The sequence below is a fragment of the Pantoea sp. DY-5 genome (assembly GCF_019795955.1).
GTDB classification, from domain to species: domain Bacteria; phylum Pseudomonadota; class Gammaproteobacteria; order Enterobacterales; family Enterobacteriaceae; genus Pantoea; species Pantoea leporis.
Map to the genome: position 1 here is coordinate 862,644 of NZ_JAIMIE010000001.1, position 115,343 is coordinate 977,986.

Genomic DNA, 115,343 nt, shown 5'->3' on the forward strand with positions numbered 1-115,343 from the left:
AAGCTGACGCACCTTGGCGCCCGCGCCCCAGCGATCCCAGGCGGCAAGCGCGCCTTTGATGTAACCCTCGGCGGCGAACGCCATGCCGCGCGCATTGGCGCAGCGCGCGGCCAGTTCGCATGCCAGGCCGTTAATCGGATGGAACTGCCCTTTGCGCGACAACTCAATGGCTTTTTCAAACTGCTCCAGTGCCGCGCCGCTGTTATCCTCCAGCCTGAGCAGTTCGGCGCGCAGCAGCGCTTCTTTGTCGGCGAAGGTGCCGGCGTTCTCCGATGCCCAGGTGATGATTCTGTCAAGATGGCGCTGCAGTTGCTGCCGCTGCGTGGCATTAAGCTCATTCGGTTGCAGCGGTATGGTGAGGGAAAGCGCGCTGTAGAGGTGGAAATCCAGCATATGCACATGGCCGGGAATCACGTCAGTGAGCGGCGCGGCGTCGCTGAACTGGCGATGGGCGGCGACATACTCACCGGCAAAGAAGTGCGCCATGCCTTTGTACAGCCGCGCCCAGAACTGCATCAAAAACAGCGGTTCAATGGCGTGTTCGGGCCGCACCACGTTTAGCGTGGGCGCATGGAAATCATCGCCGGACAAGGTCTCACCGGCTGGCTTACGCAGGAACATCACGTAATCCAGCTGCATGCCGAGAATCACTTCCACATCGCGATACTGCGCTTTGCGCACATAGACCATGCCGCGCATGATCGAAGTATGCACGCCATCAAGATGGTCACCGCGCGCCAGGCAATTCATGGTGAGATGGCGCAGCGCCAGACACGCCGACGTGCGATCGCCAATATCAACCGCCACATCAAAAGTCGCTTTAGCGCACTCAATGGCGTAACTGAGTGGCATGGTCCAGACGCTCACCTGATCCAGCGGCATCAGCGTGCGCGCTTTGTAGCTGACGAAATCGTGCTTATACACCAACTCACGGGCCAGCAGCGCACTGGCGAATCCACGGCTGTATTCGTCGAACTGATCGCCACACACCACGCCGTACCAGGCAAGCGCCAGCGTGGAGGCACCGCTGATGCCCTTCTCCATGGTCAGATGCAGAAGTTTACACAGGATAATGAACTGCAGCCGTGGGCTGATAAAGGCGGCGAAAGTGCTGGCGCTGGCCATCAGGTTCATCACCGCTTCAGTTTTGTGGCAGGTCACTCGCGGCAGGGAACGGAAACGCGTGTAAGGATTTTTGCCGACATCCTTTTTCAATCGATGCCTGGCGACATCGCACTCGGCTTTATCCGGATAGCGCTGCAGATGAATGCCAAACACCGCCAGCCAGGCCAGCGCGGTTTCCAGCGCCAGCTGGCTGTCGGACTGACGCATATGAATTTCAGCAATCAGCGTCGCCGCTTCGGCTTTATCGGTGACCGCACCGGGCGTGGCGAGAATCTCGGAACTCAACGCCAGCGCGCCCGATAAGTTGCCGTTTAAAAACTCACACTCCGCTTGCTCAAACAAAAACAGGCCGTTCTCCTCCGCGCCTGATTCTGCGTTCAGCGCTCGGGCGGTGTGCAAGAAACGCAGCGCGGAAGCGTAATCGCCCATAATTTTTGCGCGTCGGGTGGCGTTTAATAACAGCAGACCGAACGCAGCGGCTTCAGGCGTTAAAAGGGCGCGGTTTTGCAGCGTGATGGTGTGATGCGCGGCACTGAACAGCAGCGCATGCGCGTTATCCTGGCGCGCGGCCTGCATGTAATAGCGCGCGGCGGCAACGTGAAAATCATCTTTTTCTGCCGACGAAAGCAACTTCAGCGCGGCCTCATGCATGCTGTCATGCATAAAGGCGTAGCTGTGATCGGTCAGCGAGATCAGCCGGGCCTCAGCCGCAGGGCGCAGCGTGGCGTGAAGGGCGCTAAGCGTCGTATCGAGAATACCGGCCAACACCGGCAGATCGCCGCTACTGCCGATGCAGGCCAATCGGCCCAGCAGCTGGCGCACCGGCAGCGCGAGCAACTGCAGCTGTTGCAGCACGCTGGCTGCAACATTCGCGGTGTAATGGCAGTTTCTCAGCGCGTGCGGATTGTAGGTCCATTTATGGGATGCGACGTGCGTGATGTGGTGATCGCGCACCGCCTGGCGGTAAAACTCACGCGTGGCGAGCGGATTCCCGGCGGTTTTTTCATGGATGATCTGCGCCAGCTCGGTGGTCTCCGCGCTGCGCGTGTGAAAAATGCCGGCCAGCCAGCTGGCGATATTTTTTACCGACAGCGGCTCGGGCGTGACATCCACAATGCGCGTGGCCGCCGCACGAATCCGATCCAGGCTGGCGACCACCCTCGGACAGGACAACGAGGCGCGATCGCGATGAGAGATGACCAGCAACAAGGGAATATCGTCGCTGGAACGCAGCAGATTCTGCAGCAGCTGCAAAGTCGCCTGATCGGCCCAGTGCACATCATCAATCAGCAGGATCAGCGGCCGTCCCGGCACCGTAAAGGCTTTCACCAGGCTGCAGGCCACCAGATTCAGGCGATTGCGCGCATCCAGCGAGCGCGCATCCGCCTGCACGCTGGCTTTGTGGTTGAGCAAGATGCCCAGCTCGGGCACCAGATTGACGGCCAGCCCAACATAATTCCCCAGTTGACGCGTGATGTGTGTTTTCCAGCGCGCCAGCTCTTCGGCAGGCAACCCGAGCAGATGCAGCGTCAGCGATCGAAACGCCGAGGTAAATACCGCGTAGGGCAAAATGGGCGAGTGCTGGTCGGCTTTGGTCACCGTCAGCAGCGCGTTTTTTTCCCGCAGGATTTTAAGCGCCGAGGCCATCAGCGCCGATTTTCCGGCACCGGGCGCGCCGCTAATCGCCACCATGCAGTGTTTCCCGCTGCTGCACACCTCATCAAACGCCGCCAGCATCTCGCTGGCCTGAGCATGGTCGCTGTACAGCACATCAGATAACAGCGTCGAGGTCGGCACATCCTGTAAGCCCAGCGCGAAAGATTCAACCACGCCGTCAGGCATCAGGTTGGATTCGCAGCGGCGCAGATCGGCCAGCACGCCTTCGACGGTTTGATAACGCTGCTCCGGCGATTTGGTTAGCAGGCGTAAAATAATGGACGAGAGCACCAGCGGCACATCTTTGCGCAGCCGGTGCGGCGGCAGCGCTTCGGAGGCAATGTGATGGTGCACCCATTCAGCTGCACCACCTTCGGCGCTGCCATAGGGAAGCTTGCCGGTGAGTAATTCGTAAAGCACGATGCCCAGGCTGTAGAGATCGCTGACCTGGCTGACCGCGTGCGCGGTGCGCGAGGTATGCTCGGGCGACATGTAGGCCAGCGTTCCGCCGGTCACCGAGGCGCGCAGCGGCTGCTGTGAGTCCGCTTCGATAAACGCCAGGCCAAAGCCGCCCAGCACCACGTCGCCTTGATCGGTGAAGAAGAAGTTGGCTGGTTTGATGTCGCCGTGCACCAAGCCTTGCTGATGCAGCTTGCTGAGCGCGTTACACAGCAGCACGGCGCAGCTGATGAACTTCTGTATTTTACCCGCAGGCAGGCGTAGATAATCCGCCAGGGTTTGGTAGCGGAAAGCGGGATAAATCAGGGCGTAGCGCCCTTGATATAACGTGTGGCGCAGCGGTTTTAGCGCCCAGCTTTCTGCTAATAAGGCGCGCAGCGCATACTCATTTTTCAGCAGTTGCGTAACCTGAAACACCGCCTCTTCGGCCGCCGCCGTGGCCAGCACGAAGCGCTCACCGGAGACCAGGTGTTGGCATTCGATCCATTCAACCTGCCCTTCCTGCGCCAGAGGGGTAAAAACAATGTCATCCGCCAGCACCAGCGCCGCGTCATCCGCGATATTTAACGACAGGAAAAGCGTGCTCATTGGCGCGCTGCCTGGGAGGAAAACGCCAGGCGAATATGTTCGAACAGCAGGTCGATATCAATGGGCTTTGGCATAAAGGTTATCGCGCCTAGATTGATGGCATACCAGAGCATATTCTCATCACCCTTGCCGGAGATAATAATTCCGGGTGGATTCTCGCGACGCTGTACCAGCGCACGGAACAACTCAAAGCCCGACATGCCTTTGAGCTCAACATCAATAATAAACAGCGCAGCGTCATTTAGGGCCGTCTCGTCCGCTAATAGCGCTTCAGCCGACTCAAATGCCTGCGTTGCGTATCCTTCCGACTGAAGCAGATTGCTCAAACCACTGCGAACCGATCGTTCATCATCAACAACGACAATGCGCTGCGACAGCTGCATGCTGTGTTCCTTCATTATTATTCACTGCCTGCGGCGCGTCCTCAGGAGGTTTTGTCACTCGATGGCGGCGTGCCGCTGATTTTAGGCACACACTCTTGACGAAACCAGGCCAGCGTGACCGGTTGACGGTTAATCAGGCGCTTGCACAGCGGGATAATCTGTTCGCCGACCAGCATACCAAACAGACCAAGCAGCGCAATCACGGGCGGCGCTGGGGAATTGACGTCGATAACGGCATAAATGATCCCGACTAAAATACCGACGGAGAGCGATATCGCATAGGTTTTCAGCATGTTCAACCCGCCTGTTTTGCGGTGAGCGTGGCGGGAGGTAGCGGCCTGTCAGCGGCCATCGCGCGTGAGGTTTTATCGACGGGCGCTACGGGATGCGTCAATTTTCCACCCAGCGAACTGCCCACAATCATGCCCAGCAAGCCCACCAGCGCCACGGCGGGCGGCGCCGGCGATCGCACGTTGAGCAAGGCGTAAATCAGGCCGATAAACACGCCCGCGCCCAGAGAAATCAGTAAAGGACTCACCGGTCCTCCTTGAAAAAAGAAAGGCGAGCCCGTAAGCGCTCGCCTGGGTGACGATTTAGCGAACGGGCGCAGCAACCGGTGCCAGCGTGCGATGCTCGCTCTTCTGACGCGATGGCGCTTTGTGCACCATGGTGTAAGCGTAATCAACGCCGATGCCGTAAGCACCGGAGTGCTCTTTCGCGATATCCATCACCGCGTTGTAGGTCTCTTTGTGCGCCCAGTCGCGCTGCCACTCCAGCATCACCTGCTGCCAGGTCACCGGGATCACACCCGCCTGAATCATGCGCTGCATGGCATAGTCGTGCGCTTCTTTGGTGGTGCCGCCGGAGGCGTCAGCCACCATGTAGATCTCATAGTCGCCTTCCAGCATGGCGCACAGCGCGAAGGTGTTGTTACACACTTCGGTCCACAGACCGGAAACCACAATTTTCTTCTTACCGTTGGCCGCCAGCGCATCACGCACTTTCTGGTCATCCCACGAGTTCATCGAGGTACGCTCAAGAATGTCCTGGCCGGGGAACACATCCAGCAGCTCCGGGAAGGTGTTACCTGAGAAGCTCTCGGTCTCCACCGTGGTCAGTACGGTAGGAATGTTGAACACCTTCGCCGCTTTTGCCAACGCGACCACGTTATTTTTCAATACCTGACGGTCGATGGACTGCACGCCAAATGCCATTTGCGGCTGCTGGTCAATGAAGATGATCTGGCAGTTGTGCGGCGTCAGTACTTCTAATTTACTGGTTGTCATTTTTGTATGCCCATTGAGGTGAATGTCTGGGCGCAGTGTAAGAACCTTTGGGCACACGAACCATTATCTATAGGTATAACTATACGAAGGTATACCTATCCTTTTGTATAACTAGACGCTTTCCGCACCGCCTGAACATAATCCCACCCAGTATTTCACCTGCGAAATTGGCAGGACCTCTTATTCAGGAGCTTTTATGGTTACGTTAGGCAAAGCAGACATCATTTTGACCAATGGGCGATTTCATACTGTCGATCGCGGCAACCCAATTGCCGAGGCCGTGGCGATGCGCGATGGCAAATTTCTCGAAGTGGGCAGCCTGGCCGACGTGATGCAGCATCACTGCGAAGGCACCAAAGTGATTGACCTCAAAGGCCATACCGCCATTCCCGGCCTGAATGATTCCCACCTGCACCTGATCCGCGGCGGCCTGAATTACAACCTCGAACTGCGCTGGGAAGGCGTGCCCTCGATCGCCGATGCGTTGCGGATGCTGAGAGAACAGGCGCTGCGCACGCCGTCACCCCAGTGGGTGCGCGTGGTAGGCGGCTGGACCGAGTTTCAGTTTGCCGAGCGTCGCATGCCGACGCTGGATGAGATCAACGAAGCCGCGCCCGATACGCCGGTGTTTATCCTGCATCTGTACGATCGCGCCCTGCTCAACCGCGCCGCGTTGAAGGTCGTCGGCTACACCAAAGACACGCCCAATCCGCCGGGCGGCGAGATCCAGCGTGACAGCAATGGCAACCCGACCGGCATGCTGATTGCGCGCCCGAACGCCATGATCCTTTACGCCACGCTGGCGAAAGGGCCAAAACTGCCGCTGGAGCAGCAGGTCAATTCCACCCGCCAGTTTATGCGCGAGTTGAACCGTCTGGGCCTGACCAGCGCGATTGATGCAGGCGGCGGTTTCCAGAACTATCCCGAAGATTACGAAGTCATTGCCGAGCTGCATGAGAAAAAGCAGATGACGCTGCGAATCGCCTACAACCTGTTTACCCAACGTCCGGGCCACGAGCTGGAAGATTTCGAGAAGTGGACCGACATGCTGACGCCGGGCCAGGGCAGCGACTATTTCCGTCACAACGGTGCCGGTGAAATGCTGGTGTTTTCCGCCGCCGATTTTGAAGATTTCCTCGAACCGCGTCCGGATCTGGCGCCCGGCATGGAAGATGAGCTGGAGCGCGTAGTGCGTCATCTGGTGGAGCATCGCTGGCCGTTCCGCCTGCACGCCACTTACGATGAATCGATCAGCCGCATGCTGGATGTGTTTGAAAAAGTGAACCGCGACATTCCGTTCAACGGCCTGCACTGGTTCTTCGATCACGCCGAAACCGTGACGCAGCGTAACCTTGACCGCATCAAAGAGCTTGGCGGCGGCATTGCCGTACAGCATCGCATGGCGTTCCAGGGCGAGTACTTTGCCGAGCGTTACGGCATTGAGGCCACTCGCCATACACCGCCGGTGGCGCGCATGCTGGAGACCGGCGTGCCGGTGGGTTTAGGAACCGATGCGACGCGCGTGGCCAGTTATAACCCGTGGACCGCGCTTTACTGGCTGGTCTCGGGACGCACCGTGGGCGGCATGCAGATGTACGACGTCAACGCGCGCCTCGATCGTGATACGGCGCTGATGTTGTGGACGCAGGGCAGCGCCTGGTTCTCCAGCGAGCAAGGTAAAAAAGGCCAGATTAAAGTCGGTCAGCTGGCCGATATGGTGGTGCTGAGCAAAGACTACTTCAGCGTGCCTGAAGAGGAGATCAAAGGCATTGAGTCGGTGCTGACGGTGGTGGACGGAAATATCGTTTATGCCGCCGGCGCTTTCAGCTCGGAAGCGCCGCCCCTCATTCCGGTGCTGCCGGAATGGTCGCCGGTGGTCAAGGTTCCCGGCCACTATCGCAGTGCGCCACCGACCGCCACCACACGCGTGGGCATGATGCAGCAAGCGCATCACTGCAGCGGCCCGTGCGGCGTGCATACGCATTCTCACGAGATTGCGCGCGGCGCCAACCTGCCGGTTTCGGAAGAGAACGCCTTCTGGGGCGCGCTCGGCTGCAGCTGCTTCGCCTTCTAAACCATGAAACATTCACTCTCACAGCCGCCTCGCATTGATGCGGGGCTGTTCTTCCTGCGCCTTACCGGCTGCCTGCTGTTGTTGCACGTGCACGGCTTGCCGAAGGTGTTCCATTTCAGTGAAGAACTGACGCGTATCGAGGATCCCTTTGGCCTGGGTGCCTATTTCAGCCTGCTGGCGGCGATCGTTGCTGAAGTGGTCTGCCCGCTGTTTATCCTGCTCGGCGTGTTTACCCGCCTCGCCTGCCTGCCGATTATCGGCGTGCTGCTGGTGGCGATGCTGTTCGTCCATGCCAACTGGAGCATAGCGGAAGGACAGTTTGGCTGGCTGCTGCTGATCATCTTCACCACGCTGGCGCTGACCGGCCCCGGTCGCTGGCGCGTGTTTGGCGGCGTTTCGGAGGTTGTTCATGGCGCAGGTTAATGACATTCATGACATCCCCGAGGCGGATCTGCCGCCCGTTTCGCAGACGGTTTCACCATGGCAGCCGCTGCGTCAGCGCGTGTTCCGCATGCTGTGGATCGCTACCGTGGTATCCAATGTCGGTTCATGGATGAACGACGTAGGCGTTAACTGGACCATGCTGACACTGAGCGCCGATCCGCTCTCGGTGGCGCTGGTGCAGGCCGCCAGCAGCTTACCGATGTTTCTGTTTGCACTGCCGTCTGGCGTGATGGCGGATATCGTTGACCGGCGTAAATACCTGCTGTTCTCGCAAATCTGGGTGTTTATTGCCGCCGCGAGCCTGACATTCCTTTCCTGGGCAGACCTGGTCACACCGATGGTGCTGCTGATTGCGGCGTTCCTGCTGAGTACCGGCGCGGCCATGAGTTCTCCGCCCTTCCAGGCCATCGTGCCGGATTTGGTCAGTAAGGAGGAGCTCGGCCCGGCGATTGCGCTCAACTCGCTCGGCATAAACATCAGTCGCGCTATCGGCCCGGCGCTCGGCGGCCTGATTCTGTCGTTTGCCGGTCCGTGGATGGTGTTTCTGCTGAATGCGCTTTCGGTACTCGGCGTGTTTCTGGTGCTGTATGTGTGGCAAGCACAGCCCAGCGTGCAGCGTTTGCCGCCGGAGCACTTCTTCCCGGCGGTGCGTGCCGGCGTGCGCTATGTGCATGCTGCGCCGGTACTGCGCAATGTGCTGGTGCGCACCATCGCTTTCTTTGTGTTTGGCAGTGCCGGTTGGGCGCTGTTACCGCTGGTGGCTCGACGCGAACTGGGCCTCGGGCCCGGCGGCTACGGCATTATGCTGGGTTGCATCGGCATCGGCGCGATTTGCGGCGCGCTGCTGTTGCCGCGTATGCGCAAACGCTTTAATCCCGATCAGCTGATGGTGCTGGCGAGCCTGATGTTTGCCATCACTCTGCTGGCGCTGGCGTTTATTCGTCACCTCTGGTTGCTGAATGCGTTCGAGTTCTTTACCGGCTTTGCGTGGATTGCCGTGCTTTCCACCCTCAATCTTGGCGCGCAGCGCAGTGCCGCCAAATGGGTGAAAGCCCGGGCGCTGGCGGTCTATCTGACGGTGTTTTTTGGCTCGATGACGTTAGGCAGCGCCATTTGGGGACAGCTGGCATCGACATTCAGCATTCCATTGTCACTGACTGTCGCCACTGTCGGCATGCTGCTGGCGAGCCTGACGGTGCTGCGCTGGCGGCTGAATCAGGATCCGGATCTGAACCTCGACCTCAGCACGGTCAGCGATCCCTTGCCCGAGCTGGAGATTCGTCACGATCGCGGGCCGGTGATGGTCAGCTATCATTATCAGATCAACCGCAGTGATGCGCATGCCTTTGCGGTGTGCATGCAGGATATGCGTCGCGTCAGACGGCGTGGCGGCGCGCTGAACTGGTCTCTGTATGAGGACATGCTGCAACCCGACATGTTTGTCGAGACCTTTGTGGTTGGCTCATGGATGGAGCATCTGCGTCAGCGCGAGCGCTACACCATGAACGATCAAAAGATTCAGAACCGCGTGCTGGGATTCCATCAAGGCACTGCAGCTCCGGAAGTTCGTTATCTCGTGGCACCTGAATAAGGCGCTTTCATTCATCGACATTAATAAGGCCGAAACATGAGCACATTTAAGACGCAGGATGGTACGCAGATCTATTTCAAAGATTGGGGTACCGGCAAGCCGGTGCTATTCAGTCACGGCTGGCCGCTCGACGGGGATATGTGGGACAGCCAGCTGAATTTCCTGGCGGAGAAAGGCTATCGCGTTATCGCTTTTGACCGCCGCGGCTTTGGCCGTTCCGATCAACCGTGGGAAGGCTACAACTACGATACTTTTGCATCGGATATTAACGACCTGATTAGCCATCTGGATCTGCAAAACGTGACGCTGGTGGGCTTCTCAATGGGTGGCGGCGATGTGGCGCGCTACATCAACAATTACGGCACAGCGCGCGTGGATAGCTTAGTGCTGTTGGGCGCGGTGACACCGATCTTCGGCAAGGCCGATGATTATCCGGCAGGCGTCGATTTGTCGGTGTTTGAAGGCATTCGTCAGGGCTTGCGTAAAGATCGCGCGCAGTTCATCAGTGATTTTGCCACACCGTTTTACGGCACCAACGCCGGTCAAACGGTTTCAGAAGGCGCGCTGACGCAGACGTTGAATATTGCGCTGCTGGCGTCACTAAAAGGGACGATTGATTGTGTTACCGCGTTTTCGGAAACCGACTTCCGTCCTGATATGGCAAAAATCGACGTGCCGACGCTGGTGATTCACGGCAGCAACGACCAGGTCGTGCCGTTCGAAACCACCGGGAAAGTCGCCGCCGAAATGATCGCTGGCGCGCAGCTGAAAGTGTATGACAACGCACCGCACGGCTTTGCGGTGACGCATACCGATCAGCTTAACGCCGATCTGCTGACGTTCCTGCAAGCGCTTTAAATCCGTAGGGTCGCCATTTATGGTGACCAGTGCTTATCCGTTAAGCCAACGAGGTGTGCGCTGGCCGGGGGCACTTTTGGGCCGGCGGTCCTCGCGCCGCTTACGCGGTACCTTCACTTCGCTCGTCTGCCTGACGGACCGGCGGAGACGGGACTTCCCTGTCCCGGCTCCGCCTTTCGCCCGCGTCCTGCGGGCTCTCCTGGCTTCCTCTCTTCGTTCAGCGCTGCGGATTGCCTGCCCAAAAGCGTCCCCGGCCTGCTTTGATACTTCCGTGCGTGTGGTTGAAAGGGCTCACTAGATGTGTCAGAGCCCGCACCGGATTTAAAGCAAAAGGTTTTCTTAACTGACGGTGACCTGGTGCGCATGAATGCGCACTCTACGGAATGCGTTACAGGCCCAGCACCGATTGCGGCGTGGCGGCGGCGAATTTCTCTAGTGCTGCCCCGTCAAGGCGATAACGCACCCACTCATTTAACGGCAGCGCATCAATACTGAGATAGAACTCTCTGGCCGACTGATCCCAATCTAACGCACTCCACTCAATGCGGTTGCACTGATGATTGACCGCGTGCTGCGCGACGTACTGCAGCAGCGCTTTGCCTGCGCCGAGGCCGCGAAAATTGGGCGAGAAGTATAAATCTTCCATATAGAGCCCGCGACGCCCCAGCCACGCCGAGTAGCTGCGGGTAATCACTGCATACCCGGCGGTTATGCCATCAATCTCGCACATCAACGCTTCGCTGTTACTTTCGGAATTGAATAGCGTCGATCTAATCTCTTCAGCGGTAGTTGATGACTGCTGCAATCCATGCTCATAAACCGACAACTCAGCAATCATGCCATAGATGGCGTCCGCGTCTTCAGGATTAGCTGGCCGAATAGTAATCTTCATGCATTATTTTCTTACTTAATCAGATTGATGCTGCTCAGCATAATGGGTATTGTTCGATGAAATAAGTGCAATAAAATCAATGATAGGTGAATTTCATGCATCATGTTCTGCGTCGACTGGACTTGAATCTCCTCCCCGTTTTCGACGCAGTATTCAGACATCGTTCGGTCAGGCTGGCGGCAATTGAACTCAGTTTGAGTACCTCCGCGTTAAGCCACGCGCTGTCCCGATTACGTGAGTTTTTTAAAGATCCGCTGTTCTACCGCGAAGGCCACAAAATGTGTCCCAGCGTTTATGCCTGCCAGCTGGCGCCCTATATTGCCGAAACGTTAACCGGGTTAAATCGGCATCTCAGTCCGCTGCAGCCTTTCGATCCGTTGACCAGTGATGACTGTTTTAGAATTGCGGTAACGGATTACACCGCTTTTTGTGTCTTTCCGCGGCTGATGCATGCGCTGACTCATACGGCACCCAATCTGAGTTTTGAACTCTGCCATTTGCCGCACAATCCGGCGCTGATTGAATTACTGGCGGGTGAAATCGATATGGCGCTGAGTTTTAGCGAGCCGGACGGCATGCATCATCCCGACCTGGAAGAGACCGATTTATTCAGTGATGAATTTATGGTGATTGCCAATGCGCAACGCAGCAGTCTGAATCTTGACGACTATCTTGCCGCCGGGCATCTGGTGGTTACGCCGTGGAATGAAAAACAGGGATTACTGGATTCCCATCTTGAGCGCATGGGTCTTAAACGCCGCATCGCCATCAGAACGCCGTCAATGCTGAGTGCGCCCTTTATTATCGCGGAAAGTGAATTGCTGATGGCGATCCCATCCTTCGTCGCCAGTAAAATTAAACAGGCCGCCGATGTGACCTCATTCAGGTTGCCGTTCCCCGCGCCAAAGTTCACCGTGAAAATCTATTCACACAAACGCAGCGGTAAACGGGAACCGACGGAATGGATTAAATCGATGATGGCTAAAACCATTACGCAGCAAGCGTAGCGTTTCGAGGATTAACAGACGATTTTTACTGGTCTAAAAATCGTCCGTGATAATCGGATTTAATGGGGTAATGCTCGTTATAGCGACCAAAAAACCGATAGCGATTTAGCGCGATGCGGTCGTAACAATAATTGCTGATAACGTCAGGCATAAACCTCACGACAGACAAAACGCGCCACGGCCACGGCATGTAGTGCATGATGCGGAAAATTGCCTGCGCACGGAGCCAATGATTTTGCCCATCAATCAAAACGATGGTGCGAATATCTTCATCTGGCAGACCGACAAAACGTAATAGCGCTTTCCCCTGCTCACTCTGAACCGCCGCAAAACGTACATGGCGTGGAATGCGGTGACGCAGGAGAAACATCACCCACGCGTTGCACAGTTTGCATACGCCGTCGTATAAAACGACCTGTTCTCCGGGATTTATCCCGGCTGGGTTTGTCATCATCGCCTCCTCAACCATAGAGATGGTCGCAGCAGAAAAGCTGCGTTACGCCGCCTGCCACTCCGCCACCAGCGTGTTAATTAATTCTGCCGCCGGCATTTCCCGCGCCAGCGCGGCGCCCTGCCCGGCCCACTGCGCGCCAAAGCCATGCGCGCCTTTCGCGGCGGCGGCGGCAGCGAGCGCTTTGCCCAGCGCGTAGGTGAGTGGATAAGGGGGAATGGCATCCTGCGCGAACTCGCGCGCCAGCTGGCAAAAATCGTTGGTGAGACATCTTGCCGATCGGCCAGAAATGGCGGCAATCATCTCGGTGCTGTTGGCCTGCGCGCTTTTCAGCGCCTGACGATATGCCGCGTTGGCGGCGGATTCCGGGCACAGAATAAACGCGGTACCCAGCTGTACACCCGCCGCGCCCAGCTTGAGCATGGCAGCCATGCCCGCGCCATCCATCACGCCGCCGGCGGCAATCACCGGCAGCCGCGACGCCCGGCGAATCGCCTGCACCAGCGTAAAAGTGCTGAGCTGCTGATCGTCATTTTCTGGGTGGAATATCCCGCGATGCCCTCCCGCCTCAATACCCTGCGCCACAATAAAATCGATGTCGGCGGCTTCGATGGCGTCTGCTTCAGCAACGCTGGTGGCGCTCGCCAGCGTGATAATGCCGCGACTTTTCAAGCGCTGCACAACCGCGGCGGACGGCAAGCCAAAGTGGAAACTCACTGCGGCGGGCGCGGTGTCCAGCAGGACCTCCAGCATCGCGTGGTTATCCACGAACGTTTGATAAATCTCTGACAGCGCATCGGGCGGTGTCGCTTCATAGCGAGCAAACACCGGCTTGAAACGAGCGATCCACGCCTGTTCTTGCTGAGGATTGCGCTGCACCGGCGCGTGGCAGAAGACGTTGACGTTGATGGGCGCGGCTGTCAGGGCGAGCGTTTTGCGGATCATGCTATCCGCCTGCTGCGGCGTTGAGGCGCCCACGCTGATCGAACCCAGCGCGCCGCTGGTGCTCACCGCCGCCGCCAGTTCCGGCGTCGAGACGCCCGCCATCGGCGCCTGAATGATCGGATAGCGAAGGTTAAGGGTCTGACACAGGATGTTGTTCATATTATTGGCCTGTTGGTAAGAGGTAGCCGATAACATGCCGCGATTTTTCGGCTCGGTAAAGGCTGGCATCTACACTTAATGTGTCTGTACCTACAACAGGAGAATCCCGATGCATAAAATCGACTTTCCGGTGAGCAAAGCGCGGAAATATCTGGAGCCGGGCCCGGTGGTGCTGCTGAGTTCACAGTTTGAGGATCACCGCGACATCATGACGCTCGGCTGGCACACGATTCTGGAGTTCTCGCCGTCGCTGGTTGGCTGCATGATTGCCGGCGGCAATTACAGCCATGAACTGATTCGACAGAGCGGCCAGTGCGTGATTAACGTGCCATCGGCCAATTTGGTGGACAGCGTGGTGGCGATCGGTAACAGCCACGGCGATCGTCTCGATAAATTTGATGCCTTCAATCTGACGCCCGAACCGGCAAGCGTGGTCAATGCGCCGTTAATCGGCGATTGCTTTGCCAGCTTTGAGTGCCAGCTGTATGACGATTCAATGGTAGATAACTACAACTTCTTTATCTTTGAGATCGTTAAAGCGCATGTAGCTGAAACGCCGGAGTTTCCGCCGACGCTGCACTACACCGGCGAAGGACGCTTCAGCGTGATGAGCAATTTGCGGCTCGACAAGCGCGGCGACTTTAAGCCTGAAATGTTAATTTAACTGCTTGAATTGATATGGGCTTGCCCCCATTTTGATTCTTTCGCCCTGACAGGAGTAGATATAATGGCAACCGAATATGCGGTGATCGCAGGTGGCTGTTTCTGGTGTACTGAAGCAGTGTTTAAAGATGTGATTGGCGTGGAGTCAGTCGAGAGTGGATATACCGGCGGCGCACGCCCGAATCCAACCTACGAGCAGGTGTGCAGCGGCGCGACCGGCCATGCTGAAGCGATTCGCATTGGTTTCGATCCGCAGCAGGTGAAGTACGGCGATCTGCTGGATATCAGTTTTGCCACCCACGATCCCACCACGCTGAACCGCCAGGGCAACGATGTTGGCACCCAGTATCGTTCAGCGATTTTCCCGGCGAATGCTGAGCAGGAAGCCGAAGCGATTGCCGCGATTGCACGCGCGCAGGAGAATCTGAGCGATCCGGTGGTGACCACCATCGAGCCGCTGAAAGAGTGGTATGCGGCAGAAGGTTATCATCAGGATTATTGGCAAGGCGCGGGTCAGCGCAACGGCTACTGCATGGCGGTAATCCCACCGAAACTGCAGAAGCTGCGTAAGAGCTTTGCCAATCGCGTTAAATCGAGCTAATTCAGTACCGCCAATGTCGAGGCCGCCACGAATGGCGGCCTTACATGGTGCGCGACCTTCTTCTGTTTATCCGTCATAATACGTGCCCTCTTCTCCTCCGAGAGCGATCATGTCTTCTTCACAGCAAGAAATCTTGGCGCGCAAGCAGCCGATGAAGCTTAATACGCTGGTCACCCTGATGCTCAGCGCAGTGATTGTGCTGGTGCTGCTCAGCGTGCATATGTTCTATTTCTTCCAGATTGGCGCAGCGACCCGCGCGCAGCTGGAGGACAAAGCCATGGCGGTGGCGCGCACGCTGGCCAAATTTCCTGAGATTCAGCACGCGCTGATATTGCCGCCAAATGCCACCAGCATCCAACCCATTGCTAAAGCCGTGCAGGAGAGCAATAACCTGCTGTTTGTGGTGGTGACCAATATGGATACCATCCGCTATTCGCACCTGAATCCTGAACTCATCGGCCAGCACTTTATTGGCACTGATATTGAGCCCGCGATACGCGGTCATGAAAACGTCTCCGTCAATCAAGGTGTTCTGGGCCGGGCAATGCGCGTCTATACGCCGGTATATAATGCGCAGCATAAGCAGATTGGTGTCGTGGTAGTGGGCATTTCACTCAGCGCCGTTACCGATCAGATTAACCAAAGCCGCTGGAGCATCTTGTGGACTATCCTGATTGGCACCTTTGCGGGCGCCATCGGCACCCTGGTGCTGGTGCGCGTGCTGAAACGCATCCTGTTCGGCCTTGAACCCTACGAAATTTCTACCCTGTTTGAACAGCGCCAGGCGATTCTCAACTCGCTAAAAGAAGGCGTGGTGGCGATGGACGATCAGGCGCAGGTGACGCTGGTGAATCAGGCTGCGCGATCGCTGCTGAACGATTCGATGGGCACCATCAGCGGCGACCGCATCTACGATGCCTCAGTGATTGACGATCATCTGCGGGATGTGCTGCACAGCGGGCGGGCGCGGCGTGATGAAGAGTTGAATGTGAATGGCCGCGTGTTGCTAAGTAATACCGTACCGGTGCGCACGCAGGGACGAATTATCGGCGCGGTCTGCACCTTCAGGGACAAGACGGAAATCAGTCAACTGATGCAGCGTCTGACGGGCATGGTAAACTACGTCGATGCGCTGCGTGAGCGCTCGCACGAGTTTATGAACAAGCTGCATGTGATCCTCGGCCTGCTGCACATGAAAAACTACACGCAGGTGGAAAGCTACATTCTCAAAACCGCCAATAATTACCAGACGGAGATCGGTTTCCTGCTCGATAAGATTAAGTCGCCGGTGATTGCTGGTTTCTTGCTGAGCAAAATCAACCGCGCGTCGGATTGCGGCCATCGCCTGACCATCAGCGATGCCAGCTTCCTGCCCGACAGCGGCAATGAGCAGCAGATGGCGGCGCTGATTACGGTGATCGGCAATCTGATTGAGAACGCGCTGGATGCGATGAGCGAGCAGGTAGAAGGCGAGATTCACGTGATGCTGCACTACCAAAACGGTTGGCTGACCTGTGAAGTGAGTGATGATGGTCCGGGCATTGAAGCCGATCATCTCAGCACCATTTTCGAAAAAGGCTTCTCCACCAAAGGTGAAAACCGCGGTGTCGGGCTGTTTCTGCTGCAGCAGCAAACCGAAAATATCGGTGGCAGCGTGAGTGTGGAGTCAGAACCCGGCGTGTTTACCCAATTTTTAGTCCAACTTCCCTGGGATGGAGGAAACCAATCCGCATGATCAATGTGTTAGTGGTCGATGATGACGCCATGGTCGCCGAGCTTAATCGCGCGTATATCGGCCAAATTCAGGGCTTTCACTGTTGTGGCACCGCCTCAACCTTGAAGCAGGCGAAAGAGATCCTGTTCAATAGCGATACTGCGGTCGATCTGGTGCTGCTGGATATCTATATGCAGCAGGAGAATGGCCTCGATCTGTTGCCGGAGCTGCGCACGGCGCAGAGCGCGGTGGAAGTGATCATCATTTCGTCGGCGGCCGATGCGGAGAATATCAAAACCTCGCTGCACTACGGCGTGGTGGATTACCTGATCAAACCGTTCCAGTTCCCACGTTTTGAAGAGGCGCTGACCGGCTGGCGGCAGAAGAAATCGCTGATGGACAATCAGCATTATTATCAGCAAGCGGATGTGGATCTGCTGATTCACGGCAGCCCGGCGACGCAGCACGACAATAAGCGCCTGCCAAAAGGCTTAACGCCGCAAACGCTGCGCACGCTGTGTCAGTGGATTGATGCGCATCCGGGGCATGAATTCTCGACTGACGAACTGGCGGCTGAAGTGAACATCTCGCGCGTGTCGTGTCGTAAATACCTGATTTGGCTGGCGCAGATTAATATTCTGTTCACCAGCATTCACTATGGCGCGACCGGCCGTCCGGTGTACCGCTACCGCCTGCAGCCGGAATACCATTCGCTGCTGCAGCAATACTGTCAGTAACGTAGCTGCCAGTCGACATCGAGCTGCTGGAAGTGAAAGTGCTGCGGTGAGGAGCAGATGATCTGCCGATCGCGCGTGACAAACACCGCGTCGATGTCGGGCTGGTCAGCGAGATAAGCCAGCCCTTGCTCCACGCCCATGCCAAAGAGCAGCGTGGTGTAGATATCGCCATCAATCGAGCGATCGGAAATCACCGTCACGCTCAGCAGTTCGTTATCAAGCGGATAGCCGGTTTGCGGATCAAAAATATGATGCCAGCAGCGGCCGTCCAGTTCGAAGTAGCGCTCATAAATCCCCGACGTCACCACCGATTTGCCCTGCACCTGCAGCACGCCTAACAGCTCATCATCACGACCAAACGGCTTTTTCAGGCCAATGCCCCAACCCTGCGGCTTGTGCGGCGGCGAACCCAGCGTTTGCACATTGCCGCCCAGATTGATCAGCGCCTGCTGCACGCCCTGCTGGCGTAAAAACGCCTGCACGCGATCGGCGATGTAGCCTTTGGCGATGGCGCCGAGATCGATCTCCATGCCTGGCTGTTGCAAAAACACTGAGCGATCGACGGGATTGAGCACCACCTGATGCGGATCGGTCAGCTTTAGCAGGGATGCGATTTCTGGCGCAGGGGGCACCGCACGTCCCTGAAAACCAATTTTCCAGCGCTTCACAATCGGCCCAATGGTGAAATTGAAGGCGCTGTCCGGCAGCAAACTCACAGCGTGTGCCACGCTAATTAACGCAAAAACTGGCTCGCTGACGATCACCGGATGACGGCCTGCGGCGTGGTTGATCGACATCACTTCGGATTCAGCGCGGTTAACGGTGAACAGGTTTTCCTGCTGTTTAATCAGTTGAAATACGTGGCGGGCAAGCGTGGGATTGTCATCAAACAATTTGAGCAGAATGGGCGAACCCATCAGAACGGCAGAGTAAGAAAAGACGCCAGCGGTCATTGCATGCCTCTAAAGAAAACGATGCCCGCACAAGGCGGGCATCTTTACAGCTTAGTGTCCTAACGCTAGTTTAGCCGCGTTGTGACCGGCTTTGATACCGAAGATAATGATATCGGCCACCGCGTTGCCGCCGATGCGGTTGGCGCCGTGGATGCCGCCGACCACTTCACCGGCCGCCCATGCGCCTGGAATCACCTCTTTCTGCGCATCCAGCACCGCGGTATCGGTGTTGATGGTCACGCCGCCCATGGTGTGATGCACGCCCGGTGCGATACGAATGGCGAAGTACGGACCTTTATTCAGCGGGTGACGCAGCGCGGTTTTACGACCGAAGTCCTCGTCATCCTGTTTCGCCACGAACTCGTTGTAACGACCGAGCGTGGTTTGCAGCGCTTCCTGATCCATGTTTAGTTTCACCGCCAGCTCGTGTGGCGTTGGCGCGCTGATGACAAAGCCTTTGGCGATGTATTCGTCAGCCGCTTTGTTGTTGGCACGAACCTGCTCATCAAACACGATCCACGCACTCTTCTCTGGCAGTGCGATGATCTCAGCGGAAACTTTGTCGCGGGTTTCCATTTCGTTGTAGAAACGCTTGCCCGCCTGGCTCACCAGAATCGCCCCGCCGCCGCGCATCGCTTCGGAAATCAGGTACGACGTGGTTTGCTCAACCGTTGGGTGAATCTGGATTTCGCCCATATCCACGGTATCCGCACCGATGTGTTGCAGCATGGCGATGCCACTGCCGGTGGCGCCTTTGTGGTTGGTGGTGACGAAACCGTCCAGCTCAGGGCGGTATTTCACCACCATTTCGCGATTGGCACTGAAGCCGCCGGTCGCCACAATCACGCTTTTAGCGTTGATAATGCGGCTGTCGTTATACTCATCCACCACTTTCACGCCGGTGACTGCACCGTTTTCCACTAAAATTTCGGCCACTGAGGTTTCCAGCAACACTTCGATATTGCGCAGATTAACGTTTTTTACCAGCCCGCTAATCAAAAAGCCGCCGACTGCCGAACGATCTTCCGGACGGTGCGTACGATCGATGCTCATGCCGCCGGTGATGGTGATGTCGCACAGCTCGATGTCTTTGGCGGCCAGCCACTCAATGGCTTCGGGCGCCTGCTCAACAAATTCGCGCAGCAGCACCGGATTGTTTTTGAATTTGCCGCCTTTCAGCGTCTCTTCATAGAACAGCTCTTTGCTGTCTTCAATGCCTTTCAACTTCTGATAACGGGTTTCCGCCGCGTTCATCCCGACCGAGGCTTTGATGGTGTTACCGCCGATGGTGGGCATCTTCTCGATGATCACCACGCGTGCGCCATCGTCATGCGCCTGAATCGCCGCCGCCAGACCGGCACCGCCGGTGCCCACTACCACCACATCGTAATTCACCGGTGCGTTCGGGTTACCGCCCTCTTCAATCACATACTCTTTGCTTGAGGTGGTCATGGCACGTGATACCGCTTTTTTCAGCGCTTCACTTTGCGTGGTGGCGCCAGTGATGGCGTCAACGTGCGGGCTGTTCGCCACCAGAATGCGTTCACGCAGACTTTCGAAGGTGCTGGTGAAGTCGACGTCGAGGCTCGGATCCGGCACCAGCGAGATGTCGGTGATACGGTCGGTGTCGAGGGTAACGTTGATTTTCAGCTTCAGCGCTTCGGCTTCGACTTTCGCCTGATAAACGCCCGCTTTGTATTTACGGCCGGTATCGCTGACGTCGCGGATCATCGCATCCACCAGTGAGAAGCGCCACAGCGGTTCCGGGATAGTCAACTCTTCGCGCTTGGTGCTGTCGATATACAGCTCCATGTGCTGATTTTTGATGACGCGATCGGTCCAGTCCGGATAGGCGATACAGGCTTTGCCCACCGCCACCAAGTCGAAACCGTGCTCCAGCGCATTCTCGGCATCTTCTTTATTGACGACGCCGCCGACGCCAATTACCGGCACTTTCGCCAGGTTAGGCGAGCGCTGTGCCAGATATTTGGTGATCAGTGGCGTTGGGTCCTGAGTATCAACAATCGATGGACGCAGCAGTTGACCAACCGAGAAGTGCACGTAATCGAGACCGCGTTCTGCCAGTTTCTCCAGCAGATAAAGCGTGTCGTCCCAGCGGATGCCCGGCACTTCCAGTTCTTCCGGTGAGAAGCGATAGCCGATGATAAAGTCTGCCGCAGCGAAGCGGTCAGCCATTTTGTGGGTGATTTCCAGCACTTCCAGTGGGAAACGCGCGCGATTATCGCGACTACCGCCCCATTTGTCGTCGCGCTGGTTGGAGTTTGGCGAGTAGAACTGCTGGATAAGATAGGTGTTGGCGCCGTGAATCTCCACGCCGTCGAAGCCGGCTTTGATCGCACGGTTCACCGCATCACCAAACTTGGTGATCATCACATCCACTTCTTCTGCAGTCAGCGCCTGAGGTTGAGTGGCACCGTCGCGCGGTGCGGCGATGGCGCTCGGTGCGACCGGGGTTTTACCGCCGATCAGCGCCGGTTCAACCATGCGGCCGCCGTGATAAATCTGCAGAATCGCCTTGGAGCCTTGCGACTTGATGGCGTGGGCGATTTTCGCCAGACCGGGGATTTTGTTGTCGCTGTCGATACCGAGCGCGCCTGGAAACGCAGGGCCACGGTTATCAATAAAGCAGCACTCGACAATCACGGTACCGATGCTGCCGGCGCGCACGCGATAATATTCGACAAGGTCACTGGTAACACCGCCATCGTAATAACCGGTACATGTGGTCATCGGTGCCATAACCAGTCGGTTTTTAAGCACCGCACCTTTCGGTAACGTAAGCGGATTAAGAATCGGGGTGAGCGTATTCATGATGAGCAACTCCAGAATTAAGAAACTTAGTATTCAATTCTTTGGCGGTTCGGAGAATTTTATAATTATTGAGTGGTCCGATTTCATGGCGTAAATATAGCATTTTATTTACTTACATAACCTTATTCGTTAGTTATATAAGTTTTACGCATGAAGATAATATTTGAGGCTTATTGCTAAAAGCTGCGCTCCGCTAAGTTTTAACCAAGACTTGACAAAAATCAACTTTTTCCTTACATTTAAAACAAACCTAGTCTTATCATAAAGATAAATCGTCTCCTTTCTCTGTTTTTTGCTTGATTTGTGCCGTTTTATTCGTCTCACACGGTTAATTTTCACCTAAGGGTTCGTTTATTAAGGCGCGCATGTTTAAAGCAAAAAAACCACCAATAAATTTTATTGATCTGGATCAAAATAGATATTTTAATTAATCGCATCATGCTTGCATTCAATAGATAATTCGCGCATCGAATTTTGCAAATAGCGATTTATTAAAACTCAGTTTTAAATGTCACGACTAATCTGTTAAAAGGGTTTTGTAACTAAAAAAACCAGTTTGGTTCGGGGCGTATATACGCATTCTCCATAACTTGCAGACAAAACTATGAACACACAAACAACCCAGAGTGAATCCCTTACCGCGCCTCCCGCGGCACCGGGGAAGAAAAAGAACCGCCTGATAATGTTGTGCCTGCCAATTATTGTGGCTGTGCTGTTGCTGCTGGTACCGACTCCTGCGGGATTGGAACCTTACGCCTGGCACTTCTTCGCCATTTTTGTCGGGGTTATCGTGGGACTGATTTTCGAACCGCTGCCGGGCGCTGTGATCGGCTTAACCGGCGTGGTGGTGATTGCGCTGTTCAGTCAATGGGTGCTGTTTAGCCCGGCAGAACTGGCGGATCCCAAGTTCAAAACCGCGGCGCAGTCGTTCAAATGGGCAGTGAGTGGCTTCGGCAACTCCACGGTCTGGCTGATCTTCGGTGCCTTTATGTTCGCCGCTGGCTACGATAAAACCCAGTTTGGTCGCCGCCTGGCGCTGATTCTGGTGAAATATCTGGGCCGTCGCAGCCTGACGCTGGGTTACGCCATTACCTTCGCTGACCTGTTGCTGGCACCGTTTACGCCATCCAACACCGCGCGCAGCGGCGGTACCATCTATCCAATCATTGCTAACCTGCCGCCGCTCTATGGTTCAAAACCCAACGACCCCAGCGCACGTAAGATTGGTTCTTACCTGATGTGGGTAGCGATCACCGCCGCATGTATCACCAGTTCAATGTTCCTCTCTGCTCTGGCACCGAACCTGCTGGCGCTGGCGCTGGTGAAAAGCGTAGTAGGATTTGAAATCTCGTGGGGTATGTGGTTCCTCGCCTTCCTGCCACTCGGCGTGCTGCTGATTCTCACCATGCCGCTGCTGGCTTACTGGCTCTATCCGCCAGAAGTAAAAGTGAATGACGAAGTGCCGCGCTGGGCCACCGCTGAGCTGGCAAAACTCGGTAAACTGAAACGTAACGAAATCCTGCTGCTGGGCTTCGTGGTGGCGGCACTGATGATGTGGATCTTCGCCACCGCCTGGATTGAGCCCGCAATGGCCGCACTGTTAGTCATCGTGCTGATGCTGTGGACCGGCGTACTCAACTGGAATGACATCACCAGCAATAAAGCCGCCTGGAACACCTTCGCCTGGTTCGCCACGCTGGTCGCGCTGGCGGATGGTTTAGCGCGCGTTGGCTTCATCGCGTGGCTGGGTAAAGAAGGCGCAATGCTGTTGCAAGGCTATGACCCGCAGGTTTCTGCCGTCGTCCTTCTGGTCGCCTTCTACCTGCTGCACTACCTGTTCGCCAGTACCACCGCGCACACCACCGCGCTGCTGCCCGCGATGCTGACCATCGCCGCATCCATTCCGGGCATCAACATGCCGGTGTTCTGCCTGATGATGTGTGTTTCTCTGGGTGTGATGGGCATTATCACCCCGTACGGCACCGGCCCAAGCCCGATTTATTACGGTAGCGGCTATCTGCCAACTAAAGATTACTGGCGCCTGGGCACCATCTTCGGCGCGCTGTTCCTGGTTCTTCTGATGGTTGTCGCCTATCCATGGATGGTGATGATGTTCTGATGATGTTGCTTCGATGTTAAAAACGGAGCCGCGCATTACCGTGAAAATGTTATGATACTCGCCAGTCAGCCCCTGCGGAGGGCTGGCGAGAGAAAATCGAATAACAAACTGCCTAATTTGTCGCCCGTCATGCTGGCGGGCCACACGAAGCTAAGTGAGCCAACATGTCGAACAAACCCTTCTATTATCAGGATCCCTTTCCTCTCGCCAAAGATGATACCGAATACTATCTGCTGAGCCGCGATTACGTCTCGGTGGCCAACTTCGATGGCGAAGAAGTGCTGAAAGTCGATCCCAAAGCGCTGACGCTGCTGGCGAAGCAGGCATTCCACGATGCTTCCTTCATGCTGCGCGCCTCGCATCAGGCGCAGGTCGCATCCATTCTTGCCGACGATGAAGCCAGCAAGAACGACAAATACGTTGCCCTGCAGTTCCTGCGTAACTCTGAAATTGCCGCCAAAGGCGTGCTGCCAACCTGTCAGGATACCGGCACCGCCATCATCATGGGCAAAAAAGGCCAGCGCGTCTGGACCGGTGGCGGCGATGAAGCCGCGCTGTCGCAAGGCGTCTACAACACCTTTATTGAAGATAACCTGCGCTATTCACAGAACGCCGCGCTGGATATGTATAAAGAAGTGAATACCGGCACCAACCTGCCGGCGCAAATCGACCTCTACAGCGTTGATGGCGACGAATATAAATTCCTGTGCATTGCTAAAGGTGGTGGTTCCGCCAATAAAACCTATCTGTATCAGGAAACCAAAGCGCTGATTACCCCAGCCAAATTGAAGAACTACCTGATCGATAAAATGATGTCGCTGGGCACCGCGGCCTGTCCGCCGTACCACATCGCATTCGTGATTGGTGGGACTTCAGCGGAGAGTACGCTGAAAACCGTCAAGCTGGCCTCTACCCATTATTACGATTCGCTGCCGACCGTAGGCAACGAGCATGGTCAGGCGTTCCGCGACATTCAGCTGGAAGAAGAGCTGCTAAAAGCCTCGCAGGAGCTGGGCCTCGGCGCGCAGTTTGGTGGTAAATACTTTGCGCATGATATCCGCGTGGTACGTCTGCCGCGTCACGGCGCATCCTGCCCGGTGGGTATGGGCGTCTCCTGCTCTGCTGACCGTAATATCAAAGCCAAAATCAACCGCGAAGGTATCTGGATTGAGAAGATGGAAGACAATCCAGGCCGCTATATTCCGGAAGAACTGCGTCAGCAGGGCGAAGGTGAAGTGGTGCATGTCGATCTGAACCAGCCGATGAGCGAGATTCTGGCGCTGCTGTCGGCTTATCCAGTCTCCACCCGCTTGTCGCTTAACGGTACCATCATCGTGGCGCGCGACATTGCGCACGCTAAGCTGAAAGAACGCATCGATAACGGTGAAGGCCTGCCGCAGTACATCAAAGATCATCCGGTCTATTACGCGGGTCCAGCGAAGACGCCAGAAGGTTATGCCTCCGGTTCACTCGGCCCAACGACTGCAGGTCGTATGGATTCCTACGTTGATCTGCTGCAGGCCAACGGCGGCAGCATGGTGATGCTGGCGAAAGGCAACCGCAGCAAGCAGGTTACCGATGCGTGTCAAAAACACGGCGGCTTCTATCTGGGAAGCATCGGCGGCCCGGCAGCGGTGCTGGCGCAGCAGAGTATTAAGAGTCTGGAATGCGTGGAGTATGCCGAACTCGGTATGGAAGCGATTTGGAAGATTGAAGTGGAAAACTTCCCGGCATTCATTCTGGTGGATGACAAAGGAAACGACTTCTTCCAGCAGATTCACAATAACTGTGCCGCCTGCGTGAAGTAATCTGCGCATCGCACCACAAAAAAGCCGTTATCTCGTGATAGCGGCTTTTTTTATTGCGATATTTCTGACGAATTGATCATCGAATGAGGCAAAGCAGAAAAGTTAAAAACGGAATTGGCTCTCCAGTTGACGCAATGTTTCCATGCGCTGCGCCGTGGCGATTTCGCGCGCTTTCACTTCCAGCAGCAGATCGGCATCGTTCTGGCCAATCACATACACTGCCTGACGTCCAGGCAGGTTAACGGTAATAATATTTTGCTCCACACCGTCCAGCATCTCATCATGCTGTTCCAGGTAGTTATACAACGTGTTCATGGGATCTCCTTGAAAATAGGTAGGCTAATCTGCCCAATCGCACCCTTTAAACACACAAGACCTGGCTTAAAGATGGCTTTTTATCAGAAATATCGCACCAGGGTTGCAGGCAACATCTCATAGCAACATGACGTTGAGATGAAAATTGCGCTTCATAACCACATCATTAAGTCTAATGTTTCCTAAAGCAGCGCATTAACCACACTCAAACCCATAATTGATTAAAATTAAATATTATTCATATAGTTAGACTGAATTTCGTTAAGGGGTTTTGCAGACCATTCTCATGTTTACTGCGATGTAATGTTCTGCAAACTGTCCCAACACTTCACATGGCGTGAAGTGACGATGGATAAACAAGGAGATAACATGTTCAAAATGTTTAAAATTGGTCCTCCAGGTAATAGCGAAGGCACATTGCCGGTATACATTGAACAAGCCTATACCGATAATCTTGGTTACGATGTTGCATTCATGTCTGGCAGCGAAATTGTTGATAGTTCGCCGCGTTTTATCGGTTCTGCACATCCCTATTCTGTGGTTTATGCATGGGATAACGGTGTGGTTGTCGGTTCAACGCGCGCAGCAGCCGATGGTTCATGGTCGCTTTCGGCACAGCTTGCTGATGGCCAGCACTCCTTAACTTTTGGTCTGGACTCATCCGCAGCAAGCTCACCGCTGGATTTCATTGTAAATTCAGGAGCCGCCATCCCGGTTGTCGTTTCGCAGGGCTACACCGATGACCTCGGATATGACGTTGCCATTTTGGGCGGAAGTGAGATTGTCGATAACACGCCGCGTTTCATCGGAACTGCAGCGCCAGAAGCAATCATTTATGCCTGGGATGCTGGCAAGCTGGTGGCCTCTACCGTTTCAGACAGCGATGGTAAATGGTCTCTGGAAACACAGCTTGATGATGGCCAACATGCATTAACCTTTGGCTCATCTGCAGAAGAAAGCACCCGGCCTTTCACCTTCTCCATCGACTCGACCAAAGCCAATCCGGTGACAATTGATCAGGGTTACGAAGACCATCTCGGTTATGACGATGCGTTTATGAGCGGTGACCAGATCACGGATACCACACCACGCTTTGTTGGTACGGCGGCACCAGAAGCGATCATTTATGCGTGGGATTACGGTGTGCTGCTGGGTTCAACCGTATCAGAACTGGATGGTTCATGGTCGTTCACTCTGCCGGAATTAGACCTGGGCGCTCACGCGGTGACTTTTGGTTCTGAACCGGAAGTGACATCGAATCCAATGTACTTCTCAGTACAAAGTTCGGAGGCATTGCCAGCAAATATCAACATCGCTGAGTTGCTGAGCCAAAGCGAAACGTTGCTGTTGAGTGATAGCGACATCGCTCCACAGACTTACTCGCAGCCATTCTCGCTAACGCAGCAGGATCTGTCGGTGCAGAGCCAGAATGGCATTACTGGCATTTCTTCAGCGTTCACACCTGAGCTGGAAGAGCATTTCGCCTAAGCCATTTACGGCGATGCAAGATAGAAAGGCAGCGGATAATACCGCTGCCTTTTATCATCAGAAGAAACCGAGCGGTTGCGTGCTGTAGCTCACCAGCAGGTTTTTAGTTTGCTGATAATGGTCGAGCATCATTTTGTGAGTTTCACGGCCAATCCCCGATTTCTTATAGCCGCCAAACGCCGCGTGCGCCGGATAGAGGTGATAACAGTTGGTCCACACGCGACCGGCTTTGATGGCGCGGCCCATGCGATAGGCACGGTTGATATCTCGCGTCCAGACGCCTGCGCCAAGTCCGTAAATCGAATCATTGGCGATTGCCAGCGCTTCCGCTTCATCTTTGAAGGTCAGCACACCAACCACCGGGCCAAATATCTCCTCCTGGAACACGCGCATGCTGTTATCGCCTTTCAACAGCGTCGGCTGAATGTAGTAGCCGCTGGCAAACTCTTCGCCCACTTTCTCTACGCCGCCGCCGTGCAGCACCTGCGCGCCCTCTTGCTGCGCAATTTCCAGATAAGAGAGGATTTTGTCGAACTGCTGCTGCGACGCCTGCGCGCCAATCATGGTTTCGGTATCCAGCGGATCGCCACGTTTAATGGTTTTGATGCGCTTCATCACCGCCGCCATAAACGGCTCAAAGATCGATTCCTGCACTAGCGCGCGCGACGGACAGGTACAAACTTCACCCTGATTAAGGAAGCCCAGCACCACGCCTTCTGCCGCTTTCTCAATGAAACTCTCTTCAGCATCCATGATGTCTTCGAAGAAGATGTTCGGCGACTTGCCGCCCAGTTCAACGGTGGACGGGATCAGGCTTTTCGCCGCTAGCTCCAGAATATGGCCGCCGGTGGCAGTGGATCCGGTGAAGGCGATTTTGGCGATGCCCGGATGGGATGCCAGCGCTTCGCCTGCCTCTTTGCCGTAGCCGTGTACCACGTTGATCACACCCGGCGGCAGCAGATCTTTGATCACGTCCATAAACAGCGTAATCGACAGCGGCGTTTGCTCGGCCGGTTTCAACACCACACAGTTACCTGCGCCAAGCGCCGGCGCCAGTTTCCATGCCGCCATCAGCAGCGGGAAGTTCCACGGAATGATTTGCCCGACCACGCCCAGCGGTTCGTGGAAGTGATAGGCGGCGGTGAACTCATCGATTTCAGCGGCGGTGCCTTCCTGCGCACGCACGCAGCCAGCGAAATAGCGGAAGTGATCGACCGCCAGCGGCAGATCCGCCGCCAGCGTTTCACGCACCGGCTTACCGTTATCCCAGGTTTCGTTGACCGCGATATATTCCAGATTCTCTTCCAGCCGATCGGCAATTTTCAGCAGCACCAGCGAGCGTGCCTGCGGCGAGGTTTTGCCCCACGCATCGGCAGCGGCCTGGGCGGCAGCCACGGCGTTATCGATATCGGCGCGGTCCGAACGGGGAAATTCGCCAATGGTAGAAGCATTGATCGGTGAAGTGTTGACGAAGTAGTTACCGTTCACCGGCGCAACAAATTCGCCGTTGATAAAGTTGCCATAACGCGATTGCAGAGTAATGAGAGAACCTTGTTCTCCCGGAGCAGCGTAACGCATGGTGTTTCTCCTTGCGGGACAGAGTGGCGATTAACAACTATGAAACCTGTTATTAACATTGGGCGATCCACGCCAGCCTGTCAGATCGTAAAAGGGGAAACTGTGACCGCACCGAGGGAAATGTGGCGTGCGTAGGCCGCTACAGATAATTCCGAGTTTTCCCGCTTATGCCGCAAAAAGCGGAACATGGGCGAAATATGTGGTCAATATGAAGCAGGATACTAACCAGGAGAAACAGATGTTGGCTTCAGCCCTGACGTTAATGCGCGCCAAAGCGAACTTTGTTCAGCAATTTATCCGCAACCCGCGCAAAATGGGCAGCATCACGCCCTCTTCCGCCGCGCTGTGCCGCACCATGTGCGATGCGGTGAACTGGGATAATAGCCTGCGTATCGCCGAACTGGGCGCCGGTGATGGCGTGCTCACACGCCACGTGCTGGCGCGTATGTCACCGCAAGCACAGCTTGATGTGTTTGAAATCAGCCCGGAACTGGTGAAAAGCCTGCGTGGATTGCCTGATGCGCGCATGCAGGTACGCGCCTGTTCGGCGGAATATCTCGCCGGGGAATATGATGTGATTTTCTCTGGCCTGCCGCTGCTGTCATTACCGCCCGCCACGCGCGACAACATCCTCAGTGCGGTGCATGATGCGCTGGGTCCACGCGGCGTATTCGTGCAGTTTCAATACACCTCGTTCACCCAGCCAAATTTGTCACGCTACTTCACCTGGGAACGCCAGCGGGTGCTGAAAAATATGCCACCCGCGTGGGTTTATCGCTGCACGCGCAACTACGCGCCCTGAGCCTGCGCGCGCGGCTGCGGCCGCGTTTGTAGCCAGAAGCTGCGCAACAGTTCGCGCGACCAATCTTCGCCTGAAAGAACCGTGCCATCGTCACTGACGCCCGCCGGTAAACAGGCGGTCATAATCTCGCGGGTAAATTCCGGATGGAACTGCACCGACAGCGCCTGCGGCGAATAACGCAAAATCTGACAACCATCCTGCGCCGAGCTCGCCAGCACCTGCGCATGCTGGGGCGGCGTTAACACCGATTGCCGATGTGACAACCACGCCTGAAACTCGCCCGGTAGATCGGCCAGCCAGGGATCGTTGTGCGCCTGCGCCTTGCGCGTCAGCGGTTTCAGTCCACGCTCCCAGCCGTGCGGGTTATCACCCACTTTGCCACCCAGCGCATACGCCATCAGTTGATGCCCGTAACAGACGCCCAGCAGCGGCAGCTCCGCCTCCAGCGCGCCACGAATCCAGGCGGCGGTGCGTTCGCTCCAGTCAGCGTGATCGGTGACCATCGCCCAGGAACCGCTGAGGATCGCGCCACTGACGCGGTCAAAGGCCGGTAAATCATCGCCCAGATGCGGACGCACAATCACATAGTCATCGGGCTGCAGTTGCAGCGCGTCGATAAACCAGCGGGGTTGTTCACCAATTTGCGCCACAACCTGCGGCGGCGGGACTTCGAGTTGAATCAGAGCAAGAGGTAAAGCGCGGGTGTGTGTCATGCCGAATACGGTCCTCGTTATGGTCGCCTTTCGGACATCCACTTTGACAGTAAATCAGCGACATGTCTTATTTTTTTCCTGCATAAGCTAATGCTTATGCGAAAAAAATGTTGCCCGACATGCCCGAAGTCCGCGCCTTCATGCCATCATTAGCCGGTGATCATCTTTGTACAGCGTGAAGGAAGACCTCGTGGCAGTGCGGCATTTTTTAATGGTTCTGATGGTGGTTTCCATTTGGGCTTTCAACAACGTGGCGGTGAAGTGGGGATTACTGGAACTTCCGCCGCTGTTTCTCACCTGGATGCGCTTTGTGGTGGTAGCGATTGTGCTGGTGCCATTCTGCCGCATTACGCGCGCGCAACTGCCGTGGCTGCTGACGCTGGCGTTCACCTTCGGTTTTATGCACTTCTCGCTGCTGTTTGTCGGCATGCGCTACACCGATGCCGGCACCGGCGCCATCGTGGTTCAGCTCGGTACGCCGATTGCCATGCTGCTGGCGATGGTGATTCTCAAGGAGAAATTGCGGCTGGTGCAGCTGTTTGGTATCGCCATTTCGCTGAGCGGCGTGGCGGTGCTGTCGGGCAGCCCGACCATTCCGGCCTGGTGGGTGCTGTGTATTCTGTTGTGCAGCGCGTTTGGCTGGGCGATCAGCAATATGATTGTAAAAAAATCGCCGCCGATACAACCGCTGACGCTCACCGGCTGGATCTCCTTCCTTGCGGTGCCGATTGTCGGTGCTGCTTCGTGGCTGACCGAATCCCATCAGTTTTACGCGCTGAGCCACGCCGGCTGGCGCGGCTGGTTTGGCATTCTGTATAGCGCGCTCGCCTCGTCGATTGTCGCCTATACGCTGTGGTATGCGCTGCTGAAGAAGTACAACGTCAACCTGATCATGCCCTATTCGCTGCTGACGCCGGTGCTGGCGGTGTTGATGGGCGTTTTCGTCTTGGGTGACAGCATGAACAGCTTTAAGATCCTCGGTGCGTCACTGGTGGTGCTGGGCACCGCGATTGCGGTGATCAACCTGCGTAACCTGCGGATGCATGCGCGTTTTCCGCGCTTACGCCGCCGTTAATCCGCTCTGCTATGCTTGAGTCTCGCGCGTTTTCCGGAGACTCAACATGGATTCTCAACGTGCTGCCGCACTGTGGCAGCAAATGTGGCAGGGATTGCGAGGCGCGGACCCGCTTCCCTCGCCGACTTTTCTCCAGCCCGACACTTTTTCCTCTGCCTTTGCCGTCAGCGAATTGGCGGCCACCAGCATCGGCCTCGCCAGCCAGGCGCTAAGCGATCTGCTCGGCCAATCCGCGCCGGTCAGTGTTAATGTCCGTCTCGCCTCGCGTTGGTTTCAGCACAGCCTGATCCCGCTCAATCGACCGCCTGCTGCGCTGTGGGATGAATTCGCCGGTGATTACGCCAGCGCCGACGGCTGGATCCGCCTGCACACCAACGCGGCTCATCATCGTGCGGCGATGGAGCGCGTGCTCGGCCAGCATGCCGATCGTGCCGCGCTGGCCGATGCGGTGGCCCGCTGGCCCGCCGCCACGCTGGAACAGGCGGTGATTGATGCCGGCGGCTGCGCCGCGCAGATGCGCAGCGAAGCGCAATGGCTGCAGCATCCGCAAGGCAGCGCCGTGCAGCAGGAAGCGCTGATTGCCCAACAGGCCACCGACGCCGCCCCGCCGCCCGCCTGGTCACTGTCGCCCGCGCGGCCGCTGCTCGGCGTGCGTGTACTGGATCTCACACGCATCATTGCTGGACCGGTGGCGACGCGTTTTCTCGCCAGCCTCGGCGCGCAGGTGCTGCGCATCGATCCGCCCGACTGGCACGAACCCACGCTGGAAGAGGAGATCACCTGCGGCAAACGCTGTGCGCGGCTTGATATCAAATCCCGCGCCGGGCGCGAGCAACTGCGCCAGCTGTTGCAGCACAGCGATGTGCTGGTACACGGTTATCGTGCTGATGCGCTGGAAAAACTCGGGCTGGATGCCGATACGCGCCGCCAACTCGCGCCGGGCTTAGTGGATGTCAGTCTGAATGCGTGGGGCTGGAGCGGGCCATGGCGCAACCGGCGCGGCTTCGACAGTCTGGTACAGATGGGCTGCGGCATCGCCGAACAAGGCATGCGCTGGAGCGGCAATAATCAACCGACGCCGCTGCCGGTGCAGGCGCTCGATCACGCCACCGGTTATCTGATGGCCGCCGCGGTGCTGGAAGGTTTGCGTCAGCGCTTGACCAACGGCGTTGGCTGGCAGGCGCGCTTATCGCTGGCACGCACCGCGCGGCTGTTGCAGCAGTTCGGTGACGCGCCGCAGAATGCGCAAAACGGTATCCACGCGCAGCACGATGACGCGCTGAGCGCGATAGAGATCAATCAGTGGGGAATTGCGGAGAGATTGCGTGCCGCAGCGTATTTGCCCGGCACGCCAAAAATCTGCGCGACGCCAGGCGTGAAACTCGGCAGCAGCGCAGCAAGCTGGTAACGATTACGCCTCGTCGCCCTGCTCTTCGTTCAGTTCGTCATACATCGCCTGCATCGCCTCACGGCTCAGCACCGCCAGCGTGCGGTAAAATGCCGTGGTGGCATGCGCTTCCACTTTGCCGAGGAACGCGCCGCACCACGGCAGCAGATACTCATCAAACAGCGCCAGCTGCGCGGCAGATTCATCCTCTGCCGACTGATCTTCCAGCCACGATGCCGCCAGCAGCAGCACGCCAAAGTGATCGGCAGGCGCTTCGCTCAGCGGCATGCCGCGCGCGCTGAGAAACGCACGCACGTCTGCTTCAGCAACACCGTTCGGCCACTGTGATGCGTACGGCGGCACGCTGCACTCGCTGCCGACAAACAGCGCATTGTAGTCGGCGGCCAGCGCCTGCGGATCGCTATTCTGCTGCAGGCGCGTCAACAATTCGTCCTGCTCCAGCGGCCACTGCTGTTGCAGTTTGCCTTCACGCAGCAGAGTGAACAGCGGCACCAGCAGTGGATCCTGCGGCTGGCGATTAAACAGCGAGCCGATGACGCGGCAGAGAATGGAAAACTCATTCATGCAACAGAATTCCTTGAGGCAAAAAAGTTAAAAATCAGCAAATTCAGCAATGTGTTTGCCGGTGCGCTGTTCGAGGAAGTCGAGCAGGCGACGCGGCGTGACATTTAACACGCGATCTTGCGGAAAATCCACTTCGCTGGTGATGCGCAGACAGTGTTCGAAATTGCCCAGCGTAAACGCGGTGTGGGAATCGGAACCAAACGCCAGACGTCCACCGGCATCGCGCACCGCTTCGGCAATGGCGCGACAGTTCGGTTCGCTGCCCGGACGCGAATGGGTAAAGGAGGAGTTATTGATCTCCAGCGCCACATCGTAATGCGCGGCGGCTTCGGCAATCGCGCGAATATCCACCGGAAACTTCGGGTTGCCCGGATGCGAAATGATATGCACCAAACCGCCCGCCATCGCCGCAATCATCGCTTCAGTGTGATGTGCTTTGTCACGCGGCGCATAAACCGGTTCGTGGAAGCCCGCGACGATCAGATCCAGCGCATCCAGCATCGGGCCGCTGCAATCGATCTCGCCCTGCTGATTTTTGATGTTGGCTTCAATACCGCGCAGCACGCCAACGCCATCAATCACGCGCGGCCAAATGCGCATGTTGACGAAATGCCAATAGTGCGGCGCATCGGCCATATCCGGGCCGTGATCGGTAATCGCGAACAGCTTCAGGCCGTTCTGTTTCGCCTGCGCCACATAATCATGTAGCGTGCTGTAAGCGTGCGTGCTGGCAACGGTGTGCATATGTAAATCAACGGGATACATCTTCATCTCCTGACCCAATGGGAATTAATAACCGCGCTGGCGATCGACTAAACCACCCGGCTGTTGACCTTGCTCCAGAGCAAGTATGGCATCCGCAATGTAATCCATCGCCTCGCCTGGCAAGGTAATCGCCGCAGTATGTGGCGTGATTGTGACATGCGGATGAGACCACAACGGATGATCCTGCGGCAGCGGCTCGCGCTGGAACACATCCAGCGCGGCGGCGGCCAGCTGACCGCTGTTGAGCGCCGCCAGCAGATCGGCTTCTACCACATGCGCACCGCGCGCCAGGTTAAGGAAGCAGGCGCCGTGCGGCAATGCGTTAAGCAGCTGGCTATCGATCAAGTTGGTGGTTTCCGGCGTGGTCGGCAGCAGATCGATTAGCACCTGCGTGCCCGCCAGGAAAGCATTGAGCTGTTCGCGGCCATGGAAGCTTTGCACACCGTCGATCTGCTTCGGCGAACGGCTCCAGCTGCGTAACGGAAAGCCCCACTGACGCAAACTCTCCAGCACGCTACGGCCTAATACGCCCGCGCCGAGCACGCCAATGGTGAAGTTTTCGCGTTCGAAACCGTCCAGCTCCTGCCAGCAAGCCTGCTGCTGCAGTTGACGATAGTCGGCAAAACGGCGGAACCAGCCCAGCACGCACCAGTTGGCGTACTCCTGCATCTGGCGCGCCATGCCGGTATCTTCCAGGCGGAATAACGGCACGGTGTTGGCCAGCATCTGTGGATTGTCACGCAGCTGTTTGAGGATTTCGTCGACGCCCGCGCCCATGGCAAAAACGCCTTTCAGCTGACGCCCCGCCAGCATCTCGACCGGCGGAGAACGCACCACCGCATAATCGGCCGGTGCGTTATCGCCCGGCTGCCAGTCACGCACGCGCGCCTCCGGCAAACGCTGACGCAAACCCTCCAGCCAGCCTTGCGGCGCCAGCGACGGGTGATACCAGATTATCTCCATACGACTCTCCTTTTTTTGCTTCAGCCTCAGGCAAATAGCCGTACAGGGCAAGCAAAAACCTTAGCCTTGAGGCAATTTCTCACGTGATTAATTCCGGGCGCTTCACATTTCCACCGCTGTGCGAGGCTAAGCGGCGCGATTGCGACTAAAGTTGTTCGGGTGGTCAATGCGTTAGCACACCACCTTTTCGGACAAGGAGAAAAACCGATGATAAAAAATGCCGTATTCACGCCCGCGCGTCTGACCTTTTTACTCAGCGCCGCGTTGCTGGCCGGTGCCAGCGCCGCACATGCCGACGATCAAAGCCGCATGCTCAGCAACCAACCGCAGCCACCGGATGTGCGCCTGGGACCGTTGTTCAATGCGGTACAGCAGGCTAAATTTTATCCGGATCAGAAAACCTTCGCCGATGCGGTGCCGAAATCCAATCCCTCGTCGATTCTGGCCGACTGGCAGATGCAAAAAAACCAGCGCAACTTCGATCTCAAGCATTTTGTCGACAGCAACTTCACGCTGCCAAAAGAGGGTGACAAATATGTGCCGCCCGCCGGGCAAAGCCTGCGTGAGCACATCAACGGTTTATGGCCGGTGCTGACGCGTACCGCGCAAAGTGCCAGTCAGTACGATTCGCTGCTGCCGCTGCCCAAACCTTATGTGGTGCCTGGCGGACGCTTCCGCGAAGTGTATTACTGGGACAGCTACTTCACCATGCTCGGCCTGGCGGAGAGCGGTCACTGGGATCGCGTGCAGGATATGGTGGATAACTTCGCCACCGAGCTGGACAAATATGGCCATATTCCCAACGGTAACCGCAGCTACTATCTCAGCCGCTCGCAGCCGCCGTTCTTCAGCTTGATGGTTGACCTGCTGGCAACGCACAAAGGCGACGACGTCTATCGCCAATACCTGCCGCAGCTGCAGAAAGAGTACGATTACTGGATGGCGGACAGCGACAAAGTGGCGGCCGGCCAGGCCAGCAAACGTGTGATCAAACTCAGCGACGGCACGCTGCTTAACCGTTACTGGGACGATCGCGATGCGCCGCGTACCGAATCCTGGCTGGATGACGTCAACACCGCGAATAAAGCGCCGGAACGCAATAAACAGCAGGTTTATCGCGACTTACGTGCGGGCGCGGCTTCGGGCTGGGATTTCAGTTCGCGCTGGTTCACCGATGCGCACAATCTGGCGTCCATCCGTACCACGCAGCTGGCACCGGTTGATCTTAACAGCCTGATTTTCCACCTCGAACAGACACTGTCCAAAGCCGCCAAACTGGATAAGCAGGATGACAAAGCCAAACAGTTCGCGGCGGATGCTGAGAAACGTCAGGCGGCGATCAATCGCTACCTTTGGGATGAGAAAAAAGGCTGGTACGCCGATTACGATTTCCAGAAGAAGCAGGTGCATTCACAGCTGACCGCTGCGACGCTGTTCCCGCTCTATATGCAGCTCGCGAGCGATAAGCAAGCTGAACGCACCGCTTCCGCAGTTGAAAAACAGCTGCTGAAACCCGGCGGACTGGTGACCACCACGGTGAATAACGGCCAGCAATGGGATGCGCCAAACGGTTGGGCGCCGCTGCAATGGGTGGCGGTGGAAGGTCTGGAGCATTACAAGCAGCCGAAACTGGCGCAGCAGATTGGTCAGCGCTTCCTGCAGAACGTGCAGGCGACCTACGACAAGGAACATAAGCTGGTAGAGAAATACGTGGTTGAAGGCGCGCAGCTGGGCGGCGGTGGCGGCGGTGAATATCCGCTGCAGGACGGCTTCGGCTGGACCAACGGTGTGACGCTGAAGCTGCTGGATAAGTACTGCCCGAAAGACAAAACCTGTAATAACGCCAGCGATATCCCGAATATGCCGGTTTTGACTAGCGCGAAGTAATCACATCTATTCTGCCGGGCGAATAAGCCCGGCCACCGCACATTACTGTAGCGGCGCAATTTATTGCGCGATCCAAACCTGTACAAGGTGCAACCAATGCCATGCGCGATAAATCGCGCCGCTACGGCTCGTGCCTGTCATCTGTGCATTTTCCTCACATCCCTCTAGCAACAAACTCACATCTTGAAACATCCGCGACAAAAGATAATAATTCTCAATCTGATATCGATAGTTATTCCCATTAAAATAACAGGAACCTCTCATGACCTCGTTGTTTACCCTTAAACGTGGCCGCATACTGTGCGCGCTTGCGCTGGCTTTACCCGCGGCAAGCTTCGCTGAAGAGTCGATTGTCGTGACAGCGCAACCGCAAGAGAGCGCCACCTCACCGACGCAGGGCTATCTCGCCACGCGCAGCAGCGGTGCCAGCAAAAGCGATCAGCCGCTGATTACTACCCCGCAGTCGATCTCGGTAGTCACGCGTCAGCAGATGGAAGATCAGGGCGCGCAGGATCTCAATCAGGCGCTGGGTTACACGCCGGGCGTCTTCACCAACTTTGGCGGCGCGGCCACGCGTTATGACACCATCGCGCTGCGTGGTTTCCACGGCGGCGATGTCGATAACACCTTCCTCGATGGCCTGCGCGTGATGAGTGACGGCGGCAGCTTCAACATCCTGCAGGTGGATAACTGGTTCCTCGACCGCATCGATGTGATTAAAGGTCCCTCCTCGGCGCTCTACGGCCAAACGGTGCCGGGCGGATTGGTGAATATGGTGAGCAAGCGCCCGCAGTTTGCTGAAGAGGGCCACTTCCGCCTGGCGACCGGCACCAACGCCACCAATAACGCCGCCTTTGATTACACCAACGCCATCAACGATCAGTGGGCATTTCGCTTAACCGGCATTACGCGCAACAGCGATACCCAATACGATCACACCCGCGAAGAGAAATATGCGATTTCGCCACAGCTGATGTGGCAGCCAAGTGAAGATACCAACTTAGTGCTGCGCGCCTACCTGCAGAAAGATCCGTCCGGCGGCTATCACGGCTCGGTACCGGCGGAAGGCACGCTCTACAGCCATAATGGCCGCAAATTGAGTGACAGTTTCTATGAAGGTGACACTGCGCTCGATCAGTTCAAACGTCGCGAACAGATTTACAGCTATGACTTCTCGCACCGCTTCAACGATGTGTGGTCGGTGTACTCCACCGGCAGCTACAGCCACTCCAATACCGAGCTCGATCAGGTTTATCAGATTGGCTGGAACGCAACGAATCCAGACCTGCTGAACCGCTACTACTCCGGTGAGCGTTCATCGCTGAGCGCGTGGGCCAACGACAACCGCTTGCAGGCCGATTTCGCTACCGGCGCGGTTCAGCATCGCGTGACGCTGGGCGCGGAATACCATCGCTATAAAAACGACATCACCGAAGCCAGCGATGCCGCCAGCGCGCTGAATGCGTGGAACGGCGAAGAAGTGGGCACCATGCCGGACTTCGACTGGACATCGCAGACGCGCCGCTACTATCAAACCGGTTTGTATCTGCAGGATGAGTTGCAGCTCGATCGCTGGCATCTGGATTTGTCGGGACGCTACGATCGCATCGTGTCGGAAAACGGCACCAGCCGTCGTCAGGACGATCACATCAGCGGCCGCGCTGCGCTGTTATATGCCTTCGAGAACGGCATCTCGCCTTATGTCAGCTGGAGCCAGGCAATAACGCCGGCTTCGTTAACCGATCCTTTCGGCAATCAGCTAAAACCGACCACGTCAGAGCAGTATGAAGCGGGCGTGAAATATCAGCCGCTGGGCACGCGCGATATGTACTCAATCGCGGTGTACGATTTAACCCAGGACGATGTCGCCAACCGTAACGTGCTGGACGGCACTTACACGCCGTCGGGCAAAGTGCACTCGCAGGGCATTGAACTCGAAGCGCGTAATCAGCTGACGCAACGTTTCAGCACCATCGCCGGCTACACGCTGAATCATCTGCGCTTCAAAGATTCGGTGGACGGTAACGATGGCCATACGCCGTATGTCACGCCGAACAGCATGGCGTCGTTGTGGGGCCATTATCAGTTTGACTACGGCTTGAGCGCCGGTGCGGGTGTGCGCTATATCGGCAAACAGTGGGCGGATAACGAGAACACTACGCGTCTGCCATCGGTAACGCTGTTTGATGCCTCGGTTCGCGCCGATCTGGGCGCATGGAACTCACAGCTGAAAGGCGCGTGGCTGCAGGTGAATGCCAACAACCTGACCGATAAAAAGTATCTGGCCGCCTGTTACGGCACCGGTTACTGCTATCGCGGTGCCGAGCGCACGGTCATGGCTACGGTGGGCTACGACTTTTAATCAGGCATAAAAAAATCCGCCATCCTTATGCGGGATGGCGGATTTCATCAAATCTCTATGCTGTTAACTTCGTACTTTACGGTAGATCCACAGCACCACAATGGCACCAATCACTGCCACCACGAAGCTGCCAAAGTTGAAACCGTCAACTTTACCGAAACCAAACAGGGTACTGATCCAGCCACCGACAACCGCACCCACCACACCCAGAACTACAGTGATGATAAAGCCGCCGCCATCTTTACCCGGCATAATCCACTTAGCGATAATCCCGGCAATCAGACCAAAAATAATCCATGAAAGAATACCCATGTACTGCTCCTTACGTTATTAATCAATGTGTTCACCGCCTCTAGTATAGACGGGATTTTATGATCTGCATCCCAACTTGCCGCCGTAAATAGCCGTTAGCTGACTAAAGGTTAGCGCAGCGACGCCGATAACTGACGAACAGCATTGTCAGTCGTGAAAATAACAATCGGATAAGTGGAGCAGGACGTGGGAGAAGCCGATAAAGAACAATACCTCAAGCGAGGCACGTTAGCGGTTTTGGGCGTGATGAAGGACCTGTTGCGTTTTCAAACCCCGTTGATGGTGAATTTTTCGCGCGGTCAGTTTATCAGTCGCTTGCTGTCAGCCGATGAAGATCAGGTGATCTTTGACCTCGGCAGCAACGCGCTGGATAACGATTTAGCGCTGCAAGGTGGCGAAGTGAATATTGCCGCCGAAACGCACGGTGCCAAAGTCGAATTTGGCTTAACCGGTTTACAGCGTGTTGAATTCGAAGGCTTACCCGCTTTTGCTGCGTCGCTACCGGAACTGGTGTGGCAGATTCAACGTCGTGAATTCTTTCGCGTCAATGCGCCGCTGGAACCGGTTTTTTATTGCCACAGCCAGTGGCCTGATGGGCGTACCGCGCGCTTCCGCCTGCAGGATCTGTCACTGGGCGGCGTCGGCGTGCTGCTGGACGAAGCGCTACCGGAAGGCCTCAATCGCGGCGATACCTTTAAAAACCTGCGCGTGGATTTAGCTGAGTATGGTCATTTTGAGGTGACAGCACAGCTGCTGCACATTGGTGAACGCACCGTAGTGACCAGCAAGAATGAAACTCGCGCCACACCGCGCCTTAGCTTCCGCTTTACCGCCATCGAACCGATTCAGGAACGCCAGCTGCAGCAGGTGATTTTTGCGCTGGAACGTCTGGCGCGTGATAAAGCCAACCGTTTCCAGTAGCGCTGGACGTTTATCACCGTACAACATCGTAGCGGCACAATTTATTGCGCTATTTGGCATGAGATACACGTCTAAAAAGCGCGATAAATCGCGCCGCTACGAAGCGTGCGCGATTTATATAACGATAATCAATGCGGCTGATAACGGCAACGTGCCACCGCATCCAGCCAGCCGTGATAATTCTCCTGCATGCTTTTCGCCTGATCCTCACGCGGCATAATCACGCTACCGCCCTGTAACGCCTGCATCTCACTGCCCTGCTGCCACCAGCCCAGAGTGCGGCCCGCTAATAATGCGACGCCCAACGCGGAAACTTCTGCCGTCGGCACGCGTTTCAGTGGCCGCTGCAATACATCGGCCTGCATCTGCATCAACCAGCTATTTTCCGTGGCGCTGCCATCCACGCACAGCGCAGGAAGTTGCACGCCGCTGGCCTGCTCCATGGCAAAAAACACATCGGCGATCTGGAAGGTGATCGACTCCAGCGCCACGCGCGCCAGCACCTCCGGCGTCGCCGCATCGGTCAAGCCACACACCATGCCGCGCGCTTTCAAATCCCACCAGGGCGCACCAAGACCAGAGAGCGCCGGCACAAAATAGATGCCCTGATTATGCTCGCTGCGCTGCGCCAGCGCAGTGAGTTCTCGCGGATCATGAATGCCCAGCATGCGGCCCAGCCACGCCGCGCCGGAACCGGTGTGGGTAATGTTGCCCTCAAAGGCATAGCGCAGCGTGCCGTCGTGCCACGCCACCGTGGTGCTGAGACCATTTTCCGTCAGCAGCGGCGTCGCCATCGACATCATCAGTGATGAACCGGTGCCGTAAGTGGCTTTGACCACCTCTTCGCTGCCGTTGCGCTGCGCTTGCAGCGCGGCGTGTGAATCGCCGATGCGCGATAAAATCGGCGTGCCGGGCGCTAAACCGGCAATATCGTTACGCGTCACCACGCCTTGCGCGCTGGCCGAGGGCACAATCTGCGGCAGCGCCGCACGGGGAATGTGGAACAGCGTCAGCAGTTCATCGTCCCAGTCGCCGCTGTGCAGGTTGTAGAGCTGGGTACGCGCCGCATTGGCATGATCGGTGACGAAGCTTTCGCCGCCGCTCAGCTGCCAGCTCAGCCAGCTGTCCACGGTGCCGATACAGAGTTCACCGGCCTGGGCGCGCGCGAATCCATTCGGCAACGCAGCAAGCATGCCGGTAAGTTTACCGGCTGGAAACATCGGATCGACCGCTAATCCGGTGAGTCCGGTGATGCGCGGGGCTTTACCCGCCACGCGCAGATCGCGGCAAAATGCCTCCGAGCGGCGATCCTGCCAGCTGACGAGCGGCGTCAGTGGCTGACCGTTATGTCGTTGCCAGATCAGTACCGATTCGCGCTGGTTGCTGATCGCCACCGCCGCGACGTGCGCCCCCGCACACTGCGCCAGACAAGCGCTCACCGCCTGTTTCACCGCCTGCCAAATCGCCAGCGGATCCTGCTCCGCCAAACCCGGCTGCGGATGCTCCAGCGTCAGCGGCTGACTGCCGCGCGCCACCACATTGCCGGCACGATCAACCGCAATCGCTTTAGCGTTGGTGGTGCCTTCATCAATTGCCAGTATCAACGAACCTGCCATCTTTACGCTCCTGCACAGATGCGCGCTGCACTCTTCACCACGCTGGCGGCATCAATGCCATGTCGGGCACGGGTGGAGGCGCGATCGCCAGCAATCGCGTATTCGCCGTCGGGGATGCCCAAACGCAGCAGCGGGATGCCACAGCCGCCTTCCGCCAGCACTTCCGCCACCAGGCTGCCGACGCCGCCGTTGACGTTGTGTTCTTCCACGGTAATGACCGCTGGATAGTGATTTAACAGCTCGCGCAGCTGTTGGGTATCACAAGGTCGAATCGATGGAATGCTGATCACACCTGCTGTAATGCCTTGCTCATGCAGTTGCTCGGCGGCGTGAACCACCTCGTGAACCGTCGAGCCCATCGCCACCAGCACAATGTCATGACCTTCACGTAACACGTCGATTTGGCCAGGACGGAATTGATAGTTTTCATCGTGCAGCTGCGGCAGATCTTTACCGTCCAGACGGATATACACCGGCCCGACATGCGCCAGCGCATACTCAATAATCTGGCGGCACTCCAGCGGGCAGGATGGCGCATAGATTTCGATGTTGCCGAAGCCGCGCATCACTGCAATGTCGTCGATGCTGTGATGGGTGCTGGCCAGCGGGCCGTAGCTGGCACCGGCATTCAGGCCAAACAGTTTAACGTTGGTGTTGTTGTAGCAGACGTCGACTTTAACCTGCTCATTGGCGCGGGAAACCAGGAACGGCGCGGCGTTGCAGGTCACGGCCACTTTGCCGCCAATTGCCAGACCGGCGGCGGTGCCCACCAGCGTTTGCTCCGCGATACCCACGTTGATCAGGCGATCGGGGAATGCTTTGATAAAGGGCGCAATTTTGGCGGTTGAGGTGGAATCGGCCACCACCGGCACTAAATCGACGCCGCGATTAACCGCATCAATAAATGCCTCGACCATTACCGTCGCCAGGTGTTTTGCATTACTCATCTTTCAACTCCTCCAGTGCCAACTCAATCTCTTCCCCTTTCGGCACGCGGTGATGCCACTCCGGTTTGCCCTGAATAAAGGAGATGCCGAAGCCTTTTTCGGTATGCGCCACAATCACCTGCGGCTTGCCGCTGTTGCGCGGCAGGTTTTCGATGGCGTCCACCACCGCCGCCATGTCATTGCCGTTGCACTCGCTCACATCCAGACCAAAGGCGCGCCATTTTTCCGGCAGCGGATCGGTGTTCATGATGTCGCGCGTATGGCCCGCCAGCTGCAGCTTGTTCTTGTCATTGATGATCACCAGGTTATCGAGGCCGTAATGCGCCGCCACCAGCGCCGCTTCCCAGTTGCTGCCCTCCGCCAGCTCACCGTCGCCGGTGACGACAAAAATGCGGCGGTCGCTGTCATCTTTCTTCGCCGCCAGCGCAATGCCGACCGCCACCGGTAAACCGTGGCCCAGCGCGCCGGTGTTCAGCTCAACGCCCGGCGTTTTTTGTCGCACCGGATGGCCCGGCAGATGCGAATCGGAATGCTGATAAGTCGGCAGCCATTCGGTGGGGAAATAACCGGCTTCTGCCAGCACGCAGTAATAACCGCCCACCGCATGGCCTTTCGACTGGATGTAAATGTCGCGCTGCGGATCGTTGGTGCGATCTGGCGCGCAGTTAAGGATGCGGAAATAGAGCGCGGTGAGGATCTCAACCTGCGAGAGATCGGCACCGGTATGCCCGCCCGCCGGGCTGCCCGCATTAAGCTGAATGATGCGGCGGCGCACGGCGCGCGCTTTCGCTGCCAGATCCGCTACCGAGTATTTGAAAGGATTCATAGACACCTCTGAATTTTAAAGCATGGATGAATATTTATTCGTGATGGAGAAAAAAAGGTGCAGACAATCAGCGCCTGCACCCAACCGATTAACTTTTTGCCGGGCTGCCGCCCTCCTCAATCAGCGCTTTCTGCGCCACCACCGCCGCTTTCTGCTGCATGCGGCTCTGCATTTGGTCGATGATCACCGCCACGATAATCACGATGCCTTTGATCACCATTTGCCAGAACTCGCTCACACCCATCATGATCAAACCGTCGGCGAGGAAGCCGATCACAAAGGCACCAATCAGCGTGCCAAGAATGGTGCCGCGTCCACCCGCCAGCGAGGTACCGCCCAGCACCACTGCGGCAATCGCGTTCATTTCAAAGGAGGTTCCGTTCGCCGGATGGCTGGCCACCAACTGCGACGAGACCACGATGCCAGCAATTGCCGCGCAAAAACCGGAGATGGCATAGACCCAGATTTTCACCGACTTCACTTTCACGCCCGAGAGTTCAGCGGCGCGTTCGTTATCGCCAATCGCGTAAACCTGACGGCCAAACGGCAGGCGGCGCGCCACGTAGGCAATCACCAGCGCCAGCAGCACCATCATCCAGATGGCCCACGGCAAGCCAAGGAAATAGCCGGCGCCAATCTTGTCGAATCCAGTATTCCCCAGCATTTCATTGCCCTGCAAACCGGGGAAGGTTTCGCCGCCCGAGGTGAGCATCGCCGTGCCGCGCAGGATGTACATGGTGCCGAGCGTGCAGATGAACGGAGCCACGTTATAGCGGGTAATGATCCAGCCATTGACCGCGCCAATCAGCCCGCCAATCAGCAACACAATCGGCACGATCAGCCACACGCTGGGGAAGATGGCGATGCCAAACATCGGCAACACAATGCCTTTGGTGATCAGCCAGCCGGCGATCATGCCGCACAGGCCGAGCGTGGCGCCGATGGAGAGATCGATGCCCGCAGTGATAATGACAAAAGTGATGCCGAGCGCGAGGAAGGCGTTAATGGCGATGTGTTTCACCATGATCACCATGCTGCCCACCGCGAGGAAATCGGGCACCGTGATCGCGAAGAAGCCGACAATCAGAAACAGCGCAATAAAGGTGCGCAGTTTGAGCAGCAGCAGAATCAGGCTTTCGCGTGAGTTGAACGCTTTGACAGGCGATGCGAGCGCGCCATTGTTTTTCATATCAGAATCCTTGTGCGCTTGCTTTAACCAGCGCCGCCTCTTCCGCTTCAGCGCGCGGCAGGTCAGCAGTCAATTTGCCGCCGGACATCACAAGGATGCGATCGGCAACGGCCATGATCTCTTTCAAATCCGAGGTGGAGAACACCACCGCAATGCCCTGCTCCGACAGCTTCACCATCATGCGGAACACTTCGCCTTTGGCACCGACGTCGATGCCGCGACTCGGTTCATCCAGCAGCAGCAAGCGCGGATTGGTCAGCAGCGATCGGCCAATCACCACCTTTTGCTGATTGCCGCCGCTCAGTGCGCTAATGGCGACATCCGGCGAGGAGATTTTGATTGCCAGATTGCCGACGGTGCGGGTCACCACTTCGCGTTCCGCCTGCTCTGAAATCACGGTGCGATGCGACAGACGCCGCCACAGGCTGGCGATGGTGAGATTACTCGCCACCGATGAGATGGGAAAAATGCCCGAGCGTTTACGATCCTCCGGCACCAGACTCATGCCCATACGAATGCGTTCAGCGGTCGGCAGACGCGTCGGCAGCGGTTTGCTGTCGAGCCACAGCTTGCCGAGATAGTTACGCTGCGTGCCAAGCAAACACTCAAACAGTTCGGTGCGCCCCGCGCCCATCAACCCGTAAATGCCGACGATCTCTCCGGAACGCACCTGAAAACTGACATCATCCACCAGCGTGTTGCCGTTTGGGCTGACGCAGGTGATGTGTTCGGCTTCCAGCACCGGCGCACCGAACTGGCGATCCGGCGGCAGGAACGTGCCGACCGGTTCACTGCCCAGCATTTCGCGCACGATCCACGGCACGTCGATATCGCTGACCTGCGCTTCGGCCTGAAAACGCCCGTCGCGCAGAATGGTGATCACATCACCAATCGCCATCAGCTCCTCGAGCCGATGCGAGATATAGATGATGGAGACGCCCTGACGCGTCAGTTCGCGGATCACCCGAAACAGGATCTCCACTTCAGTTTTGCTCAGCGCTGAGGTCGGTTCGTCGAGGATCAGAATGTCGGCGTCCTCCGCCAGCGCTTTGGCGATCTCCACCAATTGCTGCTGGCCAACCTTCAGGCTGCCGACCTTCTCATCCGGTGAAATTGGCTGATCGAGGCGCTGCATCAGCGCGGCGGTGCGGCGTTTCTGCTCGGCTTCATTGATGGGCCGAATGCCGCTTTGGATTTCCCGGCCGAGGAAAATATTCTCCGCTACGCTGAGGTTCTCAAACAGATTGAGTTCCTGATGCACCATGCCGATGCCGTGACGCGCGGCGTCTCGCGTGCTGTGAAACGCCACTTTGTTACCGTTCAGGAACATCTCACCGCTGGTCGGCTGCTGCACCCCGGCGAGAATCTTCATCAGCGTCGATTTGCCTGCGCCGTTTTCGCCGATGATGACGTTGACTTTGCCGCGCCACACGCGGTAATCCACACGATCCAGCGCTAAGGTGCCGGGGAACAGCATCGACATCTGATTGGCTTGCAGAATGATCTCGTCGCTCATTATGGATTCCCCTGCTGCAGCTGCACCGCAACCACCTCATCCACCGTGCCCGCGCCCATGCTGACGGCCAGCAGCGCCTGCGCCGGTTTGCCCACCCAGCTGGCATCCACCGCGGGCAGCTGTTTCACCGCGTGGCGATTGAGTGCTTTGGTGAGCTGCGCGTACTGCACCTGATTGGTGAACTCTTCGAAGCGGAAACCGGCCGCATCGCGAATGGCGTTGCCGCGCAGCACCGGACCAATCAACACTTTTACCGGCTTGCCGTTGATGGTCATGGTGAGGCTGCGTTCCCGCTCGTTGCTGTTGTCAAACGCCGTCACCGTGCCTGCCGCGCGCACAAACACGCTTTCGCTGCCGCCCGCTTTGACGGTGTGGCTTTTGGTTTCCATATCCGCCCAGCTCAGCGCCTGCTTCTCGGCGGGCTGCTGCACGCGGCTGGCCCAGCTTGACTCCGCAATCTGCTGCGGCGTCTGATCGCTGTAGCCCGGTTTGGCGTTGGGATCTTTCGGCATGATGGGTTTGCCGTTGGCATCGAGATCCACCACGGTGCAGGCGGCTAACATCAGCGTCAGCAGCGCCACCAGCATGCCGCTCAGCGCTTTCCCCTTCATGCCGACCTCCATCTTATTGCGCCAGCTTGAAGGTTTTCAGCTTCGCGGCGTTGCTGTCGTCAATCAGCACGCAATCCATCAGCTGCTTCTCCTCTTTCTGCGCTTTGCCGTTTTTCAGATAGTAATCCACCTGCTCGACGGCCATCTGCGCCTGATCCCAGCCCGGCTGCAGCACGGTGGCTTTGATGTTGCCTTTATTGATGATGGAGTCGCGGGTGTAATCGCTGCCGTCGAAGCCGACCACAATCACATTGGTTTTGCCCGCCGCTTTCAGCGCCGCTTCCGCACCCAGCGCCATGGTGTCGTTACCGGAGATCACGCCGACGATGTTGGGGTTCTTCTGCAGAATGGTTTCCATGCGGCTGAAGGCTTCAGTCTGGCTCCAGTTGGCACTTTGCTGCGCCACCATTTTCAAATCGGGATAATCATCCAGCACGTCGTGATAACCCTGCGAACGTACGCCCGCATTGGTATCTGACTCTTTTCCCAGCAGCTCGACGTAATCCCCTTTGCCGTTCAGCAGCTTGGCAAACTTCTCGGCACCGAGCTGTGCGCCCTGATAGTTGTTGGAGACGATTTGCGCCACGGCGATGCCGGTTTTGTTGATTTCGCGGTCGATGAGGAAGGTAGGAATGCCGGCATCTTTCGCTTTTTGCACCGGGCCAACCGTGGCATCCGCACCGGCGTTATCAAGGATGATGGCTTTGGCTTTGCGCGCGATGGCGGTTTCAATCAGCTGATTTTGCTTATTAACGTCATCATCGTGTGAAGCCACCAGCGTGGTGTAACCGAGCGCTTTGGCTTTCTCTTGTGCGCCGTCGGCTTCAGCTTTAAAGAACGGGTTGTCATGCGATGGCGTAATGATGGCCAGCAACCCCTTATCCGCCGCCAGCGACGCCGCCGAGATCATCATGATTGAAGCAAGTAGAGAGACTTTGAGGACAGAGGCTTTCATTTGTTATCTCCGATTGAATATATATTCAATTGCGATTTTATATGCATAATGACTATGCGCTGGCTTTCTGAGCACGTCCATTGCCCGATCCTCAAAAAGCGAAAACGATCACAAAATGTTCTGCGTTGTTATTTATGACAGGCTGATTAACAATACCAGGCAGGTTAAGAGAGAGAAAAAACCATGGCAAAACAGGATGAACAGCGGCTGATGGTGAAGATCGCCACGCTTTATTATGTGGAAGGCAGGAAGCAGTCCGACATTGCGCAGCTGTTGAAGCTGTCGCAATCTTTTGTGTCGCGCATCCTTAATCGCAGCGTGAAAGAAGGTGTAGTGAAGATCAGCGTGGTGCCGCCGGCCAATGTGTTCCCTGAGCTGGAAAAAGCCATTGAGCAGCTCTATCAACTGCCACAGGTGATTGTGGTGGATGTGCCGGATCAGGCTTCCGCATTGCAGATCAAACAGGCGATCGGCTCCGCCGCCGCGCATTATCTGGAAACGCGGGTGCGTGCCGATGAGCTGATTGGCATTTCATCCTGGAGCGGCACGATTCGTGCCATGGTGGATGCGCTACATCCGCTTAGCGCACCGTGCAAAGGGGTGATTCAGCTGCTGGGCGGCGTGGGCGCCAACGGCAATGTGCAGGCCACGATTCTGACGCAGAATCTTGCCGCGCTGCTGGATTGCCCGGCGTGGCTGCTGCCGTCGCAGTCGATTGAGCATTCGGTGCAGGATCGCCAGCGTTTATCGGTTAATCCCGATGTCGCGGTGGTACTGGAAAAGTTTGATCAGGTGGACCTGGCGATTGTCGGCATCGGCGATCTCGAGCCGTCCGCCCTGCTGCGTAATTCCGGCAACTATTACGACGGTGAGATGCTGCAAACGCTGGCTGAACGCGGCGCGGTGGGCGATATCTGCCTGCACTATTTCGATGCCGACGGTCAACCGGTGCTGAGCGCAGAGGAAGATCCGGTAATTGGTATGGAGTTGGCGCAGGTAAAACGCTGTCCGCAGGTGGTGGCGTTAGCGGGCGGCAAAGAGAAAGCGCAGGCGATTCGCGGGGCGTTGCGCGGCGGTTATGTGCAGGTGTTGATTGTGGATTATCCGACGGCGCGATTGTTGGTGTAGCGGCGCAATTCATTGCGTCATAAATCGCGCCGCAACAGATAGGTGTACAGCATCAACCGATGGTACGGTAGGCGGTGGTGACTTTCCATAAATAACGCGGGGCCTGCGCCGCCGGATGCTTATTCTGTACGTGCTGGTAAAACTCGTCCGGCGTCATGGCGTTAATCATCGCAATTGCACGCTCGCGGTCACGCGAGAAGGTACGCAGCAAGGCACCGGCACCGTTGGCGTAGGAGACAATGGTGGCGTAACGCAGCGTCAGCGGATCGCGAATTCCGGCTAAGGCGGAATCCTGCAGAATTTTCAGGTAAGCCGCGCCAATATCGATGTTCTTGGCCGGATCGCGCAACTCGGACGAGGATGGCTGACCATGACGGCCCTGGGTGCGATAGACTTCGCGGCCCGCGGTCGAGGCCTTAATTTGCATCAGACCAACCGCATTGGAACGGCTCACCACGGTGGGATTGCCTCCGGATTCGACACTAATAATGGCGCTGATTAACTTCTCATCAACGCCATAATGACTGGCGGCATCTTCGGTAAACATTGACCATGCATCATTTACTTTCGACGGCGGTGCCTGAGTTAACGGCGTATTCTTCTCGGGCAGTGCCGGTTTTTCCGGCTCGCTGGAACAGCCAGCAAGCAGCAGTGCAGAAAGCATAAGTAGGCGAATTTTCACTGATTTTTGGTTCCGCAATAGGGTTGGCGCAAGCTATCATACCTGGCGCAGCGCGATGCAAAATTACCGTTTATCCTAAATCGGTAAAAAACCTTATGCTACCGTGACTTCGATAACGCATTTCGTCATCATCAGCAGGCCACTCTACAGCAGGATGGAAGTTATGGTTACTCCCCGCACGCTACGTCTCATCGCCCCTTCCGGTTATTGCCACAATCAGGACGCCGCCCAGCGCGCGGTGAGTCGTTTACAGGCTGCTGGCCATCATCTTGACAATCTATCGGCGATCACCCGCCGCTTTCAACGCTTTGCCGGCGATGATGCGCAGCGGCTGAATGATATCAATGCGCTGGCCACGCTGGAGCCGCTGCCTGATATCGTGCTGGCGGTGCGTGGCGGCTACGGCGCTTCACGTTTGCTTGATAAGATCGATTACGTTGGCCTGCAACGTCGATTGCTCAATCAACCAGTAGCGCTGTGCGGCCACAGCGATTTCACCGCGCTGCAGCTGGCGTTACTGGCGCAAATCGGGCTGATCACCTTCAGCGGGCCGATGCTGGCGGGTAACTTCGGCGCCGAGGCATTATCTGATTTTACCGAATCGCACTTTTGGCAAACGCTGACATCACCTACAGTCAATCTAAGCTGGCGCAGCACCAGCCCGGATCACGGCCGCTGGCAAGGCACTTTATGGGGCGGCAATTTAGCGATGATTTGCTCGCTGATTGGTACGCCGTGGATGCCGCAAATTGAAGGCGGGATTCTGGTGATCGAAGATGTGAACGAACATCCGTTCCGTATCGAGCGCATGCTGATTCAGCTGCAGCAGAGTGGCATTTTGTCGCGCCAGCAAGCGATTATTACCGGCAGCTTTACCAGCACATCGCTGTCGGCGTATGACAACGGTTTTGATTTTGCCACCGTATGGCAGCGCATTCGTGACGAGTTTCAGATTCCCGTGATTAGCGATCTGGCTTTTGGACACGATGCCGATACCGTGACGCTGCCGCTGGGCGCTAGCGCCACGTTGCAGATCGAGAATGGAGAAGCACAGTTCGCCTTCACCGGCCACCCGACATTGCGCTAACGTGTTGCCGCAGGAGACCGACAATGAAGCCACTGTACGACGATTTGTGGATCTCCACGCCAGAATTCCCCGCCGAAGAGACGGCGAGTGACTTAATGATGCATGGCTTTATGCTGTGCCACCCACGCGGCAATTTATTGATTGGCCGCGTGGAGCATCCGCTCGATCATGAGTTCCTCAACGATGCCGGCGGCGTCATTCGCCACTATTTAACTCACTGGCACGAAGCCGCGCCGGGAGCGATCGCCATTCAGCAGCGCTTTAATAGCGCGCTCTATTGCCACAGTCGTTCGCTCGGGCCGGTCAGTTTGGTGATTGAGCCCGATGAAACTTTCACTCAGCAAGAGACGCACTTCGGCGATTTTCACCTGCTGCCGACGCCCGGACATACGCCCGGCAGCAGCAGCTATCTCTATCACTCGCCGCTCGGCCAAACTTATCTTTTTGTTGGCGATACGCTGACTCGCGATTACAACCGCTGGATCAGCGTGCTGATGCCAGAAAGCAATCCCACTGAACTGCAGCAGTCGCTGGAGCTGTATCGCTCGTTACGTCCCGATGTGGTGTTGATGAGCACCACGCGCGGACATCTTTCGTGGGCTAAGGTGAATTTGCAGAGCTGGCTGGCAGCTATTGATGAGGCGGAGCAGTCACCGCTGGATCTGCGCCAGCGGCAACTGATTTAAATCACGAGTTTGGACGCGCGCTGTCGTCGTAGCGTTCCAGCGACAGAATCTGCGCATCGCGCTTATCGGTGCGGCTGCACGGCAAGAGCTTGTTGCTGTTGGCGTAGACGAAGAACGTTTCATCGTTCTTTTTGTTCACGATTAACTGATCGCCATTACGAAAACGGGTGATGGCAACTTTGTCGCCGCCTTTCAGGCTGGTGCGCTGCTGCCCGGCAGCAATTTGGAAGTGACGCGTCGGCCACATTAAGGTGCTCAAACCATATTCGGCACGCGATACCGTCATGGTGGGACGGCCGGGACAAGTGATTTGATATTCGGTTTCGCTCCAGGCGGGCGCTATCTGACAAGCCAGCATGCCAACGGCCATAACTATCGCCTTCATTGGGTTCTCCGCTGAGGTTAAATGATGATTTCGTGGAGTGATTGGCTTTGCTACTGCATTCCATGAACGTTATCTAACAGCAGCAAAGCCTGGTACATCATACGTGGCGAGATTGTGCGAGAGCAGGAACTACTCAGCGGCCACTTGCGCCGCGACTAACATCAATGCCAGCCCGGCCTCTTCGGCTTCAAAACGCTGCATCACTTCCTGAATGGCCGCTACGCAGTTCATTACCTGCTTCTTTTTGTCGGCTTCTAATTTGTCGATCGCGTGCTGAAGAATCATTAAACTCGCTTCTTCTTCTTTCATTAATTTACCCTTGTTTTGCTTACCTGGTGCGCAACGCTGGCAAGAATACCGTTTATCTGCTAGTAAAGTCACCCCTTTACATTCCTTCCGCTTAACGATTATACAAATGACAAATGGGAAGCAGCGTCAGACCTGCTATGATCCACTTATCAGTACGCATAGGCGTGCCATTGCAAACCAGGGAATGAAGCAGGTGCTCATGTGGCGAATTACGGTTGTACTCACCCTTTTACTGTTAGCTGGCTGCAGTTCCGCACCGAAAGGTGTCGACTGTCCGGGCGAAGTGTCGACGATTTATGGACAATCGATGGGCAACACGCAGGCGCGGATCTTTGATTTGGTGAGCGCCTTCGCCGTATCGCGCGATGGCGTGAAGGTGCAAAGCGGCACGCTGCATTCCACCGATCGCTTTCAGTACGTGCCATCCTCCATCACCGCTGAAGGCTTCTACGCGCAACGTCTCTCTGATAAACAGTTCCGCCTGATCAATCCTTATCAGAACACCATGATTACCTGGACGTGCCCATAAGCCGTGCGTCGCAGCGTGAGATGGTTTATTGTCTGCCCATCTCACGCTGCGGACCTGCATGATGGAAAAGAGTCTGGATAACAACGGCTATATCGATTTCCCCTTCCCGGCCAGCACCAATGCGGATGGCTCGGTGAATCCCTGTGGATTCGACCTGACGCTGGAAACCGATCGCATTGATGAGATCACCGCCGGTAAAAATTCTGAAAATATGCGGCGTCTGCTGGAAGAAGTGAATCTGCAGGATGGCTTGTTTATGACGCTGGCCTGCGACTGGCAGCAGCGTGACGATGGCGTGTGCGGATTTATCGATGTGGCATTTCGTCCGACGGTGGCAGGCTCCAATACGGAAGAGACACAAAGCCTCGATCAGGCGTTTGAAATCTACCTCAGCCGCCAGGAGAAGCAGCACAACATGCAGAGCGGCACGCTGATCAATTACGCGCGCGCCGTGCTTGATTGGGGTTGGTCACCGCTGCAGCAGCGCCACATGCGCTACGAAAAAGTGACTTTGCGCTATTACTGCCAGCAGGCCGACGATGCCGAATGGTGTTTTGATCATCTGCGCCACTTTTTGGTCAGCTGGTATCCGGCTTATCGCGGTAAGTCATAAGACCAGATATACACGCTCCCGCCTTTCTGCTGCGCGCAGAATTTTCGCGTACTGCAAACTGCTGTTACAACCTTTACCGCTGCGTCATTTGCTGCCTGCAGTTTCTCTGACTACGCTTTACAGGACATTCACCACGATCAGGGAGTAATTATGAGTGACAAAGCGGAAGCAAAATTGAATGAAGCGGCAGGTGCCGTTCAGGAAAAATTTGGCGAATTCACCGGTTCACGCCGTCAGCAAGCCAAAGGTGCGGCGCGTCGTTATCCGGCTCAGGCCAGCTATGCGGTTCAGGATGCAGCGGATTGTGTGGTGAAATCGGTGCGCGATAATCCCGCGACCGGCCTGGCAGTTGCAGCCAGCATTGGTGTAATTGTCGGTTTTCTGCTCGGACGTAAGTAATCCGTCATAACGGGGCCGTGTTGGCCCCGTTGTTGGTTGTTCTTTTACAGCATCAAGCCTGCGAACGCCGCGCCTTATAGCGCGCGACCATGGTCATCAACGCCTGATAAATTAATCCCGCGTATAAACTCATCACGATCACCATGCCGATTTCTTTGCCCTGCGCCTGCCACGAAACAAACCACATAAAAATGCCCCACAACAGGGAAAACAGCAGCCAGCCTTTGACGAACTTGATTACACCTTGCATACCACCTCCTCAAACGTAAGCGCTGAAGATAGCGGTTTAGTCTCTGATACACACTGCCATCAATACGTAAATGTTAACTGATTCAAAATTCTGCGAAAGGGAATGTAAACCAACGATGATGTAGAATATTGCGCACGCGTCGCATATCGCCATCGGCGCGTTTATGTTTGAATTCCCGCCAACACTGTCCGGCATGTGGTTGAAATGAATTATTTAAGCAAGATACAAAGTTTTATTGAGGGCAACACGGTGCTGTCGGCCGCTTTTAGCCTGGTGTTATTGATGTTTGCCGGCATGATCGCCCATCTGATCTGTAAATTCTTCATCGTTAAGGTGGTCAGAAAGGTGTTCTTCAGCACGCACAAAAATCAGGTGCCGCTGGATAAGGACGTCAGGCTGTCGGAGAAGCTCTCTAACTTTATCCCGGTGATCACGGTCTATTATCTGCTGCAGTTTATGCCGGATTTACCGGAGCATCTGCTGATCGCGATAAAGACCATCTGCGGCATTCTGTTCTTCGTCTATTTATCGCTGTTCTTTACCGAAGTGCTGGAGATCGTTAATAACTCCTATTCGAAAAAAGCCAAACGCAAAAATCATTCGATCAAGGGTTATATCCAGGTCGGCAAGATTCTGGTGCACATTATTTCGGCGATCATGATTCTGGCGATTATGTCGAATAAATCGCCGGTGATTATTATCTCCAGTTTGGGTGCGGTAGCGGCGGTATTGATGTTGGTGTTCCAGCACACGCTAATGTCGCTGGTGGCGAATATTCAGGTGTCATCGAACGATGTGCTGCAACTCGGCGACTGGATTGAGATGCCGGATAACGGCATCAGCGGCGAAGTGATCGATATCGCGCTGCATACCATCACTATTCGCAACTGGGACAATACGCTGTCGCGCATCCCCACCAAAAACTTCCTCACCGAAACCTACACCAACTGGCAGGCGATGTTCTCCTCCGGCGCGCGCCGTATTATGCGCAGTTTCCATCTCGATCAGATGTCGATACGTTTTCTCGATCACGAGATGGTGCAGCAGATGAGCCAAATCCGCGGTGTCAGTGAGCAACTCTCGGCGCTGATGGATGGCCGCGACAGCAATGCGGTGGGCGAACGCTGGTTTGCAGAAAACGGCATCACCAATCTGACGGTGTTTCGTAAATACCTTACAGCGTGGCTTTCGCAGCGCGACGATATCAAGAAAGATATGTATATCGTGGTGCGCGCCATGAAGCCTTCGCCAGAGGGCTTGCCGGTCGAGGTTTATTGCTTCACCTCGTCAGTGCTGTGGGTGGATTACGAGGATTCGCAGTCGGCCATTTTTGAGTATATTTACGCGATTGTCGGTCACTTCTCGCTGCGGATGTATCAGCAACCGGGCGGCAGCGATTTCTGGCGGCTGTCGCAGGAGCGTGCTCAAATCGCTAAACACAATGAGCAGCAAGTCGATTAATGCATAAAAAAACGGAAGCGATTAGCTTCCGTTTTTTTCTGATGATGAGTGAATAGCCTGAGCTTATGGCATATCGGTGAAGACGCTGATTTTTCAACTTTATTTATTGTACCCCTGCATGTAAAATTCGCATCTATTTTGCAAATAATGATGTCGTCATGGCTAATATTTCACTATGTTGAAATTATTCTCACGTTTTTTATCAGTTGGCATCATTAACACCCTGATTCATTGGATGGTGTTTGCAGCCCTGTATTGTCTTAATACCCGCCAATGGCTGGCTAATCTGTTGGCTTTCATTGTCGCGGTAACATTTTCATTTTTTGCCAATGCACGCTGGACGTTTAAAGCCGAAGCGACAACTTTTCGCTATGTCATCTTCGTGGCCTTTATGGGCATGATGGCCGCAGGCATTGGCAGTTTCGCCGATCATACGCATATTAATCCGATTATTACGCTTATTTCATTTTCAATAATAAGCCTGGTATTCGGCTTCATCTATTCAAACTTTATTGTTTTTAAGGTGAAAAAATGAAAATTTCCCTGGTCGTTCCCGTCTTCAATGAAGAAGACGCAATACCGGTATTTTATCGGGAAGTGAGAGAAAAACTCACAGAATTTGATATTGAAATTCTCTTTATCAATGATGGTAGTAAAGATTCAACGGAAAAAGTCATCAGTGCTCTCGCCGATAATGACCCTGCAATTAAAGCGATTAATTTTACGCGCAATTTTGGCAAAGAGCCGGCTTTACTCGCCGGACTGGAACATGCTAGTGGCGATGTAGTAATCCCTATTGATGTAGATCTTCAGGACCCTATCGATGTTATCCCAAAGCTTATCAGTAAATGGCAGGAAGGATGGCAGGTGGTTCTGGCAAAACGCATAGATCGTACCAGTGACAGCAATTTTAAGCGAAAAACTGCTGAGTGGTTCTACAGACTTCACAATAAAATCAGTCACCCTAAAATTGAGGAGAATGTAGGAGATTTTAGACTCCTCTCGCGTGAGACAGTTGAAAACATCAAACAACTGCAAGAAAGAAATTTATTTATGAAAGGCCTTCTGAGCTGGGTTGAGGGTGATACGGCGATTGTTGAGTATTCACGTGTCGAACGCAAAAGCGGTGAGAGCAAATTTAATGGTTGGAAGTTATGGAATTTAGCTCTGGAAGGTTTCACAAGTTTTTCAACCTTCCCTTTGAGAGTTTGGACCTATATCGGTTTCACCGTTGCTGCCATCTCCTTTATTTACGGTTTATGGATGATTATGGACAAGCTTATCTGGGGAAATTCCGTAGCCGGTTACCCCTCAATTTTGGTATCCATTCTTTTTCTGGGTGGCATTCAGTTAATTGGCATTGGCGTTTTGGGCGAGTATATCGGCAGAATATATATCGAAACCAAGAAAAGACCACGATATTTAATTAAGAACTCTAAAGGGATTAAGAAATGTTAAGTTCACAACAAATGAAGCGAATGATATGGTTACTTCTAATTGCATTCACTTTTGTAGCCTCATGGTATTTAACCTTCCGCTACTTTCCTTTTGAGCCGGATGTTGCTAACAGCCCGCTGGTATGGCGAGGTTTTTTAACTGAAGGATTTTCAGTTTTTAAGGATTGGTATCCAACGCCGGATAACTGGTACTTTACAGTTTATCCTATAAACTTTATTTTCTTCAGCTTACTTTCCAGTGATGGGCGTTTCGCGCTGACCTTATCAACAATGTTCTTTATATTCATCACACCGCTCATTGTTGCTGTTATTGTCAATGTAACTAACAAAAAAATTAGCTTTATATTCGCCCCTATCCTCATTATCTCATTGCCCGCTTACTGCTATATTTACGGTTTTATCGCGCATCCTTTTTCACATTACTCCACTAACTTTTTTGGCATCGTTGTATTTGCACTCTGCTTTTTTAACCTCAAAAAGCAATCGACCGCCATCTGCCTGCTTTACAGCTTATTATCCCTGCTTGCTGCCGTTTCAGATCCGTGGTTTGCAGCAACATATTTCCTTCCACTTTTACTGACACATTTCTATTTCACATGGCAGAAAATTATCACAAAAAAAATCAGCATAATTTATCTAATCACATTCATTTTTACTATGATTCATGCCGTGCCGCGTTGGCTGCACATTCCTATTCAGCAATTTGAGTTAGTGCCATTTTCGCAATGGTCTGTCAACATTGAATGGGTTATTCATGTAATGGGCCGCAGTCTCAATTTGTTTTTTTTCGATAATAACATTGCTTATTCCGTTTCATTACTTATTTGGTCAACCTTATTTATTCATGCTTTAATCGTATGCTGGAAAAAAGGAAACCAGTCGCGGTTTATTGCTATTTTCTCATTCCTGAGCGTTGCAGCAATCATCTCATCATTCATAATTGGTTACGACATGCCTTATGAAGGCAGCGCTCGTTTCTTTGTTAACGCCTTTATTTTTCTGATGATGGTAATAACGCTGCGTTTTTCGTTCAAAAGTAATCCTCTTATTGCATTCGTTTTCGCCTTATTCCTCTGCTCTTCTTATTACTCTTACTATAAATATAGTGCCCCTATTGCCGATCAGGAGGCTAAAACCCGGGCTTATATTGACTTTCTTAAGAAGAATAATTTGATGTTTGGCTACAGCGATTATTGGCAACTCGCTAATAATGTCAACTGGTTATCTGAAGAAGAAATTCATATAACCTCAGTCCTTTGGCAGGACAGTTTTCAGATAATGTCTGACAGTCCACGTCGCCAAACAATGCGTTCCTGGCTAAAACCCGATTTTATTCAACAGTCCCCTGAGCGCCAGTTTGTGGCCATACCTGCCGTCGAGACTGCAGATGAAAATAGTGAAGCCAATCGCCGCGTGAACGCCATTCGCAAACAGTTAGGAGCGGCTGATGAAGTGATGACCTTCGAAGGGATGACAATCCTGGTTTATAACCACAGGATTGTGTTTCCATAATTCAACGGGAAACAACATCGTTAATCATCAGACAAAAAAACGGGAGCCATCGGCTCCCGTTATGCTTTCTGCCTAAATGACAAATTACATGTTGCTGATGATCGCGTCACCAAACTCTGAACATTTCAGCAGTTTAGCGCCATCCATCAGACGTTCGAAATCGTAGGTCACGGTTTTGTTAGCGATTGCGCCTTCAACACCTTTAACGATCAGGTCAGCCGCTTCGAACCACTCCAGATGACGCAGCATCATTTCAGCTGACAGGATCACTGAACCTGGGTTCACTTTATCCTGACCTGCATACTTCGGTGCTGTACCGTGCGTCGCTTCGAACAGGGCACATTCGTCACCGATGTTGGCGCCTGGTGCAATACCGATACCGCCAACCTGTGCCGCCAGGGCATCAGAGATGTAGTCACCGTTCAGGTTCATACAGGCGATCACGTCGTATTCCGCCGGACGCAGCAGGATCTGCTGCAGGAAGGCGTCGGCGATCACGTCTTTAACGATGATCTCTTTACCGGTGTTCGGGTTCTTGAACTTCATCCACGGGCCGCCATCGATCAGCTCGCCGCCGAACTCTTCTTTCACTAACTGGTAACCCCAGTCTTTGAAAGAACCTTCGGTGAACTTCATGATGTTGCCTTTGTGAACCAGTGTCAGAGAATCACGGTCGTTGGTGATGGTGTATTCAACCGCTGCGCGCACCAGACGTTTAGTGCCCTCTTCCGAGCATGGCTTAACGCCGATACCACACTGCTCAGGGAAGCGAATTTTCTTCACGCCCATCTCTTCGCGCAGGAACTTGATCACTTTATCCGCTTCTGGCGTGCCCGCTTTCCACTCGATACCGGCATAGATATCTTCTGAGTTTTCACGGAAGATCACCATGTCGGTCTCTTCTGGACGCTTAACCGGGCTTGGCGTGCCTTTGTAGTAGCGAACCGGACGCAGACACACGTACAGATCCAGCTCCTGACGCAGCGCAACGTTCAGAGAACGAATACCGCCACCAACTGGGGTAGTCAGCGGGCCTTTGATGGCAACGCGATATTCTTTGATTAAATCGAGGGTTTCCTGCGGCAGCCAGACGTCCTGGCCGTAGAGTTCTACTGATTTTTCGCCGGTATAAATTTCCATCCAGGAAATTTTTCGCTCGCCGTTGTAGGCTTTCTTCACAGCGGCATCAACCACTTTCAACATTACCGGGGAAACATCAACGCCGATACCGTCACCTTCAATGTAAGGAATAATCGGGTTATTCGGAACATTCAGTTTTCCCTGATCCAGGGTGATTTTTTGACCTTCCGCCGGAACAACTACTTTGCTTTCCATCAACCTCTCCTTCGAGCGATTTTTTGTTAATGATTTGTAAGATGCGGGTCAATACTACTTGATTATTTCCGCTACGCCAATCACCGTAGTTTCGCGCTATAATGCGCCGAATGTTTCCGACTGCAAAGCCCATGCGAAAAACTTCTCAACGAATTCACCGGGATAAGCGCGCAAGCGCCCCGGCACGTAAGCCCGTGCGCCGCGATACCCGTCCGAAAGGCCCAATACGCGTCATACTCTTTAACAAACCATTCGATGTTTTGCCGCAATTCAGTGACGAAGCCGGACGCCGCACGCTGAAGGATTTTGTGCCAGTGAGCGACGTTTATGCCGCGGGCAGACTCGATCGCGATAGTGAAGGCTTGATGATTTTGACCAACGATGGCGCGCTGCAGGCCGCGCTGACACAGCCCGGCAAGCGCACCGGAAAGGTCTATTTTGTGCAGGTGGAAGGTGCGCCGCAGGAATCAGATTTATCCCTGTTACGCAGCGGCGTGACGCTGAACGATGGCCCCACTTTGCCGGCAGGGATTGAGTTAGTGGACGAGCCAGAGTGGCTATGGCCGCGCCAGCCGCCGATTCGTGAACGCAAAGCGATTCCCACCAGCTGGCTGAAAATCACCCTGTTTGAGGGACGAAATCGCCAGGTGCGCCGCATGACGGCACACATCGGCTTTCCGACATTGCGCCTGATTCGCTTTGCGATGGGCGAACATCAGTTAGGCGATTTGCCCCCGGGTGAATGGCGCGATATCAGTGCAGCCATTTAATAACTTTTAGTTAACAATTTCGGAGGAAGGATGTTTAAACCTCATGTAACGGTCGCCTGTATTGTGCAGGCACAGGGACATTTGCTGGTGGTTGAAGAGCGCGTGCACGGTCGTATTACCTGGAACCAGCCCGCCGGGCATCTTGAGGCCAATGAAACTCTTCTCGAAGCCGCCCAGCGTGAACTGTTTGAAGAGACCGGCATTGAAGCCGAACCCGAATATTTCCTCGGCGTGCAGCAGTGGATTGCGCCGGACGATACACCTTTTGTGCGTTTCCTGTTTGGCCTCGATCTGGCCGAAAAAGTCGACACCTCGCCGCACGATCGCGACATCGATTGCTGCTGGTGGCTGCCGCCAGAGCAGATTCTGACGGCGAATCGCCTGCGTTCGCCGTTAGTGGCAGAGAGCGTGCGACTGTGGCAACAAGGCGAACGTTATCCGCTGCATCTGGTCGCGCCGTTCCAGTGGCCGTTTCATGAGGGTGCGCGCCCCGCTTCTGCATGATAGAATGCGCCGCCTGTTTTTATCGTAATTTAAGAGTGCGTCATGTCTGACAACAGCCAGAAAAAAGTGATCGTCGGAATGTCCGGCGGCGTCGATTCTTCCGTTTCCGCCTGGTTACTGCAGCAGCAGGGCTATCAGGTTGAAGGCCTGTTCATGAAGAACTGGGAGGAAGACGATGGCGAGGAGTACTGCACCGCCGCCGATGATCTGGCTGACGCACAAGCCGTATGTGACAAGCTCGGCATCAAACTGCACAAAATCAACTTCGCCGCTGAGTACTGGGATAACGTGTTCGAGCACTTCCTGGAAGAGTACAAAGCCGGCCGCACGCCGAATCCCGACATCCTGTGCAACAAAGAGATCAAGTTCAAAGCCTTCCTCGAATTCGCGGCGGACGATCTCGGCGCAGACTTCATCGCCACCGGCCACTATGTGCGCCGTCAGGATGTTGACGGTCAAAGCCGCCTGCTGCGCGGCCTCGACGGCAACAAAGATCAGAGCTATTTCCTCTACACGCTCAGCCACCAGCAGATCGCGCAAAGCCTGTTTCCGGTTGGCGAACTGGATAAGCCGGAAGTGCGCCGCATTGCTGAGCAGCTGGATCTGATCACCGCGAAGAAGAAAGATTCCACCGGCATCTGCTTTATCGGCGAGCGCAAATTCCGCGAATTCCTTGGCCGCTATCTGCCAGCGCAGCCGGGCGAAATCGAAACCGTTGACGGCGAAATCGTCGGTGAACATCAGGGCTTGATGTATCACACGCTCGGCCAGCGTAAAGGCCTGGGCATCGGCGGCCGTAAAGAGAGTAACGACGATCCCTGGTATGTGGTCGACAAAGATGTGGCGCGCAATCGCCTGATTGTGGCGCAAGGCGGCGAGCATCCGCGCCTGATGTCCGTGGGGTTGATTGCCCAACAGCTGCACTGGGTTGATCGCCAGCCGATTACCGCCCCGCTGCGCTGCACGGTGAAAACCCGCTATCGCCAGACCGACATTCCGTGTGAAATCATTCCGCACGGCGACGACCGTATTGAAGTCCGTTTTGACGAGCCGGTTGCGGCCGTCACGCCAGGCCAATCCGCCGTGTTCTATCTCGGTGAAGTGTGCCTCGGCGGCGGCATTATCGAACAACGCCTGCCTCTGGCAGAAGCCTAAGGTCGGCGCTGCCCGACGCGATGACAGGAGTTAAGCGTGGCTAAGAACTATTATGAGATTACGCTGGCGCTGGCGGGCGTATGCCAGGCCGCCCATGTGGTGCAACAGCTCGCGCAGCAGGGACATTGCAATAACGCGGCACTGAATGTGTCGCTGCGCAGCCTGATCGATCTCAATCCCGGTTCAACGCTGGCGGTGTTTGGCAACGACGAAGCCAATGTGAAAGTTGGATTAGAGACCTTGATGGCGGTGCTGAACAGCAGCAATCGTCAGGGCGCCAGCGCCGAACTGACGCGTTACACCTTAAGCATGATGGTGCTGGAGCGTAAGCTGCACGGCAACAAAACCGCGATGAATACGCTGGCACAACGCATCGGCCAGCTCGACCGCCAGCTGGCGCATTACGAACTGGAATCGGACACCATCACCAGCGCGATGGCCGGTATTTACGTGGATGTGATTAGCCCGCTGGGCCCGCGCATTCAGGTGACCGGTTCGCCGCAGGTATTACAGAATTCACAAGTGCAGAGTAAAGTGCGCGCCGCGCTGCTGGCCGGCATTCGCTCTGCGGTGTTATGGCAGCAGGTTGGCGGTGGCCGTCTGCAGCTGATGTTCTCGCGCCAGCGCTTGCTGAGCGAAGCCAAAACCATTTTATCCCGCCTGGGCCCGGCGTATTAAGCGCCGCCCCGGCATAATTGTTAAACGATTCAGGAGTTGCACTGATGGAATTATCCTCTCTGACCGCCGTTTCACCTGTCGATGGTCGTTACGGCGATAAAGTCAGCCCACTGCGCGCCATTTTCAGCGAGTTCGGTTTGCTGAAATTCCGCGTTGAGGTTGAGGTTCGCTGGTTACAGAAACTGGCTACGACTGTAGAGATCAAGGAAGTTCCTGCATTTGATGCCGACGCAAACGCTTTCCTTGATGCCATTGTCGCCAATTTCAGCGAAGAAGACGCGGCGCGCATCAAAACCATCGAGCGCACCACCAACCACGACGTTAAAGCCGTGGAATATTTCCTGAAAGAAAAAGTGGCCGATGTAGCCGCGCTGCATGCGGTGTCTGAATTCATCCACTTCGCCTGCACCTCCGAAGATATCAATAACCTGTCGCATGCGCTGATGCTGGAAACCGCACGTCGCGATGTGATCGTGCCGTTCTGGAATCAGCTGATCGAGGCAGTTAAAGGTCTGGCGCATGAATACCGTGACATTCCGCTACTGTCACGCACCCACGGTCAGCCGGCAACGCCGTCAACCATGGGCAAAGAGATGGCGAACGTGGCATACCGTCTCGAGCGCCAGTTGCGTCAGCTGAGCAAAATTGACGTGCTGGGTAAAATCAACGGTGCGGTCGGTAACTATAACGCCCATATCTCCGCTTACCCGGAAGTGGATTGGCACCAGTTGAGCGAGCAGTTTGTTACCTCGCTAGGCATCACCTGGAACCCTTACACCACGCAGATCGAGCCGCACGATTACATCGCAGAGCTGTTTGATTGCATCGCGCGCTTCAACACCATTCTGATCGACTTTGATCGTGATATCTGGGGCTACGTGGCGCTCAATCACTTCAAGCAGAAAACCATCGCCGGTGAAATCGGTTCGTCCACCATGCCGCACAAAGTGAACCCGATTGACTTCGAAAACTCCGAAGGCAACCTCGGTCTGGCTAACGCGATGATGCAGCATCTGGCCAGCAAACTGCCGGTTTCACGCTGGCAGCGCGACCTGACCGACTCAACCGTGCTGCGTAACCTTGGCGTGGGCATTGGTTATGCGTTGATCGCTTATCAAGCCACACTGAAAGGCATCTCTAAACTGGAAGTGAACCGCGATCGTCTGCTGGACGAGCTGGATCACAACTGGGAAGTACTGGCTGAGCCGATCCAAACCGTGATGCGTCGTTACGGCATCGAAAAACCGTACGAGAAGCTGAAAGAGCTGACGCGCGGTAAACGCGTTGATGCTGCAGGCATGCAGACCTTTATCGATAGCCTCGAACTGCCGGAAGAGGAAAAAGTGCGTCTGAAGCAGATGACGCCAGCCAACTACCTCGGCCGCGCGATTCAGATGGTTGATGATTTAAAATAGTCGCCAGCAACAGGTGTGTGTTTTGGGTGCGCATCAATGCGCACCCTACGACATCCGCGCTGTAGGGTCGCCATTTATGGTGACCTGATGTCTTCCAACATCGCCCAGTGTTAATCTGCGGTTTAGCTGCCTTCGCATATACTCACTCCATCATCACTACGTTCGAAGCTAAGGAAATACTATGCGTGTTCTGGTTGTGGAAGATAATGCGCTGCTGCGCCATCACCTCGCCGTGCAATTGCGTGAAATGGGCCATCAGGTCGACGCTGCAGAAGATGCCAAAGAAGCGGATTATTTCCTGCAAGAACATATCCCCGACATCGCGCTGGTCGATCTCGGTTTGCCCGATGAAGATGGCATGTCGCTGATTCGCCGCTGGCGCACCGATGCGGTACGTCAACCGATTCTGGTGTTAACCGCGCGCGAAGGCTGGCAGGCCAAGGTGGAAGCGCTGGAAGCGGGTGCCGACGACTACGTCACTAAGCCGTTCCACATTGAAGAAGTGGCTGCACGCTTGCAGGCGCTGATGCGTCGCAACAGCGGACACGCGTCGCAAATTATCTCCATGCCGCCGTTCCAGGTCGATCTCTCTCGCCGCGAACTGACGGTGCAAGATGAACCGGTAAAATTGACCGCTTTCGAATACACCATCGTCGAAACCCTGATTCGCAACGCGGGTAAAGTGGTGAGCAAAGATTCGCTGATGCTGCAGCTCTATCCGGATGCCGAACTGCGCGAAAGTCACACCATCGACGTGTTGATGGGCCGTCTGCGTAAAAAAATTCTCTCACTCTATCCAACCGAAGTGATCAACACCGTACGCGGCCAGGGCTATCGCTTTGATCTCTGATTTATGACGTGGTTCCGGCGTTTACGCCCCTTCTCTCTCCGCGCTCGTTTTCTGCTGGCGACCGCGGCGATCGTGTTGTTTTTGTCACTCTCCTACGGCATGGTCGCGGTGGTTGGCTATGTCGTCAGTTTCGATAAAAATACCTATCGCGTGATGCGCGGCGAGAGCAATCTGTTCTTTACGCTGGCGCAGTGGCACGACAATCAGCTCACCATCGGCCAGCCGGAGCGCATGACGCTCAATTTCCCCACGCTGGTCTTTATCTACGATGAACGCGGCAAACTGCTGTGGCAGCAGCGCGATGTGCCCGAAATCCGCAAAAAGATCCATCGTGAATGGCTGCTCAAGCCCGATTTCTACGAAATCGATACCAGCAATCGCACCAGCATGGCGGCGATGGGCAACAACCCGCAGGCGAAAGAGCGGCTGCACGCGCTGGATAGCGACAGCAGTGACACCTTCACCCACTCGGTCGCGGTCAATCGCTACGATGCCACCACCAACTTACCGGCGCTGACCATTGTGGTGGTCGACTCAATTCCGCAAGAGTTGCAGCATTCCGATGTGGTGTGGTCGTGGTTTAGCTATGTGCTGGCGGCCAATCTGCTGCTGGTGATCCCGCTGCTGTGGCTGGCGGCGCACTGGAGTTTGCGGCCGATAGGCGATCTCACTTCGCAGGTGCGCGAGCTGGAAACCGGTCAGCGCGAGAATCTTGATGACAATCCGCCGCAAGAGTTACGCAGTCTGGTGCGCAATCTTAACCTGCTGCTGACCAACGAACGTCAACGCTACACGCGCTATCGCACCACCTTGTCGGATGTCACCCATAGCCTGAAAACCCCGCTGGCAGTGCTGCAAAGTACGCTGCGATCGTTACGCAATGGTAAAGAGTTAACCATTGAACAGGCCGAACCGGTGATGCTGGAGCAGATCAGCCGCATCTCGCAGCAGATTGGTTATTACCTGCATCGCGCCAGCATGCAGGCCGATCACAATCCTCTGCAGCGCGATTTGCATTCGGTTTCGGCGCTGCTCGATAGCCTGTGCTCGGCACTGAATAAAGTCTATCAACGCAAGGGCGTGGCGATCACGTTGGATATCTCGCCGGAGCTGACCTTTATCGGCGATAAGAATGACTTTATGGAAGTGCTTGGCAACGTGCTGGATAACGCCTGCAAATATTGCCTCGAATTTATTGAAGTCACCGCACGACAAACCGACAACACTTTGCATCTGTTTATTGATGATGACGGCCCCGGCATCCCGGAGAGCAAACGCGATCTGATCTTCGTGCGAGGTCAGCGTGCCGACACCTTGCGTCCCGGCCAGGGATTAGGTTTAGCCGTGGTGCGCGACATCCTCGAACAGTACGCCGGCCAGGTGATCGCCACCACCAGCCCGCTCGGCGGCGCGCGTATGGAAGTGATTTTCCAGCGCCAGGAAGTCGAGCATCACCGCGAGTAGAAAGGGACGCGGGCTGTTATACTTGCCATCATTCTTTGCAGCAAACGGACTCCTCATATGGACTATCAGCTCGATATCAACTGGCCCGACTTTATTCAACGCTACTGGCAGAAACGCCCGGTAGTGCTTAAACGTGGATTTAAAAACTTCGTCGATCCTATTTCTCCTGACGAGCTGGCCGGTCTGGCGATGGAAAATGAGGTGGATAGCCGCCTTGTCAGCCATAACGAGGGCAAATGGCAAGTCAGCCACGGCCCGTTTGAAAGCTACGATCATCTCGGTGAGAGCAACTGGTCGCTGCTGGTTCAGGCGGTCAACCATTGGCATGAACCTTCTGCCGCACTGATGCGTCCGTTCCGTTTTCTGCCCGACTGGCGTGTTGACGACCTGATGATCTCGTTTGCCGTGCCGGGCGGCGGCGTCGGTCCGCATTTCGATCAGTACGATGTGTTTATCATTCAGGGCACTGGCCGCCGTCGCTGGCGCGTGGGTGAAAAAGTGCCGTTGAAACAGCACTGCCCGCATCCGGATCTGCTGCAGGTTGAGCCTTTCGACGCCATCATCGATGAAGAGATGGAGCCCGGCGATATTCTCTATATTCCGCCAGGATTCCCGCACGAAGGCTATTCGCTGGAAAACGCCATCAACTATTCGGTCGGCTTCCGCGCACCGAACGGTCGCGAGCTGATCAGCGGTTTTGCCGATCACATGCTGGCCAACGAATTGGGCAGCTACCGCTACAGCGATCCCGATGTGCCATCGCGTGAATGCCCATCGCAAATTCTGCCGTCTGAATTGGAAGGCATCCGCAAAGTCATGATGGATGTGATTAACCAGCCGGAGCAGTTTAATCAGTGGTTTGGCGAGTTTATTTCTCAGTCGCGTCATGAGCTGGACGTCGCACCGCCAGAGCCGCCGTATCAACCGGACGAAATCTACGATGCATTGCAGCAAGGCGATGCGCTGACGCGGCTCGGCGGCCTGCGCGTATTGACCATTGGCGATGTGGTGTTTGTGAACGGTGAATCGATCACCAGCAGCCATCCGCATGTGCTGGCAGCATTGGCGCACAATCACGTGCTGACGCTGGAAGATTTCGGCGATGCGCTGGACGACCCTTCACTGCTGGCGCAGCTGGCGGCGTTGGTGAATAGCGGGTATTGGTTCTTCGGCGAGTAAGTTTCAATCTGTCTCGGGGTTTCTAAAACTCGGTGGGTGCTCGGTGGGTGCTGGCTGTCCCCCTCCTCGGTCGGTGCTGGCTGTCCCCCTCCTCGGTCCTCCCCCATAAATGGGGGAGGATGATGCTGCCATATGTTCGTTTTGGAGCTGCATGGGGCAGCGTCTCCTTCCCCCATTTATGGGGGAAGGCCGGCATGGGGGACAACCCGCACTATGCAATCACCATCACCCCTTCTTCTGCCCCGCCAGCTCAGCCAAACGCACAATCACATCCACCGACTGTGCCATCACATTGAGTGAGGCGAACTCGTGCTTGCCGTGATAGTTGTAGCCGCCGGTGAACAGGTTCGGGCATGGCAATCCTTTCCACGACAGCGCAGAGCCGTCGGTGCCGCCGCGAATCGGTTTGACGTTCGGTTCGATGCCGCAATCGCGCATTGCCTGCAGCGCCAGCTCAATAATGTGCGGATGCGGTTCGACTTTCTCGCGCATGTTGCGATAGCTGTCGCTGATCTCTACTTTCACCGAACATTCGCTTTGCAGCCCTTTACTGACGCGCTGGCCAATCTCTTCCAGCAGCTGTTTACGCTGTTCATAGCTGTCGGCATCAAAATCGCGGATCAAATACATCAGCTCGGCGTGCTCAACCGTGCCTTTGATGGTGTGCAGATGGAAGAAGCCTTCATAGCCGTCGGTATACTGCGGCTTCTCTTTGGCTGGCAGTTCCGCGTGGAAGCGCATCGCCAGATCCAGCGCATTGACCATCACATTTTTAGCGCTGCCTGGATGCACGTTGTTGCCGGTGATTTTAACCATCGCGGTAGCGGCATTGAAGTTCTCGAACTCGAACTCGCCGAGATCGCTGCCATCAACGGTATACGCCCAATCGGCGGCAAAGCCTTCGACGTCGAAGTGCGACGCGCCGCGACCAATCTCTTCATCGGGTGTAAAGGCCACGCGAATCGCACCGTGTGGCGTATCCCCTTTTGCCAGACGCGCCATCGCGGTCATGATCTCGGCGATACCGGCTTTATCATCCGCGCCGAGCAGCGTTTTGCCATCGGTGGTGATCAGCGTATGACCGATCAGCTTGTGCAGGACCGGGAACATCACCGGTGACAGAATTTCATCACCGTTACCGAGCGCGATATCGCCACCGCGATAGTTTTCAATAATCTGCGGATTGACGTTTTTGGCGGTAAAATCCGGCGAGGTGTCCATATGCGAAATAAAGCCGATTACCGGCGTGGCCCAATCAACGTTAGCCGGTAAGGTGCCCATCACACAGCAGTGATCGCTCAGAGAGACATCAACAAAGCCCAGCGCGATAAGTTCTTCCTGTAATTGACGCGCCAGCGTCCACTGCCCTTCGCTGCTTGGCACCTGTCGTGCCTGAGGTTTTGACTGAGTTTCTACTGCAACATAACTGAGAAAACGCTCAAGTAATTGATCCATCTGTCATCCCTCTAAAGAACCTGCGTCATTATCATGGTGGCCAAATGGCACCATGTTGCGTCAAATCATTATCCTTCAGGTTAGCTCTCTCAACGTGACTTGCGTTGAAAATTCGCTCACTCGCGCCTGTCCGACTTATCCGTTACGCATACTCCGGCATTTTTCAGAGTTTTCAAGGTAAATCCGTGGCAAAACATGGCATTGACACATTTTTGCGGTATCATCGCGCCCTTCATCACAGCAAGCGGCCACCAGCGGCTATGCTGTAACCTGATTCACCATCAGACTGAGTGACTAAAATGACGCAAACACGCGCGCCTGCGCTGGTTACGCTTTCTGGCATCAGTAAAGCTTTTGATGGCAAAACCATCATCTCTGACTTTGACCTGACCATCCGTCACGGCGAGTTCATCACGCTGCTTGGCCCTTCCGGCTGCGGAAAAACCACCATTTTACGCCTGATTGCCGGGCTGGAAGCGGCCGATCGCGGTCACATCATTCTTGATGATAACGACATCACCGATCTGCCCGCCGAGCATCGCCACATCAACACCGTGTTTCAGAGCTACGCGCTGTTCCCGCACATGTCGGTGTTTGAGAACGTCGCCTTTGGCCTGCGCATGCAGAAAACCCCGGCGGCGGAGATCACCACGCGCGTTAACGATGCGCTGGCGATGGTACAGCTGGAGAATTTTGCCGATCGCCGTCCGCATCAGCTTTCGGGCGGTCAGCAGCAGCGCGTGGCGATTGCACGCGCGGTGGTCAATCGCCCGAAAGTGCTGCTGCTGGACGAGTCGCTGTCGGCGCTGGATTACAAGCTGCGGCGCCAGATGCAAAACGAGCTCAAAGCGCTACAGCGTAAGCTTGGCATCACCTTTGTGTTTGTGACGCACGATCAGGAAGAGGCGCTGACCATGTCCGATCGTATCGTGGTAATGCGCGATGGCCGCATCGAACAGGACGGCACGCCACGCGAGATTTACGAAGAGCCCGCCAACCTGTTTGTGGCGCGCTTTATTGGCGAGATTAACGTGTTCGATGCCGAGGTGCTGAACAGCGAACATGCGCCTACAATCCGCGCGCGTGTGGAAGGCCTTGAATGCACGCTGCAATGTGATTTCCCGGTCAGCGTCGGCGATAAACTGCACGTGCTGCTGCGCCCGGAAGATCTGCGCGTTGAAGAGATCGACCACGACAGCCGCAGCGATAATCTGATCGGCTTCGTGCGCGAGCGCAACTATAAAGGCATGACGCTGGAGTCTACTGTTGAGCTGGAGAATGGCAAGCTGCTGACGGTGAGCGAGTTCTTTAATGAAGACGATCCCGACTTTGATCACTCGCTGAACCAGAAAATGGCCGTCAGCTGGGTTGCCAACTGGGAGGTGGTGCTGCCGTATGAAGTTGATGCGTAACCGCCTGCAGAAAGTGATTGTTGCACTGATCGTTAGTTGGCTCTCGCTGTTTGTCCTGCTGCCCAACCTGATGATCTTCGCCACCAGCTTCCTGACGCGCGACGATGCGCATTTTGTCAGTATGGCCTTCACCCTCAATAACTATACGCGGCTGCTCGATCCGCTCTACGCCGACGTGCTGCTGCATTCGCTGAATATGGCGTTGATTGCTACACTGTGCTGCCTGCTGCTCGGTTATCCGTTTGCCTGGTGTCTGACGAAACTGCCGGCGCGCCTGCGTCCGCTGATGCTGTTCCTGCTAATTGTGCCGTTCTGGACCAACTCGCTGATCCGTATCTACGGTCTGAAAATCTTCCTCAGCACGCGCGGCTGGCTGAATGAATTTTTGCTGTGGCTCGGGGTGATCGATAAACCGTTCCGCATCATGTACACCTCGGAAGCGGTGATTCTGGGGCTGATCTACATTCTGCTGCCGTTTATGGTGCTGCCGCTCTACTCCAGCCTGGAAAAGCTGGATAAATCCTGCCTCGAAGCGGCGCGCGATCTTGGCGCGAATAAAGTGAAAACCTTTTTACGCATCATTCTGCCGCTCACCATGCCGGGCATTGTCGCCGGTTGCCTGCTGGTGTTTATCCCGGCGATGGGCTTGTTCTTTGTAGCGGATTTGCTGGGCGGCGCGAAAAACCTGTTAATTGGCAACGTGATCAAGAGCCAGTTCCTGAATATCCGTGACTGGCCGTTCGGTGCTGCCACCAGCATTGTGATGACGCTGCTGATGGGGCTTATGCTGCTGGCTTACTGGCGCGCAGCGCGTATGCTGAACATCAAGGTGGAACTGCAATGATGGCGCGCTGGTTACGCGGCGGCTTCATGGCCGTGATTTACGCCTGGTTTTATATCCCGATCATTATTCTGATCGTCAACTCCTTCAACCGTTCGCGTTTCGGCATTAACTGGCAGGGCTTCAGCACGCAGTGGTATCGCCTGCTGATGAATAACGACAGCCTGATTCAGGCGGCCCAGCACTCATTGCTGATGGGCGTGCTCTCTGCCAGCTGCGCCACGATTATCGGCTCGCTGACCGCCGTCGCGCTTTATCGCTATCGCTTCCGTGGTAAACCGTTTGTTAGCGGCATGCTGTTTGTGGTGATGATGTCGCCGGATATCGTGATGGCGATTTCGCTGCTGGTGCTGTTTATGCTGCTGGGCATTTCGCTGGGCTTCTGGTCGCTGCTGTTCTCGCACATCACCTTCTGCCTGCCGTTCGTGGTGATCACCGTCTATTCGCGCCTGAGAGGGTTTGATGTGCGCATGCTGGAAGCCGCCAAAGATCTTGGTGCCAGCGAAGTCACCATTTTGCGCAAAATTCTGCTGCCGCTGGCGCTGCCGGCGGTCGCAGCGGGTTGGCTGCTGAGCTTTACGCTGTCGATGGACGATGTCGTGGTATCGTCGTTCGTCACCGGCCCGAGCTTCGAAATTTTGCCGTTAAAAATCTATTCGATGGTGAAAGTTGGCGTGTCACCGGAAGTGAACGCGCTGGCGACAATTTTGCTGCTGCTGTCGCTGCTGTTGGTGGCGCTCAGTCAGCTGTTGCTCCGTGATAAAACCAAATAGAGGATAATCGATGAAAAAGTGGTCTCACTGGCTGGCGGCTGGGGCGCTGGCATTGGGCATGCAGAGCGCGCAGGCGGATGCCGGCAAAACGCTCTACTTCTATAACTGGACCGAATACGTGCCGCCGGGACTGCTGGAGCAGTTCACCAAAGAGACCGGCATCAAGGTGATTTACTCCACCTACGAATCCAATGAAAGCATGTATGCCAAGCTGAAGACCTGGAAAGATGGCGCCTACGATTTGGTGGTGCCTTCAACCTACTTCGTCGCCAAAATGCGTAATGAAGGCATGCTGCAAAAGATCGATAAAACCCAGCTCAGCAACTTCAAAAACCTCGATCCTAACCTGCTCAACAAGCCGTTTGATCCTAACAATGATTACTCGATCCCCTATATCTGGGGCGCGACCGCCATTGGCATCAACACTGACGAAGTGGATGCCAAAAGCATTACCCGCTGGGCCGATTTGTGGAAGCCTGAGTATAAGCAAAGCCTGCTGCTGACCGACGATGCGCGTGAAGTGTTCCAGATGGCGCTGCGTAAGCTGGGCTATTCGGGCAACACCCGCGATCCCAAGCAGATCGAAGCCGCTTATGAAGAGTTAAAAAAGCTGATGCCGAACGTGCTGGCGTTTAACTCCGATAATCCAGGAAATCCGTTTATGGAAGGCGAAGTGAACGTTGGGATGATCTGGAACGGTTCCGCCTACGTGGCGCGCCAGGCAGGCACGCCGCTGCAGATTATCTGGCCGCGGGAAGGCGGGATTTTCTGGATGGATAACCTGGCGATTCCGGCCAATGCGAAAAACCGTGAAGGCGCGCTGAAGCTGATTAACTTCCTGCTGCGTCCGGATGTGGCGGCACAGGTGGCGGAAACCATCGGCTATCCCACGCCAAACCTGGCAGCGAAGAAGTTACTGCCACAGGAAGTGGCCAGCGATCCTTCGCTGTATCCTGACGAGGATGTAATTAAAAACGGCGAGTGGCAGAACGATGTCGGTGAAGCCAGCGTGCAGTATGAGACGCTGTTCCAGAAGCTGAAGGCGGGACGTTAATCTTTCGTAGGGTCGCCATTCATGGCGACCTGGCATGCCAGGTGCGCATTAATGCGCACCCTACAACGATCGCTACTTATACAACCCACGCAAAAACGTATGCACAAACTCTGGCACCACTTCGCTGGCTAAGCCGTAATGACGCTCGGCAAACTCATTGCCGACCTGGCTGGGTTCCAGATTCAGCTCCACGGTATGCGCGCCCTGCAGTTTCGCCTCGTGGACAAAACCGGCGGCGGGATAGACGTGGCCCGAGGTGCCAATGGCGATAAACAGATTCGCCTGCTCAATCGCCTGATAAATCTCTTCCATCCCCAGTGGCATTTCGCCGAACCACACGATGTGCGGGCGCAGCATGGCCGGGAACTGGCAGCAGGTGCAGCGATCGTCCGAGGTTAAATCTTCGGTCCAGTCCAGCACTTGTCCACTGCTGACACAGCGCACTTTCAACAGTTCACCGTGCATATGCAGCACGCGCTGGCTGCCGGCGCGTTCGTGCAGGTTATCAATATTCTGCGTCACCAGCAGGAAGTTATCGCCCAGCACCTGCTCCAGTTCCGCCAGCGCTTTGTGCGCGGCGTTGGGCTGAATCTCCGGCTGCTGCAGCTGTTGACGGCGCGCGTTGTAGAACGCCTGCACCAGCGCCGGATTGCGTTGAAAACCTTCCGGCGTGGCGACATCTTCCACGCGGTGCTCTTCCCACAAGCCATCGGCGGCGCGGAAAGTGCGAATACCGGATTCGGCGGAGATACCCGCGCCGGTCAGCACCACCACGCGCGGTTGCGGATGCGCGGCCAGTTCAGCTTTGCGATCGCGCTCGAAGATGCGCTGGCGAAAGCGCTGATGCACCTTGCGGCGGTTTTTTTTGTCGCGGGCGAGTCGTAGGCGGCGGCGCGGTATGCGCATAAAAGCTCCTTATCTGCGGCGTTTATCGCCGCGCGTCGGGTATTTTCGGGATCATCTGCCCGATAATAGCAGCCACACGGCGGCTGCGTTTTATCTTTACTGACCGCTCAGCACGCGGGCCGGATCGATACGGCTGGCGCGTCGTGCCGGATACCAGCTGGCAATCAGGCTCAGGACAATCGCGGTGCCCAGCACCGAAATCACATCAATCCAGTGCAGTTCAGACGGCAGGAAATCGATAAAATAGATATCGCCAGCCAGCAGCTGATGTCCGGTGAGGTGCTCAAACACGCGCATCACCGGCGTGAGATTGAGCGCCACCAGCACACCGACCACCACGCCGCTGACGCTGCCGAGCAGGCCCGCCAGCAAGCCGTACCAGATAAAGATGGCGCGAATCAAACCATCTTTGGCGCCCAGCGTACGCAGCACCGCGATGTCGCTGCTCTTGTCTTTCACCGCCATCACCAGCGTCGAAACGATGTTGAAGCAGGCCACGCCAATCACCAGCACCATGGCTAAATACATAATGCCGCGAATCATCTGGATGTCACGGTACATGTAGCCGTAAGTGCCAATCCAGCTCTTGATGTAGACGTATGAGTGCGTCACTTCACCGGCGTCACGCACCAGCTTCTGCGCCTGGAATGGGTCGTTCATCTTCAGCGCGATGCCGCTGACGCTATCGCCCATATCCAGATACTTCTGCGCATCGGCCAACGGCACCAGCGCCAGGCTGTGATCGAGCATGCCGCTCAGTTGCAGCACGCCGCTGACCTGCAGACGAATACGTTTCGGCTGCAGCAGCTTATTCTCGCCATCATTATTCGGGATCATGATGGTGATCCAGTCGCCCTGTTTCACGTTGAGCGATTTGGCGATGCCGCCACCCAGAATGATTTGCTGTTTACCGGCCGCGAATTGCGACCAGGCATCACCGGCAACAAAGCTCGGCAAGGCGCTAAGACGCGCTTCCTGCTGCGGATCGACGCCTTTCACCTGCAGCGCCTGCAGCTTCGCACCGCTCTCAATCAGCCCGGTGAAGTTGATATAGGGCGCTGCGGCGGCAATGCCAGCCACCTGCTCAATCGGCGCGATCATCGGTTGCCAGTTGCGGAATGGCTGATTCACCGGCTCGATTTCACCGTGCGGCACGACCGCCAGAATGCGGTTGTTGAGCTCACGCTCAAAGCCGTTCATGGCGCTCAGGCCGATGATCAGCACCGCCACGCCCAGCGCAATGCCGATAGTGGAGATGATGGAGATCAACGAGACCATGCCACCACGCCGCCGACCGCGGCTAAAACGCAGCCCGAGCAGCAGAGATAATGATGAAGCCATCAGATCACTCCCAGCGTCAGTTGGTCGCTCAGCTCACCGTCGCGCATTTCCATCTGGCGGCTCAGGCGTTTCGCCAGCTGCAGATCGTGCGTCACTACCAGAAAAGCGGTGCCCTGCTTGACGTTCAGCTCGCCGAGCAGTTCGAAAATCGCGTCAGCGTTGCGCGCATCGAGGTTACCGGTAGGTTCATCGGCCATCACCAGCCGCGGACGATTCACCAGCGCGCGGGCAATCGCCACACGCTGACGTTCACCGCCCGACAGCTCAGAAGGCCGATGCGCAGCACGTTTTTCCAGCCCGACCGCCGCCAGCATTTCACGCGCGCGAGACTCCGCTTCCGCTTTGCCGATTTTGCCAATCAGCAGTGGCATCGCCACGTTCTCCAGCGCGCTAAAGTCCGGCAGCAAATGGTGGAACTGATAGATAAAGCCCAACTCGCGGTTGCGCAGCTCGGCTTTCGCGGCCGACGACATCGCATTCAGCGATTTACCGTCAAAAATCACATCGCCTGATGTCGGCGCATCCAGGCCGCCAAGCAGATGCAGTAAGGTACTTTTACCCGAACCGGAGCTGCCGACAATCGCCGTCAGTTCACCCGGCTGCAGGCTGAAAGCCACATTGCGCAGCACATCGGTCTGCACGCTGCCTTCCTGATAGCGTTTGCACAGGTCACGACACTGCAACAAAGGAGTATTACTCATAACGTAAAGCCTCAGCGGGTTGGACGGCGGCAGCGCGCCACGACGGATAAAGGGTAGAAAGCAGCGCGACGGCCATCGAGACCAGCGCAATAGTGATCACCTGCAACACATTGATGTCGACCGGCAGCGCCGCGCCATCAAGGAACAGACCAATCACCGGCATCAAATTATTCAGCTGGCTGGCAAGCAGCACGCCAAGCACGGTGCCCAGCAGCGCGCCAATAATGCCCGCGCTGGCGCCCTGCACCATAAACACTGCGACAATCTGGCGGCGGGTTAAACCCAGCGTTTGCAAAATGGCCACTTCGCCCTGCTTCTCCATGATTAGCAGGCCAAGCGAGGTAATGATATTGAAGGCCGCCACCGCGATGATCAGGCTCAACAGCAGGCCCATCATGTTTTTCTCCATGCGCACCGCCTGGAACAGATCGCCTTTGCGTTCGCGCCAGTCTTTCCACGTCAGGCCCTCCGGCAGTTTCTGCTGGCTGAGCGCATCAACGCTTAACGGCTTATCCAGCCACAAACGCCAGCCGGTGATGTTGCCGAGCGGATAGCGCATCACACGTGACGCATCCTGCTGATTGACCAGAATTTGATAGCCATCCACTTCGCTGTTGGCGGCATAGGTGCCAGCCACGGTGAAAATACGCTGGCTCGGCAAGCGCCCCACCGGCGTGAACTGGCTGACCGATGGCACCATCAGACGCAGCTGATCGCCGCGCTTCACGCCCAGCTGTGCAGCCAGCTGTTCACCGAGGATGACGTTGTACTGGCCCGGCTGCAGCACGCTTTGTTGGGTGTTGACGAGGAATGGCGTCAGCGGATCCTGTTCGTCGGGATTGATGCCGAGCATCACGCCGACCGAGACGTTACGCGCGCTTTGTAGCACCACATCGGCGGTGGTCAGCGGTGCGATGCGCTTAACCCCTTGCAGTTGGAGATTATCGGCGGGCAACGACTTCGGACTGATGCTGCCTTTTTCGCTGGTGATCAGCGCCTGTGGCATCAGGCCGAGGATATTGCCTTCCAGCTCGCGCTCAAAGCCATTCATCACCGATAACACGGTGACCAGCGCCAGCACGCCGAGCGTGATGCCGATGGTTGAGAGCCAGGAGACGAAGCGACCAAAGCGGTCTGAGGCACGTCCACGCATGTAGCGCAAACCGATGAATAACGCGACTGGTTGATACATGAGATCCGTCTTGGCAGTTGCCTGAAAATAAGTAGTGGGATGATAAAGGAGGCGTCCTCTTTATGAAACCTCTAACCCTCTGAGTCTGCGGCAAAGTTGTGTCAAAAACCGTCCCAGCCAACGCTTATGCATAAAATTGCGACAAATTAATGATGTTATTTGTACGTTTATTCGTCATAGGCTGGCGTAGACTTAAAGATGAAATACCGTAGGCGACGAGGAGTACACCATGTTCAAATTCCCCAAAAGCAGTATTGTTAAACACAAATCGGGTGAAATTAAAGGCGAGATCGTTAACGTTTTTGAACAGGGAGATGCGCCAACCGGCTATTACGTGAAGTGGGACGACGGCAATCACAGCTACCATTTGGAGAAAGAGCTGTCATGGGCCAATGTCGATCGTCCACGTATGCACTACACACAGCAATCGAGTAAGTAGCTCAACCGGCAAAAGTGTGAGAAATCGCACCACGACAGATGATCCTCAGGGCGGATTATGGAATGATGACGCCCTGTAATCCAAGGAGAGAATGTCGAGATCCCATGTCGGAACAGAGTCGTTATACCCTGCCAGTCAAAGCCGGCGACCATCGCCAGCTCGGTCAGCTCGTCGGCGCCGCACAAGCGCTTGAGTGCGCCAGCATCACCGAACGCCACAGCGGTCCGGTGTTGATGATTACCCCGGATATGCAATCTGCCCTGCGTCTGCAGGAGGAGATTCGCCAGTTCACCGATCTGCCGGTCACCCATCTCGCTGACTGGGAAACGCTGCCCTACGACAGCTTCTCGCCGCATCAGGACATCATCTCAGCTCGCCTCTCCACGCTGTATCAACTGCCCAACTTAACGCGCGGTATGCTGATTATGCCGGTCAACACGCTGATGCAGCGCGTGTGTCCGCACAGCTTCCTGCACGGCCATGCGCTGGTGATGCAACAAGGGCAAAAGCTGTCGCGCGATGCGCTGCGCGATCAGCTGGAGCAGGCCGGTTATCGCCACGTCGATCAGGTGATGGAGCACGGTGAATACGCCACGCGCGGTGCGCTGCTCGATTTGTTCCCGATGGGCAGCGACCAACCTTATCGCATCGACTTCTTTGACGATGAGATCGACAGCCTGCGCCTGTTTGATGTCGATACGCAGCGCACGCTGGAGGCGGTCAACGCTATCAACCTGCTGCCGGCGCATGAATTCCCCACGGATAAAGCCGCCATCGAGCTGTTCCGCAGCCGCTGGCGCGAAACCTTTGACGTACGGCGCGAGCCGGAGCACGTCTATCAGCAGGTGAGCAAAGGTACGCTGCCCGCCGGTATCGAATACTGGCAGCCGCTGTTCTTTGAGCAGGCGTTGCCGACGCTGTTCAGCTATCTGCCCGCCAATACGCTGCTGCTCAACAGCGGCGATTTGCTGGCCAGCGCCGAGCGCTTCTGGCTTGACGCCAACGCGCGCTTTGAGAATCGCCGTATCGATCCGATGCGCCCGCTGCTGGAGCCGGTCACGCTGTGGCTGCGTCCCGACACGCTCATGAGCGAACTGAAAGCCTGGCCGCGCATGCAGTTAAGCAGCGAGACGCTGCCGGAAAAAGCGGCGAATACCAATCTCGGTTATCAGCCGCTGCTGGAATTGACCGTGCAGGCGCAGGCCAAAGCGCCACTCGATCTGCTGCGTCAGTTCCTTGAACAATTCAGCGGCCAAGTGATTTTCTCGGTTGAGAGTGAAGGCCGGCGTGAAAGCCTGCAAGAGCTGTTGGCGCGCATTAAACTGCGTCCACAGGCTATCGATCACTTTGATCAGGCCGCCAATCAGCCGCTTAGCCTGATGATTGGCGCCAGCGAGCGCGGCTTTATCGATACGCAACGCCAGCTAGCGTTGATTTGCGAAAGCGATCTGCTTGGCGAGCGCGTCAGTCGTCGTCGCCAGGATAATCGCCGCACCATCAATCCTGATGTGCTGATCCGCAACCTCGCCGAGCTGCATCCCGGCCAGCCGGTGGTGCATCTGGAGCACGGCGTTGGGCGTTATATCGGCCTGACCACGCTGGAAGCCGGCGGCATCGTCGCTGAATATCTGATGCTCTCCTATGCGGGCGACGCCAAGCTGTACGTGCCGGTTTCATCACTGCATCTGATTAGCCGCTATGCCGGTGGCGCGGATGAAAACGCGCCGCTGCATAAACTTGGCAGCGATGCCTGGTCCCGCGCGCGGCAGAAAGCCGCTGAGAAAGTGCGCGACGTGGCGGCGGAGCTGCTGGATATTTACGCTCAGCGCGCAGCCAAAACCGGCTTTGCCTTTAAGCACGACCGCGATCAGTATCAGCTGTTCTGCGAAGGCTTCCCGTTTGAAACCACGCCGGATCAAGGCCAGGCGATCAACGCGGTGCTGAGCGACATGTGTCAGCCGCTGGCAATGGATCGTCTGGTGTGCGGCGACGTCGGCTTTGGTAAAACCGAAGTGGCGATGCGCGCTGCGTTTCTGGCGGTTGAGAACGCCAAACAGGTCGCGGTGCTGGTGCCCACTACGCTGCTGGCGCAGCAACATTACGACAACTTCCGCGATCGTTTCGCTAACTGGCCGGTGCGCATTGAGATGCTGTCGCGCTTCCGCACCGCCAAAGAGCAGAGTCAGGTGCTGGAACAGGCGCGCGAGGGCAAAGTCGATATTCTGATTGGCACCCATAAGCTGCTGTCGAACGACCTGAAGTGGCACGATCTCGGCCTGCTGATTGTCGATGAAGAGCACCGCTTTGGCGTGCGTCATAAAGAGCGGATCAAGGCGATGCGCGCCGATGTCGATATCCTGACGCTCACCGCCACGCCGATTCCGCGTACCCTGAATATGGCGATGAGCGGCATGCGCGATCTGTCGATTATTGCCACGCCACCGGCACGACGCATGGCGGTGAAAACCTTTGTGCGAGAGTACGATAGCCTGGTGGTGCGCGAGGCAATCCTGCGTGAAGTGCTGCGCGGCGGCCAGGTTTACTATCTCTATAATGACGTGGAAAACATCGAGAAAGCGGCGCAGCGACTGGCCGATCTGGTGCCGGAAGCGCGCATTGCCATTGGTCACGGTCAGATGCGCGAACGCGATCTCGAGCGGGTGATGAATGATTTCCACCATCAGCGCTTTAACGTGCTGGTGTGTACCACCATCATCGAAACCGGTATCGACGTACCCAGCGCCAACACCATTATCATTGAACGCGCTGACCACTTTGGTCTGGCGCAGCTGCATCAGCTGCGTGGCCGCGTGGGACGTTCGCACCATCAGGCCTATGCGTGGCTGCTGACGCCGCATCCAAAAGCGATGACCACTGATGCGCAAAAACGTCTGGAAGCTATCGCGTCGCTGGAAGATCTCGGCGCCGGTTTTGCGCTGGCAACCCACGATCTGGAGATTCGCGGCGCGGGTGAGCTGCTCGGCGAAGATCAGAGCGGCCAGATGGAAACCATCGGCTTCACGCTGTATATGGAGCTACTGGAGAACGCGGTCGATGCGCTGAAGGCGGGCCGCGAGCCGTCGCTGGAAGATCTCACCAGCAATCAAACCGAAATTGAACTGCGTATGCCTGCCCTGCTGCCAGATGATTTTATCCCGGATGTGAATACCCGCTTGTCGCTCTACAAGCGCGTGGCCAGCGCCGCCGATGAGCAGGATTTGGCGGAACTGAAGGTTGAGATGATTGACCGCTTCGGCAAGTTGCCGGATGCCGCGCGTAATCTGCTGGATGTTGCCGGGCTGCGTTTAGTGGCGCGCGAGTTGGGGATTCGTAAGATTGAAGCCAGCGACAAAGGCGGATTCTTCGAGTTTGCGCCGCAGAATCAGGTCGATCCAGGCTGGCTGATTGGCCTGCTGCAAAAAGATCCTCAGCAGTGGAAGCTGGATGGCCCAACGCGATTGAAGTTCACCCGCGATATGGCGGACCGGAAAATCCGTATGGAGTGGGTGCAGGGATTTGTCAGCGAGCTGGCGAAAAACCGGGTTTAGTGGATATCCGCACGGAATCGCGCCGCTACGATTTCGTGCGCGTTGAGGATCTCACACATAAAAAAAGCGCCTTGCGGCGCTTTTTTCGTTACTGCTGCTGTGATGCATCTTTGCCCAATTAGGCCTGATTTGAATTCAGGATCAGCTGACCATTACGGTCGAGCGGAATGCGGGTACCAGGGTCGTTTTCCATGCGGATTTTGCCCTGCTGGTCGCCTATTTTATAGGTCACGTCATACCCCAGCATTTTTTCCTGTTTGTCATATACCGTTTTGCAACGCTGCTCGTTGGTGGTGTAAGTGTCGCGATCCTGCAGCGCACCCTGCACCTGATTACCGCCGTAACCACCGGCCAACGCGCCCGCTACCGTAGCGACATCGCGTCCGCGTCCGCCACCAAACTGATGGCCCAACACGCCGCCGGCTACCGCACCCAGCACCGAACCGGCAATGCGATTCTCATCCTGGACCGCACGACGATGGGTCAGCGTCACATTGCGACACTCCTGTCGCGGCTGTTTGATGCTCTCTTTGATCGGCGTCGCCGACAGAACTTGTGCAAACTGCGGGCCGCGATCGAAAACATCCATGCTGGCGACTGCGGCAACACCTAACGCTGCTGCCACGCCGATACCGATACCCGCTAACATTGATTTATTCACAGGAATGTCCTCCTGAAGGTTGTTACCGCGCATTCCTGCCGCTACCAAATCCTGTGTAGCCGAGGCATAACCGGCGTGCGCGCCGCGCCGTGTTTGTTAGTAATAAGTTTTACAGATGGACCGTAATTGCAACATCAGATTAATGGAGGAAACGCAGCGGAAACCCATCAGGGCCAGCTTTTAGGAGAGTTCTGAGAGCGGGTGAAATAGTGCCGTAACCTTAAGCTGAACGTGCAGTTTTCAGCGGGTTACGGCAGCTGGTGTGGCGTGGGGCGGCATTCACCGCCCGAAAATCATCAGTGCAGCTTGAGGCGCGGACGCAGGACGCGGTTAAGACTGCCGACCAGCATCATAAGACCGGTCTTGAAGTATCCGTGGAGCGCAATCTGGTGCATACGATATAGAGAGATGTAGACAAAACGCGCAATGCGCCCTTCCACCATCATCGATCCGCGCATCAGGTTACCCATCAAACTGCCGACGGTGCTGAAGCGCGATAGCGACACCAGCGAACCGTGATCTTTATAAACATACGCTTTCAACGGTTTGTCTTTACGCTGTGCAAGGATGTTCTCCAGCGCGCGCGAGGCCATCTGATGCGCTGACTGCGCGCGCGGCGGCACAAATCCGCCACCCGGCAGCGCGCAGGAGGCGCAATCGCCAATGGCGTAGATGTCGTCATCCAGCGTGGTTTGCAGCGTCTCTTTCACCACCAGCTGATTGATGCGGTTGGTTTCCAGTCCGCCAATCTCTTTCAGGAAGTCTGGCGCTTTGATACCGGCCGCCCACACCATCAGATCGGCGTCGATGAATTCGCCGCCTTTAGTATTCAAGCCGTTTTCGGTGGCGCTGGTGACCATGGTTTGCGTCAACACGCGCACGCCAAGTTTGGTCAGCTCCTGATGCGCCGCCGCCGATATACGCGGTGGCAGCGCCGGCAGAATGCGTTCACCGGCTTCCACCAGCGTGACGTTCAGCGAGCTGCTATCCAGACCTTTGTAGCCGTAGCTGTGCAGCTGTTTCACCGCGTTATACAGCTCCGCAGAGAGTTCCACGCCGGTGGCACCGCCGCCGACAATGGCGATGTTGACTTTTTCCAGGCTGCCTTCGCTGGCCGAGAAACGCAGGAACAGGTTGAGCATTTCGTTGTGGAAACGACGCGCCTGATGCGGGTTGTCGAGGAAGATGCAGTGATCTTTTACGCCCGGCGTGCCGAAGTCATTTGAGGTGCTGCCAAGCGCGATGACCAGGCGATCGTAGGCCAGCTCACGCTGCGGCACTAACAGTGCGCCTTCCGCATCGCGGATTTCGGCCAGCTCAAGGGTTTTGTTTTCACGACTGATTTGCGTCAGCGATCCCAGCTGGAACTGGAAACCGTGATTACGCGCGTGCGCCAGATAGCTCAGCGCATCAATCCCTTCGTCCATCGAACCGGTTGCCACTTCATGCAGCAGCGGTTTCCATAGATGACTGTGGTTACGATCGACCAGGATGATCTCGGCTTTCTTCTTGCGTCCCAGCTTGTGACCGAGCTGCGTTGCCAGCTCTAAGCCGCCAGCACCACCGCCGATGATAACGATTTTTTCCATAGATGTAGTCAACAAGGACCCCCTCAAAGTTGTAAACCAATAGTTAATTAATGGTTAATAAAAACCTTAATAAACATAGGGTTGGCGACGTTAAATCGCGAGCTGAGGGCAGAATATCACGGCGTCAGAGACATCACATAAGAAAATTGATGTACATCAATCTTTCAGCTGCATTATCAGAATGTTACACATTTTATGCGCCGCATCACACGGCGCGCGGACGGTCAGGCGAGGAGTTTGAAGGCTTTGATGCGCTGCAAATGCGGCGCGATGTTCTTGAATTTGTGGCTGGCTACGTCATCCCAGATAATTTCATAGAACGGCTGCAGGTACGTCGCGCTGCGCTGATTATCCAGCGCTTCGTCCTGACGAGACAAAATCGCCAGACACTTTTCGCGGTTCTTTTCGCGGAAATCGTTGACGCACTTAGTGGCGATATCGAGATACTCTTCCGGGCGATCGATTTTGCCTTCCATGTTCTCAAACGGGAACAGATTAGGATTGAAGATCACCTGACGCATGCCGCACAGGAAGCCAATGCGTTCGGCCCAATAACCCCCCAGCCCAACCCCGCAAATCAGCGGATGCGCATCGTCGCCCTGTTGCAGCAGCTTGTCGCACTCTTTCAGCAGAAACTGCATGTCGTGTTTGGGATGGCGGGTGCTGTAGCTGACTAATCGGACGTCCGGGTCAATAAACTGCAGCTGCAGCACCTTTTCATGGTTGCCCGGACTGTTGGAATCAAAACCGTGCAGATAGATGATCATGATTTTCCTCAGCGTGGAGTGAAATCCGGGCAGTGATGCTTATCTGCCCGAGGCTTTGTGCGCCAGCCAGCGCTCTTGCAACGCGCTTAACTGACGCTGATTTTTCCGCCAGCGCTCGCTTGCCAGCAGGCTTTGACGGGTAAAACGCCCTTGATGGTATAACTGCGTCACGCGCTCTACGCCGATCGGCGTCAAGTTATCCAGCACGCTCACCGCGCCCGCGCGTTGATTGCACACCAGGATCATATCGCAACCGGCATTCAGCGACTGCTGCGCGCGTTCGGCGTAGCTGCCCATCACCGCGGCACCTTCCATCGACAGATCGTCGGAGAAAATCACGCCGTTAAAGCTGAGCTCCTGGCGCAATACGGTTTGCAGCCAATACGGCGAACCGCTGGCAGGCAACGGATCCACCTCAGTATAGATAACGTGCGCCGGCATCACCGCATCAAGAAGCTGCTCGTCGATCAACTGCTTAAAGATCGCCATGTCATGCTGACGCAGCGTGGCGGCATCGCGGTTGTCGCGCGGCGTCTCTTTATGCGAATCGGCACTGACCGCACCGTGACCGGGGAAGTGTTTGCCGGTGGTTTTCATGCCGGCTTCATGCATGCCGTTGATAAAACGTCGCGCGACCTGTAGGGCGATGGCCGGATCTTCATGGAATGAACGATCGCCGATCGCCGCGCTGATGTGGCCAATATCGAGCACCGGCGCGAAACTGATGTCGATATCCATGGCGATCATCTCCGACGCCATCTGCCAGCCCGCCTGCTGCGCCAGTTCACCGGCACGATTCAGATCGTGCAGCGCGGCGAAGGATTGCATCGCCGGCAGCTGCGTGAAGCCGTCGCGGAAACGCTGCACGCGACCGCCTTCCTGATCCACCGCCACCACCAGACGATTGCGTGAAGCGGCGCGAATCTGGCGCACCAGCTCTGCTAACTGCTCAACGTCGTGGAAGTTGCGGGCAAACAGAATCAGCCCGCCCACCAGCGGATGCTGCAGAATTTCGCGTTCTTCGGCGTCCAGCTCATAGCTTTCGACGTCAAGCATCAGCGGTCCGGGTGTGTTCATGGTCATGATTAAAATCCTGGGTTAAAGGTCGTGCCAGCTAGCCTGCGCCAGCTGCAGTAAGGTGTCATCCTGGCTCTGCTCGGCACGCAGCTGATACCAGCTGGCCATCAACAGCTGCAGCCACGGTTGCCAGCGCTGCATCTGGCATGCCAGTGCTGGCTCATCCAGTTGCGCGCGCGCGGCGTAATCAGCAATCCACGCGGAACGCGTATCGCCATCAACCGCACACACCGCCGCCAGCTCCAGCGCCACGTCACCGTCGGCGGCATATTCCCAGTCGATCAGGCGTAAACCTTCCGGCGTGGCAATCAGGTTGCCGGCGTGGACATCCATATGCAGCGGTGCCAGGCGCAGCGGCTGCGGTTCGCCCTGCTGTAATAAGCGTTGCAGACGACGCTGCCAGCGCCAGTGACGCTGCCGGCAAAGCTGCCAATAGCGCTGTAGCAGCGGCGCTAATCGTAAACGGTAGCCGGTGAGCGGCTGTTGGTGCAGACGCTGCAGCAGCGCCACAATCGCCTGCCGCTGCGCGTTAAACTGCGCGGAGGTGAGCACCTCGCCCGGCATCCAGCTTTGCAGCAGCCAGGGATGGCGCCACGCCATCGGCTGCGGCCCCAGCTGTGCATGCCGCAGCTGATGCAGAATGCGGTATTCGCGCTGGCGATTAACAAACGGGATCGGCTGCGGCGGCGCACGTCGCGCCAGTAATTCGCCCTGCGGCATCTGCACGCGCACGCTTTGCCCGCTCAGTCCCGGCAGCGCGAAAAAATGACCGGCAGCTTGCGCCGTCGGCCATTGTTGCTGAAGCAGGTTTTGCAGCTGCGGATCAGGGTTGAGCAACACCGTTTCCTGACCAGATGATTTCACCGGTTTGTACCAGCATCAGCTGCATTTGCAGCGTCGGTGATTTCACATCGCCCTGCGCATTGCTGTAGAGCACATACTGCGCGTTAACGTTGCGCGCCAGGCCAATCGCTTTGCTGCGCGAGTTGAGGCTGTCATCCGGCGATAAGCCCAGCGTCTGCTTGGCCTGCGCCAGCTGTTCTGGAGTGATCAGCGTGAACTTACCGTTGTTGGCCAGCGCATTCTGAATCGCATCGGTGGCTTTGTCGGTTTGCAGCGCGCCGTTGGTGCTGTTCTTGATGCGGTCCACCAGCAATACGCTGCCCGGATTCACGCCTGAAGATTGCACCATCTTACCGACTAACGGCTGGACGCTGGCATCCCAGTTAATGGTTTTCAGCTTGGGTGGCTGCGGCACGGTTTGCGGCGGCGGCACCGGCTGCGTTGGCGGCTCTACCGGCTGAGTGGGCGTGGTCGGCTGCGTGGGTTCTACCGGTGCCGGCGTCTGTTGTTGCACTACACAGCCGGTGAGCATTAGCGCAAACAGCAGCGCGCCCGAACGTTTAATACTGCGAATCACAGCTTACTCCTCAAAGATAAAGATAGAGACGCACCTTACTGGCGGTCGGATTGCCCATTTGTGAGGCCACTTCTACGCTGCCGTGCGCCGGAACGATTTGGCTCTGTGCCGGCTCTTCCGGCGTGATTTCCAATCCTTTGTCGTCGTACCAATAGAAACGATAGTGCACTTTCACCGGCGTTTCACGTTGGTTGTACAACATGCTCATGGCACGCTGCTGACCATCTTGTTCGGTCAACTTCGGATCATCGGTAATAATGCCCGCGGATAACACCGCCGATTCCATCACCAGCGACTGCGAGGTATTAATCATCGGCTTATCGCTGCTGCAACCTGCAAGGGTCAGCAACAGCAAGCCACTCAGCCATTGACGCATCACGTTGTCCGCCTGGGTTAGCTGGCCAGCATTGGGCCCAGCGGCTGACCGCCAACCAAATGCATATGGATGTGATAAACCTCCTGACCGCCATGGCTGTTGCAGTTGATGATCAGACGATAGCCATCTTGGGCAATGCCTTCATCACGGGCAATTTTGGCGGCTACGGTGATCATCCGGCCCAGCGCCTGCTCGTGTGCGGGCTGCGCATCGTTGGCGGTGGGAATCAATACATTGGGGATGATCAAGATATGGGTAGGCGCTTTGGGCGCGATATCACGGAAGGCGGTGACCAGTTCGTCCTGATAAACCACGTCGGCGGGGATCTCGCGACGGATGATTTTACTGAAAATGGTTTCTTCAGCCATGGTGCATTTCCTTAAGCCTGAGTTCAGTCAGGCAGTATGCGTGAGAAATTCCATTTCTTTCAACCTCAGGACCACAATTCCTGCATTAAATGGCTGCCTTTAAGCCGATTTAACCCTTCGCCACGCACGTGCTGCAGCTCGCATTTCTAACCTCTCATTAACCACAAAAATGAAACGCTGTTTTATAAATTAGAGATATCACGCCTTTTTCTTTGTGATTTTGCCACTCACCTGCAGGTCATTGCGAAATCACGAAGGTTTGCCAGCTTAAGCCGCTCTACTTTCAATCCAATCCGCGCAAATTGTACGGAGTGATGAGGGATGTGTTTACCGACTAATTCAAGGAGAACCTGCCATGCGCTTTCGTAAGATTGGCCTGGGCCATTATCTGGCCTATGGGTCCGGGGATTTCCTCGGTGCAGGCACCACGGCGTTAACCGCCGCCTGGCTGCTCTACTTTTACACCACCTTTTGTGGGCTCTCGCCGATTCAGGCGACCTTCATTTTCGCCGCCGCCCGCGTACTGGATGCGGTGGTGAGCCCGCTGATGGGTTTCCTGACCGATAACTTCGGTTCGACCTGGCTCGGCAAGCGCTTTGGCCGCCGCAAATTTTTTATCCTGCTCGGTATTCCGTGCGTGTTCAGCTACAGCCTGATGTGGGTTGGCGACATGAGTTTTTGGTGGTATCTGCTGACTTATCTGCTGTTCGATATGGTCTACACCATGATTCTGGTGCCTTACGAAACGCTGGTGCCGGAGATGACCGACGATTTCAAACAGAAAACCCGCTTCTCTGGCGCGCGTATTGGCCTGGCGCAGCTGTCGGCCATTCTGGCAGCGTTCCTGCCAGGCATACTGATTGGCTGGTTTGGCAAAGAGAATCCGATCTCCTTCTTCTACGCCAGCCTGGTGTTCTCGGTGATTTGTGCGCTGGTGTTAACGTTGGTGTGGCTGTTTACCTGGGAACGCGATCCCGACGATTTCTCTGCCGAATCGCGCCGCGCCGAGCAGGAAAAATCACAGCTGACCTTGCTACAGAGCCTGAAGCGCCTCTACACCGAGCTGGCCTCAACGCTGCGCATTCGTATTTTCCGTCAGCATCTGGGCATGTATCTCGGCGGCTATATAGCGCAGGACGTGTTTAACGCGGTGTTCACCTGGTATGTGGTGTTTGTGCTGATGCAAAGCGCGCAGATCGCCTCCAACCTGATGGGCACCATGGCGGTGATGCAGTTTATTGCGGTGATGGCGATGATTCCGCTGTGTATCCGCCTTGGGCCTGCGCCCGCATACCGTATGGTGGTGGTGCTGTTTGGGCTTAGCGCCCTCTCCTACGCCGGATTGTGGTACACCGGCATGAACGACAACTTCGCTCTGCTGGTACTGATTTCCGGTCTTGCCGGTCTTGGTCGCGGCGGCATCAACTATGTGCCGTGGAATACTTACACCTATATCGCTGACGTCGATGAAGTGATTACCGGCCAACGTCGCGAAGGCATTTTTGCCGGCATCATGACGCTGACGCGCAAAGCCTCGCAAGCAGGTGCGGTGATGTTCGTCGGTATCGTGTTGCAGCTGGCGGGCTTCTCTTCCGGCCAGGCCACGCAGGTGCCGGCTGTCGGCCATACCATTCTGGCGATCCTCAGCGTGGGCACGCTCTGCGTGCTGGCCTGCGGCTTCATTATTTCACTTCGCTTCAAACTCAATCTGCAAACCCACACCGTGCTGCGCGAAGAGACGTTGAAAATGCGCGAAGCCGGACGCGTGGTGCCAGAACGCATTACGCCGCAGGCGCGTGAAGTGGTCGAAATGCTGGCGGGCATGCCGTATGAAAATCTGTGGGGCAATAACAACGTCGGCTATCTCAACCGTGATAAAGCTGCCGCACCACCGCTGCCGACGCAGCCACGAGCTTTACCTTCTCTCTCTCCCCTGATTAACGATAGGAATGAACCATGACTGTATTTCCTGTAAAGCACAGCGCGTTACTGCGCCAGCCTGAATATCTGTTGCCACGTACTGAGCTGGTGCAGTTGATTCAGCGGCTAACCCATAATCTGGTGAATATTACCGATCACAGCGGCGAGTTTTTGCTGCGCCTTGATGATGGCCGCGTGATCGATACCAAAGGCTGGGCCGGTTGGGAGTGGACGCACGGCATCGGCCTGTACGGCATGCTGCACTACTATCAGCAAACCGGCGATCAAGCGACGCTGAAGATTATCGATGACTGGTTCAGCACGCGCCTGGCGGAAGGTACGCCAACCAAGAACGTCAATACCGTCTGCCCGTTCCTGACGCTGGCGTATCGCTATGAAGAGACGCGAAATGCCGCATGGCGGCCGGTGCTGGAGCGCTGGGCTGAATGGGTGATGTATGAGATGCCGCGCACCGAGCAAGGTGGCTTGCAGCACATCGTCTACAACAATGAAAACACCCAGCAGCTGTGGGATGACACCTTAATGATGAGCGTGATGGCGCTAGCGAAGATTGGCCAGTTGCTGGATCGTCCGGAGTTTGTCGAAGAAGCCAGCTATCAGTTCCTGATTCATACCCAATATTTGATGGATCGCCAAACCGGCTTGTGGTTCCACGGCTGGACGTTTGATGGGCGGCACAATTTTGCCAACGCACGTTGGGCGCGCGGCAACAGCTGGTTGACTATCGTCATTCCTGATTTCCTCGAGATGATGAACTGGCCGGAACAGCACGCCACGCGGCGTTTCCTGCAGCAGGTGCTGGAGAGTCAGGTGAAGGCGCTGAGCGCCTGTCAGCACAGCAGCGGTTTGTGGCACACCTTGCTCGACGATCCCAACAGCTACCCGGAAGCCTCCGCCACCGCCGGTTTCGCCTATGGCATTCTTAAAGCAGTGCGCAAACATTATCTTTCGCCCGAATATTTGCCGCTGGCGGAGAAAGCGTTGCGCGGCGTGATCGGCAATATCGATGAGGATGGGGAATTGAAGCAGGTGTCGTTTGGAACAGCGATGGGCAGCGATCTGGAGTATTACCGCCAAATCCCGCTCACCTCAATGCCGTATGGTCAGGCAATGGCGCTATTGTGTTTAACCGAGTATTTGCGGGTTTATTTATAAATAAAAAATGCCCTCTTTGAGGGCATTTTTACGCACCGAACATGAAGTGCGTTGAAGCGGCGGCAGAGGAGTAAAGCGTCCCAAGCCATGGATGGCTTGGGCCGAGTCCCAGGGATGGTTTATGGCGTCTTTACGATCTGACGCCGCTTCATCGCACCGGCTCTGCCCGCCCTTTCTCGTTACATACCGCGGATATAATCATCCATTTCGGTTTTCAGGTTATCGGACTTGGTGCCGAAAATCGCCTGAACGCCTGAACCTGCTACCACCACACCACGTGCGCCGAGGCTTTTCAGTTCAGCCTGATCAACCTTGCCGACATCCGCCACGCTGACACGCAGACGCGTGATACAGGCATCAAGGTTAGTGATGTTCTCTTTACCACCAAACGCGGTAACCAGTTTACCCGCCATTTCGCTGCCGGTTGCGCTGCTCTGCTCCATCGCGGTCTCCTCACGGCCAGGGGTTTTCAGATTCAGTTTCACAATCAGGAAACGGAATACGGTGTAGTAAATCAGGCCGTAGATGATACCCACAATCGGGAACAACCAGATTTTGCTGCTGTTACCGCTCAACACGATAAAGTCGATCAAGCCGTGTGAGAAGCTGGTGCCATCACGCATACCCAGCAGAATACAGATTGGGAAGGCCAGACCCGCCAGAATCGCGTGGATCACATACAGAATCGGCGCCACGAACATGAAGGCAAACTCGATTGGCTCGGTGATACCGGTCAGGAACGAGGTCAGCGCGGCGGAGATCATAATACCGCCCACTTTGGCCCGGTTTTCTGGTTTAGCCGTATGCCAAATCGCAATCGCTGCCGCCGGCAGACCATACATTTTGAACAGGAAGCCGCCAGACAGTTTGCCTGCGGTTGGGTCGCCCGCCATGTAACGTGGGATATCACCGTGGAATACCTGACCTGCGGCATTGGTGAATTCACCAATCTGCATCTGGAAAGGTACGTTCCAGATATGGTGCAGACCAAACGGCACCAGCGAACGCTCAATCAGACCGTACAGTCCAAAGGCCACCACCGGGTTTTGATACGCTGCCCACTGCGAGAAGTCCTGAATCGCCGTACCGATTGGCGGCCAGATGAATGACAGCACCACACCGGTGAAAATCGCGGCCAGACCGGAGATGATCGGCACAAAGCGCTTGCCAGCAAAGAAGCCGAGATACTCAGGCAGTTTGATGCGGTAAAAGCGGTTGAACATATACGCCGCGATGGAACCGGCGATGATCCCGCCGAGCACACCGGTATCCGCGAGATGCTTAGCCTCGATTTCGCCCGCCGGTAAGTGCAGCACTAGCGGAGCGACGACCGCCATGGTTTTCACCATGATGCCGTAGGCAACCACGGCCGCCAGCGCGGAAACGCCGTCGTTATTGGTAAAGCCGAGTGCCACACCGATCGCAAAGATCAGCGGCATATTGGCAAACACCGAACCACCCGCTTCGGCCATGACGTGGGAAACCACTTCCGGCAGCCAGCTGAAGTTTGCAGAACCAACACCTAACAAAATACCGGCAATCGGCAGAACCGATACCGGCAACATCAGCGATTTACCTACTTTCTGCAGGTTCGCAAATGCGTTCTTGAACATAGAAACTCCTGAGTATGAGTGCAATTTTTTGCGCAGTGCGCATGGCTTAGGGGGAGGATCCTTCGCCGGGGTGACGCTGAGCGTCTTTTGATTTATTACGAAGAGTAAAATAAATCGCTAATTGTTAAATTGACGGCCATCACATTTCGCTAAGGACGCCACTTTCCTTTCAGTCATTTCTTACTGACTTGCACTAATAAACAGCAATAAAACACTGCCTGCGTCCCGTAAGACGCAGTGCAGTAGAGTGATTTGTGATTAATTACAGCGTTTGAAATAAAGCGTTTAGCTGCCGAGACGACTCATCGGGATGTGGAACAGGCGGGAGAAGTTTTCGGTGGTGGCAGCGGCCAGCGTTTCGATATCAACGCCTTTTAACACCGCCATGTAATCCGCCACATCACGCGTAAACGCTGGCTGATTCTCTTTACCACGGTGCGGTACCGGCGCCAGATACGGCGAATCGGTTTCCACCAGCATACGATCAAGCGGCACGTAGCGCGCCGCATCGCGGATCTGTTCGGCGTTGCGGAAGGTCAGAATACCGGAGAATGAGATGTAAAAACCGAGATCGAGCAGTTTGGCGGCGGTCTCTTTATCTTCGGTAAAACAGTGCAGCACGCCGCCGCACTTCTCTACCTGCTCTTCGCGCAGAATCGCCAGCGTGTCTTCGCGCGCATCACGCGTGTGCACGATGATTGGTTTATTCAGCGCGATACCGGTACGGATGTGCTCACGAAACGAGGCTTGCTGCTGCGCTTTGGTTTCCTGCTGATAGAAATAGTCCAGCCCGGTTTCACCCAGCGCGACCACGCGATCCTCTGCGGCCAGACGGCGGAACTCTTCGACGTCGTACGGCGCTTCCTGATTAAGCGGATGGACGCCACAAGCCAGCGCGACGTTTTCACGATCGCCCACCAGCTGTTTAATTTTGTAGTAATCCGGCAAGGTGGTGGCAATCGCCAGCATAAACTTCACATCGCGCGCTGCTGCTTTGGCGATGACATCATCCAGATCGCGATGGTGCTTTTCATAATCGAGGCCATCGAGATGGCAGTGGGAATCGACAATAAACATAGAGTTCTCTTTTTGCTTAGCCGACCGTTGCCGGAGTCAGTAAACGTCCCCAGGCGAGTAAACGATCGGTCAACATTAATTCACGGTTGAGTGCGGCAACATGCAAGAGCTGTTCGCGGCACTTCATCCATTGCTGCGCGCTGCTGTTAAGCGCACTGCTGTTCATTCGCTGCGCCAGCTGCGTCACCACATCCGGGCGATCGCCGTTACTCAGCCATTGACTTGCGCCCTGCTGCACTTTCATCGCATCCACCAGCAGCGAAATCAGCCAGCTGAGACGCTCGGCCACATCTTCGCTGTTCAGCGCGGGTAACAGTTGCAGCACATCGCCGTTGAGCGCTTTGATTAGCGTTTCGCACAGCGTTTCACGCGCCTGCCAGCGCTCGGGCTGCAACAGCGTCAAGGCGGCGGCGGGTGCGCCATTACTTAAACGCAAGGCAGCGCGCAGCTTCTCTTCCGGCTGCGGTTGCTGTTTCTGCAGCCATTGCAGGCTATGCGCCTCTTCCGGCGGCGACAGATGCCACGTCATGCAGCGACTGCGCAGCGTAGCCAGCAGGCGTGAAGGTTCGCGCACGCTGAGGAAAAACCAGCAATTGGCCGGTGGCTCTTCCAGCGTTTTCAATAATGCGTTGGCGGCGGCTTCCGTGAGCTGCGCGGCATCGGGCAACCAAACGATTTTTGCGCCGCCCTGTTGGGCAAAGTGATACAGCTTTTCAGTGACGTCGCGCACCGCATCAATACCAAGCGAGGATTTCCCCTTTTCGGCTTCCAGGCGATACCAATCGGGATGCGTGTGCGCCTGCATTAACTGGCAGCCGTGGCAATGGCCGCAGCTTTTCAATCCTTCCGGCTGCAAACACATCAACCAACGGCTCACGCCCCAGATCAGCGCATCGTCACCCATGCCTTCAATGGCTTGTACCAGCAAGGCGTGATGCGCCTGGCCGCTTTGATGGCGGGCGATGATTTGTCGATAAGGCTGATTCAGCCACGGATACCAATTCATGCGGATTGGCCTGCCAGCCAGCTACGCAAGGCGCCTCGAAGTGACGATGTCACGTCTGCAATGTTTTGCGTCGCATCAATGGTGAGGATCGAGGGATCCTGCGCAGCTAAGGCCAGATAGCGTTCACGCGTGCGCTCAAAGAATCGCAATGATTCCTGCTCGATACGATCCAACTCGCCGCGTGCACGTGCGCGTTGCAGGCCAACTTCTGGCGTTACGTCGAGATAAAGCGTGAGGTCGGGACGGAAATCGCCCAGCACCGCATCGCGCAGTGTGGTCATCAACTGCGCATCCAGACCACGTCCGCCGCCCTGATAGGCTTGGGAAGAGAGATCGTGGCGATCGCCAACCACCCAGGCACCGCGTGCCAGCGCCGGTTTGATCACGTTCTCTACCAGCTGCACGCGTGCTGCGTAGAGCATCAGCAGCTCGGCTTTATCGGTTACCTGCTCGCCATCAATGCCCTGCTTGACCAACACACGCAGTTGTTCTGCCAGCGGCGTACCGCCCGGCTCGCGCGTGAAGACGACATCATTAATGCCGTGCTCATGCAGCACGGCAACCAGCGCATCGCGCGCGGTGGTTTTGCCTGCACCTTCCAGGCCTTCAATGACGATAAACTTACTTTTCATTTTTTTCCTTCATTGCCAGCCGGTAAACCTGCACCGCTTTGTTGTGGCTGGCCAGATTGGTGGTAAAGGTATGTCCACCTTTGCCATCCGCGACAAAATAGAGGTAATTGGTTTTTTCCGGATGCGCAGCCGCTTCCAGTGAAGCGCGGCCCGGCATCGCGATCGGACCTGGCGGTAAACCGCTAATGGTGTACGTGTTGTAGTCGGTTGGCGTTTCCAGATTTTTACGCGTTAGCGTGCCGGTGTAGCTGTCGCCCATGCCGTAAATCACCGTGGGATCGGTTTGCAGCTTCATTCCGGTCCGCAGGCGGTTAATAAACACCGACGCCACGCGCGCGCGCTCTTCGCTCACGCCGGTCTCTTTCTCAATGATCGACGCCATGGTGACCAAGTCCTGCTCTTTCTTATAAGGCAGATTCTCCATGCGTCCCTGCCAAATCTCATCGACCAGCTTGTTCATGCGCGCATGGGCACGTTCCAGCAGCGCCACATCGCTGGTATTGGCGGTGTAGAGATAGGTATCAGGATAGAAACTGCCTTCAAGCTGGCTGACGTCGAGTTTGAGCGCGGCGGCAACGGTGGCAAATTGATCGTCACTCAGCGTGTGTTTCAGGTATGGCGCTTTGCGTAGCTCGGCTAACCACTCGGTAAGACGCGAACCTTCAATAAAACGTACCGGGAACTGCGCTTCTTTACCGCTTGCCAACAGTTGCAGCAACTGTCGCACCGTCATGCCGGTTTCCAGGCGATAGGTACCGGCTTTGAAACGCGCCAGTTCCGGTTCAAGCTTCAGTAACGGGCCAAACCAGATGCTTTGCGGAATGATGTGCTGACTTTCCAGTTGCGCTTCCAGTACCACGCGACCGCTGCCAGCGGGCAAGGTGTAAATGGTTTCCTGCTGCAGTGTTAAGGGCGTATCGGCTAAACGTTCAATTTGCCAATAGCTAAAGGCGGCGGCGAGTCCTGCTACTACCACAACGCCTGCGAGAATTTTTTTCATTCGAGTCATGATGCTTCCATCGTCGGGCAACTGGCGCGCAGTTGCTGATACAGCGAGCGTGCGGTAAACGAAACGTCGTCAATTTGTCGCACGGGTAAAACGGGCATCAGGGCGTTACACATCACCACTTCATCGGCGTTCAACACGTCGTCCCTGCTGCCATCAATCAGCTGACAAGTCTGGCCATTCGCGGCCATCTGCGCCATCAGATAACGACGCATAATGCCATCTACGCCAGCCTGCTCAAGCCGCGGCGTAAAGACGTGGTTGCCTTTGCGCCAGAATAAATTGGCCGCACAGCATTCCACCACCGTCCCGTTAGTGTCAAGCACCAGCGCCTCGTCGCCGCCCGTCTGGTCAAGATGCTGGCGAATCAGCACCTGTTCAAGGCGATTCAGGTGCTTTACGCCGGCCAGCAACGGATTGCGCGCAAGGCGTATTGGACTGCTGTGGAGCACAGCGCCCTGCTGTTGCAGCGTGGCGTAATGCTGTGGCCACAGCGAGAGCGAAAGGATGCGCGTCGGTGTTTGGCAGCCTGCGCGGCTATAACCGCGTCCGCCTGCGCCCGGTGTCAAAATCACTTTCAGCACAGCCTGCGCCTGGCCCGCAGCGGCGTGATGCATTTCTGTGGCGAGCTCAGCTAAATCAGGCGTCTCCATCATCAATCGCGCGCAGCCTTCTTTGAGCCGCTGCAGATGCGCATCCAGCATCACAATATGGCCGTTGATCACTGCAGCAGTGGTAAAGCAGCCATCACCAAATTGCACTGCGCGATCGCGTGCTGAAAGCTCGGTTTGCGGTATGCCGTTTATCCACATGTTAGCCGCCTTGATTACCCCGGTAGAATATATAAAAAAGGCCCGCATTGCGGGCCTCTGTATGGCTGAGGAGCGATTAAACCTTGCGGAAGATCAGCGAGCCGTTAGTGCCGCCAAATCCGAAGGAGTTACACAAGGTGTACTCCAGTCCGCTGACCTGGCGCGCCGTATGCGGCACGAAGTCCAGATCGCAACCTTCGTCAGGATTGTCGAGGTTGATGGTCGGTGGAATCGCCTGGTCGCGCAGCGCCAGAATCGAATAAATCGCTTCTACCGCACCCGCTGCACCCAACAGGTGGCCAGTCATCGACTTGGTAGAGCTGACCATCACACTGTGAGCTGCCGCACCAAATACCGATTTAACCGCCTGCGCTTCCGCTTTGTCACCGGCTGGCGTCGAGGTGCCGTGCGCGTTGACATAACCGATCTGCTCAGCGTTAAGCTGCGCGTCACGTAGCGCGTTGACCATCGCCGCAGCTGCACCTGAACCGTCTTCCGGAGGTGACGTCATGTGGTAAGCATCGCTGCTCATGCCGAAACCAATGATCTCAGCATAAATCTTCGCACCACGTTTCTTAGCGTGTTCGTACTCTTCCAGTACGACAATGCCAGCACCGTCACCCAACACGAAACCGTCACGATCTTTATCCCACGGACGGCTTGCCGCCTGAGGATTGTCATTACGCGTGGAGAGCGCACGAGCAGCACCAAAACCACCGACACCAAGTGGCGTACTGGCTTTCTCCGCACCACCGGCCAACATCACATCAGCATCGTTATACGCAATGATACGCGCTGCATGACCAATGTTGTGCACACCAGACGTACAGGCAGTTGCGATAGAGATGCTTGGACCTTTCAGGCCGTACATGATGGTGAGATGACCAGCAACCATGTTGACGATGGTTGAAGGCACGAAGAATGGGCTGATTTTGCGCGGTCCACCGTTGACCAGCGAGCTGTGGTTATCTTCGATTAAACCCAGTCCGCCAATACCAGAACCGATTGCCGCACCAATGCGACCAGCATTCTCATCGGTTACGACCAGACCGGAGTCTGCCATAGCCTGAATACCCGCAACGATGCCGTATTGGATGAAGTCATCCATCTTGCGCTGATCTTTGCGCGAGATGAAATCATCGCAATTAAAATCTCTTACTAAGCCCGCAAAACGCGTTGCGTAGGCACTAGTATCAAAATGGTCGATCAGGCTAATGCCGCTCTGACCGGCAAGGAGAGCACTCCAGGTAGACTCTACGGTATTGCCGACAGGAGACAACATGCCAAGACCAGTCACAACTACACGACGCTTAGACACGCACGTCCTCCAGGGAGGGAAAAAATAACGCTATGTGGGGCAAACATAAAACTCAGGCGGTCGAGGTGACCGCCTGAAGATATTCATTAGCCTTGATGGCTATTGATGTAGTCGATCGCTGCCTGAACGGTAGTGATTTTCTCAGCTTCTTCGTCTGGAATTTCAGTATCAAACTCTTCTTCCAGAGCCATTACCAGCTCAACGGTGTCAAGAGAATCTGCACCAAGGTCTTCAACGAAAGAAGCAGTGTTAATCACTTCGTCTTCTTTAACACCCAGCTGCTCAGCTACGATTTTCTTAACGCGTTGTTCGATATCGCTCATACTATTTAATTTCCTATCAAAACTCGCTTTCGCGATGGTTTTCGTAGTGTATAAAATGTTGAAAAAGATGCAACAAAATCCCGGCTGGTCGAACCACGATTTTGCGTTATTCTGCGGTGTTTACCGCAGATAAAGCAAATGTTTTCGTGATTATCAGACCATGTACATGCCGCCATTGACATGAAGCGTCTCACCCGTGATGTAGGCTGCTTCGTCAGAGGCTAAGAATGCAACAGCATTGGCAATCTCCTGCGGGTCACCTAAACGACCTGCGGGAACTTCTGCCAAAATACCCGAACGTTGATCTTCGTTCAGTGCACGCGTCATGTCCGTCTCGATAAAGCCCGGAGCCACGACGTTTACAGTAATGCCACGTGACGCAATTTCTCGCGCCAGTGATTTGCTAAAGCCAATCAAACCTGCTTTTGCTGCCGCATAGTTTGCCTGACCCGCGTTACCCATGGTCCCAACTACAGAACCGATGGTAATGATACGGCCCACGCGTTTTTTCATCATGGCACGCATAACCGCCTTAGAAAGACGGAAGACAGATGTCAGGTTGGTATCAAGGATATCCGCCCACTCATCGTCTTTCATGCGCATCAACAGATTGTCACGCGTAATGCCTGCATTATTGACTAAAATGTCCACTTCGCCAAATTCGGCGCGAACTTGTTCGAGGACGCTCTCAATTGAGGCGGCATCAGTGACGTTCAGCAGCAGGCCTTTGCCCTTGTCGCCGAGGTAAGCACTGATTGCTTCCGCACCGCTTGCACTGGTGGCGGTTCCCACCACTTTGGCACCGCGCGCAGCCAGCGTTTCCGCAATGGCACGACCAATTCCACGGCTTGCACCGGTAACCAGCGCTACTTTACCTTCAAAGCTCATGTTTTTCCTCTTATTCCTGTGAAAGTGCAGCGCTCAGTGAAGCAGAATCGTTCACCGCAGCGGCACTCAGGCTGTCCACAATACGTTTGGTCAGGCCGGTCAGGACTTTACCTGGACCGACTTCCAGCAGCTGCTCAACGCCCTGCGCAGCAATAAACTCGACCGATTCGGTCCAGCGCACGGGGCTATACAGCTGACGGACCAGCGCGCTTCGAATCGCAGCACCTTCAGTTTCACACTTCACGTCGACGTTATTCACCACCGGCACCGAAGGCGCACTGAAGGTGATCGCTTCGAGCGCCACCGCCAGCTTATCGGCAGCAGGTTTCATCAACGCACAGTGCGATGGCACGCTGACTGGTAGCGGCAGTGCACGTTTGGCGCCGGCAGCTTTACAGGCTGCACCCGCACGCTCAACCGCTTCTTTGTTGCCCGCGATAACCACCTGGCCTGGCGAGTTGAAGTTAACCGGTGAAACCACCTGACCTTGAGCGCTCTCTTCGCAGGCTTTGCGGATGGATGCATCATCCAGGCCGATAATCGCCTGCATGGCGCCAGTACCTTCCGGTACTGCTTCCTGCATCAGTTTGCCGCGCAGCTCAACCAGTTTAATGGCGTCAGCGAAATTCAGCACACCGGCACAAACCAGCGCCGAGTATTCACCGAGGCTGTGACCGGCCATCATGGTTGTCTGCACCGCATTTTTGCTCTGTAATACGCGATAGATAGCAACAGAAGCCGCCAGCAGCGCAGGCTGCGTCTGCCAGGTTTTATTCAATTCTTCAGCCGGTCCCTGCTGGACCAGCTGCCATAAGTCATAACCCAGCGCATCTGAAGCTTCACGGAAAGTGGCTTCAACCTGCGGGTTTTCAGCGGCCAGCTCGGCTAACATGCCGACGGTCTGCGATCCCTGTCCTGGGAAAACATAAGCAAATTGCGTCATCTTTCGTTCCTGTCAATCAAAAGCGAACCAGCGCAGAACCCCAGGTGAAACCGCCACCAAAGGCTTCCAGCAGAATCAGTTGTCCCGGCTTGATACGGCCATCGCGCACCGCTTCGTCCAGTGCACTTGGCACTGACGCGGCAGAAGTATTACCGTGACGATCCAGCGTGACCACAACTTTTTCCATGCCCATGCCGAGCTTTTTGGCGGTTGCGCTAATAATTCGCAAATTCGCCTGATGCGGCACCAGCCAGTCGAGCATTTCACGATCAAGATTGTTGGCTTGCAGGGTTTCATCCACAATGTGCGCCAGTTCAGTCACGGCCACTTTGAAGACTTCATTGCCCGCCATCGTCAGATAAGCAGGCTCATCCTGATGGGCACGATCCTGATACGGCAGCGTCAGCAGTTTGCTGTAACCGCCGTCGGCGTGCAGATGGGTAGAAAGGATGCCTGGCTCTTCGCTTTGACTCAGCACCACCGCGCCCGCGCCATCACCAAACAGAATGATGGTGCCGCGATCGTTAGGATCGAGCGTACGTGCCAGCACGTCTGCACCGATCACCAGCGCATGTTTTACCGCACCATTTTTAATGTATTGATCGGCAACGCTCAGTGCATAGGTGAAGCCCGCACAAGCAGCGGCCAAATCGAAGGCAGCGCAATCGTTAATCTCCAGCATTTGCTGGATCATGCATGCTGAACTTGGGAAGGCATGGCTGGAAGAGGTGGTCGCCACAATGATCAGGCCAATTTCGCTCGCATTCACACCCGCCATTTCCAACGCGCGCTGTGCTGCGGTGAAGCCCATAGTAGCAACGGTTTCTTCCGGAGCGGCAATACGACGCTCACGGATGCCGGTACGGGTGACAATCCACTCGTCCGTCGTCTCGACCATTTTTTCCAGATCCGCATTGGAGCGAATCTGCTCAGGCAAATAGCTGCCCGTACCGATAATTTTGGTAAACATCTACGCTTTGTCACTCCTGGCTAATACAGTGTCAAGGCGCGCCGCAATCCTTTCAGGGACTTGCTTTCGCACCGTCTGCTCTGCCTGCTCTATCGCCACGGCAAATGCACGTTGATTCGCCGCACCGTGGCTTTTGATCACTGTCCCGCGCAATCCTAACAGACAAGCGCCATTGTACTGGTCGGGGTTGAGATGGCCGAAACGCTTCGCCAGACGCTTTTGAATCCAGCGTCCCAGCAATGTTAGCCACCAGGCCCGTTTTTTTCCTTCCTCTGACGATTTAATCAGAGACAGGAACATTCTTACCACGCCTTCCATGGTCTTCAACGTGACGTTACCAACGAAGCCATCACAAACCAGCACATCCGTCTTGCCGGTGAGGAGATCGTTCCCCTCAAGGTATCCAATATAGTTGATTTGCGGTGACGCTCGCAGCACCGCAGATGCGGCGCGGATTGTTTCCAATCCTTTGGTCTCTTCCTGACCGATATTCAGCAGCGCAACACGCGGCTGGGCGATCTCCAATACTTCTTCGGCCATCACTGCGCCCATGATCGCAAACTGCACCAGCATGGCGCTGTCGGATTCAACGTTAGCGCCGAGATCCAGCACCACCGTTTTGCCATGCTGCTGATGCGGCAACACCGTCATCAACGCCGGACGCTCAATGCCATCCAGCGGTTTTAATAGCATTTTCGCCAGGCCCATCAGTGCGCCGGTATTTCCCGCACTGACACAGGCTTGTGCTTTCCCCTCTTTGACCAACTCTAACGCCACACGCATGGAACTGCCGCGGCTGTTACGAATCGCCTGAGAAGGTTTGGCATCACTTGCAATAACCGATTCGGCAGGAATAACCTGCACACGCCTCTGTAACGAGGAATCCGCTTTGGCAAGAAATGACGAGATGATGTCGGGATCGCCGACCAGAAGAAGAACCAGCTCCGAATGAGAGGCCAGTGCCTGCAAGGCTGCAGGCACTGTCACGCAAGGACCGAAGTCCCCGCCCATGGCATCAACTGCCAGGGTCAAACGTGTCAAGGTATCGCCTTGTGTAATCGCGAGGATTACTTGGTGATAACCTTGCGACCGCGGTAGTAACCATCCGCAGTGATATGGTGACGCAGATGAGTTTCGCCAGAAACTTTATCTACTGACAGAGCAGCAGTGGTCAGCGCATCGTGTGAACGACGCATACCACGCTTAGAACGGGTTGGTTTATTCTGTTGTACGGCCATGGACCTTACTCCTATTACTTACGCTTTAAACTGGCTAATACGGCAAAGGGATTTGGTTTTTCTGCCTCTGGAGGCAATTGACCAAATACCATGTCCGCGTCGGACACTTCACAGTGTTCAGAATCATGCACCGGAACCACGGGCAGCGCGAGGATGAGCTCATCTTCGATCACTGCCAGCAAGTCGATCTCACCAAAATCATTGACATCAACTGGCTCGTAGGCTTCCGGTAGTGCCTCGGCCTGTTCATCAGAAGAGACAGGACTGAAGCAATAGCTTACGTGAACATGACGTGGAAACGACTGGTTGCAGCGTTGACATGACAGAGTCACCTGCACTTCGGCTGTTCCTTGCAGAACGGCGAGGCGCTGGTTATCAACCGCAAACGACATATCGCATTCAACTTCACTGTCCACACTCACGACCGTTTCGGCCAAGCGCGCCACCAATTCAGGTGCATAAACACCATGATAATCAAGGCGTTTTTGCGCGGCGCGGACCGGATCGAGCGTCAGGGGTAATTTTACCTTTTGCATAGGGCGCGCATATTAACTTTGTAACGTCATAGAGTCAAAGAAAAAGGCCGGTTTACGGCATCTTTCACCCGTTAGTCGCATCCAGTGCGGCGCATAGTTTAAAATGACTGCCATCTTTACGCTATCTATTCTGAAAAAAAATGACGACACCTTTGGTTTTAGCTTCTACCTCCCCTTTTCGTCAGGCGCTGCTAAGCAAACTGGGCCTGCCTTTTATTACCGCCGCTCCCGATTGCGACGAATCCCCGCTGCCGCATGAATCAGCCTCCGAGCTGGTGCAGCGGCTGGCATTAGCCAAAGCGCAGGCGCTGGCCGCACGTTACCCGGACCGCTGGATTATCGGTTCCGATCAGGTTTGTGTATTGAATGGCGAGATAACCGGTAAACCGCATACCGTGGAGAAGGCCTGCCAGCAACTTGCGGCCGCCAGCGGTAACGCCATCACCTTTTATACCGGCCTGGCGCTTCTGCAACCGCAGAGCGGCAAACAATCGGTCATTTGCGAACCCTTTACCGTGCATTTCCGCCAATTGAGTAACGAAGAGATTCGCGGCTACGTCGAAAAGGAACAACCGCTGCAGTGCGCCGGCAGTTTCAAAAGCGAAGGATTGGGGATTTGTTTAATTGACAGGCTGGAAGGTCGTGATCCCAATACCTTGATTGGCTTACCGCTGATCGCGCTAAATGAGATGTTAAGAGCGGTGGGCACCAACGCATTGTGTTGATGCCCCTATCATCAGGCTTTTTTCTGACGCAGTTGCGCGAGGCAGTGTTTCAGTGCGCCATCCAGTGGCGCTTCCATCCGCAGCACTTCTCCGGTGTTGGGATGGGTAAAGGTCAACGCTGCCGCATGCAGGAACAGACGCGACAAGCCCGTCGAACCCAGCTGTGCATCAAAGTCGCGGTCGCCGTAACGATCGTCAAAAGCGATCGGGTGGCCACCGTGCAGCGTATGCACACGAATCTGATGGGTACGGCCCGTCACCGGGCTGGCTTTCACTAGAGTCGCGAAACCAAAACGCTCTTCTACTTTAAAGCGCGTCTCGGAAGGTTTGCCCTCCGCACTCACACGCACCACGCGTTCGCCGCTCTGCAAAATGTTCTTCAGCAGCGGAGCCTGCACCACTTTCAGATGCGACGGCCAGTCACCGCGCACCAGCGCCAGATAATCCTTCTGCATGCCCTTTTCGCGCAGTTGCTCATGCAGCGAGCGCAAAGCAGAACGCTTCTTCGCCACCAGCAGAATGCCAGAAGTATCACGATCCAGACGATGGACTAACTCAAGGAAACGCGCTTCCGGACGCAGCGCACGCAGCCCTTCAATCACGCCAAAACTTAATCCGCTGCCACCGTGCACCGCAGTGCCCGACGGTTTATTCAGCACCATCAGGTAATCATCTTCATACAGAATGGCATTGGTGAGCGCCGCCACTTTATCCAGTTTCGGTGAAACCGTGTTCTCTTCGCGTTCGGCAACCCGCACCGGCGGAATACGCAGCTCGTCGCCCTCCTCTAGCTTATATTCAGGTTTGACGCGCTTTTTATTCACCCGCACTTCGCCTTTACGCAAAATGCGATAAATCATGCTTTTCGGCACGCCCTTGAGCTGGGTGCGCAAAAAGTTATCAATTCGTTGTCCGGCATTTTCAGCCGTGATGGCGACATACTGTACGCCGTGATTCTCTGTTTTCATGGCGGCGATTCTAATTAGTGTCCCTGGATAGCGCCACCCCTTTTTCTGTGCTTAACTCTCTCTTTGTCGCGTGATGAAACGGTGAAAATGGCGACATTTTCAGCGATGCGATGATTAGCCCTGCAAATGAACAGGTTATGGATGAATAAACTTCTCAGCTTGGCAAAAGTCGCCTTGCTTAATGTTGGTTAGCAATGGAATAATGCAAGGGTTTCTGCCCTGGAAAGATTCAGGCAGGAAAAAGAGCGAAATAAGTCATTTTGCCGGATTGAACGGACACGCAGCAATGGCGTAAGACGTAATGTTAAATCAGGCACTTAGCGGGCTGCGGGTTGCGGCCTGGACGACAGACCAGGATGTGTGGATTTTTGAATACTCTGTAACATTTCCACCTTCAGGCGCTGGATTTCCTTATGAAAAACAGGCCACCGACAAGATTTGCGCCCCTTTAGCCGCCGACAACCGTGAGGTTGACGTCAGTGCATTAAGACACGGGGCCATCGGTTGATTCTCGTCCAGGGTAACGATGCCCGCAGCTAGATCACTCATGTGAGAATAACGAGTAAGTCACGATGAAAAGAATGTTAATTAATGCAACTCAGCAGGAGGAGTTGCGCGTTGCCCTGGTTGATGGACAACGTCTGTACGATCTGGATATTGAAAGTCCTGGACACGAACAGAAAAAAGCCAACATATACAAAGGTAAAATCACCCGCGTTGAACCCAGCCTTGAAGCTGCATTTGTCGATTACGGTGCAGAACGTCACGGTTTCCTCCCTCTGAAAGAAATTTCCCGCGAATACTTCCCCGCCAATTACAACGCACATGGTCGTCCGAATATCAAAGATGTGCTGCGTGAAGGTCAGGAAGTTATCGTTCAAATTGATAAAGAGGAACGCGGTAATAAAGGTGCAGCACTGACCACCTTTATTTCTCTGGCAGGTAGCTATCTGGTATTGATGCCGAATAACCCACGTGCCGGTGGTATTTCACGCCGCATTGAGGGCGACGATCGTACCGAATTAAAAGAAGCACTTTCCGCACTGGAACTTCCAGACGGCATGGGATTAATCGTCCGCACTGCGGGCGTGGGTAAATCTGCCGAATCACTGCAGTGGGATCTCAGCTTCCGTATGAAGCATTGGGAAGCCATTAAGAAAGCCGCAGACAGCCGCCCGGCGCCTTTCCTGATCCATCAGGAAAGCAACGTTATCGTGCGCGCCTTCCGCGACTATCTGCGTCAGGATATCGGTGAAATCCTTATCGATAATCCAAAAGTACTGGAACTGGCCCGTCAGCACATTGCTGCACTGGGTCGTCCGGACTTCAGCAGCAAAATCAAACTCTACACCGGTGAAATCCCGCTGTTCAGCCACTACCAAATCGAATCGCAGATTGAATCCGCCTTTCAGCGTGAAGTGCGTCTGCCATCAGGCGGATCGATTGTTATCGATAGCACCGAAGCCCTGACGGCGATTGATATCAACTCCGCACGCGCTACTCGCGGCGGTGATATCGAAGAAACCGCGTACAACACCAACCTGGAAGCGGCCGATGAGATTGCTCGCCAATTGCGTCTGCGCGATCTCGGCGGCCTGATTGTTATCGATTTCATCGACATGACGCCAGTGCGCCACCAGCGCGCGGTGGAAAATCGTCTGCGTGAAGCGGTACGTCAGGATCGTGCGCGTATTCAGATCAGCCACATTTCACGCTTCGGCTTGCTAGAGATGTCGCGTCAGCGTCTGAGCCCGTCACTGGGTGAATCCAGCCATCACGTCTGCCCACGCTGCAGCGGAACCGGCACCATCCGTGATAACGAATCGCTGTCGCTGTCTATTCTGCGTCTGATTGAAGAAGAAGCGCTGAAAGACAACACTAAAGAAGTGCATGCCATTGTTCCGGTTCAGGTCGCCTCTTACCTGCTGAACGAAAAGCGTGATGCCGTTAGCGCCATCGAAAAACGCCAGGGCGGTGTGCGTGCCATCATCGTGCCAAACGATCAGATGGAAACGCCACACTACTCGGTACTGCGTGTTCGTACTGGCGAAGAGACGCAAACGCTGAGCTATCACTTACCGAAACTGCACGAAGCGGAAATGGCGCTGCCTTCTGAAGAAGAGCACGCTGAGCGTCGTCGTCCGGAGCAGCCAGCACTGGCCGCCTTCGCGATGCCTGATGCGCCGCCTGCGCCGGTTGAAGTGGTGAAAGAGTCTCAGCCAGCAGCTGAAGTGAAAACCAAACCAGCAGTTGCTGCGCCTGCAGTAACCAACACTGGTTTCGTCGCTCGCCTTCTGAGTGGCTTGAAGAAACTGTTTGCCGGTGATGCGCCTGCTGCGGCGCCTGCTGAAACTAAGCAGGAAACCCCAGCAGTTGTTGCCGCTGAATCTGAAAATACCCAGCAGCGTGGCGAACGTCGTAACAATAACAACCGTCGCAACAACCGTCGTGAACGTACTCCGCGTAATGGCGAGAACGGTCAGGTGCGCGAAGGCCGTGAACCGCGCGAGCCGCGTGAAGCACGTGAGCCACGTGAAGCCCGCGAACCGCGTGACAATCAGGACAATCGTCGCAACAAGCGTCAGAACGAGCCGCGTGAAGCGCGTTCAGTCCTGAGCGATGAAGCGCTTGAGCAACGTGATGAGCAGCAGCAACAGCGCCGCGAACAGCGTGCCGATCGCCAGCGTCGTCGTCAGGAAGAAAAACGTGCTCAGCAGCAGGATCAGAAAGCCGCTGAACCGGTTGTTCAGGCGCCTGCGGTTGACGAAAACGTTGAGCACGAAGAAGAACGCGTTCAGGTCATGCCGCGTCGTAAGCAGCGTCAGCTGTCACAGCGCGTGCGTGTGGGCGATACCACTGAAATTGCTGCCGCAGCACCAGTGGTGCATGAAGCCGCCGTTGAAACTGCGCCGCGCGCTCAGTACAACGAACATCCTGAAGCCAGCAATGACGAGCAAGATGATAGCGATAACCGTGATAGCGCCAACATGCCGCGCCGTTCACGTCGTTCTCCGCGTCACCTGCGCGTGAGTGGTCAGCGTCGTCGTCGTTATCGTGACGAGCGTTACCCAACGCAGTCTGCAATGCCGCTGGAATCTGCTGCTGCTTCACCAGAAATGGCGTCAGGCAAAGTGTGGATCTCTTACCCGGTTGCGCAAGCGCAGGAAGAGTACAGCACGCAAGATGCGATGCATGAAGTGTCGGATTACGGTTACCAGCAAACACCGGATGCCGAGACTCAACCCGCTGCCGCCGTTGAACCGGCCGTTGAGCAGGTTGCCGCTGAAGAAGCCGTACATCAGGTTGAACCGCAGGCGCACACCGATGTGCCCGTGGTGAATACGGATGACGTCACGCCGATTGCCGTACCCGTTAACGAAGAGCCATCAGTGATCTCTGCTGCTGACGAACAGGTTGCACAGGAAACCGCGGCTGAAGCGGAACCGGCTGCCGTGGCTGAAGAAGCGAAGCCTGAAGTAAGCGAAGTGGCTGCAGTTGCTGAACAGGCGCCGGTGGATGTATCGCCAGCCGTTGAAGCTCAGGTTGAAGACGTGCTGGCTGCGCCAGTCGCGGCTGAAGCCGAAGTCACGCCAGTCACTGAACCTCATGCGCCGGTTGCGGCACGTGATACCGCAGTGACCACGGTTGAGACGCGCTTCAAGCATCACGCGACTGCACCGATGACTAAAGCCCCAGCGCCGGCGTGGGAACCAGAACCGGTTCGCAACAGCGACTGGGTCCGTCCAGCCTTTGGCTTCGAGGGCCGCGGCTCAGCCGGTGGTCACAGCGCGACGCATCACGCTACCGCACCGGCAACCCGTCCGGAAAGCGCGTAAGCTCTGGCAAGTCAGTCAACATCAAACCCCGGCCAGTCCGGGGTTTTTTATTGCCTGCGGTCGCCATTTATGGCAACCAGAATAACAGGCAAAAAAAATCCCACAGCCCCGAGAGGCGGTGGGAGAAACTAAGCGCACCCGGTTAAAGTACGCTCAAAGGTTCAGGTCAATTACGAATTAAGCTGGAACAGTGACAGCTTCGACATATCGGTGAAGGTCTTATACGAAGCTTGCAAGGCCGTTTGTTGCATGGTGTAGCTTGAAATGGCTTGGGTGTAATCAACCTGCACCAGATCCGTCATTTGCGATGCCATAATGGTGTCACGGTCATCACCCTGCGCGTCCAGCGTATCGAGTTCAGCCAGCTGTGAGCCCACGGCTGAACGCACTGCCAGCACGTTGTTCAAGGAGTTGCTCAAGCCACGGTTGGTTTTATCCATGGCATCCTGGAAAACCTGCTTGGTTGCATCATCAGCATCATCCTGCGGCGTTTTTAACGCTGCAATTGCACTATCGAGCATGTTAAACAGATTGGTCTCGCTGGCACTGCCGTCCGGCTCGGCTTTCGCGTTGCTGGTTATCGACATAAATACTGACGATCCTGTGCTACTCACCGCCATCGTGCGACCATCATCGACTTTCTGCGTAATGGCATCCGCGCCACCCACATAAGTGACACCGGCCGGCGCACCGGCATCGCTGAAAGGTGCGACATCAGTCTGATAGCCCGCAAAAATGTATCGTCCATTACCATCACGGCTATTGGCCTGGTTAAGTAATTGCGAGCGAATGCCTTCTAATTTGGTGGCAATCGATGCGCGGTCATCGTCACTCAGCGTACCGGTAGAACCATACACAATCATGGTCTGCGCATCCTGGATGCTGCTGGTCACGCTGGAGAGTGCGTTCTCTTCCATCGACAAGCTCTGATCGGCAAAGCTGCGTGCCGTGGCATATTGGGTACTTTTCGCCTGCGATTGCGAAAGCACGACGGCACGTGAGGCGGCGATAGGATCATCTGAAGGATTGCTGACGCGCAGTCCGCTAGAGAGCTGTTCGCCTACTTTTAACCAGGAAGCTTGCGAATCAGTAATCCCGCGCACCTGCTGGTTGAAAATCATATTGGTACTAAGACGCATGGTTTTTATCCTCTATGCTTAGCCGCGGATGCCCATCAGCGCATTGAAAATGGTACTCGCTGTTTGCAGCACTTGCGCGTTCGCCATATAGAACTGCTGATACTTAGTCAGATTTGAATACTCTTCATCAAGGTTGACCCCTGAAACTGACTGCTGGCGATCGCTTAGCTGTGTCACCACGTTTTCTTGTGTGGTGCTGGCCGTTTCCAGCGTGCTGGTTTTGTTACCGACGCTGCTAACAATACTGGCGTAAGCCTGAGCGATGGTCGCATTACCATTCACCAACTTACTATCCTGCAGATCCAACAATTTCTGCGCATTACGGTTGTCACTTTCACCGCTGGTTGCGCTGGATGCCGCAGCAATTTGCGACTCATCGGTGATCGCGACCGACATGCCCGCAATGACGTTTTGTACCGGTTTGACCAGGAAACTGTCTTTAGCATTGGGCGCGGGTGATGTGCTCACTGTCAGTTTCAGGCCATCAAAGTTGAGGGTGCCGTCGGTCGCATCTGGTGTAACGCTAAACTTCACGTTGTCTGACATGCGGGTCACAGACCAATTACTACCGTCATAACTTACGGTGTAGTTAGAGGCTTTCATCGCGCTGGTGTCTGACCATGCCGCCGTAACGGTAGCCGCTGAGGTATTTTTGCTGTTACCCACCACGGTTGGCGAACCGATATTAAAGAAGTTGCCCCCCTGGTCGCCGTTGCTGTCATAACCTTCGCTGTGCACGGTATTAAAGCTGGTGGTGAACGCTGCAGCTAACTGGCCGAGCTGATTTTGCGCGGTATCCAGATCCTGGGTGCGGAACGCCAGCAAACCGCCGAGTGAACCGGTGGTTAGCGTCTTCTCAGGGATTTCAACGTTACCCGCCTGCTTATCGACATAACCGACAGTGGTACGTGTTGAATCGCTGCTGGACGGCATCGCCACTAAGCTGGTGGAGTTTTTACCATTCACCAACGTCACACTGCCCATCGAGACAATATAGCTGCCGTCCTGCTGGGATACGTTCACGCCCACCACATTGTTCAGGCTATTCACCAACTGATCGCGCTGATCCAGCAAATTGTTTGGCGCCGCGCCACCGCCGGTGGTCAGCTTGGCGATCTGGCTGTTCAGGTCGGCAATCTGGCTGGTGAAGGTGTTAATCTGGTCGACGTTAGAGGTGATATCCGTGTTAACACTATTCTGCATATTGTTGAGATATTGCGCGGTGGTCTGGAATTGGTTCACCAGGCCTTGGGCGTAGCTCAGCATTGACTGACGCGCCGACGGATCGTTAGCGTTACTCACCACGTTCTGCACGTTGGTGAAGAAGCTTTGGATTGAGGTCGACAAGCTGGTGGTCGACGTCGACAGCAGATCGTCAATGTTGGAAATTTGGTTGTATTGCGTGTTCACTGCGCTGTAATTGGCGCTGGAGCCACGCAGCTGGGCGGTGATGAACTCGTCATACTCACGCTGTACGCCGGAGAGCGTTACACCGTTGCCGTAATAGCTGTTGCCCTGCAAGGTGCTGTTCGACTGCGACAAAATCGCCGTCTGACGCGAATAGCCCGCTACCGTGTAATTACTGATGTTGTTACTGGTGGTGCTTAATGCAGCCTGTGCGGCGCTCAGCCCACTCATCGCTGAGTTAATTATGCTGGACATCTCGGTTCCTTAATTTCCCGTTAACCGGGCTGGCAGTCATCAGTGCGATTGCGCGGACGAAGACGCCCGCGGCATATGATTGTTATCGGCGTGCTTAAGTGAAACTTGAGAGCAAAAATCAGAACAAATCGGTGATGTCGTTGCTGTACGCCTTCACCACTTTTTCGCCCATGTTTTTGAATTGCTGGATCATCCCCACCAGTTTCTGCGCATACTTTGGATCGGTAGCGTAACCGGCGGCCTGCAAGGCACGCGCGCCCTGCTCGGCACTCGGTGCGTTGGCAACGGCAGCATAACGAGGATTATTGGACAGCAGTTTGACGTAATCGCTGAGCGCTTCCATATAGGAACCATACACACGGAAACTGGCGCGCACTTTCTTCGCTGCCCCGCCTTCGTATTCGGTGGTCATGATATCGGTGGTTTCGCCCTTCCAGTCGCCGCTCGCCTTAATGCCAAACACGTTGTAGCTCGGCTTGCCGTCGCGCGTCAGAATCTGTCGCTGGCCCCAGCCGGATTCCAGTGCGGCCTGCGCCAGAATCAGGTGATGCGGAATACCGCTCTGCTGGCTGGCGACCTGCGCCGGCTGCGCCAGCTGCGCGATAAAGTCGTTGCTGTCGCTCGGCAAACTGCTGGGCGAGACCGGCAAACGCGGCACCGCCTTACGCACCATCTGCTCCAGCTGATTCGACGGCAGGTTGCTATAGATGAAGCTGTTATCCAGCTTCATCGGCACCGTACCGGCGGTCTCGTCCGGCTCCTGAGCGGGCTGCATCTGCTTAACGATGATATCGGCCATGCCGAGACCGCGTTTGCCGATCTCCTGCGCAATCTGCTGATCGTACATCGAGGTGAAAAGCCGCGTCTGATCGTTGCTCAGCAGGCCATCCTGCGGCAGCGCTGCACGCATGCTTTTCATCATCATCTGCACGAACATCCCTTCCACCTGCTTGGCCACCTGCATCGCCTTCCCTTTCGGGTCGGCGGCGGCTTCACGTTTCAGGTCGTTCAGCGAGCGGCTGTCGTACGCCGCATTCACCAGCGATTGCGTATCGTTCATCAGATAATTTCCAGTTTGGCGCGCAAGCAGCCTGCGCTTTCCATCGATTGCAAAATCGACATCAGCTCAATCGGTGACGCACCCAGCGCATTCAGTGCACGTACCACGTTATTGAGGTTGGCGCTGGCGTTAACCCGTTGCAGCGCGCCGCCACTCTGACGCAGATCGATCTGGGTATTGTTGGTGGTCACAGTCTGCCCACCCGCCAACGGCGTATCCGGCTGACTGACGTTCTGCTGCTGATTGACGGTAACCGACAGATTGCCCTGCGCCACCGCACAGGTGTTCAGCGTCACTTCGCGGTTCATCACCACCGAACCGGTACGTGAGTTAATAATCACCTTGGCATCTTCGAGCGGCACCGCAACATCAAGGTTCTGAATTTCGGCCAGCAGACGCACCTGAGAACTGTTATTCGGCGAGACGCGAATCTGCACAGTACGGGCATCCAGCGGCTGCGCCGAACCAATCCCACGGCTGTTGATGGCGTCGGCAATGCGCTGCGCCATGCTGAAGTCTTCATTATTCAGCTGCAGGTTAATGGTGTTCTGGCTACCAAAGTTGCTCTGCAGTTCACGCTCTACCGTGGCACCGCCGGTAATGCGACCTCCATTCAGTTGGTTAACCTGCACGCTGCTGCCACCGGCTGAAGCGCCGGCACCGCCGACCAGAATGTTACCCTGCGCCAGCGCATAAACCTGGTTATCGACGCCTTTCATCGGCGTCATCAGCAGCGTACCGCCGCGCAAACTCTTGGCGTTACCCAGCGAAGAAACCACCACATCAACGGTTTGCCCCTGACGCGCAAAGGTTGGCAGCTTGGCGGTCACCATCACGGCCGCCACGTTTTTCAGCTGCATATTGGTGCCAGCCGGCACAGTAATGCCGAGCTGGGAGAGCATGTTGCTCACGGTTTGGGTGGTGAACGGCGTTTGGGTGGTCTGGTCACCGGTACCATCAAGGCCCACCACCAAACCGTAACCGATCAGCTGGTTGTCGCGCACGCCCTGCACGGAGGTCAGATCGCGGATGCGGTCAGCATGCGCCAGTAAGCTGAAACCGAGCAGCATGCCAAGGCTCAGGCGGAGCAGAGTCGTCATATTCATTGTTACTACCTCTTACATCGGCGAGACGTTCAGGAAGAAACGCTGGAACCAGCCCATCGTCTGCGCTTCATTGATATAACCATTTCCGACGTACTCAATACGTGCATCGGCCACCTGCGTTGACAGCACCGCGTTGCTGGCGCTGATGGTGCGTGGGTTAACCACGCCCGAGAACCGGATAAATTCGGTGCCCTGGTTAATTTCGATCTGTTTCTCACCCACCACGCGCAGGTTGCCGTTCGACAACACCTGATTGACGGTGACGGTGATGGTGCCCGTAAAGGTGTTGTTGGCCGTCGCGCCACCTTTACCAGCAAAGTCATTTTTGCCATTGGCATCCAGCGTGGCTTTTTCGCCACCGGCACCCACCAGACCGCTCAGGCCGGTTGGTACACCTGTCACACCAAAACTGTTGCTGCCATCGCGGCTGGCATTGGCCGAAGAACTTTTGCTGGCGCTGACGTTTTCCTGCAAGGTGATCGTCAATGTATCGCCAATGTTGCGTGGACGACGATCCTCAAACAGCGGCTGATAGCCGTAGTTCAGCGGTGCGACGCCCTGAAAAATGGAACCGTTCACCACCGGCGGTGCGGATGGCGTCGGCTCTGCCGTAGTCGATCCCTGTACCAGTGGAGTGCGCGGAACCAGCGCACAACCGTTAAGCGTGAGTAGCAGCGTGGCTACCAACCAATGACCAGGCTTGAGAATCACTTGCTTCGCCACTTTTTGACCTTCTTCATGTTGCTTAATCAGGCCAGCAGAGCTGGCCCAACGACACCAGCATTACAGCTGGGTTAACTTCGCCAGCATCTGATCGGAGGTGCTGATCGCTTTACTGTTGATCTCGTAGGCACGCTGCGTCTGAATCATGGTGACCAGCTCTTCCGCCACGTTGACGTTCGAGGTTTCGACATAACCCTGATACAGCAGACCCGCGCCGTTCTGGCCTGGCGTACTCTGCGTCGCCGCACCGGATGCCTGCGTCTCCTGATAGAGGTTTTCACCCTGGCTGTTCAGACCCGCATCGTTCATAAAGGTGCTCAGCGTCAGCTGACCGACCTGCGCCGGGTTGGTCTGGCCCTGCTGCGTTACGCTCACCACGCCATCGCGCGAGATCGTGATGCTGGTGGCGTTGGCCGGAATAGTGATGCCTGGCTGTACCGGATAGCCGGCGTTAGTCACCAGCTGACCGTTTTGGTCAACCTGGAATGAACCATCACGGGTATACGCCGAGGTGCCGTCCGGCATCTGCACTTCGAAATAACCCTGGCCGTTAATCGCCACGTCTTTCGAGTTGCTGGTCTGCGACAGGTTACCCTGCTGATGCAAACGTTCGGTGGTGACAGGACGCACACCGGTACCGATCTGCAAACCAGACGGCAGCGTGGTTTGCTCTGACGACTGGGTGCCCGGCTGACGCAGGGTTTGGTACATCAAATCTTCGAATACCGCGCGCGAACGTT

The 115,343-nt window shown here is 55.6% G+C and carries 110 protein-coding genes (2 of these 110 cut by a window edge); 47 read left to right on the forward strand and 63 right to left on the reverse strand.

Going from position 1 to position 115,343, the window contains the following annotated elements; all coding sequences use genetic code 11:
• The 5 genes in view from K5Y30_RS04045 to K5Y30_RS04065 are tightly spaced (at most 55 nt apart) and all read right to left on the reverse strand, a layout consistent with a single transcriptional unit that may run on beyond the window.
• A protein-coding gene (locus tag K5Y30_RS04045) for an ATP-binding sensor histidine kinase (RefSeq protein ID WP_222210543.1) crosses the window boundary here: on the reverse strand, positions 1–3,828 show its 5' portion. Its footprint begins 1,734 nt before the window's first position; only the first 3,828 of its 5,562 coding nucleotides appear in the window; the start codon lies at positions 3,826–3,828; the stop codon falls past the left edge of the window.
• Positions 3,825–4,211, reverse strand: a complete 387-nt coding sequence (locus K5Y30_RS04050; protein ID WP_222210544.1) for a response regulator — start codon at positions 4,209–4,211, stop codon at positions 3,825–3,827. The genes K5Y30_RS04045 and K5Y30_RS04050 overlap by 4 nt, the downstream gene beginning before the upstream one ends.
• Before the next feature lie 41 nt (positions 4,212–4,252).
• Positions 4,253–4,504, reverse strand: a complete 252-nt coding sequence (locus K5Y30_RS04055) for a XapX domain-containing protein (protein WP_217546879.1) — start codon at positions 4,502–4,504, stop codon at positions 4,253–4,255.
• A gap of 2 nt (positions 4,505–4,506) precedes the next feature.
• A complete protein-coding gene (locus K5Y30_RS04060; protein ID WP_222210545.1) occupies positions 4,507–4,749 on the reverse strand; it encodes a DUF1427 family protein in 243 nt (80 codons plus the stop codon).
• Positions 4,750–4,804: 55 nt separating this feature from the next.
• Positions 4,805–5,497, reverse strand: coding sequence for a hydrolase (locus tag K5Y30_RS04065; protein ID WP_101760759.1), 693 nt, complete (start codon positions 5,495–5,497; stop codon positions 4,805–4,807).
• Between the two features lie 196 nt (positions 5,498–5,693).
• Between K5Y30_RS04065 and K5Y30_RS04070 the strand changes: the two genes are divergently transcribed.
• Genes K5Y30_RS04070 through K5Y30_RS04085 form a run of 4 tightly spaced genes read left to right on the forward strand, consistent with a single transcriptional unit; the run spans position 5,694 to position 10,464 of the window.
• Complete coding sequence (locus K5Y30_RS04070; protein ID WP_137385629.1) at positions 5,694–7,571, forward strand: amidohydrolase; 1,878 nt, start codon at positions 5,694–5,696, stop codon at positions 7,569–7,571.
• Between the two features lie 3 nt (positions 7,572–7,574).
• Positions 7,575–7,994, forward strand: coding sequence for a DoxX family protein (locus K5Y30_RS04075; protein ID WP_222210546.1), 420 nt, complete (start codon positions 7,575–7,577; stop codon positions 7,992–7,994).
• Positions 7,981–9,606 carry an MFS transporter gene (locus K5Y30_RS04080; RefSeq protein WP_222210547.1) on the forward strand — a complete coding sequence of 542 codons (1,626 nt, stop codon included), beginning with the start codon at positions 7,981–7,983 and terminating at the stop codon, positions 9,604–9,606. Before K5Y30_RS04075 ends, K5Y30_RS04080 begins: the two co-directional genes overlap by 14 nt.
• 36 nt (positions 9,607–9,642) lie before the next feature.
• Positions 9,643–10,464, forward strand: coding sequence for an alpha/beta fold hydrolase (locus K5Y30_RS04085; protein ID WP_222181849.1), 822 nt, complete (start codon positions 9,643–9,645; stop codon positions 10,462–10,464).
• Between the two features lie 388 nt (positions 10,465–10,852).
• Here the strand turns inward: K5Y30_RS04085 and K5Y30_RS04090 are convergent, their stop codons facing one another.
• Entirely contained in the window at positions 10,853–11,356 is a 504-nt protein-coding gene (locus tag K5Y30_RS04090) for a GNAT family N-acetyltransferase (protein ID WP_222181848.1), read from the reverse strand.
• Positions 11,357–11,451: 95 nt separating this feature from the next.
• Here K5Y30_RS04090 and K5Y30_RS04095 point away from each other — a divergent pair, with 95 nt between their 5' ends.
• Positions 11,452–12,363, forward strand: coding sequence for a LysR family transcriptional regulator (locus K5Y30_RS04095; protein ID WP_222210548.1), 912 nt, complete (start codon positions 11,452–11,454; stop codon positions 12,361–12,363).
• Between the two features lie 25 nt (positions 12,364–12,388).
• Here K5Y30_RS04095 and K5Y30_RS04100 read toward each other — a convergent pair whose 3' ends face one another.
• Together K5Y30_RS04100 and K5Y30_RS04105 are read right to left on the reverse strand one after the other, a co-directional pair.
• Positions 12,389–12,814: a thiol-disulfide oxidoreductase DCC family protein gene (locus tag K5Y30_RS04100; RefSeq protein WP_222210917.1), complete on the reverse strand. Its 426-nt coding sequence runs from the start codon at positions 12,812–12,814 to the stop codon at positions 12,389–12,391.
• A gap of 45 nt (positions 12,815–12,859) precedes the next feature.
• The gene (locus tag K5Y30_RS04105) at positions 12,860–13,918 is read right to left on the reverse strand and encodes a nitronate monooxygenase family protein (RefSeq protein WP_222210919.1); all 1,059 of its coding nucleotides are present in this window, start codon (positions 13,916–13,918) and stop codon (positions 12,860–12,862) included.
• 109 nt (positions 13,919–14,027) lie between these two features.
• On the opposite strand from K5Y30_RS04105, the gene K5Y30_RS04110 reads away from it, so the two are divergent.
• From K5Y30_RS04110 to dcuR, 4 genes are all read left to right on the forward strand, one after another.
• Positions 14,028–14,582: a flavin reductase family protein gene (locus K5Y30_RS04110; protein ID WP_101760766.1), complete on the forward strand. Its 555-nt coding sequence runs from the start codon at positions 14,028–14,030 to the stop codon at positions 14,580–14,582.
• 63 nt (positions 14,583–14,645) lie between these two features.
• Positions 14,646–15,182, forward strand: a complete 537-nt coding sequence (gene msrA, locus K5Y30_RS04115) for a peptide-methionine (S)-S-oxide reductase MsrA (RefSeq protein WP_222210549.1) — start codon at positions 14,646–14,648, stop codon at positions 15,180–15,182.
• 109 nt (positions 15,183–15,291) lie between these two features.
• Positions 15,292–16,917: a sensor histidine kinase gene (locus K5Y30_RS04120; RefSeq protein ID WP_222210550.1), complete on the forward strand. Its 1,626-nt coding sequence runs from the start codon at positions 15,292–15,294 to the stop codon at positions 16,915–16,917.
• Positions 16,914–17,633: a two-component system response regulator DcuR gene (gene dcuR / locus K5Y30_RS04125; protein WP_008102769.1), complete on the forward strand. Its 720-nt coding sequence runs from the start codon at positions 16,914–16,916 to the stop codon at positions 17,631–17,633. Before K5Y30_RS04120 ends, dcuR begins: the two co-directional genes overlap by 4 nt.
• Here dcuR and K5Y30_RS04130 read toward each other — a convergent pair.
• Together K5Y30_RS04130 and K5Y30_RS04135 are read right to left on the reverse strand one after the other, a co-directional pair.
• Positions 17,627–18,586, reverse strand: a complete 960-nt coding sequence (locus K5Y30_RS04130) for an FAD:protein FMN transferase (RefSeq protein ID WP_222210551.1) — start codon at positions 18,584–18,586, stop codon at positions 17,627–17,629. The two genes, dcuR and K5Y30_RS04130, sit on opposite strands and share 7 nt — an antisense overlap.
• 51 nt (positions 18,587–18,637) lie before the next feature.
• A complete protein-coding gene (locus K5Y30_RS04135; protein ID WP_137385597.1) occupies positions 18,638–21,418 on the reverse strand; it encodes a flavocytochrome c in 2,781 nt (926 codons plus the stop codon).
• A 604-nt stretch (positions 21,419–22,022) separates the two neighbouring features.
• Between K5Y30_RS04135 and K5Y30_RS04140 the strand changes: the two genes are divergently transcribed.
• Complete coding sequence (locus tag K5Y30_RS04140) at positions 22,023–23,537, forward strand: anion permease (RefSeq protein ID WP_222210552.1); 1,515 nt, start codon at positions 22,023–22,025, stop codon at positions 23,535–23,537.
• A 164-nt stretch (positions 23,538–23,701) separates the two neighbouring features.
• Positions 23,702–25,345 (forward strand): class I fumarate hydratase FumA, encoded by a 1,644-nt coding sequence (gene fumA / locus K5Y30_RS04145; protein ID WP_222210553.1) that lies wholly within the window; start codon positions 23,702–23,704, stop codon positions 25,343–25,345.
• A 102-nt stretch (positions 25,346–25,447) separates the two neighbouring features.
• On the opposite strand, the gene K5Y30_RS04150 is transcribed toward fumA, so the two are convergent.
• Positions 25,448–25,660, reverse strand: coding sequence for a hypothetical protein (locus K5Y30_RS04150; protein ID WP_110865967.1), 213 nt, complete (start codon positions 25,658–25,660; stop codon positions 25,448–25,450).
• 369 nt (positions 25,661–26,029) lie between these two features.
• Here K5Y30_RS04150 and K5Y30_RS04155 point away from each other — a divergent pair, with 369 nt between their 5' ends.
• Positions 26,030–27,148, forward strand: coding sequence for a hypothetical protein (locus K5Y30_RS04155; RefSeq protein ID WP_222210554.1), 1,119 nt, complete (start codon positions 26,030–26,032; stop codon positions 27,146–27,148).
• 57 nt (positions 27,149–27,205) lie between these two features.
• Here K5Y30_RS04155 and K5Y30_RS04160 read toward each other — a convergent pair whose 3' ends face one another.
• Complete coding sequence (locus K5Y30_RS04160; RefSeq protein ID WP_110865966.1) at positions 27,206–28,726, reverse strand: aldehyde dehydrogenase family protein; 1,521 nt, start codon at positions 28,724–28,726, stop codon at positions 27,206–27,208.
• A 238-nt stretch (positions 28,727–28,964) separates the two neighbouring features.
• On the opposite strand from K5Y30_RS04160, the gene K5Y30_RS04165 reads away from it, so the two are divergent.
• Positions 28,965–29,528, forward strand: coding sequence for a class I SAM-dependent methyltransferase (locus tag K5Y30_RS04165; RefSeq protein WP_110865965.1), 564 nt, complete (start codon positions 28,965–28,967; stop codon positions 29,526–29,528).
• On the opposite strand, the gene K5Y30_RS04170 is transcribed toward K5Y30_RS04165, so the two are convergent.
• Positions 29,516–30,241, reverse strand: a complete 726-nt coding sequence (locus K5Y30_RS04170; protein WP_222210555.1) for a glutamine amidotransferase — start codon at positions 30,239–30,241, stop codon at positions 29,516–29,518. The two genes, K5Y30_RS04165 and K5Y30_RS04170, sit on opposite strands and share 13 nt — an antisense overlap.
• Positions 30,242–30,431: 190 nt before the next feature.
• Here K5Y30_RS04170 and K5Y30_RS04175 point away from each other — a divergent pair, with 190 nt between their 5' ends.
• On the forward strand, positions 30,432–31,316 hold the full coding sequence (locus tag K5Y30_RS04175; protein ID WP_101760776.1) for a DMT family transporter: 885 nt from the start codon (positions 30,432–30,434) through the stop codon (positions 31,314–31,316).
• Positions 31,317–31,362: 46 nt separating this feature from the next.
• Complete coding sequence (locus tag K5Y30_RS04180) at positions 31,363–32,724, forward strand: CoA transferase (protein WP_222210556.1); 1,362 nt, start codon at positions 31,363–31,365, stop codon at positions 32,722–32,724.
• Between the two features lie 3 nt (positions 32,725–32,727).
• Here K5Y30_RS04180 and K5Y30_RS04185 read toward each other — a convergent pair whose 3' ends face one another.
• Genes K5Y30_RS04185 through ghrA form a run of 3 tightly spaced genes read right to left on the reverse strand, consistent with a single transcriptional unit; the run spans position 32,728 to position 35,016 of the window.
• Positions 32,728–33,288, reverse strand: coding sequence for a molecular chaperone (locus tag K5Y30_RS04185; RefSeq protein ID WP_192234231.1), 561 nt, complete (start codon positions 33,286–33,288; stop codon positions 32,728–32,730).
• Positions 33,289–33,315: 27 nt separating this feature from the next.
• Entirely contained in the window at positions 33,316–34,053 is a 738-nt protein-coding gene (locus tag K5Y30_RS04190) for a phosphatase (RefSeq protein WP_110865961.1), read from the reverse strand.
• 24 nt (positions 34,054–34,077) lie between these two features.
• Complete coding sequence (gene ghrA / locus K5Y30_RS04195; protein ID WP_222210557.1) at positions 34,078–35,016, reverse strand: glyoxylate/hydroxypyruvate reductase GhrA; 939 nt, start codon at positions 35,014–35,016, stop codon at positions 34,078–34,080.
• A 207-nt stretch (positions 35,017–35,223) separates the two neighbouring features.
• Here ghrA and treA point away from each other — a divergent pair, with 207 nt between their 5' ends.
• Both treA and K5Y30_RS04205 read left to right on the forward strand, forming a co-directional pair.
• Entirely contained in the window at positions 35,224–36,903 is a 1,680-nt protein-coding gene (gene treA, locus K5Y30_RS04200; RefSeq protein ID WP_222210558.1) for an alpha,alpha-trehalase TreA, read from the forward strand.
• Between the two features lie 262 nt (positions 36,904–37,165).
• Positions 37,166–39,265 carry a TonB-dependent siderophore receptor gene (locus K5Y30_RS04205; RefSeq protein WP_222210559.1) on the forward strand — a complete coding sequence of 700 codons (2,100 nt, stop codon included), beginning with the start codon at positions 37,166–37,168 and terminating at the stop codon, positions 39,263–39,265.
• Positions 39,266–39,328: 63 nt separating this feature from the next.
• Here K5Y30_RS04205 and K5Y30_RS04210 read toward each other — a convergent pair whose 3' ends face one another.
• Positions 39,329–39,577 carry a GlsB/YeaQ/YmgE family stress response membrane protein gene (locus K5Y30_RS04210; RefSeq protein ID WP_008102737.1) on the reverse strand — a complete coding sequence of 83 codons (249 nt, stop codon included), beginning with the start codon at positions 39,575–39,577 and terminating at the stop codon, positions 39,329–39,331.
• A gap of 186 nt (positions 39,578–39,763) precedes the next feature.
• Between K5Y30_RS04210 and K5Y30_RS04215 the strand changes: the two genes are divergently transcribed.
• Complete coding sequence (locus tag K5Y30_RS04215; protein ID WP_101760783.1) at positions 39,764–40,498, forward strand: flagellar brake protein; 735 nt, start codon at positions 39,764–39,766, stop codon at positions 40,496–40,498.
• 128 nt (positions 40,499–40,626) lie between these two features.
• Here K5Y30_RS04215 and K5Y30_RS04220 read toward each other — a convergent pair whose 3' ends face one another.
• The 7 genes from K5Y30_RS04220 to K5Y30_RS04250 all read right to left on the reverse strand — a co-directional run bounded on the left by K5Y30_RS04220 (position 40,627) and on the right by K5Y30_RS04250 (position 48,158).
• A complete protein-coding gene (locus tag K5Y30_RS04220; protein WP_222181832.1) occupies positions 40,627–42,114 on the reverse strand; it encodes an FGGY family carbohydrate kinase in 1,488 nt (495 codons plus the stop codon).
• A 2-nt stretch (positions 42,115–42,116) separates the two neighbouring features.
• Positions 42,117–43,061: a transketolase family protein gene (locus tag K5Y30_RS04225; protein WP_101760785.1), complete on the reverse strand. Its 945-nt coding sequence runs from the start codon at positions 43,059–43,061 to the stop codon at positions 42,117–42,119.
• Positions 43,054–43,887, reverse strand: a complete 834-nt coding sequence (locus tag K5Y30_RS04230) for a transketolase (RefSeq protein ID WP_222181831.1) — start codon at positions 43,885–43,887, stop codon at positions 43,054–43,056. Before K5Y30_RS04230 ends, K5Y30_RS04225 begins: the two co-directional genes overlap by 8 nt.
• 88 nt (positions 43,888–43,975) lie before the next feature.
• Positions 43,976–45,076, reverse strand: a complete 1,101-nt coding sequence (locus tag K5Y30_RS04235; RefSeq protein WP_222210560.1) for an ABC transporter permease — start codon at positions 45,074–45,076, stop codon at positions 43,976–43,978.
• Between the two features lies 1 nt (position 45,077).
• A complete protein-coding gene (locus tag K5Y30_RS04240; RefSeq protein WP_222181830.1) occupies positions 45,078–46,592 on the reverse strand; it encodes a sugar ABC transporter ATP-binding protein in 1,515 nt (504 codons plus the stop codon).
• Complete coding sequence (locus tag K5Y30_RS04245; RefSeq protein WP_222210561.1) at positions 46,592–47,203, reverse strand: DUF2291 family protein; 612 nt, start codon at positions 47,201–47,203, stop codon at positions 46,592–46,594. Before K5Y30_RS04245 ends, K5Y30_RS04240 begins: the two co-directional genes overlap by 1 nt.
• Before the next feature lie 13 nt (positions 47,204–47,216).
• Positions 47,217–48,158 (reverse strand): D-ribose ABC transporter substrate-binding protein, encoded by a 942-nt coding sequence (locus tag K5Y30_RS04250; RefSeq protein WP_222181828.1) that lies wholly within the window; start codon positions 48,156–48,158, stop codon positions 47,217–47,219.
• A 183-nt stretch (positions 48,159–48,341) separates the two neighbouring features.
• Here K5Y30_RS04250 and K5Y30_RS04255 point away from each other — a divergent pair, with 183 nt between their 5' ends.
• Entirely contained in the window at positions 48,342–49,286 is a 945-nt protein-coding gene (locus K5Y30_RS04255) for a sugar-binding transcriptional regulator (protein ID WP_222210562.1), read from the forward strand.
• A gap of 52 nt (positions 49,287–49,338) precedes the next feature.
• On the opposite strand, the gene emtA is transcribed toward K5Y30_RS04255, so the two are convergent.
• Positions 49,339–49,968 (reverse strand): membrane-bound lytic murein transglycosylase EmtA, encoded by a 630-nt coding sequence (gene emtA, locus K5Y30_RS04260; RefSeq protein ID WP_222181827.1) that lies wholly within the window; start codon positions 49,966–49,968, stop codon positions 49,339–49,341.
• A gap of 163 nt (positions 49,969–50,131) precedes the next feature.
• On the opposite strand from emtA, the gene ldcA reads away from it, so the two are divergent.
• Together ldcA and K5Y30_RS04270 are read left to right on the forward strand one after the other, a co-directional pair.
• On the forward strand, positions 50,132–51,055 hold the full coding sequence (gene ldcA / locus K5Y30_RS04265; RefSeq protein ID WP_222210563.1) for a muramoyltetrapeptide carboxypeptidase: 924 nt from the start codon (positions 50,132–50,134) through the stop codon (positions 51,053–51,055).
• A gap of 23 nt (positions 51,056–51,078) precedes the next feature.
• Entirely contained in the window at positions 51,079–51,741 is a 663-nt protein-coding gene (locus K5Y30_RS04270; RefSeq protein WP_222181825.1) for an MBL fold metallo-hydrolase, read from the forward strand.
• Position 51,742: 1 nt separating this feature from the next.
• Here the strand turns inward: K5Y30_RS04270 and K5Y30_RS04275 are convergent, their stop codons facing one another.
• A complete protein-coding gene (locus K5Y30_RS04275; RefSeq protein ID WP_222181824.1) occupies positions 51,743–52,126 on the reverse strand; it encodes a hypothetical protein in 384 nt (127 codons plus the stop codon).
• Positions 52,127–52,255: 129 nt separating this feature from the next.
• Entirely contained in the window at positions 52,256–52,435 is a 180-nt protein-coding gene (locus tag K5Y30_RS04280) for a hypothetical protein (protein ID WP_008108187.1), read from the reverse strand.
• A 199-nt stretch (positions 52,436–52,634) separates the two neighbouring features.
• On the opposite strand from K5Y30_RS04280, the gene K5Y30_RS04285 reads away from it, so the two are divergent.
• The 3 genes from K5Y30_RS04285 (at position 52,635) to K5Y30_RS04295 (ending at position 53,976) form a co-directional block, all read left to right on the forward strand.
• Positions 52,635–52,964: a hypothetical protein gene (locus K5Y30_RS04285; RefSeq protein ID WP_222181823.1), complete on the forward strand. Its 330-nt coding sequence runs from the start codon at positions 52,635–52,637 to the stop codon at positions 52,962–52,964.
• Between the two features lie 61 nt (positions 52,965–53,025).
• Entirely contained in the window at positions 53,026–53,577 is a 552-nt protein-coding gene (locus K5Y30_RS04290) for a hypothetical protein (RefSeq protein ID WP_222182882.1), read from the forward strand.
• A 150-nt stretch (positions 53,578–53,727) separates the two neighbouring features.
• Positions 53,728–53,976 carry a CsbD family protein gene (locus K5Y30_RS04295; RefSeq protein ID WP_007891510.1) on the forward strand — a complete coding sequence of 83 codons (249 nt, stop codon included), beginning with the start codon at positions 53,728–53,730 and terminating at the stop codon, positions 53,974–53,976.
• A gap of 52 nt (positions 53,977–54,028) precedes the next feature.
• Here the strand turns inward: K5Y30_RS04295 and K5Y30_RS04300 are convergent, their stop codons facing one another.
• Positions 54,029–54,226, reverse strand: coding sequence for a DUF6404 family protein (locus K5Y30_RS04300; protein WP_176970275.1), 198 nt, complete (start codon positions 54,224–54,226; stop codon positions 54,029–54,031).
• Positions 54,227–54,430: 204 nt separating this feature from the next.
• Here K5Y30_RS04300 and K5Y30_RS04305 point away from each other — a divergent pair, with 204 nt between their 5' ends.
• The 4 genes from K5Y30_RS04305 to K5Y30_RS04320 all read left to right on the forward strand — a co-directional run bounded on the left by K5Y30_RS04305 (position 54,431) and on the right by K5Y30_RS04320 (position 58,656).
• On the forward strand, positions 54,431–55,687 hold the full coding sequence (locus K5Y30_RS04305) for a mechanosensitive ion channel family protein (RefSeq protein WP_217546926.1): 1,257 nt from the start codon (positions 54,431–54,433) through the stop codon (positions 55,685–55,687).
• 175 nt (positions 55,688–55,862) lie between these two features.
• Positions 55,863–56,222, forward strand: a complete 360-nt coding sequence (locus K5Y30_RS04310; protein ID WP_192413622.1) for a GtrA family protein — start codon at positions 55,863–55,865, stop codon at positions 56,220–56,222.
• The gene (locus tag K5Y30_RS04315; protein ID WP_222181821.1) at positions 56,219–57,145 is read left to right on the forward strand and encodes a glycosyltransferase family 2 protein; all 927 of its coding nucleotides are present in this window, start codon (positions 56,219–56,221) and stop codon (positions 57,143–57,145) included. Before K5Y30_RS04310 ends, K5Y30_RS04315 begins: the two co-directional genes overlap by 4 nt.
• Positions 57,139–58,656 carry a hypothetical protein gene (locus K5Y30_RS04320; RefSeq protein ID WP_222210564.1) on the forward strand — a complete coding sequence of 506 codons (1,518 nt, stop codon included), beginning with the start codon at positions 57,139–57,141 and terminating at the stop codon, positions 58,654–58,656. The genes K5Y30_RS04315 and K5Y30_RS04320 overlap by 7 nt, the downstream gene beginning before the upstream one ends.
• A gap of 84 nt (positions 58,657–58,740) precedes the next feature.
• Here the strand turns inward: K5Y30_RS04320 and icd are convergent, their stop codons facing one another.
• On the reverse strand, positions 58,741–59,991 hold the full coding sequence (gene icd, locus K5Y30_RS04325) for an NADP-dependent isocitrate dehydrogenase (protein ID WP_007891496.1): 1,251 nt from the start codon (positions 59,989–59,991) through the stop codon (positions 58,741–58,743).
• Positions 59,992–60,092: 101 nt separating this feature from the next.
• Here icd and rluE point away from each other — a divergent pair, with 101 nt between their 5' ends.
• The 8 genes from rluE to K5Y30_RS04365 all read left to right on the forward strand — a co-directional run bounded on the left by rluE (position 60,093) and on the right by K5Y30_RS04365 (position 68,006).
• On the forward strand, positions 60,093–60,761 hold the full coding sequence (rluE, locus tag K5Y30_RS04330) for a 23S rRNA pseudouridine(2457) synthase RluE (RefSeq protein ID WP_370634171.1): 669 nt from the start codon (positions 60,093–60,095) through the stop codon (positions 60,759–60,761).
• Between the two features lie 30 nt (positions 60,762–60,791).
• Positions 60,792–61,265 (forward strand): NUDIX domain-containing protein, encoded by a 474-nt coding sequence (locus K5Y30_RS04335; protein WP_222210566.1) that lies wholly within the window; start codon positions 60,792–60,794, stop codon positions 61,263–61,265.
• A 42-nt stretch (positions 61,266–61,307) separates the two neighbouring features.
• Positions 61,308–62,420 carry a tRNA 2-thiouridine(34) synthase MnmA gene (mnmA, locus tag K5Y30_RS04340; protein WP_222210567.1) on the forward strand — a complete coding sequence of 371 codons (1,113 nt, stop codon included), beginning with the start codon at positions 61,308–61,310 and terminating at the stop codon, positions 62,418–62,420.
• Between the two features lie 36 nt (positions 62,421–62,456).
• On the forward strand, positions 62,457–63,098 hold the full coding sequence (hflD, locus tag K5Y30_RS04345; RefSeq protein WP_222210568.1) for a high frequency lysogenization protein HflD: 642 nt from the start codon (positions 62,457–62,459) through the stop codon (positions 63,096–63,098).
• A 44-nt stretch (positions 63,099–63,142) separates the two neighbouring features.
• Positions 63,143–64,513, forward strand: coding sequence for an adenylosuccinate lyase (gene purB / locus K5Y30_RS04350; RefSeq protein WP_222210569.1), 1,371 nt, complete (start codon positions 63,143–63,145; stop codon positions 64,511–64,513).
• A 181-nt stretch (positions 64,514–64,694) separates the two neighbouring features.
• A complete protein-coding gene (phoP, locus tag K5Y30_RS04355) occupies positions 64,695–65,363 on the forward strand; it encodes a two-component system response regulator PhoP (RefSeq protein ID WP_176970284.1) in 669 nt (222 codons plus the stop codon).
• A gap of 3 nt (positions 65,364–65,366) precedes the next feature.
• Positions 65,367–66,827, forward strand: coding sequence for a two-component system sensor histidine kinase PhoQ (gene phoQ, locus K5Y30_RS04360; protein WP_101760810.1), 1,461 nt, complete (start codon positions 65,367–65,369; stop codon positions 66,825–66,827).
• A 57-nt stretch (positions 66,828–66,884) separates the two neighbouring features.
• Complete coding sequence (locus tag K5Y30_RS04365; protein ID WP_008103010.1) at positions 66,885–68,006, forward strand: cupin domain-containing protein; 1,122 nt, start codon at positions 66,885–66,887, stop codon at positions 68,004–68,006.
• 225 nt (positions 68,007–68,231) lie between these two features.
• Here K5Y30_RS04365 and pepT read toward each other — a convergent pair whose 3' ends face one another.
• Positions 68,232–69,461 carry a peptidase T gene (pepT, locus tag K5Y30_RS04370; RefSeq protein WP_101760812.1) on the reverse strand — a complete coding sequence of 410 codons (1,230 nt, stop codon included), beginning with the start codon at positions 69,459–69,461 and terminating at the stop codon, positions 68,232–68,234.
• Positions 69,462–69,760: 299 nt separating this feature from the next.
• Here pepT and potA point away from each other — a divergent pair, with 299 nt between their 5' ends.
• Genes potA through potD form a run of 4 tightly spaced genes read left to right on the forward strand, consistent with a single transcriptional unit; the run spans position 69,761 to position 73,541 of the window.
• Positions 69,761–70,873, forward strand: coding sequence for a spermidine/putrescine ABC transporter ATP-binding protein PotA (gene potA / locus K5Y30_RS04375; RefSeq protein WP_222210570.1), 1,113 nt, complete (start codon positions 69,761–69,763; stop codon positions 70,871–70,873).
• Positions 70,857–71,717: a spermidine/putrescine ABC transporter permease PotB gene (gene potB, locus K5Y30_RS04380; protein ID WP_222210571.1), complete on the forward strand. Its 861-nt coding sequence runs from the start codon at positions 70,857–70,859 to the stop codon at positions 71,715–71,717. Before potA ends, potB begins: the two co-directional genes overlap by 17 nt.
• A complete protein-coding gene (gene potC / locus K5Y30_RS04385; RefSeq protein WP_222210572.1) occupies positions 71,714–72,487 on the forward strand; it encodes a spermidine/putrescine ABC transporter permease PotC in 774 nt (257 codons plus the stop codon). Before potB ends, potC begins: the two co-directional genes overlap by 4 nt.
• A gap of 10 nt (positions 72,488–72,497) precedes the next feature.
• Positions 72,498–73,541 carry a spermidine/putrescine ABC transporter substrate-binding protein PotD gene (gene potD / locus K5Y30_RS04390; protein ID WP_222210573.1) on the forward strand — a complete coding sequence of 348 codons (1,044 nt, stop codon included), beginning with the start codon at positions 72,498–72,500 and terminating at the stop codon, positions 73,539–73,541.
• Between the two features lie 72 nt (positions 73,542–73,613).
• Here potD and cobB read toward each other — a convergent pair whose 3' ends face one another.
• The 4 genes from cobB to lolC all read right to left on the reverse strand — a co-directional run bounded on the left by cobB (position 73,614) and on the right by lolC (position 77,681).
• Entirely contained in the window at positions 73,614–74,447 is an 834-nt protein-coding gene (gene cobB, locus K5Y30_RS04395; RefSeq protein WP_222210574.1) for a Sir2 family NAD+-dependent deacetylase, read from the reverse strand.
• Positions 74,448–74,543: 96 nt separating this feature from the next.
• Positions 74,544–75,788 carry a lipoprotein-releasing ABC transporter permease subunit LolE gene (gene lolE / locus K5Y30_RS04400; RefSeq protein ID WP_222210575.1) on the reverse strand — a complete coding sequence of 415 codons (1,245 nt, stop codon included), beginning with the start codon at positions 75,786–75,788 and terminating at the stop codon, positions 74,544–74,546.
• A complete protein-coding gene (gene lolD, locus K5Y30_RS04405; protein WP_008103026.1) occupies positions 75,788–76,489 on the reverse strand; it encodes a lipoprotein-releasing ABC transporter ATP-binding protein LolD in 702 nt (233 codons plus the stop codon). The genes lolE and lolD overlap by 1 nt, the downstream gene beginning before the upstream one ends.
• Positions 76,482–77,681 (reverse strand): lipoprotein-releasing ABC transporter permease subunit LolC, encoded by a 1,200-nt coding sequence (gene lolC / locus K5Y30_RS04410; protein ID WP_222210576.1) that lies wholly within the window; start codon positions 77,679–77,681, stop codon positions 76,482–76,484. The genes lolD and lolC overlap by 8 nt, the downstream gene beginning before the upstream one ends.
• 229 nt (positions 77,682–77,910) lie before the next feature.
• Here lolC and K5Y30_RS04415 point away from each other — a divergent pair, with 229 nt between their 5' ends.
• Entirely contained in the window at positions 77,911–78,120 is a 210-nt protein-coding gene (locus K5Y30_RS04415) for a hypothetical protein (RefSeq protein WP_008103029.1), read from the forward strand.
• Positions 78,121–78,224: 104 nt separating this feature from the next.
• Positions 78,225–81,668 carry a transcription-repair coupling factor gene (gene mfd / locus K5Y30_RS04420; RefSeq protein ID WP_222210577.1) on the forward strand — a complete coding sequence of 1,148 codons (3,444 nt, stop codon included), beginning with the start codon at positions 78,225–78,227 and terminating at the stop codon, positions 81,666–81,668.
• Positions 81,669–81,786: 118 nt separating this feature from the next.
• Here mfd and K5Y30_RS04425 read toward each other — a convergent pair whose 3' ends face one another.
• The 8 genes from K5Y30_RS04425 to hinT all read right to left on the reverse strand — a co-directional run bounded on the left by K5Y30_RS04425 (position 81,787) and on the right by hinT (position 87,926).
• Positions 81,787–82,329: a glycine zipper 2TM domain-containing protein gene (locus K5Y30_RS04425; RefSeq protein ID WP_007885735.1), complete on the reverse strand. Its 543-nt coding sequence runs from the start codon at positions 82,327–82,329 to the stop codon at positions 81,787–81,789.
• A 296-nt stretch (positions 82,330–82,625) separates the two neighbouring features.
• Positions 82,626–83,930, reverse strand: a complete 1,305-nt coding sequence (locus tag K5Y30_RS04430) for an NAD(P)/FAD-dependent oxidoreductase (protein ID WP_222210578.1) — start codon at positions 83,928–83,930, stop codon at positions 82,626–82,628.
• A gap of 212 nt (positions 83,931–84,142) precedes the next feature.
• The gene (ycfP, locus tag K5Y30_RS04435; protein ID WP_110865937.1) at positions 84,143–84,685 is read right to left on the reverse strand and encodes an alpha/beta hydrolase YcfP; all 543 of its coding nucleotides are present in this window, start codon (positions 84,683–84,685) and stop codon (positions 84,143–84,145) included.
• A 39-nt stretch (positions 84,686–84,724) separates the two neighbouring features.
• A complete protein-coding gene (nagZ, locus tag K5Y30_RS04440; RefSeq protein ID WP_222210579.1) occupies positions 84,725–85,768 on the reverse strand; it encodes a beta-N-acetylhexosaminidase in 1,044 nt (347 codons plus the stop codon).
• A gap of 15 nt (positions 85,769–85,783) precedes the next feature.
• On the reverse strand, positions 85,784–86,626 hold the full coding sequence (gene thiK / locus K5Y30_RS04445) for a thiamine kinase (RefSeq protein WP_370634172.1): 843 nt from the start codon (positions 86,624–86,626) through the stop codon (positions 85,784–85,786).
• On the reverse strand, positions 86,586–87,182 hold the full coding sequence (gene lpoB / locus K5Y30_RS04450) for a penicillin-binding protein activator LpoB (RefSeq protein ID WP_176970296.1): 597 nt from the start codon (positions 87,180–87,182) through the stop codon (positions 86,586–86,588). Before lpoB ends, thiK begins: the two co-directional genes overlap by 41 nt.
• Positions 87,183–87,192: 10 nt before the next feature.
• On the reverse strand, positions 87,193–87,558 hold the full coding sequence (locus K5Y30_RS04455) for a YcfL family protein (protein WP_110865934.1): 366 nt from the start codon (positions 87,556–87,558) through the stop codon (positions 87,193–87,195).
• 17 nt (positions 87,559–87,575) lie between these two features.
• Positions 87,576–87,926, reverse strand: coding sequence for a purine nucleoside phosphoramidase (hinT, locus tag K5Y30_RS04460; RefSeq protein ID WP_222210580.1), 351 nt, complete (start codon positions 87,924–87,926; stop codon positions 87,576–87,578).
• 355 nt (positions 87,927–88,281) lie between these two features.
• Here hinT and K5Y30_RS04465 point away from each other — a divergent pair, with 355 nt between their 5' ends.
• Positions 88,282–89,886, forward strand: coding sequence for an MFS transporter (locus tag K5Y30_RS04465; RefSeq protein WP_222210581.1), 1,605 nt, complete (start codon positions 88,282–88,284; stop codon positions 89,884–89,886).
• Positions 89,883–91,022, forward strand: coding sequence for a glycoside hydrolase family 105 protein (locus K5Y30_RS04470; protein ID WP_176970298.1), 1,140 nt, complete (start codon positions 89,883–89,885; stop codon positions 91,020–91,022). Before K5Y30_RS04465 ends, K5Y30_RS04470 begins: the two co-directional genes overlap by 4 nt.
• A 179-nt stretch (positions 91,023–91,201) precedes the next feature.
• Here the strand turns inward: K5Y30_RS04470 and ptsG are convergent, their stop codons facing one another.
• The 14 genes from ptsG to yceD form a co-directional block, all read right to left on the reverse strand.
• Positions 91,202–92,635 (reverse strand): PTS glucose transporter subunit IIBC, encoded by a 1,434-nt coding sequence (gene ptsG / locus K5Y30_RS04475; RefSeq protein ID WP_176970299.1) that lies wholly within the window; start codon positions 92,633–92,635, stop codon positions 91,202–91,204.
• Positions 92,636–92,920: 285 nt separating this feature from the next.
• Complete coding sequence (locus tag K5Y30_RS04480) at positions 92,921–93,712, reverse strand: metal-dependent hydrolase (RefSeq protein WP_222210582.1); 792 nt, start codon at positions 93,710–93,712, stop codon at positions 92,921–92,923.
• Positions 93,713–93,728: 16 nt separating this feature from the next.
• On the reverse strand, positions 93,729–94,718 hold the full coding sequence (holB, locus tag K5Y30_RS04485; RefSeq protein WP_176970300.1) for a DNA polymerase III subunit delta': 990 nt from the start codon (positions 94,716–94,718) through the stop codon (positions 93,729–93,731).
• A complete protein-coding gene (gene tmk / locus K5Y30_RS04490) occupies positions 94,715–95,350 on the reverse strand; it encodes a dTMP kinase (RefSeq protein ID WP_222181809.1) in 636 nt (211 codons plus the stop codon). The genes holB and tmk overlap by 4 nt, the downstream gene beginning before the upstream one ends.
• Complete coding sequence (gene mltG, locus K5Y30_RS04495; RefSeq protein ID WP_222181808.1) at positions 95,340–96,359, reverse strand: endolytic transglycosylase MltG; 1,020 nt, start codon at positions 96,357–96,359, stop codon at positions 95,340–95,342. Before mltG ends, tmk begins: the two co-directional genes overlap by 11 nt.
• Positions 96,356–97,168, reverse strand: coding sequence for an aminodeoxychorismate lyase (gene pabC / locus K5Y30_RS04500; protein WP_222210583.1), 813 nt, complete (start codon positions 97,166–97,168; stop codon positions 96,356–96,358). The genes mltG and pabC overlap by 4 nt, the downstream gene beginning before the upstream one ends.
• 76 nt (positions 97,169–97,244) lie before the next feature.
• Positions 97,245–98,486: a beta-ketoacyl-ACP synthase II gene (gene fabF / locus K5Y30_RS04505; protein WP_101760834.1), complete on the reverse strand. Its 1,242-nt coding sequence runs from the start codon at positions 98,484–98,486 to the stop codon at positions 97,245–97,247.
• Positions 98,487–98,572: 86 nt separating this feature from the next.
• Positions 98,573–98,809 carry an acyl carrier protein gene (gene acpP / locus K5Y30_RS04510; RefSeq protein WP_007885774.1) on the reverse strand — a complete coding sequence of 79 codons (237 nt, stop codon included), beginning with the start codon at positions 98,807–98,809 and terminating at the stop codon, positions 98,573–98,575.
• Between the two features lie 153 nt (positions 98,810–98,962).
• Positions 98,963–99,697 carry a 3-oxoacyl-ACP reductase FabG gene (gene fabG, locus K5Y30_RS04515; protein ID WP_007885776.1) on the reverse strand — a complete coding sequence of 245 codons (735 nt, stop codon included), beginning with the start codon at positions 99,695–99,697 and terminating at the stop codon, positions 98,963–98,965.
• Between the two features lie 10 nt (positions 99,698–99,707).
• Positions 99,708–100,640 (reverse strand): ACP S-malonyltransferase, encoded by a 933-nt coding sequence (gene fabD / locus K5Y30_RS04520; protein ID WP_222210584.1) that lies wholly within the window; start codon positions 100,638–100,640, stop codon positions 99,708–99,710.
• A gap of 16 nt (positions 100,641–100,656) precedes the next feature.
• Positions 100,657–101,610, reverse strand: coding sequence for a beta-ketoacyl-ACP synthase III (locus K5Y30_RS04525; protein ID WP_222210585.1), 954 nt, complete (start codon positions 101,608–101,610; stop codon positions 100,657–100,659).
• A complete protein-coding gene (gene plsX / locus K5Y30_RS04530) occupies positions 101,611–102,651 on the reverse strand; it encodes a phosphate acyltransferase PlsX (RefSeq protein WP_008103068.1) in 1,041 nt (346 codons plus the stop codon).
• A gap of 26 nt (positions 102,652–102,677) precedes the next feature.
• Positions 102,678–102,848: a 50S ribosomal protein L32 gene (gene rpmF, locus K5Y30_RS04535; RefSeq protein ID WP_007885783.1), complete on the reverse strand. Its 171-nt coding sequence runs from the start codon at positions 102,846–102,848 to the stop codon at positions 102,678–102,680.
• Between the two features lie 14 nt (positions 102,849–102,862).
• Entirely contained in the window at positions 102,863–103,384 is a 522-nt protein-coding gene (gene yceD / locus K5Y30_RS04540) for a 23S rRNA accumulation protein YceD (protein ID WP_007885785.1), read from the reverse strand.
• Positions 103,385–103,524: 140 nt separating this feature from the next.
• Here yceD and K5Y30_RS04545 point away from each other — a divergent pair, with 140 nt between their 5' ends.
• Positions 103,525–104,109 carry a nucleoside triphosphate pyrophosphatase gene (locus K5Y30_RS04545; protein ID WP_222210586.1) on the forward strand — a complete coding sequence of 195 codons (585 nt, stop codon included), beginning with the start codon at positions 103,525–103,527 and terminating at the stop codon, positions 104,107–104,109.
• Between the two features lie 11 nt (positions 104,110–104,120).
• On the opposite strand, the gene rluC is transcribed toward K5Y30_RS04545, so the two are convergent.
• Positions 104,121–105,077: a 23S rRNA pseudouridine(955/2504/2580) synthase RluC gene (gene rluC / locus K5Y30_RS04550; protein ID WP_222210587.1), complete on the reverse strand. Its 957-nt coding sequence runs from the start codon at positions 105,075–105,077 to the stop codon at positions 104,121–104,123.
• 301 nt (positions 105,078–105,378) lie between these two features.
• Here rluC and K5Y30_RS04555 point away from each other — a divergent pair, with 301 nt between their 5' ends.
• Positions 105,379–105,585 (forward strand): hypothetical protein, encoded by a 207-nt coding sequence (locus K5Y30_RS04555; RefSeq protein WP_101760841.1) that lies wholly within the window; start codon positions 105,379–105,381, stop codon positions 105,583–105,585.
• A gap of 64 nt (positions 105,586–105,649) precedes the next feature.
• Positions 105,650–108,913: a ribonuclease E gene (gene rne / locus K5Y30_RS04560; RefSeq protein ID WP_222210588.1), complete on the forward strand. Its 3,264-nt coding sequence runs from the start codon at positions 105,650–105,652 to the stop codon at positions 108,911–108,913.
• A gap of 170 nt (positions 108,914–109,083) precedes the next feature.
• Here rne and flgL read toward each other — a convergent pair whose 3' ends face one another.
• From flgL to flgG, 6 genes are all read right to left on the reverse strand, one after another.
• Positions 109,084–110,052 carry a flagellar hook-associated protein FlgL gene (flgL, locus tag K5Y30_RS04565; protein ID WP_137385556.1) on the reverse strand — a complete coding sequence of 323 codons (969 nt, stop codon included), beginning with the start codon at positions 110,050–110,052 and terminating at the stop codon, positions 109,084–109,086.
• Positions 110,053–110,070: 18 nt separating this feature from the next.
• Positions 110,071–111,714 (reverse strand): flagellar hook-associated protein FlgK, encoded by a 1,644-nt coding sequence (gene flgK, locus K5Y30_RS04570; protein WP_222210589.1) that lies wholly within the window; start codon positions 111,712–111,714, stop codon positions 110,071–110,073.
• 118 nt (positions 111,715–111,832) lie between these two features.
• A complete protein-coding gene (gene flgJ / locus K5Y30_RS04575) occupies positions 111,833–112,774 on the reverse strand; it encodes a flagellar assembly peptidoglycan hydrolase FlgJ (protein ID WP_222181801.1) in 942 nt (313 codons plus the stop codon).
• A complete protein-coding gene (locus tag K5Y30_RS04580; RefSeq protein ID WP_101760846.1) occupies positions 112,774–113,880 on the reverse strand; it encodes a flagellar basal body P-ring protein FlgI in 1,107 nt (368 codons plus the stop codon). Before K5Y30_RS04580 ends, flgJ begins: the two co-directional genes overlap by 1 nt.
• A 12-nt stretch (positions 113,881–113,892) precedes the next feature.
• Positions 113,893–114,603 carry a flagellar basal body L-ring protein FlgH gene (locus K5Y30_RS04585; protein ID WP_097094260.1) on the reverse strand — a complete coding sequence of 237 codons (711 nt, stop codon included), beginning with the start codon at positions 114,601–114,603 and terminating at the stop codon, positions 113,893–113,895.
• A gap of 60 nt (positions 114,604–114,663) precedes the next feature.
• A protein-coding gene (gene flgG / locus K5Y30_RS04590; RefSeq protein ID WP_007885801.1) for a flagellar basal-body rod protein FlgG crosses the window boundary here: on the reverse strand, positions 114,664–115,343 show its 3' portion. Its footprint extends 103 nt past the window's final position; 680 of the gene's 783 nt are visible here — the last part of the coding sequence; its start codon lies beyond the right edge, outside the window — the gene reads right to left on this strand; its stop codon occupies positions 114,664–114,666.

Coding starts and splice junctions, on each gene's coding strand:
- K5Y30_RS04050 (WP_222210544.1), bottom strand. CDS start 4,211: ATGCAGCTGTCGCAGCGCATTGTCGTTGTTGATGATGAACGATCGGTT.
- K5Y30_RS04055 (WP_217546879.1), bottom strand. CDS start 4,504: ATGCTGAAAACCTATGCGATATCGCTCTCCGTCGGTATTTTAGTCGGG.
- K5Y30_RS04065 (WP_101760759.1), bottom strand. CDS start 5,497: ATGACAACCAGTAAATTAGAAGTACTGACGCCGCACAACTGCCAGATC.
- K5Y30_RS04070 (WP_137385629.1), top strand. CDS start 5,694: ATGGTTACGTTAGGCAAAGCAGACATCATTTTGACCAATGGGCGATTT.
- K5Y30_RS04075 (WP_222210546.1), top strand. CDS start 7,575: ATGAAACATTCACTCTCACAGCCGCCTCGCATTGATGCGGGGCTGTTC.
- K5Y30_RS04080 (WP_222210547.1), top strand. CDS start 7,981: ATGGCGCAGGTTAATGACATTCATGACATCCCCGAGGCGGATCTGCCG.
- K5Y30_RS04085 (WP_222181849.1), top strand. CDS start 9,643: ATGAGCACATTTAAGACGCAGGATGGTACGCAGATCTATTTCAAAGAT.
- K5Y30_RS04090 (WP_222181848.1), bottom strand. CDS start 11,356: ATGAAGATTACTATTCGGCCAGCTAATCCTGAAGACGCGGACGCCATC.
- K5Y30_RS04095 (WP_222210548.1), top strand. CDS start 11,452: ATGCATCATGTTCTGCGTCGACTGGACTTGAATCTCCTCCCCGTTTTC.
- K5Y30_RS04100 (WP_222210917.1), bottom strand. CDS start 12,814: ATGACAAACCCAGCCGGGATAAATCCCGGAGAACAGGTCGTTTTATAC.
- K5Y30_RS04105 (WP_222210919.1), bottom strand. CDS start 13,918: ATGAACAACATCCTGTGTCAGACCCTTAACCTTCGCTATCCGATCATT.
- K5Y30_RS04110 (WP_101760766.1), top strand. CDS start 14,028: ATGCATAAAATCGACTTTCCGGTGAGCAAAGCGCGGAAATATCTGGAG.
- msrA (WP_222210549.1), top strand. CDS start 14,646: ATGGCAACCGAATATGCGGTGATCGCAGGTGGCTGTTTCTGGTGTACT.
- K5Y30_RS04120 (WP_222210550.1), top strand. CDS start 15,292: ATGTCTTCTTCACAGCAAGAAATCTTGGCGCGCAAGCAGCCGATGAAG.
- dcuR (WP_008102769.1), top strand. CDS start 16,914: ATGATCAATGTGTTAGTGGTCGATGATGACGCCATGGTCGCCGAGCTT.
- K5Y30_RS04130 (WP_222210551.1), bottom strand. CDS start 18,586: ATGACCGCTGGCGTCTTTTCTTACTCTGCCGTTCTGATGGGTTCGCCC.
- K5Y30_RS04135 (WP_137385597.1), bottom strand. CDS start 21,418: ATGAATACGCTCACCCCGATTCTTAATCCGCTTACGTTACCGAAAGGT.
- K5Y30_RS04140 (WP_222210552.1), top strand. CDS start 22,023: ATGAACACACAAACAACCCAGAGTGAATCCCTTACCGCGCCTCCCGCG.
- fumA (WP_222210553.1), top strand. CDS start 23,702: ATGTCGAACAAACCCTTCTATTATCAGGATCCCTTTCCTCTCGCCAAA.
- K5Y30_RS04150 (WP_110865967.1), bottom strand. CDS start 25,660: ATGAACACGTTGTATAACTACCTGGAACAGCATGATGAGATGCTGGAC.
- K5Y30_RS04155 (WP_222210554.1), top strand. CDS start 26,030: ATGTTCAAAATGTTTAAAATTGGTCCTCCAGGTAATAGCGAAGGCACA.
- K5Y30_RS04160 (WP_110865966.1), bottom strand. CDS start 28,726: ATGCGTTACGCTGCTCCGGGAGAACAAGGTTCTCTCATTACTCTGCAA.
- K5Y30_RS04165 (WP_110865965.1), top strand. CDS start 28,965: ATGTTGGCTTCAGCCCTGACGTTAATGCGCGCCAAAGCGAACTTTGTT.
- K5Y30_RS04170 (WP_222210555.1), bottom strand. CDS start 30,241: ATGACACACACCCGCGCTTTACCTCTTGCTCTGATTCAACTCGAAGTC.
- K5Y30_RS04180 (WP_222210556.1), top strand. CDS start 31,363: ATGGATTCTCAACGTGCTGCCGCACTGTGGCAGCAAATGTGGCAGGGA.
- K5Y30_RS04185 (WP_192234231.1), bottom strand. CDS start 33,288: ATGAATGAGTTTTCCATTCTCTGCCGCGTCATCGGCTCGCTGTTTAAT.
- K5Y30_RS04190 (WP_110865961.1), bottom strand. CDS start 34,053: ATGTATCCCGTTGATTTACATATGCACACCGTTGCCAGCACGCACGCT.
- ghrA (WP_222210557.1), bottom strand. CDS start 35,016: ATGGAGATAATCTGGTATCACCCGTCGCTGGCGCCGCAAGGCTGGCTG.
- treA (WP_222210558.1), top strand. CDS start 35,224: ATGATAAAAAATGCCGTATTCACGCCCGCGCGTCTGACCTTTTTACTC.
- K5Y30_RS04205 (WP_222210559.1), top strand. CDS start 37,166: ATGACCTCGTTGTTTACCCTTAAACGTGGCCGCATACTGTGCGCGCTT.
- K5Y30_RS04210 (WP_008102737.1), bottom strand. CDS start 39,577: ATGGGTATTCTTTCATGGATTATTTTTGGTCTGATTGCCGGGATTATC.
- K5Y30_RS04220 (WP_222181832.1), bottom strand. CDS start 42,114: ATGGCAGGTTCGTTGATACTGGCAATTGATGAAGGCACCACCAACGCT.
- K5Y30_RS04225 (WP_101760785.1), bottom strand. CDS start 43,061: ATGAGTAATGCAAAACACCTGGCGACGGTAATGGTCGAGGCATTTATT.
- K5Y30_RS04230 (WP_222181831.1), bottom strand. CDS start 43,887: ATGAATCCTTTCAAATACTCGGTAGCGGATCTGGCAGCGAAAGCGCGC.
- K5Y30_RS04235 (WP_222210560.1), bottom strand. CDS start 45,076: ATGAAAAACAATGGCGCGCTCGCATCGCCTGTCAAAGCGTTCAACTCA.
- K5Y30_RS04240 (WP_222181830.1), bottom strand. CDS start 46,592: ATGAGCGACGAGATCATTCTGCAAGCCAATCAGATGTCGATGCTGTTC.
- K5Y30_RS04245 (WP_222210561.1), bottom strand. CDS start 47,203: ATGAAGGGGAAAGCGCTGAGCGGCATGCTGGTGGCGCTGCTGACGCTG.
- K5Y30_RS04250 (WP_222181828.1), bottom strand. CDS start 48,158: ATGAAAGCCTCTGTCCTCAAAGTCTCTCTACTTGCTTCAATCATGATG.
- K5Y30_RS04255 (WP_222210562.1), top strand. CDS start 48,342: ATGGCAAAACAGGATGAACAGCGGCTGATGGTGAAGATCGCCACGCTT.
- ldcA (WP_222210563.1), top strand. CDS start 50,132: ATGGTTACTCCCCGCACGCTACGTCTCATCGCCCCTTCCGGTTATTGC.
- K5Y30_RS04270 (WP_222181825.1), top strand. CDS start 51,079: ATGAAGCCACTGTACGACGATTTGTGGATCTCCACGCCAGAATTCCCC.
- K5Y30_RS04275 (WP_222181824.1), bottom strand. CDS start 52,126: ATGAAGGCGATAGTTATGGCCGTTGGCATGCTGGCTTGTCAGATAGCG.
- K5Y30_RS04280 (WP_008108187.1), bottom strand. CDS start 52,435: ATGAAAGAAGAAGAAGCGAGTTTAATGATTCTTCAGCACGCGATCGAC.
- K5Y30_RS04285 (WP_222181823.1), top strand. CDS start 52,635: ATGTGGCGAATTACGGTTGTACTCACCCTTTTACTGTTAGCTGGCTGC.
- K5Y30_RS04290 (WP_222182882.1), top strand. CDS start 53,026: ATGGAAAAGAGTCTGGATAACAACGGCTATATCGATTTCCCCTTCCCG.
- K5Y30_RS04295 (WP_007891510.1), top strand. CDS start 53,728: ATGAGTGACAAAGCGGAAGCAAAATTGAATGAAGCGGCAGGTGCCGTT.
- K5Y30_RS04300 (WP_176970275.1), bottom strand. CDS start 54,226: ATGCAAGGTGTAATCAAGTTCGTCAAAGGCTGGCTGCTGTTTTCCCTG.
- K5Y30_RS04305 (WP_217546926.1), top strand. CDS start 54,431: ATGAATTATTTAAGCAAGATACAAAGTTTTATTGAGGGCAACACGGTG.
- K5Y30_RS04310 (WP_192413622.1), top strand. CDS start 55,863: ATGTTGAAATTATTCTCACGTTTTTTATCAGTTGGCATCATTAACACC.
- K5Y30_RS04315 (WP_222181821.1), top strand. CDS start 56,219: ATGAAAATTTCCCTGGTCGTTCCCGTCTTCAATGAAGAAGACGCAATA.
- K5Y30_RS04320 (WP_222210564.1), top strand. CDS start 57,139: ATGTTAAGTTCACAACAAATGAAGCGAATGATATGGTTACTTCTAATT.
- icd (WP_007891496.1), bottom strand. CDS start 59,991: ATGGAAAGCAAAGTAGTTGTTCCGGCGGAAGGTCAAAAAATCACCCTG.
- rluE (WP_370634171.1), top strand. CDS start 60,093: ATGCGCCGAATGTTTCCGACTGCAAAGCCCATGCGAAAAACTTCTCAA.
- K5Y30_RS04335 (WP_222210566.1), top strand. CDS start 60,792: ATGTTTAAACCTCATGTAACGGTCGCCTGTATTGTGCAGGCACAGGGA.
- mnmA (WP_222210567.1), top strand. CDS start 61,308: ATGTCTGACAACAGCCAGAAAAAAGTGATCGTCGGAATGTCCGGCGGC.
- purB (WP_222210569.1), top strand. CDS start 63,143: ATGGAATTATCCTCTCTGACCGCCGTTTCACCTGTCGATGGTCGTTAC.
- phoP (WP_176970284.1), top strand. CDS start 64,695: ATGCGTGTTCTGGTTGTGGAAGATAATGCGCTGCTGCGCCATCACCTC.
- phoQ (WP_101760810.1), top strand. CDS start 65,367: ATGACGTGGTTCCGGCGTTTACGCCCCTTCTCTCTCCGCGCTCGTTTT.
- K5Y30_RS04365 (WP_008103010.1), top strand. CDS start 66,885: ATGGACTATCAGCTCGATATCAACTGGCCCGACTTTATTCAACGCTAC.
- pepT (WP_101760812.1), bottom strand. CDS start 69,461: ATGGATCAATTACTTGAGCGTTTTCTCAGTTATGTTGCAGTAGAAACT.
- potA (WP_222210570.1), top strand. CDS start 69,761: ATGACGCAAACACGCGCGCCTGCGCTGGTTACGCTTTCTGGCATCAGT.
- potB (WP_222210571.1), top strand. CDS start 70,857: ATGAAGTTGATGCGTAACCGCCTGCAGAAAGTGATTGTTGCACTGATC.
- potC (WP_222210572.1), top strand. CDS start 71,714: ATGATGGCGCGCTGGTTACGCGGCGGCTTCATGGCCGTGATTTACGCC.
- potD (WP_222210573.1), top strand. CDS start 72,498: ATGAAAAAGTGGTCTCACTGGCTGGCGGCTGGGGCGCTGGCATTGGGC.
- cobB (WP_222210574.1), bottom strand. CDS start 74,447: ATGCGCATACCGCGCCGCCGCCTACGACTCGCCCGCGACAAAAAAAAC.
- lolE (WP_222210575.1), bottom strand. CDS start 75,788: ATGGCTTCATCATTATCTCTGCTGCTCGGGCTGCGTTTTAGCCGCGGT.
- lolD (WP_008103026.1), bottom strand. CDS start 76,489: ATGAGTAATACTCCTTTGTTGCAGTGTCGTGACCTGTGCAAACGCTAT.
- lolC (WP_222210576.1), bottom strand. CDS start 77,681: ATGTATCAACCAGTCGCGTTATTCATCGGTTTGCGCTACATGCGTGGA.
- K5Y30_RS04415 (WP_008103029.1), top strand. CDS start 77,911: ATGTTCAAATTCCCCAAAAGCAGTATTGTTAAACACAAATCGGGTGAA.
- mfd (WP_222210577.1), top strand. CDS start 78,225: ATGTCGGAACAGAGTCGTTATACCCTGCCAGTCAAAGCCGGCGACCAT.
- ycfP (WP_110865937.1), bottom strand. CDS start 84,685: ATGATCATCTATCTGCACGGTTTTGATTCCAACAGTCCGGGCAACCAT.
- nagZ (WP_222210579.1), bottom strand. CDS start 85,768: ATGACCATGAACACACCCGGACCGCTGATGCTTGACGTCGAAAGCTAT.
- K5Y30_RS04455 (WP_110865934.1), bottom strand. CDS start 87,558: ATGCGTCAATGGCTGAGTGGCTTGCTGTTGCTGACCCTTGCAGGTTGC.
- hinT (WP_222210580.1), bottom strand. CDS start 87,926: ATGGCTGAAGAAACCATTTTCAGTAAAATCATCCGTCGCGAGATCCCC.
- K5Y30_RS04465 (WP_222210581.1), top strand. CDS start 88,282: ATGCGCTTTCGTAAGATTGGCCTGGGCCATTATCTGGCCTATGGGTCC.
- K5Y30_RS04470 (WP_176970298.1), top strand. CDS start 89,883: ATGACTGTATTTCCTGTAAAGCACAGCGCGTTACTGCGCCAGCCTGAA.
- ptsG (WP_176970299.1), bottom strand. CDS start 92,635: ATGTTCAAGAACGCATTTGCGAACCTGCAGAAAGTAGGTAAATCGCTG.
- K5Y30_RS04480 (WP_222210582.1), bottom strand. CDS start 93,712: ATGTTTATTGTCGATTCCCACTGCCATCTCGATGGCCTCGATTATGAA.
- holB (WP_176970300.1), bottom strand. CDS start 94,718: ATGAATTGGTATCCGTGGCTGAATCAGCCTTATCGACAAATCATCGCC.
- tmk (WP_222181809.1), bottom strand. CDS start 95,350: ATGAAAAGTAAGTTTATCGTCATTGAAGGCCTGGAAGGTGCAGGCAAA.
- mltG (WP_222181808.1), bottom strand. CDS start 96,359: ATGACTCGAATGAAAAAAATTCTCGCAGGCGTTGTGGTAGTAGCAGGA.
- pabC (WP_222210583.1), bottom strand. CDS start 97,168: ATGTGGATAAACGGCATACCGCAAACCGAGCTTTCAGCACGCGATCGC.
- acpP (WP_007885774.1), bottom strand. CDS start 98,809: ATGAGCGATATCGAACAACGCGTTAAGAAAATCGTAGCTGAGCAGCTG.
- fabG (WP_007885776.1), bottom strand. CDS start 99,697: ATGAGCTTTGAAGGTAAAGTAGCGCTGGTTACCGGTGCAAGCCGTGGA.
- fabD (WP_222210584.1), bottom strand. CDS start 100,640: ATGACGCAATTTGCTTATGTTTTCCCAGGACAGGGATCGCAGACCGTC.
- K5Y30_RS04525 (WP_222210585.1), bottom strand. CDS start 101,610: ATGTTTACCAAAATTATCGGTACGGGCAGCTATTTGCCTGAGCAGATT.
- rpmF (WP_007885783.1), bottom strand. CDS start 102,848: ATGGCCGTACAACAGAATAAACCAACCCGTTCTAAGCGTGGTATGCGT.
- yceD (WP_007885785.1), bottom strand. CDS start 103,384: ATGCAAAAGGTAAAATTACCCCTGACGCTCGATCCGGTCCGCGCCGCG.
- K5Y30_RS04545 (WP_222210586.1), top strand. CDS start 103,525: ATGACGACACCTTTGGTTTTAGCTTCTACCTCCCCTTTTCGTCAGGCG.
- rluC (WP_222210587.1), bottom strand. CDS start 105,077: ATGAAAACAGAGAATCACGGCGTACAGTATGTCGCCATCACGGCTGAA.
- K5Y30_RS04555 (WP_101760841.1), top strand. CDS start 105,379: ATGTTAAATCAGGCACTTAGCGGGCTGCGGGTTGCGGCCTGGACGACA.
- rne (WP_222210588.1), top strand. CDS start 105,650: ATGAAAAGAATGTTAATTAATGCAACTCAGCAGGAGGAGTTGCGCGTT.
- flgL (WP_137385556.1), bottom strand. CDS start 110,052: ATGCGTCTTAGTACCAATATGATTTTCAACCAGCAGGTGCGCGGGATT.
- flgK (WP_222210589.1), bottom strand. CDS start 111,714: ATGTCCAGCATAATTAACTCAGCGATGAGTGGGCTGAGCGCCGCACAG.
- flgJ (WP_222181801.1), bottom strand. CDS start 112,774: ATGAACGATACGCAATCGCTGGTGAATGCGGCGTACGACAGCCGCTCG.
- K5Y30_RS04580 (WP_101760846.1), bottom strand. CDS start 113,880: ATGAATATGACGACTCTGCTCCGCCTGAGCCTTGGCATGCTGCTCGGT.